The 115,343-nt window shown below is 64.4% G+C and carries 103 protein-coding genes, 1 tRNA gene and 1 other RNA gene (1 of these 105 running past the window's edge); 60 read left to right on the top strand and 45 right to left on the bottom strand.

Annotation, left to right across the window (positions count from 1 at the left end; all coding sequences use genetic code 11):
* Positions 1-1,356, top strand: partial view of a glutamine-synthetase adenylyltransferase gene (locus tag ACP16H_RS00525; protein WP_425070775.1) — the 3' portion only. The gene continues 1,440 nt to the left of window position 1, outside the view; 1,356 of the gene's 2,796 nt are visible here — the last part of the coding sequence; its start codon lies beyond the left edge, outside the window; the stop codon is at positions 1,354-1,356.
* On the top strand, positions 1,353-1,631 hold the full coding sequence (locus tag ACP16H_RS00520; RefSeq protein WP_425070280.1) for a hypothetical protein: 279 nt from the start codon (positions 1,353-1,355) through the stop codon (positions 1,629-1,631). The genes ACP16H_RS00525 and ACP16H_RS00520 overlap by 4 nt, the downstream gene beginning before the upstream one ends.
* A gap of 85 nt (positions 1,632-1,716) precedes the next feature.
* Here the strand turns inward: ACP16H_RS00520 and ACP16H_RS00515 are convergent, their stop codons facing one another.
* Both ACP16H_RS00515 and edd read right to left on the bottom strand, forming a co-directional pair.
* Positions 1,717-2,367, bottom strand: coding sequence for a bifunctional 4-hydroxy-2-oxoglutarate aldolase/2-dehydro-3-deoxy-phosphogluconate aldolase (locus tag ACP16H_RS00515; RefSeq protein ID WP_425070279.1), 651 nt, complete (start codon positions 2,365-2,367; stop codon positions 1,717-1,719).
* A 43-nt stretch (positions 2,368-2,410) separates the two neighbouring features.
* Positions 2,411-4,216 (bottom strand): phosphogluconate dehydratase, encoded by a 1,806-nt coding sequence (edd, locus tag ACP16H_RS00510; protein WP_425070278.1) that lies wholly within the window; start codon positions 4,214-4,216, stop codon positions 2,411-2,413.
* 208 nt (positions 4,217-4,424) lie between these two features.
* Here edd and ACP16H_RS00505 point away from each other — a divergent pair, with 208 nt between their 5' ends.
* The 6 genes from ACP16H_RS00505 (at position 4,425) to ACP16H_RS00480 (ending at position 10,713) form a co-directional block, all read left to right on the top strand.
* Complete coding sequence (locus ACP16H_RS00505) at positions 4,425-5,159, top strand: DUF6778 family protein (RefSeq protein WP_425070277.1); 735 nt, start codon at positions 4,425-4,427, stop codon at positions 5,157-5,159.
* Positions 5,160-5,204: 45 nt separating this feature from the next.
* Positions 5,205-6,416, top strand: coding sequence for an RSP_2647 family RNA methyltransferase (locus ACP16H_RS00500; RefSeq protein WP_425070276.1), 1,212 nt, complete (start codon positions 5,205-5,207; stop codon positions 6,414-6,416).
* A gap of 5 nt (positions 6,417-6,421) precedes the next feature.
* Positions 6,422-6,967 carry an RSP_2648 family PIN domain-containing protein gene (locus tag ACP16H_RS00495; RefSeq protein ID WP_425070774.1) on the top strand — a complete coding sequence of 182 codons (546 nt, stop codon included), beginning with the start codon at positions 6,422-6,424 and terminating at the stop codon, positions 6,965-6,967.
* Positions 6,968-7,097: 130 nt separating this feature from the next.
* Positions 7,098-8,471: a sodium:proline symporter gene (locus ACP16H_RS00490; protein ID WP_425070275.1), complete on the top strand. Its 1,374-nt coding sequence runs from the start codon at positions 7,098-7,100 to the stop codon at positions 8,469-8,471.
* 41 nt (positions 8,472-8,512) lie between these two features.
* Positions 8,513-9,625, top strand: a complete 1,113-nt coding sequence (locus ACP16H_RS00485) for an ABC transporter ATP-binding protein (protein WP_425070274.1) — start codon at positions 8,513-8,515, stop codon at positions 9,623-9,625.
* Between the two features lie 62 nt (positions 9,626-9,687).
* Positions 9,688-10,713, top strand: coding sequence for a hypothetical protein (locus tag ACP16H_RS00480; RefSeq protein WP_425070273.1), 1,026 nt, complete (start codon positions 9,688-9,690; stop codon positions 10,711-10,713).
* 16 nt (positions 10,714-10,729) lie between these two features.
* On the opposite strand, the gene ACP16H_RS00475 is transcribed toward ACP16H_RS00480, so the two are convergent.
* From ACP16H_RS00475 to ACP16H_RS00440, 8 genes are all read right to left on the bottom strand, one after another.
* Positions 10,730-10,963 (bottom strand): ribbon-helix-helix domain-containing protein, encoded by a 234-nt coding sequence (locus tag ACP16H_RS00475; RefSeq protein WP_425070272.1) that lies wholly within the window; start codon positions 10,961-10,963, stop codon positions 10,730-10,732.
* Positions 10,960-11,145, bottom strand: coding sequence for a DUF4169 family protein (locus tag ACP16H_RS00470; protein WP_425070271.1), 186 nt, complete (start codon positions 11,143-11,145; stop codon positions 10,960-10,962). Before ACP16H_RS00470 ends, ACP16H_RS00475 begins: the two co-directional genes overlap by 4 nt.
* A gap of 68 nt (positions 11,146-11,213) precedes the next feature.
* A complete protein-coding gene (locus ACP16H_RS00465) occupies positions 11,214-12,176 on the bottom strand; it encodes a serine hydrolase domain-containing protein (RefSeq protein WP_425070270.1) in 963 nt (320 codons plus the stop codon).
* A 236-nt stretch (positions 12,177-12,412) separates the two neighbouring features.
* A complete protein-coding gene (fumC, locus tag ACP16H_RS00460) occupies positions 12,413-13,810 on the bottom strand; it encodes a class II fumarate hydratase (protein ID WP_425070269.1) in 1,398 nt (465 codons plus the stop codon).
* A gap of 159 nt (positions 13,811-13,969) precedes the next feature.
* Positions 13,970-15,079 (bottom strand): ATP-binding protein, encoded by a 1,110-nt coding sequence (locus ACP16H_RS00455; RefSeq protein ID WP_425070268.1) that lies wholly within the window; start codon positions 15,077-15,079, stop codon positions 13,970-13,972.
* 67 nt (positions 15,080-15,146) lie between these two features.
* A complete protein-coding gene (locus ACP16H_RS00450; protein ID WP_425070267.1) occupies positions 15,147-15,614 on the bottom strand; it encodes an SspB family protein in 468 nt (155 codons plus the stop codon).
* 65 nt (positions 15,615-15,679) lie between these two features.
* Complete coding sequence (gene chrA / locus ACP16H_RS00445) at positions 15,680-16,918, bottom strand: chromate efflux transporter (protein ID WP_425070266.1); 1,239 nt, start codon at positions 16,916-16,918, stop codon at positions 15,680-15,682.
* 43 nt (positions 16,919-16,961) lie between these two features.
* On the bottom strand, positions 16,962-17,315 hold the full coding sequence (locus ACP16H_RS00440; RefSeq protein WP_425070265.1) for a DUF4345 family protein: 354 nt from the start codon (positions 17,313-17,315) through the stop codon (positions 16,962-16,964).
* A gap of 54 nt (positions 17,316-17,369) precedes the next feature.
* Here ACP16H_RS00440 and ACP16H_RS00435 point away from each other — a divergent pair, with 54 nt between their 5' ends.
* Positions 17,370-18,122: a hypothetical protein gene (locus ACP16H_RS00435; protein WP_425070264.1), complete on the top strand. Its 753-nt coding sequence runs from the start codon at positions 17,370-17,372 to the stop codon at positions 18,120-18,122.
* On the opposite strand, the gene ssrA is transcribed toward ACP16H_RS00435, so the two are convergent.
* Positions 18,122-18,474: a transfer-messenger RNA gene (ssrA, locus tag ACP16H_RS00430) on the bottom strand. The two genes, ACP16H_RS00435 and ssrA, sit on opposite strands and share 1 nt — an antisense overlap.
* 213 nt (positions 18,475-18,687) lie before the next feature.
* Here ssrA and ACP16H_RS00425 point away from each other — a divergent pair.
* The gene (locus tag ACP16H_RS00425) at positions 18,688-19,527 is read left to right on the top strand and encodes a phosphate/phosphite/phosphonate ABC transporter substrate-binding protein (protein ID WP_425070263.1); all 840 of its coding nucleotides are present in this window, start codon (positions 18,688-18,690) and stop codon (positions 19,525-19,527) included.
* 43 nt (positions 19,528-19,570) lie between these two features.
* A complete protein-coding gene (locus tag ACP16H_RS00420) occupies positions 19,571-21,460 on the top strand; it encodes an ATP-binding protein (protein ID WP_425070262.1) in 1,890 nt (629 codons plus the stop codon).
* 4 nt (positions 21,461-21,464) lie between these two features.
* Here ACP16H_RS00420 and ACP16H_RS00415 read toward each other — a convergent pair whose 3' ends face one another.
* Entirely contained in the window at positions 21,465-22,505 is a 1,041-nt protein-coding gene (locus tag ACP16H_RS00415) for a LacI family DNA-binding transcriptional regulator (RefSeq protein WP_425070261.1), read from the bottom strand.
* 195 nt (positions 22,506-22,700) lie between these two features.
* Here ACP16H_RS00415 and ACP16H_RS00410 point away from each other — a divergent pair, with 195 nt between their 5' ends.
* From ACP16H_RS00410 to ACP16H_RS00360, 11 genes are all read left to right on the top strand, one after another.
* Complete coding sequence (locus ACP16H_RS00410) at positions 22,701-23,930, top strand: ABC transporter substrate-binding protein (protein WP_425070260.1); 1,230 nt, start codon at positions 22,701-22,703, stop codon at positions 23,928-23,930.
* A gap of 74 nt (positions 23,931-24,004) precedes the next feature.
* Positions 24,005-24,895 carry a carbohydrate ABC transporter permease gene (locus ACP16H_RS00405; RefSeq protein WP_425070259.1) on the top strand — a complete coding sequence of 297 codons (891 nt, stop codon included), beginning with the start codon at positions 24,005-24,007 and terminating at the stop codon, positions 24,893-24,895.
* Positions 24,896-24,929: 34 nt separating this feature from the next.
* Entirely contained in the window at positions 24,930-25,814 is an 885-nt protein-coding gene (locus tag ACP16H_RS00400; RefSeq protein ID WP_425070773.1) for a carbohydrate ABC transporter permease, read from the top strand.
* 166 nt (positions 25,815-25,980) lie between these two features.
* A complete protein-coding gene (locus ACP16H_RS00395; protein ID WP_425070258.1) occupies positions 25,981-27,090 on the top strand; it encodes an ABC transporter ATP-binding protein in 1,110 nt (369 codons plus the stop codon).
* A gap of 12 nt (positions 27,091-27,102) precedes the next feature.
* Positions 27,103-27,852 (top strand): sugar phosphate isomerase/epimerase family protein, encoded by a 750-nt coding sequence (locus tag ACP16H_RS00390; protein WP_425070257.1) that lies wholly within the window; start codon positions 27,103-27,105, stop codon positions 27,850-27,852.
* 3 nt (positions 27,853-27,855) lie between these two features.
* Positions 27,856-28,989, top strand: a complete 1,134-nt coding sequence (locus tag ACP16H_RS00385; RefSeq protein ID WP_425070256.1) for a Gfo/Idh/MocA family protein — start codon at positions 27,856-27,858, stop codon at positions 28,987-28,989.
* A gap of 13 nt (positions 28,990-29,002) precedes the next feature.
* Positions 29,003-30,619: a glycoside hydrolase family 43 protein gene (locus ACP16H_RS00380; protein WP_425070255.1), complete on the top strand. Its 1,617-nt coding sequence runs from the start codon at positions 29,003-29,005 to the stop codon at positions 30,617-30,619.
* Positions 30,619-31,467, top strand: coding sequence for a TolB family protein (locus ACP16H_RS00375; protein WP_425070772.1), 849 nt, complete (start codon positions 30,619-30,621; stop codon positions 31,465-31,467). Before ACP16H_RS00380 ends, ACP16H_RS00375 begins: the two co-directional genes overlap by 1 nt.
* On the top strand, positions 31,455-32,510 hold the full coding sequence (locus ACP16H_RS00370) for a sugar phosphate isomerase/epimerase family protein (RefSeq protein WP_425070254.1): 1,056 nt from the start codon (positions 31,455-31,457) through the stop codon (positions 32,508-32,510). The genes ACP16H_RS00375 and ACP16H_RS00370 overlap by 13 nt, the downstream gene beginning before the upstream one ends.
* Before the next feature lie 3 nt (positions 32,511-32,513).
* Positions 32,514-33,626 (top strand): Gfo/Idh/MocA family protein, encoded by a 1,113-nt coding sequence (locus ACP16H_RS00365; RefSeq protein WP_425070253.1) that lies wholly within the window; start codon positions 32,514-32,516, stop codon positions 33,624-33,626.
* Between the two features lie 48 nt (positions 33,627-33,674).
* A complete protein-coding gene (locus ACP16H_RS00360) occupies positions 33,675-34,973 on the top strand; it encodes a replication-associated recombination protein A (RefSeq protein ID WP_425070252.1) in 1,299 nt (432 codons plus the stop codon).
* A gap of 15 nt (positions 34,974-34,988) precedes the next feature.
* Here ACP16H_RS00360 and ACP16H_RS00355 read toward each other — a convergent pair whose 3' ends face one another.
* From ACP16H_RS00355 to ACP16H_RS00340, 4 genes are read right to left on the bottom strand one after another with little or no spacing between them, the layout of a single operon-like run.
* Positions 34,989-36,605 carry a chemotaxis protein CheW gene (locus ACP16H_RS00355; protein ID WP_425070251.1) on the bottom strand — a complete coding sequence of 539 codons (1,617 nt, stop codon included), beginning with the start codon at positions 36,603-36,605 and terminating at the stop codon, positions 34,989-34,991.
* Positions 36,586-37,086 carry a chemotaxis protein CheD gene (locus ACP16H_RS00350; protein ID WP_425070250.1) on the bottom strand — a complete coding sequence of 167 codons (501 nt, stop codon included), beginning with the start codon at positions 37,084-37,086 and terminating at the stop codon, positions 36,586-36,588. Before ACP16H_RS00350 ends, ACP16H_RS00355 begins: the two co-directional genes overlap by 20 nt.
* Positions 37,083-37,910, bottom strand: a complete 828-nt coding sequence (locus tag ACP16H_RS00345; protein ID WP_425070249.1) for a CheR family methyltransferase — start codon at positions 37,908-37,910, stop codon at positions 37,083-37,085. The genes ACP16H_RS00350 and ACP16H_RS00345 overlap by 4 nt, the downstream gene beginning before the upstream one ends.
* Before the next feature lie 57 nt (positions 37,911-37,967).
* The gene (locus tag ACP16H_RS00340) at positions 37,968-39,866 is read right to left on the bottom strand and encodes a methyl-accepting chemotaxis protein (RefSeq protein WP_425070248.1); all 1,899 of its coding nucleotides are present in this window, start codon (positions 39,864-39,866) and stop codon (positions 37,968-37,970) included.
* Between the two features lie 294 nt (positions 39,867-40,160).
* Here ACP16H_RS00340 and ACP16H_RS00335 point away from each other — a divergent pair, with 294 nt between their 5' ends.
* Genes ACP16H_RS00335 through ACP16H_RS00325 form a run of 3 tightly spaced genes read left to right on the top strand, consistent with a single transcriptional unit; the run spans position 40,161 to position 43,863 of the window.
* A complete protein-coding gene (locus ACP16H_RS00335) occupies positions 40,161-40,664 on the top strand; it encodes a (2Fe-2S)-binding protein (RefSeq protein ID WP_425070247.1) in 504 nt (167 codons plus the stop codon).
* The gene (locus ACP16H_RS00330; protein ID WP_425070246.1) at positions 40,661-41,665 is read left to right on the top strand and encodes an FAD binding domain-containing protein; all 1,005 of its coding nucleotides are present in this window, start codon (positions 40,661-40,663) and stop codon (positions 41,663-41,665) included. The genes ACP16H_RS00335 and ACP16H_RS00330 overlap by 4 nt, the downstream gene beginning before the upstream one ends.
* 14 nt (positions 41,666-41,679) lie before the next feature.
* Complete coding sequence (locus ACP16H_RS00325) at positions 41,680-43,863, top strand: xanthine dehydrogenase family protein molybdopterin-binding subunit (protein ID WP_425070771.1); 2,184 nt, start codon at positions 41,680-41,682, stop codon at positions 43,861-43,863.
* Between the two features lie 82 nt (positions 43,864-43,945).
* Here the strand turns inward: ACP16H_RS00325 and ACP16H_RS00320 are convergent, their stop codons facing one another.
* From ACP16H_RS00320 to ACP16H_RS00310, 3 genes are all read right to left on the bottom strand, one after another.
* Entirely contained in the window at positions 43,946-45,733 is a 1,788-nt protein-coding gene (locus tag ACP16H_RS00320) for an arginase family protein (RefSeq protein WP_425070245.1), read from the bottom strand.
* A gap of 14 nt (positions 45,734-45,747) precedes the next feature.
* Positions 45,748-46,068: an ABC transporter permease subunit gene (locus tag ACP16H_RS00315; protein WP_425070244.1), complete on the bottom strand. Its 321-nt coding sequence runs from the start codon at positions 46,066-46,068 to the stop codon at positions 45,748-45,750.
* Positions 46,069-46,168: 100 nt separating this feature from the next.
* A complete protein-coding gene (locus ACP16H_RS00310) occupies positions 46,169-46,507 on the bottom strand; it encodes a hypothetical protein (RefSeq protein WP_425070243.1) in 339 nt (112 codons plus the stop codon).
* Positions 46,508-47,405: 898 nt separating this feature from the next.
* On the opposite strand from ACP16H_RS00310, the gene ACP16H_RS00305 reads away from it, so the two are divergent.
* Positions 47,406-51,080: a vitamin B12-dependent ribonucleotide reductase gene (locus tag ACP16H_RS00305; RefSeq protein ID WP_425070242.1), complete on the top strand. Its 3,675-nt coding sequence runs from the start codon at positions 47,406-47,408 to the stop codon at positions 51,078-51,080.
* Positions 51,081-51,465: 385 nt separating this feature from the next.
* Here the strand turns inward: ACP16H_RS00305 and ACP16H_RS00300 are convergent, their stop codons facing one another.
* The gene (locus ACP16H_RS00300) at positions 51,466-52,092 is read right to left on the bottom strand and encodes a YitT family protein (protein WP_425070241.1); all 627 of its coding nucleotides are present in this window, start codon (positions 52,090-52,092) and stop codon (positions 51,466-51,468) included.
* Between the two features lie 85 nt (positions 52,093-52,177).
* Positions 52,178-55,219 (bottom strand): calcium-binding protein, encoded by a 3,042-nt coding sequence (locus ACP16H_RS00295; RefSeq protein ID WP_425070240.1) that lies wholly within the window; start codon positions 55,217-55,219, stop codon positions 52,178-52,180.
* Between the two features lie 157 nt (positions 55,220-55,376).
* Here ACP16H_RS00295 and ACP16H_RS00290 point away from each other — a divergent pair, with 157 nt between their 5' ends.
* Positions 55,377-56,243, top strand: a complete 867-nt coding sequence (locus ACP16H_RS00290) for a glycosyltransferase family 2 protein (protein WP_425070239.1) — start codon at positions 55,377-55,379, stop codon at positions 56,241-56,243.
* A 383-nt stretch (positions 56,244-56,626) separates the two neighbouring features.
* Here ACP16H_RS00290 and ACP16H_RS00285 read toward each other — a convergent pair whose 3' ends face one another.
* On the bottom strand, positions 56,627-57,841 hold the full coding sequence (locus ACP16H_RS00285) for an NADP-dependent isocitrate dehydrogenase (protein ID WP_425070238.1): 1,215 nt from the start codon (positions 57,839-57,841) through the stop codon (positions 56,627-56,629).
* A gap of 229 nt (positions 57,842-58,070) precedes the next feature.
* Between ACP16H_RS00285 and ACP16H_RS00280 the strand changes: the two genes are divergently transcribed.
* Both ACP16H_RS00280 and ACP16H_RS00275 read left to right on the top strand, forming a co-directional pair.
* Positions 58,071-58,397 carry a hypothetical protein gene (locus ACP16H_RS00280; protein WP_425070237.1) on the top strand — a complete coding sequence of 109 codons (327 nt, stop codon included), beginning with the start codon at positions 58,071-58,073 and terminating at the stop codon, positions 58,395-58,397.
* Between the two features lie 2 nt (positions 58,398-58,399).
* Entirely contained in the window at positions 58,400-59,947 is a 1,548-nt protein-coding gene (locus ACP16H_RS00275; protein WP_425070236.1) for a methyl-accepting chemotaxis protein, read from the top strand.
* A 13-nt stretch (positions 59,948-59,960) separates the two neighbouring features.
* Here ACP16H_RS00275 and ACP16H_RS00270 read toward each other — a convergent pair whose 3' ends face one another.
* From ACP16H_RS00270 to ACP16H_RS00260, 3 genes are all read right to left on the bottom strand, one after another.
* Positions 59,961-61,196, bottom strand: a complete 1,236-nt coding sequence (locus ACP16H_RS00270) for a multidrug effflux MFS transporter (RefSeq protein WP_425070235.1) — start codon at positions 61,194-61,196, stop codon at positions 59,961-59,963.
* Positions 61,197-61,232: 36 nt separating this feature from the next.
* Complete coding sequence (locus ACP16H_RS00265) at positions 61,233-61,877, bottom strand: DsbA family oxidoreductase (protein WP_425070234.1); 645 nt, start codon at positions 61,875-61,877, stop codon at positions 61,233-61,235.
* Positions 61,878-61,956: 79 nt separating this feature from the next.
* Positions 61,957-63,465, bottom strand: coding sequence for a class I adenylate-forming enzyme family protein (locus ACP16H_RS00260; protein WP_425070233.1), 1,509 nt, complete (start codon positions 63,463-63,465; stop codon positions 61,957-61,959).
* Positions 63,466-63,532: 67 nt separating this feature from the next.
* Here ACP16H_RS00260 and ACP16H_RS00255 point away from each other — a divergent pair, with 67 nt between their 5' ends.
* From ACP16H_RS00255 to ACP16H_RS00245, 3 genes are all read left to right on the top strand, one after another.
* Positions 63,533-64,153 carry a helix-turn-helix domain-containing protein gene (locus ACP16H_RS00255; RefSeq protein WP_425070232.1) on the top strand — a complete coding sequence of 207 codons (621 nt, stop codon included), beginning with the start codon at positions 63,533-63,535 and terminating at the stop codon, positions 64,151-64,153.
* Positions 64,154-64,291: 138 nt separating this feature from the next.
* Positions 64,292-65,065, top strand: a complete 774-nt coding sequence (locus tag ACP16H_RS00250; protein ID WP_425070231.1) for a ZIP family metal transporter — start codon at positions 64,292-64,294, stop codon at positions 65,063-65,065.
* Between the two features lie 99 nt (positions 65,066-65,164).
* Positions 65,165-65,377, top strand: coding sequence for a DUF4287 domain-containing protein (locus ACP16H_RS00245; RefSeq protein WP_425070230.1), 213 nt, complete (start codon positions 65,165-65,167; stop codon positions 65,375-65,377).
* Positions 65,378-65,690: 313 nt separating this feature from the next.
* On the opposite strand, the gene ACP16H_RS00240 is transcribed toward ACP16H_RS00245, so the two are convergent.
* The 8 genes from ACP16H_RS00240 to ACP16H_RS00205 all read right to left on the bottom strand — a co-directional run bounded on the left by ACP16H_RS00240 (position 65,691) and on the right by ACP16H_RS00205 (position 72,505).
* On the bottom strand, positions 65,691-66,983 hold the full coding sequence (locus tag ACP16H_RS00240; RefSeq protein WP_425070229.1) for an ABC transporter permease subunit: 1,293 nt from the start codon (positions 66,981-66,983) through the stop codon (positions 65,691-65,693).
* Positions 66,980-67,990, bottom strand: coding sequence for a branched-chain amino acid ABC transporter permease (locus ACP16H_RS00235; protein ID WP_425070228.1), 1,011 nt, complete (start codon positions 67,988-67,990; stop codon positions 66,980-66,982). The genes ACP16H_RS00240 and ACP16H_RS00235 overlap by 4 nt, the downstream gene beginning before the upstream one ends.
* Positions 67,990-68,433, bottom strand: coding sequence for a hypothetical protein (locus ACP16H_RS00230; RefSeq protein ID WP_425070227.1), 444 nt, complete (start codon positions 68,431-68,433; stop codon positions 67,990-67,992). The genes ACP16H_RS00235 and ACP16H_RS00230 overlap by 1 nt, the downstream gene beginning before the upstream one ends.
* 44 nt (positions 68,434-68,477) lie before the next feature.
* On the bottom strand, positions 68,478-68,915 hold the full coding sequence (locus tag ACP16H_RS00225) for a hypothetical protein (RefSeq protein WP_425070226.1): 438 nt from the start codon (positions 68,913-68,915) through the stop codon (positions 68,478-68,480).
* Entirely contained in the window at positions 68,912-69,325 is a 414-nt protein-coding gene (locus ACP16H_RS00220) for a hypothetical protein (protein ID WP_425070225.1), read from the bottom strand. The genes ACP16H_RS00225 and ACP16H_RS00220 overlap by 4 nt, the downstream gene beginning before the upstream one ends.
* A 1-nt stretch (position 69,326) precedes the next feature.
* Positions 69,327-70,160 carry an ABC transporter ATP-binding protein gene (locus ACP16H_RS00215; protein WP_425070224.1) on the bottom strand — a complete coding sequence of 278 codons (834 nt, stop codon included), beginning with the start codon at positions 70,158-70,160 and terminating at the stop codon, positions 69,327-69,329.
* Between the two features lie 274 nt (positions 70,161-70,434).
* Positions 70,435-71,214 carry an ABC transporter ATP-binding protein gene (locus ACP16H_RS00210; protein ID WP_425070223.1) on the bottom strand — a complete coding sequence of 260 codons (780 nt, stop codon included), beginning with the start codon at positions 71,212-71,214 and terminating at the stop codon, positions 70,435-70,437.
* Between the two features lie 103 nt (positions 71,215-71,317).
* On the bottom strand, positions 71,318-72,505 hold the full coding sequence (locus tag ACP16H_RS00205; protein WP_425070222.1) for an ABC transporter substrate-binding protein: 1,188 nt from the start codon (positions 72,503-72,505) through the stop codon (positions 71,318-71,320).
* A gap of 168 nt (positions 72,506-72,673) precedes the next feature.
* Between ACP16H_RS00205 and ACP16H_RS00200 the strand changes: the two genes are divergently transcribed.
* Positions 72,674-73,783, top strand: coding sequence for a PQQ-dependent sugar dehydrogenase (locus ACP16H_RS00200; RefSeq protein ID WP_425070221.1), 1,110 nt, complete (start codon positions 72,674-72,676; stop codon positions 73,781-73,783).
* 336 nt (positions 73,784-74,119) lie between these two features.
* Here the strand turns inward: ACP16H_RS00200 and ACP16H_RS00195 are convergent, their stop codons facing one another.
* Complete coding sequence (locus ACP16H_RS00195; protein WP_425070220.1) at positions 74,120-75,130, bottom strand: GlxA family transcriptional regulator; 1,011 nt, start codon at positions 75,128-75,130, stop codon at positions 74,120-74,122.
* 194 nt (positions 75,131-75,324) lie between these two features.
* Between ACP16H_RS00195 and ACP16H_RS00190 the strand changes: the two genes are divergently transcribed.
* Entirely contained in the window at positions 75,325-76,695 is a 1,371-nt protein-coding gene (locus ACP16H_RS00190; protein WP_425070219.1) for a class II 3-deoxy-7-phosphoheptulonate synthase, read from the top strand.
* A gap of 215 nt (positions 76,696-76,910) precedes the next feature.
* On the opposite strand, the gene ACP16H_RS00185 is transcribed toward ACP16H_RS00190, so the two are convergent.
* The gene (locus ACP16H_RS00185; protein WP_425070218.1) at positions 76,911-77,636 is read right to left on the bottom strand and encodes a PAS domain-containing protein; all 726 of its coding nucleotides are present in this window, start codon (positions 77,634-77,636) and stop codon (positions 76,911-76,913) included.
* A gap of 262 nt (positions 77,637-77,898) precedes the next feature.
* On the opposite strand from ACP16H_RS00185, the gene ACP16H_RS00180 reads away from it, so the two are divergent.
* From ACP16H_RS00180 to tsf, 14 genes are all read left to right on the top strand, one after another.
* A complete protein-coding gene (locus ACP16H_RS00180) occupies positions 77,899-78,789 on the top strand; it encodes a YicC/YloC family endoribonuclease (RefSeq protein ID WP_425070217.1) in 891 nt (296 codons plus the stop codon).
* Between the two features lie 3 nt (positions 78,790-78,792).
* Entirely contained in the window at positions 78,793-79,443 is a 651-nt protein-coding gene (gene gmk, locus ACP16H_RS00175) for a guanylate kinase (RefSeq protein ID WP_425070216.1), read from the top strand.
* Positions 79,440-79,961, top strand: a complete 522-nt coding sequence (locus ACP16H_RS00170; protein ID WP_425070215.1) for a gamma carbonic anhydrase family protein — start codon at positions 79,440-79,442, stop codon at positions 79,959-79,961. Before gmk ends, ACP16H_RS00170 begins: the two co-directional genes overlap by 4 nt.
* Before the next feature lie 108 nt (positions 79,962-80,069).
* Positions 80,070-81,245 carry a trans-sulfuration enzyme family protein gene (locus ACP16H_RS00165; protein ID WP_425070214.1) on the top strand — a complete coding sequence of 392 codons (1,176 nt, stop codon included), beginning with the start codon at positions 80,070-80,072 and terminating at the stop codon, positions 81,243-81,245.
* A complete protein-coding gene (locus ACP16H_RS00160; protein WP_425070770.1) occupies positions 81,245-82,282 on the top strand; it encodes a sensor histidine kinase in 1,038 nt (345 codons plus the stop codon). The genes ACP16H_RS00165 and ACP16H_RS00160 overlap by 1 nt, the downstream gene beginning before the upstream one ends.
* 259 nt (positions 82,283-82,541) lie before the next feature.
* Entirely contained in the window at positions 82,542-83,579 is a 1,038-nt protein-coding gene (locus ACP16H_RS00155) for a substrate-binding domain-containing protein (RefSeq protein WP_425070213.1), read from the top strand.
* Positions 83,580-83,679: 100 nt separating this feature from the next.
* Positions 83,680-85,143: a phosphate ABC transporter permease subunit PstC gene (gene pstC, locus ACP16H_RS00150; protein WP_425070212.1), complete on the top strand. Its 1,464-nt coding sequence runs from the start codon at positions 83,680-83,682 to the stop codon at positions 85,141-85,143.
* Entirely contained in the window at positions 85,140-86,492 is a 1,353-nt protein-coding gene (gene pstA, locus ACP16H_RS00145) for a phosphate ABC transporter permease PstA (RefSeq protein WP_425070211.1), read from the top strand. Before pstC ends, pstA begins: the two co-directional genes overlap by 4 nt.
* A gap of 113 nt (positions 86,493-86,605) precedes the next feature.
* A complete protein-coding gene (gene pstB, locus ACP16H_RS00140) occupies positions 86,606-87,406 on the top strand; it encodes a phosphate ABC transporter ATP-binding protein PstB (RefSeq protein WP_425070769.1) in 801 nt (266 codons plus the stop codon).
* Positions 87,407-87,410: 4 nt separating this feature from the next.
* Positions 87,411-88,142, top strand: a complete 732-nt coding sequence (gene phoU / locus ACP16H_RS00135; protein ID WP_425070210.1) for a phosphate signaling complex protein PhoU — start codon at positions 87,411-87,413, stop codon at positions 88,140-88,142.
* Positions 88,143-88,145: 3 nt separating this feature from the next.
* Positions 88,146-88,826 (top strand): phosphate regulon transcriptional regulator PhoB, encoded by a 681-nt coding sequence (phoB, locus tag ACP16H_RS00130; RefSeq protein WP_425070209.1) that lies wholly within the window; start codon positions 88,146-88,148, stop codon positions 88,824-88,826.
* Positions 88,827-89,528: 702 nt separating this feature from the next.
* The gene (locus ACP16H_RS00125; RefSeq protein WP_425070208.1) at positions 89,529-90,851 is read left to right on the top strand and encodes a HupE/UreJ family protein; all 1,323 of its coding nucleotides are present in this window, start codon (positions 89,529-89,531) and stop codon (positions 90,849-90,851) included.
* A 280-nt stretch (positions 90,852-91,131) separates the two neighbouring features.
* On the top strand, positions 91,132-91,896 hold the full coding sequence (gene rpsB / locus ACP16H_RS00120) for a 30S ribosomal protein S2 (RefSeq protein ID WP_425070207.1): 765 nt from the start codon (positions 91,132-91,134) through the stop codon (positions 91,894-91,896).
* 116 nt (positions 91,897-92,012) lie between these two features.
* Positions 92,013-92,888: a translation elongation factor Ts gene (tsf, locus tag ACP16H_RS00115; protein ID WP_425070206.1), complete on the top strand. Its 876-nt coding sequence runs from the start codon at positions 92,013-92,015 to the stop codon at positions 92,886-92,888.
* Positions 92,889-93,098: 210 nt separating this feature from the next.
* Here the strand turns inward: tsf and ACP16H_RS00110 are convergent, their stop codons facing one another.
* The 4 genes from ACP16H_RS00110 to ACP16H_RS00095 form a co-directional block, all read right to left on the bottom strand.
* Positions 93,099-93,884 (bottom strand): hypothetical protein, encoded by a 786-nt coding sequence (locus tag ACP16H_RS00110; RefSeq protein WP_425070205.1) that lies wholly within the window; start codon positions 93,882-93,884, stop codon positions 93,099-93,101.
* Positions 93,885-94,180: 296 nt separating this feature from the next.
* Positions 94,181-94,942, bottom strand: coding sequence for a helix-turn-helix transcriptional regulator (locus ACP16H_RS00105; protein WP_425070204.1), 762 nt, complete (start codon positions 94,940-94,942; stop codon positions 94,181-94,183).
* A 3-nt stretch (positions 94,943-94,945) separates the two neighbouring features.
* A complete protein-coding gene (gene aroQ / locus ACP16H_RS00100) occupies positions 94,946-95,383 on the bottom strand; it encodes a type II 3-dehydroquinate dehydratase (protein ID WP_425070203.1) in 438 nt (145 codons plus the stop codon).
* A gap of 248 nt (positions 95,384-95,631) precedes the next feature.
* Entirely contained in the window at positions 95,632-96,852 is a 1,221-nt protein-coding gene (locus ACP16H_RS00095; RefSeq protein WP_425070202.1) for an acyl-CoA dehydrogenase, read from the bottom strand.
* A gap of 87 nt (positions 96,853-96,939) precedes the next feature.
* On the opposite strand from ACP16H_RS00095, the gene ACP16H_RS00090 reads away from it, so the two are divergent.
* From ACP16H_RS00090 to ACP16H_RS00075, 4 genes are all read left to right on the top strand, one after another.
* On the top strand, positions 96,940-97,854 hold the full coding sequence (locus tag ACP16H_RS00090; protein ID WP_425070201.1) for a LysR substrate-binding domain-containing protein: 915 nt from the start codon (positions 96,940-96,942) through the stop codon (positions 97,852-97,854).
* A 7-nt stretch (positions 97,855-97,861) separates the two neighbouring features.
* Positions 97,862-98,755, top strand: a complete 894-nt coding sequence (locus ACP16H_RS00085; protein ID WP_425070200.1) for a PfkB family carbohydrate kinase — start codon at positions 97,862-97,864, stop codon at positions 98,753-98,755.
* The gene (locus ACP16H_RS00080) at positions 98,752-99,657 is read left to right on the top strand and encodes a pseudouridine-5'-phosphate glycosidase (RefSeq protein ID WP_425070199.1); all 906 of its coding nucleotides are present in this window, start codon (positions 98,752-98,754) and stop codon (positions 99,655-99,657) included. Before ACP16H_RS00085 ends, ACP16H_RS00080 begins: the two co-directional genes overlap by 4 nt.
* An 83-nt stretch (positions 99,658-99,740) precedes the next feature.
* Positions 99,741-100,520: a DUF502 domain-containing protein gene (locus tag ACP16H_RS00075; protein ID WP_425070768.1), complete on the top strand. Its 780-nt coding sequence runs from the start codon at positions 99,741-99,743 to the stop codon at positions 100,518-100,520.
* A 217-nt stretch (positions 100,521-100,737) separates the two neighbouring features.
* Here ACP16H_RS00075 and ACP16H_RS00070 read toward each other — a convergent pair whose 3' ends face one another.
* Both ACP16H_RS00070 and ACP16H_RS00065 read right to left on the bottom strand, forming a co-directional pair.
* Positions 100,738-101,772: a patatin-like phospholipase family protein gene (locus ACP16H_RS00070; protein ID WP_425070198.1), complete on the bottom strand. Its 1,035-nt coding sequence runs from the start codon at positions 101,770-101,772 to the stop codon at positions 100,738-100,740.
* Between the two features lie 80 nt (positions 101,773-101,852).
* Positions 101,853-102,626 carry a 3-hydroxybutyrate dehydrogenase gene (locus ACP16H_RS00065; protein WP_425070197.1) on the bottom strand — a complete coding sequence of 258 codons (774 nt, stop codon included), beginning with the start codon at positions 102,624-102,626 and terminating at the stop codon, positions 101,853-101,855.
* Between the two features lie 353 nt (positions 102,627-102,979).
* Here ACP16H_RS00065 and ACP16H_RS00060 point away from each other — a divergent pair, with 353 nt between their 5' ends.
* From ACP16H_RS00060 to ACP16H_RS00040, 5 genes are all read left to right on the top strand, one after another.
* Positions 102,980-104,797, top strand: coding sequence for an extracellular solute-binding protein (locus ACP16H_RS00060; protein WP_425070196.1), 1,818 nt, complete (start codon positions 102,980-102,982; stop codon positions 104,795-104,797).
* A gap of 82 nt (positions 104,798-104,879) precedes the next feature.
* On the top strand, positions 104,880-105,005 hold the full coding sequence (locus ACP16H_RS00055) for an entericidin EcnA/B family protein (RefSeq protein WP_425070195.1): 126 nt from the start codon (positions 104,880-104,882) through the stop codon (positions 105,003-105,005).
* A gap of 116 nt (positions 105,006-105,121) precedes the next feature.
* Positions 105,122-105,835, top strand: coding sequence for a response regulator (locus tag ACP16H_RS00050; protein WP_425070767.1), 714 nt, complete (start codon positions 105,122-105,124; stop codon positions 105,833-105,835).
* A gap of 155 nt (positions 105,836-105,990) precedes the next feature.
* Positions 105,991-107,166 carry an FIST N-terminal domain-containing protein gene (locus tag ACP16H_RS00045; RefSeq protein WP_425070194.1) on the top strand — a complete coding sequence of 392 codons (1,176 nt, stop codon included), beginning with the start codon at positions 105,991-105,993 and terminating at the stop codon, positions 107,164-107,166.
* A 3-nt stretch (positions 107,167-107,169) separates the two neighbouring features.
* The gene (locus ACP16H_RS00040; RefSeq protein ID WP_425070193.1) at positions 107,170-109,380 is read left to right on the top strand and encodes a PAS-domain containing protein; all 2,211 of its coding nucleotides are present in this window, start codon (positions 107,170-107,172) and stop codon (positions 109,378-109,380) included.
* A gap of 157 nt (positions 109,381-109,537) precedes the next feature.
* Here ACP16H_RS00040 and ACP16H_RS00035 read toward each other — a convergent pair whose 3' ends face one another.
* The 3 genes from ACP16H_RS00035 to ACP16H_RS00025 all read right to left on the bottom strand — a co-directional run bounded on the left by ACP16H_RS00035 (position 109,538) and on the right by ACP16H_RS00025 (position 112,078).
* Entirely contained in the window at positions 109,538-110,197 is a 660-nt protein-coding gene (locus ACP16H_RS00035) for a hypothetical protein (protein ID WP_425070192.1), read from the bottom strand.
* Between the two features lie 136 nt (positions 110,198-110,333).
* Positions 110,334-110,615: a hypothetical protein gene (locus tag ACP16H_RS00030; protein ID WP_425070191.1), complete on the bottom strand. Its 282-nt coding sequence runs from the start codon at positions 110,613-110,615 to the stop codon at positions 110,334-110,336.
* A gap of 173 nt (positions 110,616-110,788) precedes the next feature.
* Positions 110,789-112,078 (bottom strand): ATP-binding protein, encoded by a 1,290-nt coding sequence (locus tag ACP16H_RS00025; RefSeq protein WP_425070190.1) that lies wholly within the window; start codon positions 112,076-112,078, stop codon positions 110,789-110,791.
* Between the two features lie 37 nt (positions 112,079-112,115).
* Here ACP16H_RS00025 and ACP16H_RS00020 point away from each other — a divergent pair, with 37 nt between their 5' ends.
* From ACP16H_RS00020 to ACP16H_RS00010, 3 genes are all read left to right on the top strand, one after another.
* Positions 112,116-113,042: an MBL fold metallo-hydrolase gene (locus ACP16H_RS00020; protein ID WP_425070189.1), complete on the top strand. Its 927-nt coding sequence runs from the start codon at positions 112,116-112,118 to the stop codon at positions 113,040-113,042.
* An 82-nt stretch (positions 113,043-113,124) separates the two neighbouring features.
* Positions 113,125-113,199, top strand: a tRNA-Asn gene (locus tag ACP16H_RS00015).
* Between the two features lie 328 nt (positions 113,200-113,527).
* The gene (locus tag ACP16H_RS00010) at positions 113,528-115,006 is read left to right on the top strand and encodes a hypothetical protein (RefSeq protein ID WP_425070188.1); all 1,479 of its coding nucleotides are present in this window, start codon (positions 113,528-113,530) and stop codon (positions 115,004-115,006) included.
* Here ACP16H_RS00010 and ACP16H_RS00005 read toward each other — a convergent pair.
* The coding region (locus ACP16H_RS00005) for a transposase (RefSeq protein ID WP_425070187.1) at positions 114,964-115,343 on the bottom strand (380 nt) is incomplete at its 5' end. The two genes, ACP16H_RS00010 and ACP16H_RS00005, sit on opposite strands and share 43 nt — an antisense overlap.

Genomic DNA, 115,343 nt, shown 5'->3' with positions numbered 1-115,343 from the left:
GAAATCCTGCGCCGCCTGTCCGAAACCGCCCGCCCGCAAGAGGCGCTGGTCGCCTTCGACGAGTTCCTTGGCGGTTTGCCTGCCGGGGTGCAGCTGTTCTCGCTCTTTGAGGCGAACCCCTCGCTGATGGACCTGCTGGTGGATATCGTCGGCACCTCGCCGGATCTGGCGCGATTCCTTGCGCGCAATGCCAGCGTGCTGGACGCGGTGATCGGCGGCGATTTCTTTGCCGCTTGGCCGGGGCGGTCGGTGCTGACGGCGGAGCTGACCCGCGCCATGGCCGATACCGATGATTACGAGCGCAAGCTGGACACGGCGCGACGGTGGGCGAAGGAATGGCACTTCCGCATCGGCGTGCACCTGCTGCGGGCGCTGATGGAGCCGGAGGAGGCGGGCAAAGCCTATGCCGATCTGGCCGAGGCGGTTCTGGCGGCCATGTGGCCCGTGGTGCAGGCGGAATTCGCGCGCAAGCACGGGCCTTGTCCGGGGCGCGGGGCGGTTGTTGTGGGCATGGGGTCGCTTGGCGCGCAGCGGTTGCACGCGCGGTCCGATCTGGACGTGATCGTGATCTACGATCCCGAGGATGTGGAGGCCTCCGAGGGCAAGCGCCCCTTGCCGTCGCGCACCTATTACGCGCGGCTGACGCAGGCGCTGGTGACAGCGATGACCGCGCCCATGGCCGAGGGTCGGCTTTACGAGGTCGACATGCGGCTCAGGCCTTCGGGCAACCAGGGGCCGGTGGCGACGTCCTGGGCGGCGTTCCAGTCCTACCAGAAGGACGAGGCGTGGATCTGGGAGCATCTGGCGCTGACACGCGCGCGGGTGGTGGCCGGGCCTTCGGATTTGGCGGCGGATGTCGAAGCCTTCCGGCTGGCGCTTCTGTCCGCCCCGCGTGACCGGGCTGAGGTGCTGGGCGCGGTGCGTGACATGCTGGGCAAGATCGCGGCGGCCAAGGGGCAGGGCGGCGCCTGGGAGGCCAAGCTGGGCCGGGGCCGCATGCAGGAGATCGACCTGGTGGCGCAGGCGGCCTCGCTGTTGTCCGGCAAACCCGCGCGGCAGACGCCGCGCGCGCTGCGCTCCGCCGACTGGCTGGAGGGCGGTCCGCTGGTGGAGGCCTACGAATTGGCCTGGGCCTTGCAGATCGGGTCGCGGCTGGTCAGCGAAGAGGCGCTCGACCCCGAGGCGCTGGGGGGCGGCGGCTGTGCCTTCCTCCTGCGGCTGACGGGGTGTGCGGACATGGCGGCGCTGAAGGCGGCGCTGGAGACGCGGGCCACGCGGGCGGCAGAGATCATCGACGCGACGCTTGGGACGGAAGCGGGGCCCGAAGCAGGACATGCAACAGGAGAAAGCGCATGAGCGAGGCGCATAAGGCGGACCCCAAGGGGTTGATCCGCGAATCCTACAGGATCGAGGGGATCGGGGCGGAGGAATGCCGGTCGATCTTCCTCGACTGGGCCTTGTCTGTGCCGGTGGATGCGGACAGCAAGGCGATGATCGCGCAGTTGCTGGAACAGTATGGCGTCGAGGGCCACCCGATGACGGTGGTTCTGCAGGACGGCTTGAGCGCCATGGACAAGCCGAAGCGGCGCGGCGGCTGGAAGTCGCGGCCCCGGCCACAAGGGTCGGCGTGACGGCAAAGGCGCGCCGGGTGGGCGCGCCTTTCTTGGTTCAGGGGTCGGAGAGGGCCCGATTTTCAGGGAAAATCGTCGGTCGCGCTCAGGGCAGGGTGCGCGGCAACTGGCTGGCGGCGCGGGCGAGGTCCTCGATCCGCTGCCAGTCGCCGGAGTTGACCGCATCCGCCGGGGCGACCCAGCTGCCGCCGACGCAGAGCGTGTTGGACAGGGCAAGGTACTCTTCGGCGTTTTTCGGGCTGACGCCCCCGGTGGGGCAGAATTTCACCTGCGGGATCGGCGCGCCGATGGATTTCAGCGCCGGGACGCCGCCATTGGCCTCCGCCGGGAAGAACTTCTGCACCGTGTAGCCGCGTTCCAGCAGGCGCATGGCTTCGGAGGCGGTGGCGGCACCGGGCAGGAGCGGCAGGTCGGCAGCTTCGCAAGCGTCCAGCAGCAGGTCCGTCGCGCCGGGAGAGACGCCGAATTTCGCGCCTGCCGCCTTGGCGCGCTGCACGTCCTCGGGGGTCAGCAGCGTGCCTGCGCCGACCACGCCGCCCTCGACCTTGGCCATCTCGGCGATGGCGTCGAGCGCTGCGGGGGTGCGCAGGGTGACTTCGAGCACCGGCAGGCCCCCGTTGACCAGCGCCTGTGCCAGCGCGCGGGCGTTGGAGGCGTCGTCGATGACCAGCACCGGGATCACGGGGGCGAGGCGGCAGAGGCGGTCGCTTTCACGGCTGGCGTCTTGCGGGGTCATGGGCTGGGTCCTTTTGAGTATTTTGGCCAAGAAGAAGCAGGGGTCACACCACCACGGCGGCCCCGTTGGAGGCAAGGCCCACGTTCTCGCGGAAGGCGGCAAAGAGTTCGCGACCCACGCCATGCCCGTTGCCGGAGAGGTCGGCGGTCGCGGGGGTGCGCTGGTCGAAGTCCGGGGCGAGGCAGTCGAGGGTGCCCTTGGTTGCGTCGAGGCGCAGAACATCGCCGTCGCGCACGCGGGCCAGCGGGCCACCGTTGGCCGCCTCTGGCGAGACGTGGATGGCGGCGGGGACCTTGCCGGAGGCGCCGGACATGCGACCGTCGGTGACTAGCGCGACCTTTAGGCCACGGTCCTGAAGGACGGCCAGCGTCGGCGTCAGCCCGTGCAGTTCCGGCATGCCGTTGGATTTCGGCCCCTGGAAACGGACGACGAATATCGTGTCTTCGGTGATCTCGCCGTTCTTGAAGGCCTGTTTGACGGAGTCCTGGTCCTGGAAGACGCGGGCCTTCGCCTCGATCACGTGGCGTTCGGGGGCGACGGCAGAGACCTTTATCATGCCGGAGCCGAGGTTGCCGGTCAGTTCCTTCAGCCCGCCCGTAGACTGGAACGGGTCCGATGCGGGGCGCAGGATCTTGTCGTTCTCGGTCTTTGTCGGGCCGTCGCGCCAGGTCAGCCGGTCGCCGTCCATGACCGGTTCCTGCGCGTAACGCGACAGGCCGTCGCCCGCGACGGTCTTGACGTCCTCGTGCAGCAGACCTGCGTCCAGCAGCGAGCCGATCATGTATTGCAGGCCCCCGGCGGCGTGGAAGTGGTTCACGTCGGCCAGGCCGTTGGGATAGACCTTGGCCATCAGCGGCGTCACGGCGGAGATGTCGTTGAAATCCTCGACCTCCAGCGCGATGCCCGCGGCGCGCGCCATGGCGGGCAGATGCAGCACGAGGTTGGTGGAGCCGCCCGTGGCCATCAGACCCACGATACCGTTGACGAAGGCCTTGGCGTCGAGGATCTGCGACACCGGTCGGTAGTCGTTGCCCAATGCGGTGATTTCCAGCGCGCGCTTGGTTCCGGCCTCGGTCAGGGCGTCGCGCAGCGGCGTGTTCGGCTGGACAAACGACGCGCCGGGCAGGTGCAGGCCCATGAACTCCATCAGCATCTGGTTGGTGTTCGCGGTGCCGTAGAAGGTGCAGGTCCCGGCGGCGTGATACGAGGCCATCTCGGCCTTCATCAACTCGTCGCGGCCGATTTCCCCGGTGGCGAACTGCTGGCGCACCTTGGCCTTTTCATCGTTCGGGATGCCCGAGGGCATGGGACCGGCGGGGATGAAGAGGCCGGGGATGTAACCGAAGGTGGCGGCGGCGATGATGAGGCCCGGCACGATCTTGTCGCAGACGCCAAGATACAGCGCCGTGTCGAACACGTTGTGCGACAGGGCGATGCCCGCCGCCAGTGCGATCACGTCGCGGGAGAACAGCGACAGCTCCATGCCGACCTGGCCCTGGGTGACGCCGTCGCACATGGCGGGAACCCCGCCCGCGACCTGCGCGGTGCCGCCATTGGCGCGGGCGGCGGCGCGGATCAGGTCGGGGAAACGCTCGAACGGCTGATGCGCCGAGAGCATGTCGTTGTAGGCGGTCACGATCCCGATGTTGGGCGCGCGCGAGGTCGCAAGCGTATCCTTGTCGCCGCCCATCGCGGCATAGGCATGGGCCTGGTTGCCGCAGGTGAGGTGCGCGCGGCGCGGGCCTTCCTCGGCGGCGCGGGCCATGCGGTCCAGATAGGTGGCGCGCATCGTGCTCGAGCGGTCCTCGATGCGGGCGGTGACGCGGGCGATGGTGTCGTTGAGGGCCATGGGTGCCTCCGTGATCCGTTTGACCGTCACTTAGCGCGGTTAGCGCTAACAGTAAACCCGTCATATTCCGGGAAAGCTTTGCAATGTGACGTTGAAAATCCCAAGGGACGCCGCAATCGCGCCACGATCGGATGTGAAACCAAGGTTAACAAAAGACTAACCCGACAAGAAGACCCCGATGAGCAGTGGGGTTTGGGACAGAAGGATCATGACCATGAAAGTGGCACGCGTAGCACTGGGGATGATGATGATGGCGGGCCTTGCGGCCTGTGGTGCGGCACCGGGCAAGGCGCCGTACGAGCGGCTGCCCGCCGAGGCCGAGATGCACCGCGCCGCCATGGCGCCGGTCGGGGCCCCGCAAGCGATGAGCTTTGCCGCGACCGAAGCGGTTCCGGCGTCCTTGTCGGTGGAAGCCCCGGCAGCGGTCGACACATCCTATCGGCTGGCCTCCTTCGAAGTGCGCGTGCCGAAGGACCTGACCGTCTCCGAGGCGAACCTGTATTACCCGCTGGCGGACATCGTCTGGCGCGGCGACGCCTACGGGAATCGCAAGGAGCAGGTGGCGAGCTTCTTCCAGAACAGCCTTGAAAAGGCGCGCGGATTGCCGGGCGAGGGGCGCGCGGTCAAGGCCGAGATCACGCTGAAGCGCTTTCACGCGCTGACAGAAAAGACCCGCTACACCGTCGGCGGTGTCCACAACATCGTTTTCCTCATGACGCTCACGGACGCCCAGACGGGGCAGGTGCTGGTCAGGGACCGCGAAGTCACGGCCGATCTCAAGGGCTTTGGCGGCCGGCGCGCCATGGAAGCCGAGCGTCAGGGCCTGACGCAGCGGGTGCGCATTCAGCATCACCTCGACCGCGTGATCCAGGCCGAAGTCACCCGTCCGGGCGGCTGGGGCCGCAAGGACCGGGCGCTGGAACGCGCCGTGGACCAGATCTGATTTCTGACGCTTTTATCTTGGGAGAAAGCGGAGTAAGGCGGGGGCATGACAGCCTCCGCCTCACTCATTGATAACCGCCCCGTCCTGCGCCTGAAACCAAAGGCCAATGCCCGCGCCATCCGGCACGGGTCTCCGTGGGTATTCGACAACGAACTGGTCATGGACCGCCGCTCGCGCGGGATTGCCCCGGGCAGCATTGCGCGGCTGGAGGATCACGACCGGCAGCCGCTGGGCACCGTGGCGGTGAACCCCGACTCGCGCATCGTGGGCAGGATGCTGGACCGCGACCCAGAAGCGGTGATCGACGTGGCGTGGTTTTCGAAACGGTTGGGCAAGGCGCTGTCCATGCGCGAGCGTCTGTATGACGCGCCCTTCTACCGGCTGGTCCATGCCGAGGGCGACGGTCTGCCGGGGCTCATCATCGACCGCTTTGGCGACACCTGCGTGGTGCAGCCCAACGCCGCATGGGCCGAAACGCATCTGGAGGCGCTGGTCGAGGCGCTGGTGGCCGTGACCGGCGTGGCCAACGTGCTGAAGAACGCGGGCGGTCGTGGCCGGACCCTGGAAGGGCTGGACGATCAGGACGCCGTGTTGCGCGGTGCCGCGCCCGAGGCCCCGGTGCCGGTGGTGATGAATGGCGCGACCTACATGGCCGACCTGACCGGCGGGCAGAAGACCGGCCTGTTCTTTGACCAGCGCGACAACCACGGTTTCGTGGCCCGTCTGGCGAAGGACGTTCAGGTGCTGGACGTGTTCAGCCATGTGGGCGGCTTTGGGCTGGCGGCCTTGGCGGGCGGCGCGACGCGCGCAGTCTGTGTCGACGGATCGGCTGCGGCGCTGGCCTTGGCGACCGAGGGGGCGACCCGCATGGGTGCCGCCGACCGGTTCGAAGCGCGGCAGGGCGATGCCTTTGATACCCTGGAAGAACTCGGCAACGAGGGCGCGAAATTCGAGGTGGTGATCTGCGATCCGCCCGCCTTTGCCCCGTCCAAACAGGCGGTGGACAAGGGCTTGCGCGCCTACGAGCGCATCGCGCGTCTGGCGGCCCCGCTGGTGGCCGAGGATGGCTACCTGTGCCTGTGTTCCTGTTCCCACGCGGCGGACCTGAGCAGCTTTACCGGGGCCTGCCTGCGCGGCATTGGTCGCTCGGGGCGTCGCGCGCAGCTGATCTATTCCGGCGAGGCCGGGCCGGATCATCCGCTGCTGCCGCAACTGGCGGAATCGGGCTACCTGAAGGCGCTGGTGTTCCGCCTGTGACGCAGCTGCGCGCGGTTCTCGACACCTGCGTGATGTTCCCGACGGTGATGCGCGAGGTCCTCTTGGGCGTCGCCGCCGCGGGGCTGTATACGCCGCTCTGGTCGGAGCGCATCCTCGAGGAATGGGCCCGCGCGGCCCGCAAGCTGGGACCGACGGGCGAGCCGCAGGCGCGGGCCGAGATCGCGCTGGTCCGCGCCGCATGGCCCAAGGCCGAGGTGGTCTGGAAACCCTCGCTGGAATCGCGGCTCTGGCTGCCGGACGAGAACGACCGTCACGTTCTGGCCGCCGCCGTGGCCGGGTCGGCGGATGTCATCGTGACGCTGAATGCCTCCGATTTCCCGCGCGGCACGCTGGCCGAAGAAGGCCTGAACCGCGTCGATCCGGATGCCTTCCTGATCGGATACTGGCAGGCCTCGCCCGAGGTCGTAGGCCCGGTCTGTGATAACGTATTGGCCACCGCGCGGCAGTTGTCCGGGCAGGACTGGGACATGCGCGGCCTGCTGAAAAAGGCGCGCCTGCCACGTCTGGCAAAGGCGCTGACGCGGGGGTGATCCCAAGGTGACGCTGGGTTGACGCTGCGTTAACGGCCGCTCACGTTGCCGCCAACCCTCTGAAACACGGCTTTTATTCCTTGGGGCCAAGGGGCAGGGTGCGCAGGTCTTTTGCCGCAAGGAATCCCCCATGTCCCCGATCCTTTTGCTAGGCGCGTTCGGCGCGCTTGCCGTCCTCAGCCTGCTGGCCGCGCCGCGCCATGCCTCCCTCGACGGGTTCTACGGCGGCCAGACCGAGGGCCGCGCCCCCGGCCTTTGGGTGCTGGTACTGAGCCAGGTCACGACGTGGATCTTTGCCCGCTCGCTGATGAATGCCGCGATCCTTGGCTATTTCTACGGCATCGCGGGCGTGCTGGCCTATGCCGCCTATTACGCGTCTTTCCTGACGGGGGCCTTCGTGGTCGGACGCCTGCGCGAAAACGGCGCGACCTCGGTGCAGGACTGGCTGGGCGCGCGGTTCGGCGCTGTCGGGCAGGCGACCTACAACCTTGTCGTGGCGCTGCGCCTGCTGTCCGAGGTCTTTGCCAACCTCATCGTGGTCGGGCTGATCTTTGGCGCGCTGCTGCCGGGGGCCGAGGTCTGGTCGATCCTCGCCGTCGCCGCATTGGCGCTGGCCTATTCCGCGTGGGGCGGGTTGTCGGCGGCGCTGCGGACGGACGTGGTGCAGATGCTGGTGTTCCTCGTGGTGTTCGGGGTGGCGCTGGTGGCGCTGCTGGTCTCACCGGACTTCGACCTTGGCGCGGCGCTGACGGCACCGGGGCAGTCGGGCGGCTACCTTGGCTGGGTGCTGCTGGCGGTCGCGGCGCTTCAGGTCTTCAGCTACCCGGTGCATGACCCGGTGATGATGGACCGCGGTTTCGTGGCGGATGAACAGACGACGCGGCTGGCGTTTCTGCATGCCTTCTGGATCTCGACACTGTGCATCCTGGCCTTTGGCCTGTTCGGCATCCAGGCCAGCCTGATGGGGGCCGCCTACGAGGGCGAGCTGATCGGCACGTGGAGCGCGATGTTCCCCGGCTGGATCTTTGCCGCACTGATGCTGTCGCTCTTGGTCTCGGCCCTGTCGACGCTGGATTCGGCGCTGGCCTCGGCGGCGCGTCTGATGGTCGAGGAACTGCGCATGGCCCCACGCAGCCTCGCGGGCGGGCGCGTGGTCATGCTGGGCTTTACGCTGGCGGGCGTTGCGCTCACGCTTTGGGGCAACCAGACGCTGTTCGACGCGGTGGCGGTCAGCGGCACGGCGAGCCTCTTCCTGACGCCGGTGCTGATCGCTGGTCTGGTGATGAACCGGCACGTCGCGGGCTGGGCCTACCTTGCCGCATGGGGTGCCGCGATGCTGGGCGCCTTTGCCTATTTCGCCCGCAGCTGGCCCGCCGTCGCGGCGCTTCTGCCCGAGGGTCACAAGTACGAACAGCTGTTCGTGATCTGCGTCGTGGTGCTGATCGCGGGCGGACTGGCGGTCGCAGCGGGCAGCCGCAGGGTTGCGGCGGGACATGTGGGCTGATACCTGCCTAGGGAAACCCGAGTATTTCCCTCGGACGGACGATGCATGAGGCCCGCGTGAGCGCACAGACCCCCCCGCCGAGACTGGAAATCCGCAATCTTGTCCGCCGCTTCGGCGGTCAAACGGTGGTGGATGACGTCTCGTTGCAGATTGCGCCGGGGCAGGTGACCTGCCTCCTGGGGCCGTCGGGCTGCGGCAAGTCGACAACGCTTCGGATGATCGCGGGCGTCGACATGCAGGACAGCGGCACCATCCACGTCGATGGCAAGCTGATATGCGACACGGTGTTCCGCGTGCCCCCCGAACGCCGCGCCATCGGCCTGATGTTCCAGGACTTTGCGCTGTTTCCGCACCTCAGCGTCGGGGAGAACGTGGCATTCGGCCTGAAAGGCTCGGGCGGCTCGAAACGCGAGACGGCACAGCGACTGCTCGACCGTGTCGGGCTGGCGCATTACATCGACCACTTTCCGCATCACCTGTCGGGCGGCGAACAGCAGCGCGTGGCGCTGGCCCGCGCGCTCGCCCCGCGCCCCAAGATCATGCTGATGGACGAGCCATTCTCCGGCTTGGACAACCGCCTGCGCGACGGCATCCGGGACGAGACGCTGGACCTGCTCAAGGAAAAGGGCGCCGCCGTCCTGCTTGTGACCCACGAACCCGAGGAAGCCATGCGCATGGCCGACGAAATCGCGCTGATGCGCGACGGCCGGATCGTGCAGCAGGGCGCGCCCTACAACATCTACAATGCGCCCGCCGACCGGGGCGCCATGGCGTTCTTCAGCGATATCAACATCCTGCGCGGCACGGTGCGCGGCGCGCTGACCAACACGCCCTTTGGCGTCTTCCTTGCGCCCGGCGTGGCGGATGGCAACGAGGTCGAGATCGTGTTCCGCCCGCAGCACGTGTCGATCGACTTCGACCGGGGCGGCAAGGGACCGAACCCCACGGTGGTCGCCGGCACGCCCGCACGCGGCACGGTGCAACGCGCGCGCTTCATGGGGTCGGAAAGCCTCGTGGAATTCCGCATGGATTTCGACGGCTCGGTGCTGAAGGCGACGGTGCCCAATGTCTTTTTGCCCAAGGTCGGCACGCCCATGTGGCTCAGCCTGCGCCGCGACCGCTGTTTCGTCTTCCCGGCGGCGCAGGGCGTCTGAGGGTTACGGCGCAACCAAAGCGTGCTAGGCTGTCGGGGCATTTTAGCCCCGAGGTATTTCCCATGGCCCCGCGCGACGTCCGGCCAGTCTATTTCCTGATCGTTCTGCTGCCCGTCGGCGTCTTTGTGCTGCAAGGCTGGCTGGTGCAGACCTTCGGCGTGCCGGACCTGCCGGTAAGCGCCGACATCCTGCAAGCAAACGTGCCCCACCTCGAAGCACAGGGCCGGATGCGCTTCCTCGCGGCATTGTCCATCTATATGCTCGTTGCGGTTGTCGCGGCGACCGTGCTGATCGAGGCCCTCTGCCGTCCGCTGACCCGGCGCAGTCGCGTGCTGGCCGTGGCCGCACTGGCGGTTCTGGCCGTGCCTGTGGCCTTGAAGGTCTGGGCGCACCAGTCCGACCCCAACAGCTATCGCGGCTATTTCCAGATGGGGCGCAGCCTTGTGGAAGCCGCCCTGGCCCAGGGCGTCGTGCCCGGCTGCACAGCACCCACGGACCGCTTCATCCTTGGCCCCTGCGGCGAGGCCCCGGCGCTGGAGATCCTCCGCCATGGTCTCGACTTCGTCAATCTGGTGGCCGGGGTGGCGGTCGGGTCGATGGCGGTGGCGTCGATCCTGTGCCTCGGTGCGCCGCAACTGGCGGGACTGCGCGCCGAGGACCAGCCAGCCGAAAAACTGGAGGCGCTTCAGGCCAATGCTGCGCAGCTGAAAAAGACGCTCTACGTGTCCAGTCTCGTGCTCTCGACCGGGATGTTCCTTGCACTGTCGTGGATGCATTGGCCGCTGGAGATGATCGCAAAGGACCATCGCAAGGACTACGAAACCGCGCTTGGCGGGACCGAGCTGCTGTTCGGTGTCTATTTCAGCCTGCTGCTGCTCAGCTTTTACCTGCCGGTCAGCTTCCTGCTGGACCTGCGGGCCCGACGGCTGGCGGGCGCGGCGCTGGGGGCGGGCAGCGGCGAAACAAAGCGCCGCGCATGGGCCGTCGAGAACGGTCTGACCACGGATTTCCAGCAGATGCTGAAAGAGGGCCTTGCCATTGCCGGTCCGGTCCTCGCGGCACTGACCGGCGGCGTCGCCCTGTTCTGAGTCAGCCCGTTCCGCATCAGACCGTTGCGGTGCGCTCCTCGAGGAGCCGGTTCAGGATGAACACCCGGATCGAGGACGCCAGCCCGACCTCCGGATCACGCGCCTCGTCGATGGTGGCTGCGAGTTCGTTTAGCGCCATGTCCTCCTCGGCGGCGATGCGGCGGAACTCCTTCCAGAAGGCATCCTCCAGCGACACCGAGGTCCGGTGTCCCTGAAGCGTCAGCGAATGCTTGACGGGCCGCCCGCTCATGTCTCGTCGCTGTCCGTCTTGTGACCGTCGAGCTGTTTCTCGGCCTTTTCCAGCCGCGCCTTGGCCAGCGCCTTCTGCGCCTTGCTCAGCCCGTGCTGCGCCGCATTGGCATCGCCCGCCGCGCGCTTGTCGGCGCGGGCCTTCTGCTTGCGGAAATTAGAGAGGTTGACGACCTTGGACATGATGGCGCGATCCTACGCAAAACCCGTTGCACACTCCATCCCCAGGATCGTCTATCCCGCAAGCGTGGTCAAATGCTCAGCACCGGCCCGTCGAGAAGCGCCATCAACGCGCCAAAGTACCCCTCCGACCGGGCGGGAAGGGTGGGGTCCGAGGTCACGGCCACGGCCAGATCGCGGCCGGCATGAAAGGCGATGATCTGCCCACCATAGCCCCGCGCCAGCGCCCAGCCCGACCCGGACATGAACCAGCCATAGCCGTAGGACAGGCCGGAGTAGGGCGAACGCGTCAGCGGTCGGGTCGAGGTGTCGACCCATTGCGCAGGCACCACCTGCGCGCCGTCGAACGCGCCGCCATCGCGCATCATGACGGCGACCCGCAGCATGGCACGCGGCGTCAGCGCCATCTCGTTGCCGCCAAGGTAATAGCCCTGCGGATCGCGCGTCCAGGGCGGAATCTCTATGCCCAGCGGCCGTCCCAGCCGCGCCCGCGCCTGCGCCAGCAGCGTCTCACCCGTGGCCACCGAAAGCGCCGCGCCCAGCACATGCGTCGAGCCGGTGGAATAAAGCATCCGCCCGCCCGGCTCCGCCACCATGGGGCGCGACAGCGCGTAACGCACCCAGTTGCCAGACGACACCCATGCACCGTAATTCGGCCCCGATGTCCGCTCCAGCCCCGCCCTGAGGGACGCCAGATCGCCCAGCGTAATGCCCGCCACCTCGGGCGCGGCCCCGGACGGGATCAGCCCCGGCGCCACATCGCCAAGCGCCGCCTCTAGCGTCACCTCGCCCCGGTCGATGGCGCAGCCCAGCAGCAGCGCGACGAGGCTCTTGGAGCAACTCTTGATATTGGCGAGCGCATCCAGCCGCGCGCCGCCATAGGCACGCTCCACCAACAGGTCGCCGCCGCGCCCGATCAGAAGGGTGCGGAACTGCGGATGGCGTTCGGCAAAACCGTCAAAAGGATCGGACTGCGCCAGGGCGGGAAGCGCGGGCAGGGCGAGGGCGGAGACAAGGAAATCACGACGTTTCATGGGCTTGAGATCGGCCGCCCCAGGCCTGCGGTCAACCTACGCCGCCTCACGTTTGCGCGGGTCACGGGAGAGGCAAAGGGCAGGCAACCAGCTGACAAAAGAAAAACGCGCCACAACCTGCGCGGCGCGTCTTCCCTTCATCTTGACGAAAATACCTCGGCGAGCGCGAGAGGCAGAGCCTCTCGCATTTTTGGGTCGAGCGCGAGAGGGGACTTCTCTCACGCGCGAAGCCGCGTTTACTTCGCCTTGGGGCCGATCATGTCTTCGGGGCGCACGACCCGGTCAAAGGTCTCGGCATCGACAAAGCCCAGCGCGATGGCCTCTTCCTTCAGCGTGGTGCCGTTCTTATGCGCGGTCTTCGCCACCTTGGTCGCGTTGTCGTAGCCGATGGTGGGGGCCAGCGCCGTGACCAGCATCAGCGATTCCTGCATCAGCTTCTGGATGCGCGGGCCGTTGGCCTGGATGCCGTTCAGCATGCGCTGGGTGAAGCTGTCCGCCACGTCGCCCAGCAACTGCATGGATTGCAGCAGGTTGTAGGCCATCATCGGGTTGTAGACGTTCAGCTCGAAATGGCCCTGCGAGCCTGCGAACTTGATCGCCGCATCATTGCCCATGACATGCGCCGCGACCTGCGTCATCGCCTCGGCCTGCGTCGGGTTGACCTTGCCCGGCATGATCGACGAGCCGGGTTCGTTCTCCGGCAGGATCAGCTCGCCCAGACCCGAACGCGGGCCGGAGCCGAGGAAGCGGATGTCGTTGGCGATCTTGTACATCGCGCCCGCGACCGTCGCCAGCGCACCGGACATGAAGACCATGGCGTCATGCGCCGCCAGCGCCTCGAACTTGTTCGGCGCGGTGACGAAGGGCAGGCCGGTGATCTCGGCCATATGTGCGGCGACGGCTTCGCCCCAGCCTTCGGTCGTGTTCAGGCCTGTGCCGACGGCGGTCCCGCCCTGCGCCAGCTCGTAGATGCCGGGCAGCGCCATCTCGATGCGCTTGATGCCGTTGCGGATCTGCATGGCATAGCCCGAGAATTCCTGCCCCAGCGTCAGCGGCGTGGCGTCCTGCGTATGCGTCCGGCCGATCTTGATGATGTCCTTGAACTCGGCGGCCTTGGCCTCGAGTCCCTCGGCCAGCACCACCAGACCCGGCAGCAGCACGTCGCGCGCCATCATGGCGGCCGCCACGTGCATCGCGGTCGGGAAGGTGTCGTTGGACGACTGGCCCATGTTGCAATGGTCGTTCGGGTGCACGGGCTTCTTGGAACCGATCTCGCCGCCGAGGATCTCGATCGCGCGGTTCGAAATCACCTCGTTCGCGTTCATGTTCGACTGCGTACCCGACCCGGTCTGCCAGACCACCAGCGGGAAGTTGTCGTCGAACTTGCCCTCGATCACCTCACCGGCGGCCTGGATGATGGCGTCGGCCAGGGTGGCGTCCAGCGCCCCGGTCGCCTTGTTCTCCATGGCGCAGGCCTTTTTGATGACGCCCAGCGCGCGGACGATGGCCACGGGCTGCTTCTCCCAGCCGATGGGGAAGTTCATGATGGAACGCTGTGTCTGCGCGCCCCAATACTTGTCGGTGGGGACTTCGAGCGGGCCGAAGCTGTCGGTCTCGGTGCGGGTCGCGGTCATGGCGGGTCTCCTGCAAGGCTGCGAGATGTATGCGATTGTATGCCGATTAGCGCAAAGCGGCACGCGGGGCAATCCGCGTTTCGTGCGCAGGTTTATACGTGTCGCGGGCCTTGGCCCAGAGGGAGACGGCGATGCGACGGGCGGCAGATTGTCCCGGCGTCACGCGGCACCGGGGGCAGCGCGCGGGCCGATGCCCGTGGCCTGCGACCAGTCCGGCGCATTGCTCGGGCGCGTGCCGGGCAGGGTGATCCGGAAGGTGGTGCCGCCTCCCGTCACGGAGGTCGCGAACAGATGTCCCTGCCGCATCTCGATCAGGCGACGGATGCCCAGCAGGCCAAAGCCCTGACCATATTCGAAATCCTTGCCGTCAAGAAAGCTCAGATCGCCGGCAGGCAGGCCCGGCCCGTCATCCCAGACCAACAGATCGCAGCCCTCTGGTGTCTGCGCGACGGTTATGCGCAGCCGGATACGATCCTTGTCCGAATGTTTGATCGCATTGTCCACGAGGTTGCGCAGTACAATCTGGATGGCCGTGCGGTCGCCGGTGAGGCGGGCGGGTTCCGCCTGCATGTCGTGCAGGCCAAGCGGGTCCAGGACGGTAAAGATATCGCGCGCCAGCGGCGCCAGCTCAAAGGCTTCGACCCGGCGGGTGGCATTGGTCGCCTCGGAAAACCGCAGCACGTCGGTGATCAGCTCCTGCGCCTTTGCGCTGACCTCCTCCATCAGTTGCGCGGTTTCGCGGGCATCCTGAGCGTCGTCGGGCAGGTCGTCGCGCAGCATCTCGGCCAGCCCCATCATGCGGCGCATGGGCGCGCGCAGGTCATGGGCGGCAAAGGCGAGGTATTGCTCCATCTCCTTGCGGGCGCGTTCGACGACGGCCAGTGCCTCGATCTCGCGCTGCTGGGCCATGCGGACCGAGGACAGTACGATGGAACTGCCCACAACGGCGATCAGCTGCCCTGTGGCCGTGCGCACCGGCGACAGGGTGGTCTGCACCTCGGTCGGCTCGCCCCCAATGTCGAGCAGCACGTCATAGGTTATCGGCGTCTCGGCTGTCATCGCTGCGACGTGCCGCTGGTAGGCGGCCTGACCGAAGCCCGAGTCATAGACCTCCGCCGATGTCCGGCCCAGCACCTCTGACCGGGGGCGGTGGCCATGCCGCTCGCAGGCCCGGTTCCAGAAGGAATAGACCGGACGGCCCAGGCTGTCCGGTGTCAGCACGAACACCGGTTGCGAAATATGGTTAAGAATCTCGAGGTGCTGCAGCATCCTGTCCCCGGACGACGTGCGGCATGCACGACCGGGGCAGGGTGCCGGACAACAGGTTTACGTCCGGTTACTTGCGGAACCGATCGAGGCTGACGACCTCTGCATCGTGGTGTTTGTGCCCAGAATCCGGGCCGTCGCCCTCGGGCGGGGTCGGATCGTCGTCGTCCTCGTAATCCTCCTCGTCGGGGGATTCGAAGCGCAGGCCGAACTCGACCGACGGATCGACGAAGGTGCGGATCGCGTCATAGGGGATCTCCAGACGCTCCGGCGCATCGCCAAAGTTCAGCGTCACGGCAAAGCCCTCGTCATCCACTTCGAGGTTCTCGTACCAGTTCTGCATGACCACGGTCATTTCCGACGGGTAGCGGTCGGACAGCCAGTCTGCGATCTCGACCTCCGGGTGGCGGGTGTCGAAGGTGATGAAGAAGTGGTGATCGCCGGGCAACCCATGCTCTGCCACACCTGTCAGGACCTCCTGGATGAGGCCGCGCATGGCGCGATGCATCAGCTTGCCGTAATCAATCGTATCGGACATGTCGTGGACCTTCGTCTGCTTGCCCTCACCATATTGGTTTTGACGCAGAACGGAAGAGGGGGAAGTCAGAGCATCCCCAAGCCCCCGAAAAGCACCCAGGAGGCCGCCGCCGTGAGCGCCAGCATCAGGGGCACGGGCGCCTTGAAATACAGCAACAGGGCGGCCAGCCCCAGCAGCGGCAGGGTTTCGGCGCGCAGGGCCGACAGGTCCGGCAGGGGGCCGAAAACGCTGTCTTTCGTTTCCGCGAACAGGACATGCAGCGCGAACCACAACGACAGATTGGCGATCACACCCACCACGGCGGCGGTCACGGCGCCCAGCGCCGCGCGCAGGCGCGGGCGGGCCAGCAGGCTTTCGACATGGGGCGCAAAGGCGAATATCCACAAAAAGCACGGCACAAACGTCATCCACAGCGTCAGCCCCGAGGCCACCAGCGCCAGCCCGATCCCCCCGGCATTGTGCCCCGCCAGTTGCCCGACGAACTGGGTGACAAGGATCAACGGCCCCGGCGTGGTCTCGGCCAGTCCCAGCGCGTCGACCATCTCGGGCGCGCTCAGCCAGTGGCGCACATCGACCACTTCCTGCGCCATGTAGGCCAGCACCGCATAGGCTCCGCCAAAGGTCACGACGGCGAGTTTGGCAAAGAACGCCGCAAGCTCGAACAGCAGCCCCTGATCCGTCAGCCAGAGGATCGGCAGCGGCAGCAGCCAGAGCGTCAGCCACAGGGCAATGGTGCCGGGCCTTGTACGCCCTTCAAAGGCAGGGCCTTCCTCGACGGGGCTGGCCGCACGCACGGCGCCCACCATCGCCGCAAGGCCGATGACCAGCGGAAAGGGCAGGTTCAGCGCGTAGAGCGCGGCAAAGGCCAGCACGGCCAGCACCGCGTCGGTCCGCGTCTTCAGGGCCTTGCGCGACAGCCGGACCAGCGCCTGACCGATGATGACGATCACGCAGGTCTTGACCCCCAGCATCAGCGTCTCGGTCTGCGGATGCGCGCCGTATTGCGCGTAGAGCACCGCCAGAACCGCGATCACCAGCGCGCCCGGCAGCACGAACAGACCTCCCGCGATCAGCCCGCCAACGGTGCCGCGCAGCCGCCAGCCCGCATAGGTCGCCAGTTGCATGGCCTCGGGCCCCGGCAGCAACATGCAGAAACTCAGCGCGCGCAGGAATTGCGCCTCGCTCAGCCATCCGCGCTCCTCGACCAGCGTGCGGTGCATCAGCGCAATCTGCGCCGCCGGTCCGCCAAAGGACAGCAGGCCGATGCGCAGGAAGTCGCGAAAGATCAGGGACAGCGGTGTCATGCCCGCAGGGTTACGCGCCGTTCATGACGGCGGCAAGACGCGCTCAGGCGGGCCAGTTCATCCAGAGCAGCCAGGCAGAGGGCAGCGCCTCGAAGGCGAACCACATCAGGGTTTTCGGCTGCGGCGGGCCGTCAAAGGCCATGGACACCGCGCGCCCCGTGGCCGCGCCCGCATAGGCCACGCCCAGCGCCGCATAGGCCCAGCCGCCGACCAGCAGACAGGCCAGCCCCATGGCCACGAACAACCCGCCCGCCGAGGCGCGCAGTTCCGACAGGCCCATGGTCGTTTCGGTGGGCGTCATGTCCAGCGCGCGGGCGGTAAAGCGCGGCGCGACGAACCCAATGGCGCCAAAGGCGATGGTCATGAGGGCGATGAGGATGTTGACGATCTCGGCCATGGGTGCTCCGCTGGTGTCAGGTGCAGGTAGCCGGGTGACGCGGGGTTTCAACAGATGAGGACAAGCGCATTTGTCGGACGGGTCCTTTGCGGCCTGCGCATCGGCCTCCCGGACCTGTGGCGCGCGGCGCCGGTCCTGTGCCTTGGCTACCTCGCCCTCGACATTGCGACCACGCCCGAGGATGCACCTGTCTGGCTGTTCCTGCCGCTGCCCGGGCTGATGGCCGCGCTGGCGATCACATGGCACCGCGTTCGGCTGGGGACAGGTTCCACAGGCGGGCAGGGGATCGGCCTGCGGGATGCGGGACTGGTGCTGCGCTACCTCGCGCGGCTATTGCTGCTGACCTCCGGATGGTGGGGGCCGCTGATGGCGGGGCTTGCGCTGCTGCTGGCCGCCTTCACCGAACCGGGGGTGCTGACCCTCGGACCGGAGGTGACGTTTCTGGACGTCTTCATCCGGGTCGCACTGGTCTGTCTGCCCCTGTCGGTCGCGGGCGGATGGCTCTTTCTCCGGGTTTCGCCGGTTCTGCCGGGACTGGCGCTTGGCCGTCCCTTGTCCGTGGCCGAGGCATGGCGCGCCACGCGCGGCATGGGGCGTCCCTTGACGGGGGTCCTGCTCCTGTTGGTCCTGTCAGGCGTCGCGCTGATGGCAGCCTTCGCCGTGCAGGAGGCATATGTCGTGCTCGGGTCCGGTCTGATCGTCCTGGCCTCGACCACGGGAACGCTGCTGTCGGCCAGTGCCGTGTCGGAAATCCATCGCGCGGCGATCGGCGATCAGGCGTCGGATCATGAAGGCTGGGGGGATTAAGTGCAGGTTTCTGTTGCCAGGTACCTGCGAACCCCGCCTTACACTGCTAAGCGCAAGGACTTAGATTTCGATTCCTCGAACTGCTTACGCAGCCAGAGCAACCGGAGCACGATTGTCGTTTGCAATTGTACTTTGTGAACCGATAACGGTGGTATCTCACCGGGACAAAGCTACATCTTTACGCGTTCGTCGATCCTGTTTCGGCCCCATGATCCCCAAACGAAGGATTTTGGTGGAGCCGCCGGGTACCGCCCCCGGGTCCGATCCGTTTATTCCATGCGCGTTTATGCCCATAGTCCCCCCGAAGGAAGACAGGCTGAATATAGGCGGGCTTTTCGCCGTTGCAAAGGGGGGCGAGCCAGAGAATTTTGCCTGATCGCGGCGGGAGGTTGCGGCCAAAGAAACCTTGAATTGGCGCGATGCCCCATTTCTTAATCGTTTCGTGACCTGTTCGAGTGCACATCCGGTATCGGGCGGTATCGGGTGGATGACCTCCGGTCCACGTGCAGTGCCGGACGACAGGCGGAGGCTGCAACGAGGGGCACCCATGAGGCGGCGACAGTTCATGCTTACCAAGGATACAAAAGGCCTGTCGCATCTGCTGCGGCTGGGTGTGTTGCTGCTCTGCGCCCTTGCAGGTCCGCTGCGGGCGGACCCGACCTACAGCTTTGGCGTCGTCCCTCAGTTCGAGGCGATGCGACTGGCGTCGATCTGGATGCCGATCCTCGACGAACTGGAACAGCGCACAGTCTATCGCTTTGAGATGGCGGGATCATCGGACATCCCGACCTTCGAGCGGTCCTTCCGGTCCGGCGATTTCGATTTTGCCTACATGAACCCCTATCACGCCGTCGTCGCCATGGAGGAACAAGGCTACGCCCCCATCGTGCGCGACGGCGGGCGGGCGTTGTTCGGCGTGCTGGTTGTGGCGAAGGACAGCCCTTACCACTCCCCCGGCGATCTGGCCGGGCAGACCATCGCCTTTCCCGCGCCCAATGCCCTTGGCGCGTCGCTGCTCATGCGCGCCGATCTCACGCGGCGCTTCGGGCTGGAATTCGCGCCGCTCTACGCCGCGACGCACAGTTCGGCCTATCTGAACGTCGTGCTTGGACGTGCCGCCGCAGCGGGCGGCGTGATGGCCACGCTGGACAGCCAGCCCGCCGACGTTCGCGCACAGCTGCGCACCCTCTACGAGACGGCGCGCGTGCCGCCCCATCCGGTGGTCGTGCACCCCCGTGTGCCCGATGCGGTGCGGGAAGCCGTGACCCGCGCTTTCCTCGACATGGGGCAGACCGACGAAGGCCGCGCCCTTCTGGCCGAGGTGCCCTTCCGGCAGATCGTGACCGCCAACGCCGTGGAATACCACCCTCTGCGCGACATGCAGCTGGAGAGGTTCGTTCAATGACCGAACCCGCCTTGAGGTCTCGTGACACCTGCGGAGCCGACCCATGACAGGCGGGACAGGCGGGCGCGCGGAACGGTTTGCGCGGGCGCGGGTCTCCCTCCGGTCGCGCTATTTGCTGTTCGCAACGCTTGTCGGCGCGATCTGCTACGCGGTGTTCTTTGGCGTCTGGCAGCCCAAGGTGGCGCGCACCTTCACCGACATGGAACTGCGGCAGGCCGAACGCCAGATGAGCGTCCTCGGCAACGCGCTGATTCCCTACCTCCTGCAGAACCAGATCGGCGCCGCGCACGAGATCCTGCGCCACGGACAGGCGCAGTACCCGGAATGGGTCTGGCTCGAGCTGCATGACAGTAGCGGCAACCGCCTGTTCCCGGTGACGGCCTCTGCGGCGCCCGACGGCCCGGCCTATTTCGCGCTGCGGCAGCCGATCCTCTTCGGCGGGCGGGAGGTGGCGGAGCTGTCCATCGTGCTCGACCTCGATCAGCGGTTCACCTCGTTGCGCGATCACGTCACCCACCTGGGGTTCATCATGATGCTGGTCCTGTCGGTCGCGGCGGCGGCCTCGCTCATCGTGCTCGACCGGCTGATCCTGCGGCGGGTGGCCATGCTGTCCGATGCGGCGCGCGATCTGGCCGCAGGGGATTACTCGGCCCGCCTGCCCAGGGACAGCGGCGACGAGATCGGCCTGCTGGTGGACGGTTTCGCCAGCATGCGCGAAGAGATCCAGAGCAAGGAACGCTCGCTGACCCTCGCCCGCGATGTGGCCGAGGCCGCGGTCGAGACCAAGACCCGCTTCCTTGCGACCATGAGCCACGAAATCCGCACGCCGCTCAACGGCATCCTGCCGGTGGCGGACATTCTGCTGGAGGACGACCTGTCCCCGGAGCAGCGCGAACAGGTGACCATCCTGCGCAACGCGGGCCGCACGCTGAAATCGGTGATCGACGACATCCTCGACATCTCCAAGCTGGAGGCGGGGGAACTGCTGATCCGCCACGAGCCCTTCGTGCTGGAGGACACGGTGCGCTCCGCGGTCTCGGTGCTTGCGCCGCAGGCACGGCGGCGCGGCCTCGTCTTGTCGGTGGAGCTTGAGGAGGGCGCCGGTGGCGAGGTGGTCGGCGACGGCGACCGGCTGAGCCAGGTGCTGATGAACCTCACCGGGAACGCCGTGAAATTCACCGATCGCGGGTCGATCACCGTCCATGCCACGCGCGGCGCGGACGATGCCGTCACCTTCGAGGTCGTGGACACCGGCATCGGCATCGCGCCAGAGGACCAGGCCCGCGTGTTCGAACGCTTTGCGCAGGTGGACAGCCAGCGCAACCGCAAGTTCACGGGAAGCGGACTGGGGCTTTCGATCAGTCACGCGCTGGTCAAGGCGATGGGTGGCCAGCTTCGGGTCAGCAGCACGGTGGGGCAGGGCAGCCGGTTCTGGTTCTCTCTGCCCTTGCCGCGCGCCACCTCTGGCACGTCAACAAGCGAAGGAGGCGCGGACCACCCCGGCGCGGCCTCTGACGGCGGTCAACTGCGTGTCCTCGTTGTGGATGACAGCAAGGTCAACGTCACCGTTGCCAGCGCCATGCTGACCCGGCTGGGGCACGATTGCGAAGCGGTGTTCAACGGGACGGATGCCATCGCGCGCGTGGCCGCCGGGGGCGTCGACCTCGTGCTGATGGACCAGCACATGCCCGGGATGGACGGGCTGGAGGCCACCCGCCGCATCCGCGCCCTGCCGGGCCCCGAGGCCGAGGTGATGATCTCGGGCCTCACGGCCAGCATCTTTGCCGAGGACATCGCCAATTGTTTCGACGCAGGAATGGATGAATTCCTGGCCAAGCCGATCTCGCGCCGCGACCTTGGCGAGCTGTTGAGCATCGCGCAGAACCGCAAGCGGGGCTTGCCCGACATGCCCGTGCGGGCGCGGCGAGGCTGAGGGATCAGACCGCGCGGGTGCTGCCGCGCACCACCAACGCGACGTCGATCAGGTCGATGCCGTCGCTGCCGCGCAGGGGCCCGCCGTCGAGCCGGTTCAGCAGGCGTTCCGCCGCGCGCCGCCCGATGGCCAGACGATCCTGCCGTATCGTGGTCAGGCCCGGAATGTAGTATTCCGCCAGGTCAATGTCGTCGAAACCCACGACGCTGATGTCCCCCGGCACGCTCAGACCGGCGCCATGCAGCCCCGAGATCAGGCCAAATGCCATCTCGTCCGAGGCGCAAAAGACCGCGCTGGGACGATCCTCCATTGCCATTCCGATGATATTCGCCGCCGCAGCGCGCCCGGCTTCGAGGCTGAAATCGCCGCGCATGATCCATTCCGGGCGCGACGGCAGGCCCAGTTCGGCCCGCGCCGCCAGCACGGCATCGCGCCGCACGTTGGTCAGGACGTTCTCGGCAGGCCCGGTGACATGGGCGATGCGGCGATGTCCGAGGTCGTGCAGATGCCGGATCGCCAGTTGCGCGCCCTTGTAATTGTCCGACCGCACCGAGGGCAGGCTGACCCCCGCGACCCATTCGCAGGCACACAGGATGCGGTCTGCGACGCCACTTTGCGCCATGAGGTTCAGCGCCTCGTGCGAGAGCGATCCATCGAGCGAGATCATCCCGTCGATACGGCTGTCGAGGAAGTAGTCCACCAGCCCGCGATGGTCGCTCGGCAGGTGGTTGGTGTCCTGGATCAGCACGGAATACTCACTGTCGGCAAAGACTTCGGACAGGCCGGACAGGATCTGGCTGAAGAAGGGGTTTCCGAGGTTCGGCACCAGCACCAGCACGGCTCCGGCCCGTTGCCGGCGCAGGTTCCGGGCGGATTGGTTCACCCGGTATCCGGTCTCGCGGATGGCGGTGAACACCGCCTCGCGCGTGGCCTCCGACAGCAGGTCCGGTTTCGACAGGGCGCGGCTGACCGTGGCGGTGGATACGCCCGCGGCCTTGGCAACGTCCTGAATTCGGGCCGCTTTTTGTACCTGTCCCTCGGGCATCTTATCCTTCGACGTGTTTTTCCTGTTCAGGGCATTACCCGGGTTGACTCGAATCTACGACCAGTAAATGAATGATGTAATCGTTTACACATAATGAAGATGACGCATAGCGCAAAATGTAAACGATTACATCGATGGGCGGAGGAGACGCCCGTACGGAGAGCCCGGACCAGGGTCCGGCAGGGAGGAATGAAGATGAAAGCACTTCGCGGGATTTTCCTGGGCAGCACGATGCTGGCCGCTGGCATGGCGCAGGCCGCCGATCTCGAGGTCACGCATTGGTGGACCTCGGGGGGCGAGGCCGCGGCGGTCGCCGAGCTGGCCAAGGCCTTTGACGCCACGGGCAACAAGTGGGTGGATGGCGCCATCGCGGGCTCCGGCTCGACCGCGCGCCCGATCATGATTTCGCGCATCACCGGCGGCGACCCGATGGGCGCCACCCAGTTCAACCACGGCCGTCAGGCCGAGGAGCTGGTCGAGGCCGGCCTGATGCGCGACCTCACCGAAATCGCCGAGGCGAACAAGTGGCGCGAGGTGGTGAACCCGCCGTCGATCCTCGATGCCTGCACGGTCGACGGCAGGATCTACTGCGCGCCGCTGAACATCCACGCGCAGCAGTGGCTCTGGCTGTCCGACGCGGCCTACAAGCAGGTTGGCCTGCCGGTTCCGACCAACTGGGACGAGTTCGTGGCCTCTGCGCCGAAGCTGCGCGAAGCGGGCATCGTCCCGCTGGCGATGGGTCAGCAGGGCTGGCAGCAGAACCTCGCGTTTACCACGCTGGTGCTGACGTTGCTGCCCAATGACGTCTACCTGAAAATCTATCAGGACAAGGATGCCGAAGCCGCGGCAGGCCCCGAAGCGGCCAAGGTGTTCGAAGCGGCGGAGATCGCGCGCGACCTCTCCAGGGACTCCAACGTGCAGGACTGGAACCAGGCCACCAACATGGTCATCACTGGCAAGGCCGGCGGTCAGATCATGGGAGACTGGGCGCAGGGCGAATTCGCGGTGGCCGAGCTGGTCGCCGGTCAGGATTACCACTGCCTGCCGGGTCTTGGCATAAAGGACGTGCTGATGGCAGGCGGCGATGCCTTCTACTTCCCGGTGGTGAAGGACGAAGCGACCCAGAAGGCACAGGCCGAGCTGGCCGCGCTGATCCTCGATCCGGATGTGCAGGTGGCCTTCAATCTCAAGAAGGGCTCGATGCCGGTACGCGGTGACGTGAACCTCGACGCGGCCAATGATTGCATGAAAAAGGGTCTGGAGATCCTTGCCAAGGGGGAGACCGTGCCGGACATGAACATCCTGCTGACCTCCGACACGCGCACCCAGCTCGAAGACCTCTTCAAGGAGTTCTTCGCCGATGCGAACATGACCGCCGCCGCCGCGCAGGAGCGGTTCGTCAGCATCATCGAGGACGCCGAGTAAGCGCCGCCGCAAGGGCCTGCCACCCCGGCAGGCCCATCCCCCTGAACCGACATTCGCTTTGACGGGAGGCGCCGATGGCCGCTTCACGACCCAGTACGCTGACGCGAAATCTCAGCGCCAAGATCGCGGCCATTCCGATGATCGCCACGGCGCTGGTGATCTTCGTCGGAGGCACGCTCTGGACGGTCGCCTACAGCTTCACGAAATCTGGCCTGCTGCCGAAATGGAAGTTCGTCGGTCTCGACCAGTACGAACGCCTCTGGGGCAGCAGCCGCTGGGTGGTCTCGATCGAGAACCTGTTCATCTACGGCGCCTGCATGCTGGTGTTCTCCTTCGTGATCGGCTTCGTGCTGGCCGCATTGATGGACCAGAAGATCCGCTTCGAGGACACCTTCCGCACCATCATGCTCTATCCCTTCGCGCTGTCCTTCATCGTCACCGGCCTCGTCTGGCAGTGGCTCCTGAACCCCGACCTCGGCATCCAGACGGTGATCCGTGACCTCGGCTGGAAAAGCTTCGAGTTCGACCCGCTGTACAACTCCGAGATCGCCATCTACGGCGTCGTGATCGCGGGGCTTTGGCAGGGCACCGGGCTTATCATGGTGCTCATGCTGGCAGGCCTGCGCGGCATCGATCAGGAGATCTGGAAGGCCGCCCGCATCGACGGCATCCCGGCGTGGAAGACCTATGTCTTCATCATCATCCCGATGATGCGCCCCATCTTCATCACCACGCTGGTGCTGGTCGCGTCCTCCATCGTCAAGGTCTACGACCTGATCGTCGCGCAGACCGGGGGTGGCCCCGGCGTATCGACCGAGATGCCCGCCAAATACGTCTACGACTACATGTTCGGCGGCCAGAACCTCGGGCAGGGCTTCGCGGCCTCCACCATGATGCTGCTGGCCGTGATGATCGTCGTCATCCCCTGGGCCATGATGGAATTCGGAGGGAAGCGCCGTGGCTGACATCTACACAACCGCACCGATCAAGGCCGAGCCGATGTTGCAAGGCCCCACCGGACCCAAGCCAAAGAAGGCCTTCACCCGCAACAACATCATGCTTTACGGCACGCTGATCGTGGTGTCGCTCTACTACCTCCTGCCGCTTTACGTGATGGTCGTGACCTCGCTGAAGGGACTGCCGGAAATCCGCATGGGCAATATCTTTGCCCCGCCGGTGGAGATCACCTTTGAACCCTGGGTCAAGGCATGGTCCGAAGCCTGCACCGGCCTGAACTGTGACGGGCTGTCGCGCGGGTTCTGGAACTCGGTGCGGATCACCGTGCCCTCGGTGGTGCTGTCCATCGCCATTGCCTCGGTCAATGGCTACGCACTGGCGAACTGGCGGTTCAAGGGCGCGGACACCTTCTTTGCCATCCTTATCTTCGGCGCGTTCATTCCCTATCAGGTCATGCTGTATCCCATCGTCATCCTGCTGCGGGAGGCGGGCCTTTACGGGTCGCTCTGGGGGTTGGTGATCGTGCATTCGATCTTTGGCATGCCGATCCTGACGCTGCTGTTTCGCAATTACTTCACCTCGCTGCCCGAGGAGCTGTTCAAGGCCGCGCGGGTCGATGGGGCGGGCTTCTGGCGCATCTACTTCCAGATCATGCTGCCCATGTCCTTGCCGATCTTCGTGGTGGCGATGATCCTGCAAGTCACTGGAATCTGGAACGATTTCCTGTTCGGTGTGATCTACACCAAACCCGACCTCTACCCGATGACCGTGCAGCTGAACAACATCGTCAACTCCGTCCAGGGGGTGAAGGAATACAACGTCAACATGGCCGCCACGCTGCTGACCGGGCTGGTGCCGCTGGTGATCTACTTCGCCTCGGGCAAGCTGTTCGTGCGTGGTGTCGCCGCCGGGGCGGTGAAGGGATGAGTGTCGTCGGGTATTCGTCAAAAACGTTCACCGGGATACAAAGTGTGACTGAAAAGAAAGGGAAATTCGGATTGTCAGCTGACAATTTGCGGCACCAAATCCGAAACTTCCGATCCTGTCAGGTGGTCCTTTCCATCCGCGCGACAGACGCAAGGGGAGCGAATGCATGAACATGCAGCCAGAAACCTTTACGGGGGATGAAGCCTCCGTTTCGATCCGCAACCTCGACCTGTCGTTCGGCGCGGTAAAGGTCCTGCGGAACCTGAACCTCGACATCGGCAAGGGCGAGTTCCTTGTGCTGCTGGGGTCCTCGGGCTGCGGGAAATCCACGCTGCTGAACTGCATCGCGGGACTGCTGGAGCTGACCGGCGGGCAGATCCACATCGGCGGCAAGAACGTCACCTGGGCCGAGCCGTCCGAGCGCGGCATCGGCATGGTGTTCCAGTCTTACGCGCTGTACCCGCAGATGACGGTGCGCGGGAACATGTCCTTTGGCCTGAAGAATGCCGGGATGCCAAAGCCCGAGATCGAGGCCCGCGTGGCCAAGGCGGCGGGCGTGTTGCAGATCGAACCGCTGCTGGACCGCAAGCCTGCGGCCTTGTCGGGCGGGCAACGCCAGCGCGTCGCCATTGGCCGGGCTCTGGTGCGCGACGCCGAGGTCTACCTCTTCGACGAGCCGCTGTCGAACCTCGACGCGAAACTGCGCGCCGACTTGAGGGTCGAGATCAAGAAGCTTCACGAACGTCTTGGAAACACGATGATTTACGTGACCCACGACCAGGTGGAGGCGATGACCCTCGCGGACCGTATCGCCATCATGAAGGGCGGGCAGATCATGCAGCTTGCCAGCCCCCACGAAATCTACAATCGGCCAAGGAACCTCTATGTGGCTGATTTCATTGGATCGCCTTCGATGAACTTCCTCAAGGGGACCTTGTCCGGCGGCGCTTTCCGGTCCGGGGACCTGGTCATTCCGCTCGACGGCTATGCCTTCGAGGAGGGGTCTCGCCGCGAGGGCGAGGCCATCATCGGGCTGCGCCCCGAACACATCGCCACCGGGGATCACCTGGCCTCTGCCGTCGCCCGCACACGGGTGAAGGTCGAACTGGTCGAACCCATGGGATCGGACACGGTGATCTACGCCCATCTTGGCGCGCATCAAATTCACATTCGCATGGATGGGCAGGCCACGGTGCGCCCCGGGGACGAGGTCGAGATCGGCTTTCGCCCGGAACGCGCCTCGCTGTTCGATCCGGCCACTGAAAACCGTCTTTAGAGGACACTGACAATGGATGTTTCGTTTCAACTGTATTCGGCGCGCGAGTTCACCCCGTGGGAGGACGTGCTGAAGATGATCGCCGGGCTGGGCTACACCCAGGTCGAGGGCTTCGGCGGGGTCTATGGGGATCCTGTGGCCTTCAAGGCGGCGCTGGATCAGAACGGGCTGACCATGCCGTCCGGTCATTTCTTCCCGATCGGGTCTTTCGAAGAAGGGCTGGAAAGCTCTTTGAATGCGGCCAAGGTTCTGAAAATGCAGCGCCTTTTCTGCCCGGCGCCCGAGGACCTCTGGCGCAATGGCACCGACGCGGCCAATTGGATCGCGCTGGCGAAACGGCTGGAAGAGGCCGCGAAGAAGGTCAATGACGCGGGCTTTGCCTTTGGCTGGCACAACCACCATTGGGAGTTCATGCCGCTGCCCGGCGGCGAGATCGCCATGGAGCTGCTGCTGGAACACGCCCCCAGCATCGACTGGGAGATGGACGTGGCCTGGGTGGTGCGCGGCGGGGCCGATCCGTTGGCTTATATCGAACGCTACAGCGACCGGCTGACCACGGCGCATGTCAAGGACATCGCGCCTGCGGGCGACTGCGTTGACGAGGACGGCTGGGCCGATGTGGGCCACGGCACGCTGGACTGGAAGGGCATCATGGCGGCGCTGAGGGGCGCTGGCGTGGACCTCTTCGTGATGGAACATGACAAGCCGTCGGATGCGCAGCGCTTTGCGTCGCGGTCCATCGAAGCCTTCAAGGGGTTGTGAGACATGGCTGACGTTTTGGGAATTGGCGTGATCGGCTGCGGCAATATCTCGGCCGCCTACATGCGGCTTGCGCCGCTGTTCAAGGGCGTCGAGATGCGCGCCTGCGCCGATATGAACATGGACGCCGCGCGCGCCCGCGCCGAGGAATTCGGTCTGCGTGCCGAGACTGTAGAGGATCTACTGGCTGCGGAAGACATTGATCTGATTGTCAATCTCACCATCCCGGCGGCGCATTTCGAGGTGTCGAAGCGCATTCTGGAGGCGGGCAAACACGTCTATTCCGAGAAGCCATTCGTGCTGTCGCTGGACGAAGGCGCCGACCTGAAGCGCCTCGCAGAGGCCCGTGGCCTGCGCGTCGGCTCGGCCCCCGATACCTTCCTTGGCGGTGCGCATCAACTGGCGCGGGAGATCGTCGACAGCGGCGCGGTGGGGCGGATCACCTCGGGCACCTGCTTTGTGCAAAGCCCGGGGATGGAGATGTGGCACCCGAACCCCGACTTCTTCTTTCAGGCGGGCGGCGGCCCGGTGCTGGACCTCGGGCCGTATTACGTGTCGAACCTCGTGCAACTGCTTGGCCCGGTGAAGCGCGTGACGGCGATGACCTCCATGGGGTCTGAATATCGCACCATCACCAGCCAGCCGCGTCACGGTGAGAAGATCAAGGTCGAGACCCCCACCACCATCCACGCCGTGTTGCAGTTCCACTCCGGCGCGCAGGTGACGTTCATCAGTTCGTGGGATGTCTGGCAGCACGGCCACACGCCGATGGAGCTGTACGGGCAGGAGGGTACGCTGCATGTGCCGGACCCGAACTTCTTTGGCGGCGAGGTGCGGATGACCTCGAAACAGGCCTTCGTGAACCCGCCCGCGGCGGCGCATCCCTTGGGCGTGCCGAACGGTGTCGACGGGCGCGGTACGCCGGTGGCGAACTACCGCTGTGCCGGGCTGGCGGATATGGCGCAGGCGATCCTCGACGGGCGCGCGCATCGCTGCAACCTCGATTTCGCGCTGCACGTGGTGGACGTCATGACCTCGATCCTGCGGGCGGGCGAAGAGGGCGCGGTCCTCGACATCACCACCACCTGCGACCGGCCCGAGGCCCTGGACCCCGCCGCCGCGCAGGCGCTCTTGGCCTGAGGAGGGCGTGGCGATGATCTGCAATCCGATCCTGCCCGGCTTCAACCCCGATCCGTCGATCGTGCGGGTGGGCGAGGAGTATTTCATCGCCACCTCGACCTTCGAATGGTATCCGGGGGTGCAGATCCACCGCTCCACCGATCTGGTGAACTGGCGGCTGGCCTGCCGTCCGCTGGACCGCGCCAGCCAGCTGGACATGCGCGGCAACCCGGACTCGGGTGGCATCTGGGCGCCGTGTCTGAGCTACGCCGACGGGCTGTTCTGGCTGGTCTATACGGATGTGAAACGGCTGGATGGCAACTTCAAGGACACGCACAACTTCGTGGTGACGGCCCCCACGATCGAGGGGCCGTGGTCCGACCCGATCTTTCTGAACTCCAAGGGCTTCGACCCTTCGCTGTTCCATGACGACGACGGGCGCAAGTACGTCATCAACCTGCAATGGTCGCATCTGCGCGGGTCGCATGGGGCAAAGCTGCCGCATCCGGCGTTTGATGGCATCTACGCGCAGGAGTGGTCGGTGGACCGGGGGCTTTTCGGGCCGGTCATGCTGCTGTCGAAGGGATCGGCGCTGGGGCTGACCGAGGGGCCGCACCTGTATAAACGCAACGGCTGGTACTACCTGACCATGGCCGAGGGCGGCACGGGCTATGCCCACGCGGTGACCATGCTGCGGTCGCGGCAGATCGCCGGGCCTTACGCGTTTCACCCCGATGTGCATCTGCTGACCACCAAGGACCACCCCGAGGCGGAGCTGCAACGGGCGGGCCATGGTCAGATCGTCGAGACGCCCGAGGGGCTGACCTATCACACGCACCTGTGCTCGCGTCCGCTCAAGGGGCTGGCAGAGCGGCGGTCGCCCTTGGGGCGCGAGACGGCGATCCAGAAATGCGTCTGGCGCGATGATTGGCTGTTCCTGGAACACGGCGGACCGGTCCCCGCGGTGGAGATCCCCGCGCCGGTGGACGTCCAGCCGGAGGGGCTGCGCGCCCTGCGGCGGCGCTTTGACGACGAGGTGCTGCCGGAGGAATTCCAGTGGCTCAGGACGCCTTTTCCCGAGCGGCTGTTCACCCTGACCGGCGAGGCGCTGCGGCTCACCGGGCGTGAAAGCATCGGAAGCTGGTTCGAACAGTCGCTGGTGGCGCGGCGGCAGGAGCATTTCGTCTATCGGGCCGAGACCACGCTGACGGGCTTTGCCCCCGAGACCTACCAGCAGGCGGCGGGGCTGACGACCTATTACAACCGCTACAAGTTCCACTTTGCCTGCGTCACGACTCTGGATGATGGCACCGGGGATGGGCAACGCGTGCTGACGATCCTGTCTGCGGCGAACGATTACCCGCATGGCGACCTGAGCTTTCCCTGCGACCCGGTGCCGATCCCGGAGGGGGAAATTTCCCTTGCGGTTGAGGTGGATAACGCCAGACAGCAGTTTTTCTACAACCTTGGCGACGGATGGGAAAAGCTGGGGCCGGAGCTGGATGCTTCGATCCTGTCGGACGAAGGCGGGCGTCCGCTGGTGGGATTCTTCACCGGCGCCTTTGTGGGCATGATGGCTTTTGACACGTCCGGCATGGGGATGACAGCGGATTTCACGCGCTTCGACTACGTGCCGGAGGGCGCCGCGTGATGGTCTGCACGGTCGAAATCTTCGACTTGGCGACGCGCAGGACGCATGTGGTGCTGGACAGCGCCGAGCTGCTCGAAGCGCCGAACTGGACCCCGGACGGCGCGGCGCTGATCGTGAACGGAGGCGGGCGGCTGTTCCGGCTGGATCTGGACAGCGGTCAGCTGGAGCAGATCGACACGGGCTCCCTGACCGGATTGAACAACGACCACGGGATCTCTCCCGATGGTGCCCGGCTGGTGATCTCGGACAAGACCGAGACCGGCAAATCCTGCATCTACACGCTGCCCATCACGGGCGGCGTGCCGACGCGGATCACCGAACAGGTGCCAAGCTGGTGGCACGGTTGGTCCCCCGATGGGGGAACGCTGGCCTATGTGGCGGTGCGCGATGGCGATTTCGGAATCTACACGATCCCGGTGGCCGGCGGTGCCGAGACCTGCCTTGTCACCAGTCCGCAGCATTACGACGGGCCGGATTACACCCCCGATGGCGCGTGGATCTGGTTCAATTCAGAGCGCGGCGGGACGGCCTCGGACCTGTGGCGCATCCGGCCTGACGGGTCGGATCTTGAACAGATGACCCGTAGCGCGCGGGTCGAATGGTTTCCGCATCCGTCGCCGGACGGCGCGCATGTTCTTTACCTCAGCTATCCGCCGGGGACCGAGGGACATCCCTTTGGCCGCGATGTGGAACTGAGGCTGATGCCCGCAACAGGCGGGCCGTCCGAGACGTTGTTAACCCTTTATGGCGGGCAGGGCACGCTGAACGTGCCGTGCTGGGCACCGGATGCCTCTGCCTTTGCCTTTGTCCGCTACAGAAAACCCCAGGAGGCACCATGCCCGGTCTGATCAAAGGTCCCGCTTTATTCCTTGCGCAATTCGCCGGGGACGAAGCGCCGTTCAACACGCTTGGCGGCATTGCGAAATGGGCGGCCGACCTCGGCTACAAGGGCGTGCAGATTCCGACCTTTGACGGGCGGCTGTTTGATCTGGACCGCGCCGCCGACAGTCAGGACTATTGCGACGAGGTGAAGGGCGTCTGCCATGAGGCCGGGGTGGAGATCACCGAACTGTCGACCCACCTTCAGGGCCAGCTGGTCGCGGTGAACCCGGCCTATGACGAGGCGTTCGACGCCTTCGCGCCTGAGACGGTGAAGGGCAACCCCAAGGCGCGGCAGGCGTGGGCCGTGGATCAGGTGAAGAAGGCGGCGGTCGCGTCAAAACGGCTGGGACTCGCGCATACCGTCAGCTTCTCGGGCGCGCTGGCCTGGCCCTTCCTCTACCCCTGGCCGCAGCGGCCCGAGGGTCTGGTGGAAGAAGCCTTTTCCGAGCTGGCCCGCCGCTGGCTGCCGATCTTTGACCACTACAGCGACAACGGCGTGGATATCGGGTTCGAACTGCACCCGGGCGAGGACCTGCACGACGGCGCGACGTGGGAGATGTTCCTTGACGCTGTCAACGGGCACGAGGCCGCGCGGATCAACTACGATCCGTCGCATTTCGTGCTGCAACAGCTGGATTACCTCGCTTTCATCGACCTCTACCACGACCGGATCAACGCGTTTCACGTCAAGGATGCGGAGTTCAATCCGACCGGGCGGCAGGGGGTCTACAGCGGTTTCCAGAAATGGACGGACCGCGCGGGGCGCTTCCGCAGCCTTGGCGACGGGCAGGTGGATTTCGGCGCGATCTTCTCGAAGCTGGCGCAGTTCGGTTATGACTCATGGGCCGTTCTGGAATGGGAATGCTGCCTGAAGTCGCCGCAGCAAGGCGCGGCCGAGGGCGCGCCCTTCATCGCGCGGCATATCATCGAGGTGACCGACAAGGCCTTTGACGATTTCGCGGGCGGGGCGGTGGACCGCGCCCAGATCAACCGCATGTTGGGGATTTGAGCGATGCGTAAACTCAGGCTTGGCATGGTCGGCGGCGGGCAGGGTGCCTTCATCGGCGGCGTCCACCGCATCGCCGCGCGCATCGACGGCGATTGGGAGCTGGTGGCGGGGGCCTTGTCCTCTGACCCCGAACGCACGCGGGCCTCGGCGGCGGAGCTGGGGATCGCGGCGGATCGGGCCTATGGGTCGTACGAAGAAATGGCACAGGCCGAGGCCGCCCGTGCCGATGGCATCGACGCAGTGGCCATCGTCACGCCGAACCACATGCACGCGGGGCCTGCGGTGGCCTTCCTGAATGCAGGCATCCACGTGATCTGCGACAAGCCGCTCGCTGCCACCATGGAACAGGCGGAGGCCATCGCCGAGGCTGTCCAGCGTTCCGGCAAACACTTCATCCTGACGCACAATTACACGGGCTACCCGCTGATGCGGCAGGCGCGCGAGATGGTGGCGCGCGGCGATCTGGGCGCCATCCGCGTCGTGCAGGTGGAATACGCGCAGGACTGGCTGGCCGAGGAAACCCACGGCAAGCAGGCGGACTGGCGCGTCGATCCCGCCAAATCCGGCGCGGGCGGCGCGGTGGGCGATATCGGCACGCATGCCTACAACCTCGCCTGTTTCGTGACGGGGCTGGAGGCGGAGCGGCTGGCCGCCGACCTCGACGCCTTTGTTCCCGGACGGAAAGTCGATGACAACACGCAGGTCATGCTGCGGTTCAAGGGAGGGGCCAAGGGTGCGCTTTGGGCGTCGCAGGTCGCCGTGGGCAATGAGAACGCGCTGCGGCTGCGGGTCTATGGCGAGAAGGGCGGCTTTGAGTGGGCGCAGGAGAACCCCAACGTGATGACCTTCACCCGCTTTGGGCAGCCCAAGCAGATCCTGACGCGCGCCGGGGCCGGGGCCACCGAGGCCGGGCTGCGCAACACCCGCACGCCGGGCGGGCACCCCGAGGGCTATCTGGAGGGCTTTGCCACCATCTACGCCGAGGCCGCCGCGCTGATCCGGGGCAATGACCCGGACGCCCATGTGCCGGGGATCAAGGAAGGGCTGGCGGGGATTCGCTTCATCGCCGCCTGTGTCGAGAGTTCCGCCAGGGACGCCGCCTGGGTGACGTTGTAGCGGGCGCGCGGGCGGTCTAGGAAGGGGCACACCCCCGAAGGATGTGCCATGGACCTGTTTGACGCCGCCCCCTCGACCAAGCGCCGCCCGCTGGCGGATGTGCTGCGGCCCACGACGCTGGACGAGGTGATCGGCCAGCAGGCTCTGACCGCGCCGGGGTCGATCCTGCGGCGGCGCATCGCGGCCAATGCGCTGGGATCGGTGCTGCTGTACGGGCCGCCGGGGATCGGCAAGACCTCCATCGCGCGGGCCGTGGGCAATATGCTGGGCAAGGAATTCCGCGTTCTGCACGCGGCAGGCGTGCGGGTGCAGGACATCCGCAAGATCGCCGACGAGGCGCGGATGAAACCGACGTTGATGTTCGTGGACGAGGTGCATCGCCTGTCCGCCACGCAGGCCGACGACCTGCTGACCATCTGCGAGGAAGGCACCACCGACTTCATCGGGGCGACCACCGAGAACCCTTATCATTCGATCCCCAAGGCGTTGATTTCGCGGAGCCAGGTCTTCAAGCTGGAACCGCTGAGCATCGACGACATGGAGGACGTGATCCGCCGCGGCCTCGCGCATCTGGAGGGGCAGGGCGTCCACGTCACCCTGACGCCCGCGCAGTTGCGGCGGGTGGCGGGGCGCTCTGGCGGCGATGCGCGGCGCGCGCTGACCACGCTCGAAAGCCTTGCCGTGGGGCATGACGGCGCCATCACCGAGGCGATGATCGACGAGGTCTATGCCGCCTCGCCGGTGAATTTCGACCGCACCGGGGATCAGCATTACGATATAACTTCCGCCTTCATCAAATCCATGCGCGGTTCGGACCCCGACGCCACGCTCTACTGGCTTGCGGTGCTGGTCCATGCCGGGGAAGACCCGCGTTTCATCGCGCGGCGGATCATGATCCACGCCTCCGAGGACATCGGTCTGGCCGACAACACCGCGCTGCAAACCGCCGTCGCCGCGGCCGAGGCGGTGGAGCGTGTCGGCTACCCCGAGGCGCAGATCATCCTCGCCCATGCGGCGCTGCACATCGCCCGCGCGCCGAAATCCAACGCCGCCTGTCGCGGCATCGGCGCGGCGCTGTCCTACGTGCGCAGCCACCCGCAGCTGAGCGTTCCCCTGCACCTGCGCGACGCGCATTATGCCGGGGCAAAGGATCTGGGGCACAAGGGCTACCGCTTTCCGCACAACGATCCGCGTGGCTGGGTGGAACAGTCCTACGTGGACGAGATCCCGCGCGGGGCCTTCTACCAGAGCGACGCGCGGGATGCGGCGACCTTTGAAAAGCGGTCCGATGAGTATTGGGCGCGCGTCACGGGTCGGCGCACCCCAAGGACCTTTGACGGCGACTGACAGACGTTTCTGCCACTATCGCGGCTCCATCGCATCCAGCGGTTGTCCGTCCGCCATCTTCAGGCAGCGCCGGATCAGCGACCCCGCGTCTATGACCATGACAGCCCCATGCTTGGTGCTTTTGATGCAGCCGGCATCATCCTCGACAATTTTACGAGACACATTCCCCGCATTGATCGTCATCTTGCCCGTCACCTGCTGCGGACTGGTCCGCGCGATCTCTTCGACGGTGTCGACCACGAGGCCGTATTTTTCGCCCTCGTGACGCAGGATGACGATCCGTTTCGCTGCCGCTGCGTTCTCTGGCAGGCCATAGATCCTGCGGGCATTGAGGATCGTTATCATCTCGCCCCGCAGGTCGAGGATGCCATCCACGAAATCCAGCGAGTAGGGCGGTTTCAACAGCGTGTCGGGGTACTTGATGACCTCGCTGACCTGAGCGGTGTCCAGCGCCAGCGGCCGATCCAGCGTGAACACGATGAATGTCATCCGGGCGCCTATCTGCTTTTTCGCGGTCTTCTTCTGTTCGGCGGTGTCCTGCTGGTGAACGTCGCGGCAGCGCTGCGCGGTTTCCACGAGGATCGGCACGCGGCGCAACGCCTCGTAGTCGATCAGCATGATGATCTGCTCGTTCTTGCCGATGACGCAGCCCCGCACGATGTCACCGCGCGGGATCGCGAGTTTGGTGAAGGGATGTATCTCGTCCTCGAAGCTCGACATGATGTTGTCGACGGAATAGACCAGAAGCCCGATCAGGCCGCCATCCGTCTGAATCACAAGCATCTTTCGCAACGGGCGGGCCGACGCGCTGGATTTCAGGCGGGCCTCGTCCCCCATGAAGTTGCGGAAATCCGCGACGGGAAGGATCTCTCCGCGCAGATGGGTGATGCCGATGAAACAGTCCTGCACGAGGACGGAGTCGTTGATTTCCGGGGCGTTACGGACTTCGACGACGTGGCGCAGGTCGATGGCGCATGTGGTGTGCCCGAACTGGAACGTCAGGCAGTTGAACCGTCCCCTGCGCCGGTTGGCCTGAAGGCGCGAGCCATTGCCCCACAGCGTCTCGCCGCGCGGGACCTTCTTGAGGCCGAGCACCTCGCGCGGATCGAGGATCTGGATGATCCGCTGGCCGCCGTCGAGTTTCAGGAAACCCTGGATGACCACGTCCCGCGTCTTGTCCCCATCGGTGCGGAGGTCGACGCGGTCCTCTTCGCGGATCGTCAGAACCTGTCCCGTCCGGTCCACCAACAGGCCGACGCAGATCTGGCCGTCGTCGACGATTGCGACCTGACGGTCCCGGATCGCAGCCTCCGGCGCGGGCATGTCGAGCAGACGGCGGAGGTCGACGATCGGGATGATCGTACCGCGAAGGTTGAAAAGCCCCTTCATGTAGGGCGGTGACAGCGGCACGACCGAGATCGCGGCCGGCTCCTTGACCGCCTCGCGGAAGACCTCGATGTCGAGCGCGAATTCGGTGTTGTCCAGCCAGAATGTGCCAAAGATGCGGCCCTGCGACGGTGCGCTTGTCCGGGGCATCACCGCATCCCTGTCGGTCATCGCGTCGATCCCGGTCTCGGGGTCGGGTTGCCCGTGGGCTGCCGCCGCGCCCAGATCACTTGGTTGCGCTGACATGGCTGCCCCCCAAACGCGGTATTTGCCGAATGTCGAAGGTGCCTGTGGTGCAATCAATGTTGATCTGCCGCCCAAGGATGCCGCCGGTGTCGTCGTGGAGATTGCGGATCCCCAGACCCCGCACGGCCTTGTAAGCGCTGCTGGCGTTGATCGAGCCGACCAGCCGGGTGGGATCGGTTTCCGGCGCCATGGTCATGTTTGCGCCGCCGGTGACGATGGCCTGCACCTTTCGCAACTCCTGCGGGGTCAGCTCCATGAGGGACACCAGCGACCGCAGGGCCTGATCGACGTGGCGCCCGCTGATCTGATGGGATGTTCCGCCGGAGTCGGACAGTAGGCAATGCGCGAGGCCGTAGACCTGGCGCGTCGGATGCAGCAGCGCCAGGCCGATGCAGGACCCCAGGATTGCGCTCAGGATCTGGCCGGGTCCGGCAACCTTCACCTGTCCGATCTGGACGTGGAGCTTGGTGAGGGTCGTCATGGCGTCCGCCCTTTGCCCAGGGGGGCGGCCTTGTAGATGATCGGGGCCACCTGCTCAAAGTCGCAGTCGATGTGTTTCAGCGACTCGCTTTCACCGATGATGAGCGTGCCGTCGGTGTGCATCTGCTGCCGGACGTGCCGCAGGATGACCGCCTGATCCTCGGGCGCGAAGTAGATCAGGACATTGCGCAGCAACACCACGTCGAAGGGCGACGTATTCCTGAGTGGTTGCATGAGGTTGTGTTGCTCGAAACGGATACGGGAGCGAATGGCCGACGCCGCCGTCCAGCCGTCTTCCTCGTTGCCACGCATGTGCTTTTCGAACAGGTGCGGCTGCTCGGCACGGAACCGCGCGACCGGGCGCCCTATGTATGCGCCCGCCCTGGCGGTTTCCAGAACGCCGGAGGAGATATCCGTCCCGAGAATCTCGTAGTCGAACCCGAGAACCTTCAGGCGGGTGTCTTCCAGATAGACCCCAAGGGTATGCGCCTCTTCCCCGGTCGAGGCCGCCGCCGACCAGACGCGCATGGGTCGCCGTGGCGTGATGGCGGCATGCGCGGGGATGAGGTCATCGTTCAGATGGGCCCAGATCCGGGGGGTGCGGTAGAAATATGTCTCGTTCGTGGTGATCCGGTCGGTCAGTTCCTGCATTTCGGCGGGGTGGGCGGACAGATGGGCGATGTATGCCTTGTAGGTCGGGATATCGAGTGCCCGAAGCCTCTTGTTCAGCCGGGACTCCATCATGGAGCGCCTGCCGTCGGCGATGGAGATCCCGATGTTCCGCCGCACGATCTGTCGGAGCGTGGCAAATTCGCCGTCGCTCATGGCAGGCGTCCGGCGGTCCGTCATCTCATGCATCGAGGCGTGCGTCCCCTGCGCCATTCATCGGTCCAGCTTGGAGATTTCGTCGGTCAGCCCCTGCGCGCCCAGCTTCATCTCTTCGGTGGCGGCGGCGATGGAGTCGGAGGCGATGACCGATTGCTCGGCGGCACCGACGATGCTTTGGATGGCCTCGGCCACGTCGCGGGCGGCGGTCTGCTGTTCGTTCGCGGCCACGGTGATCTGGGTGATGGATTCCGTCGTCTCCGATATCCCGTTCAGGATTTTCGAGAAGGCGGACCCGGCTTCGCGCGAAACCTCGCTGCCCTGGGCCACCCGTTTCACCGTCTCGTTGATGAGCTTGGAAATTTCCTTTGTCGATTGCGACGACATTTCAGCCAGCTTGCGGACCTCGTCGGCCACCACCGAGAAGCCCAGCCCGTGCTCACCGGCGCGGGCCGCCTCGATCGCGGCGTTGAAGGCCAGGAGGTTGGTCTGGCTGGCGATCTCGCCGATGACCTTGACGATCTCGCTGATCTCCTCCGAGGAGGAGTTGATCCGGTCCATCGCCTCGATCAGGCGGTCGATGGCCTTCGCGCCCAGATCGGCCTCCACCTTGGTGCGCTTGGCGACGGCGTCGGAGAGGCCGCTGTTCTGCGCGATGGAATCGATGGAGGCGCTCAGCTCCTCCACCGAGGCGCTGATTTCCTCGGTCGTGCAGCCCAGCGCCTGCGCGCCCTCGGCCACGCGCTGCGCCTCGTCGGCGATATGCGTGGACTTGCTGACAAAGTTCGCGGCGATCTGCTTGACGTTGTGTTCGATCTCTTTCTGATCGGTGATGTCGGTGGCGAATTTCACCACCTTGAAGGGCACGCCCTTGGCGTCGAAGATCGGGTTGTAAGAGGCGTTGATCCAGACTTCCTTGCCGCTTTTGGCGAAGCGCCGGAATTGAGCCGCGATGATTTCCCCGGACGCAAGCGTGGCCCAGAATTCCTTGTATTCCGGTGACCTTGCATAGGCGGGATCGCAGAAGATGCGATGGTGCTTGCCGCGCACTTCCTCCAGTTCGTAGCCGGTGAGCGCGAGGAAATTGTCGTTTGCGCGCAGGATCTTGCCGGTCAGGTCGAATTCGATGGTGCCCTGCGCGCGGTCCAGCGCCGCGAGGATGCCGGAGTTGCTGCGCGCTTCCGTCACGTCGGACCATTCCATCATGTTGCCGGTATAGGACCCGTTGCCGTCAAAGACTGCCCCGACGTTCAGTGCGAACTTCAGGTCGCCGATCGTGATTTCTGTCTTGAACGGCAGGTTGCCGGGGTCGGACAGCATCCGACGCTGATGCGCCGGGTTCTTGTGGAAACTGTCGATGCAGATGCCCAGGATCCGCGCCGGATCAAAGGACGGCCAGGCCTTTGCAAAGGCGTCCGCATGCTGTGACAGCATGTCCTTCGTCGCCTGGTTGACGTCGGTCACGATAAAATCGCGGTCGATGATCATCATGGCCGCGCTGGAATTTTCAAAAGCCGTCTGCCTGCGCAGGTTTTCGCGCTCCGCCTGCTTGTGCGCGGTGATGTCGGTGGCGAATTTCACCACTTTCACCGGCTTGCCATCCGATCCGGCGATGGGGGTGTAGGAGGCGTTCACCCAGACGTCCTGACCATCCTTCGTGATCCGGCGGAATTCGCCCGACGTGAATTGCCCCATGGCGAGGCCCATCCACAGGTCCTTGTAGGCGTCCGATGCGACATACTTGGGGTCGCAGAAGATCCTGTGGTGCAGGCCGACGATGTCGTCCAGCTGGTAGCCGAGGATCGACAGGAAGTTCTGGTTCGCATGCAGGATCGTGCCGTCGAGGTCGAATTCGATGACGGCCTGAACCCGGTTGAGGGCGTCCAGCAGTGCCGCGGAGTGGTCCGCGCTGTCAGCAATCCCGCCCGAAACTGCCTGATTTTCCTTGGCGCTCATTCTACGGCCTCACCCGGTTTCCTGTTAATACGTCGTGATAGCCGGGCGCGGGTTAACCCGTGACTAAAATCCAGCCATTGATCCCGCAACCAAAGGGAATAATCGGAAAAGCTTTAGGGAATGCGACACGCCCTGCGCCGGTGGCTTGGATCGGTCCCGACGCATCGGCCCTTGCGATCCGGCACACAGGGACAGGGGCAAACCGCCGGGTCGGGGAACAAAGGCGCGGGGCGGTGGTTGACCATGGAACGGCTGCGCTTGCCCAGTCATCCCTGCATACGGACCGGAGCTCCCATGAAGACCACTCTCACCGTCAACGCCACCTCTCACGAGGTCGAGCACGACCCCCGCCGCACGCTGCTGGATACCCTGCGCGACGACCTTGGCCTGCCGGGAACCAAGAAGGGCTGCGATCACGGCCAATGCGGTGCCTGCACCATCCTGCTGAACGGCGAGCGCGTGAACGCCTGCCTGTGCCTGACCGCCATGCATGACGGCGACGAGATCACCACCATCGAGGGGATCGGCACGCCGGACCGGCTGTCCGCGCTGCAGAAGGCCTTTGTCGAGAAGGACGGTTTCCAGTGCGGGTACTGCACGCCCGGCCAGATCATGTCGGCCACCGCCCTGATGCAGGAGATCGCAGAAGGCGCGCCGTCCTACGTCAGCGACGGGCTGGACGGCGCCGCGCTGACCGACGCAGAGATCGCCGAGCGCATGTCGGGCAACCTGTGCCGCTGCTCGGCCTACCCGCTGATCCGCGAGGCCATCGCCATGGCGGCGGAGGTGAAGGCATGAGGCCCTTCGACTACCACCGCGCCGCGACCTTCGACGATCTGGCCGCCGGACAGATCATCGCCGGGGGGACCAACCTGCTGGACCTGATGAAGATCCAGGTCATGACGCCGCAACGGCTCGTGGACATCACCCGGCTGGACGGGATGTCGGGGATCGAACCCGAGGGCGATGGCCTGCGCATCGGTGCGCTCGTCACCAATACCGCTCTGGCCAATGACACCCGCGTGCGGGCAGGCTGGCCGCTGCTGTCGCGGGCCATCCTTGCCGGGGCCTCGGCGCAGATCCGCAACAAGGCGACCACCGGCGGCAACCTGTTGCAGCGCACGCGGTGCCCGTATTTCTACGACACCTCGCAGGCCTGCAACAAGCGCGCACCGGGCACCGGCTGCGCGGCGCAGGGCGGGGCCGGGCGGATGCTGGCGCTTTTCGGCACGACAGAGCACTGCCTCGCCGCGCACCCGTCTGACATGGCGGTGGCGCTGACCGCGCTGGATGCTCAGGTCGACGTGCGGCGCGCCAGTGGCGATACCGAGCGGCTGCCGATCCTCGACCTTTACGCCGCGCCAAAGGACCAGCCGGACCGCGAGACGATCCTGAACGAGGGTGACCTGATCACCGCCTTGATCCTGCCCGCACCGCGCGACGGCAGCCGTCAGGGCTATCGCAAGGTACGCGACCGGGCGTCCTATGCCTTTGCGCTCGTCTCGGTGGCCGGGTCCGTGACGATGACCGACGGCACCATCGACGCCGTCACGCTGGCCTTCGGCAGCGTCGCGCCGCACCCTTGGGTCATCCCCGAGGCCGAGCGCCAGCTGACCGGGCAGACCGCCTCGGACGACCTGTTCCGCGCGGTGGCAGACACGCTGGCACCCGACGCCGCACCGCATCCCGACACCGAGTACAAGCGCACCCTGCTGCGCCGCACCTTCATCGCAACGATGCGCCAGCTTACCGGGCTGGCCGACACCGCAGGCACCGACATCGCGAGGGCCCCGGCATGAAAGACCAGACCGACATGAAAGACCATTTCACCATGGACTCCCCGCAGCCGCGCCTGCTGGACGAGACGAAACAAGGCGTGATCGGCACGCCGATGGACCGCCCCGAGGGACCGCTGAAGGTTTCGGGCACGGCGGGCTATACCGCCGACCACGTACCGGACGGCATGGCGCATGGCGTTCTGGTGCGCGCCACCGTCGCCCGCGGGTCGGTCAAGGCCATCGACCGGGTTGCCGCCATGGCCATCGAGGGCGTGATCGACGTCATCACCGACCCGCGTATGATCCGCAATCCGGCGCAGGGGATGGCGGGCGAGGCCCCGGTGCAACCGGGCGACGCGGTGCATTACCACGGTCAGCCCATCGCACTTGTGGTCGCCGAAACCTTCGAGGCCGCGCGGGATGCCGCGCAGCGCCTGAGCGTGCAATACACCACCGAGGACGCCGCAACCTCACCGGACACCACCCCCGAGACAGAGACCGCCGATCCCGAGACCGCTGGCGATTTCGATGCCGCGTGGAACAGTGCCGAGGTGCGCGTGGACCGCGAGTACACCACGCCCTCGCAGGTCTCGGCGGCGATGGAGCCCCATGCCGCCATCGCGGACTGGACCGGCAACAGCGTGACCCTGCGCAGCGCGCTCCAGATGGTGCGCTTCAACAAGGCCGAACTGGCGGATTCCCTGGGCATCGACCCGTCGCAGGTGCGCATCCTCGCGCCCTACGTGGGCGGTGGTTTCGGCTCCAAGCTGGGGATCGGGCCAGAGGCGGTCGCCGCCGCCATCGCCTCGCAGAAGCTGGGGCGACCGGTGCGCGTCGTGATGACCCGCCAGACCGTCTTTGACAGCGTCCTGCGGCGCAGCGAGACCGCCCAGCGCGTGCGCCTCGGCGCGACGAGGAACGGGCGGCTCACGGCGATCTCGCATGACGACCGCGTGTCCAACCTCGACGGCGAAAGCTTTGCCGAGCCGGTCAGCCAGGCCTCGCAGTTCCTGTACGGCGCGGACGGCCTGAGCTTTACCCAGACGGTCGCGCGCATTGCCGCCACGCCCGCCGGATCGGTGCGCGCCCCGGGCGAGGCTGTGGGTATGCTGGCACTGGAATCCGCCATGGACGAACTGGCCGACGCGCTGGGGATCGACCCGCTGACGCTGCGCCTCGACAACCTTGCCGACACGCATCCCATGGACGGACGGCCCTACAGCGCCCGCCGTCTGGCCGATTGCCTGACCGAAGGCGCGCAGCGCTTTGGCTGGGCCGACCGCTGGCAGGCCGGGACCCGGCGTGAGGGCGACTGGCTGATCGGCATGGGCATGGCCTCGGCGGCGCGGTCCAGTTCGCTGGTGAAATCCGCCGCCCGCGTGCGGCTGACGGGCGACCGGGCCATCGTCGAGACGGACATGACCGACATCGGCACCGGCACCTACGCCATCCTCACCCAGATCGCCGCCGAGATGCTGGGCCTGCCGACCGCCCAAGTCGAGGTGCGGCTGGGCGATTCCGACCTGCCGGGGGCGTCTGGCTCCGGCGGCTCCTTCGGTGCCAATTCCGCAGGCTCCGCGACCTTCCTCGCCGCGCAGAAGATCCGCGCACAGATCGCGGAGCGCCTTGGCTGCGCCGAGGATGCCCTCAGCCTTCAGGACGGACGCGCCCGCGGCGACAACCACGAGGCGGCGCTGGCCGACCTCGTGACCGAAGAACTGCTGGCCGAGGTCACCATCGAGGCAGGCGATACCGCCGAAAGCCATTTTTCCTCCGGCTTCGGCGCCCATTTCGCCGAGGTCGCGGTGAACGAATGGACCGGCGAGACCCGCGTGCGCCGGATGCTGGGCGTCATGGCCATGGGCCGCGTCCTGAACGAGAAGACCGCGCGCAGCCAGGCCCTTGGCGGCATGATCTGGGGCATCGGCGCGGCCCTGACCGAGGACATGCAGAACGACGCCCGTGACGGCCATGTGGTGACGCGCGACCTCGCGAACTACCACATCCCCGCCCACGCGGATGTGCCCGGCGACATGCAGGTGGTGTTCCTCGAAGAGCGTGACGACTGGGCGAACCCGATCCAGACCAAGGGGATCGGCGAGCTCGGGATCTCGGGGGCAGGGGCGGCGGTGCTGAACGCAATCGCCCATGCGACGGGGCACAGGCTCTATGACTTCCCGGCGTTGCCGGATCGCGTGCTGAGCACGATGGGGGCCTGAGATGGGGGCTTGAGATTGGGGCCTGACCCGACGGAAAAAGGCGCGCGGAGCCCGGTCATGGGCTCCGCGCGCGTCACTCACATCAGCCGCCCTGCCGGACAGAACGATCGTTCAGCAAGGCCAGAACGGCGGCCAGCCCGACCTCCACGGCGGCGCCGATCATGTGCCAGCTCACGCCGCCATGCAGATGCGGCAACTCCTGCGCATGGCCAAAGGCGGGGGCGGCTAGATCACCTCCGGCGCGAATTTCTCGTCCATTGAGACGTAGATCATGCTCATGTTGGTGCGCTCGCGCACCATTTCGGCGGGAAAGGGCAGGTGGCTCAACGCGCGCGATCCAAAGGACGGTGACGCCGTGCCGACCTGCCAGTGGGTCGTCAGTTCCACGTCCACCAGCTTCAGCGCCTTGCCACCGCCGCGCCCGGGCCGCTCGAAGGGTACATCCGCCAGCTTTAGGCAACTTGTCTTGTCCTTCGCCTGCACGAACCGTCGATGAACTGCGCCGCCAGAACCTGAAGATCCGCCGCCTCGTCATGCTCATGCATGTGCGACTGCAGGTGGTCCGAGTCATGGCTGTGGTTGTGGTCACGCGGGTGGTGCCCATGCGCATGACCGTGCCCATGCCATTGAACATGCCCATGGTCATGGCCGTGGTGATGATGATGGTCATGCGGCATGGCGCGCGCGCCCTGCTTCTTCTTGGTCCAAATCCTCCGGGGTGAGGCCGCAAGGCCGAGGGGCAGCGCCCTTCTCTTCCGCGCCAGCCATCACCCACCCACCTTGTGCGGCCGGGGTTGGACCAGCGCTTGCCCTCGAACTGGCCGTGCGGGATCGCGACGGGCTTGTCGATGCCCATCTTCTCCATGTCACCCATGGTGATGATGTTGGTCTCTCGCTCGCGGGCGACCTTCACCGCCTCGCGCGGGACCTGCCAGCCGCCGATCCCGATCTGCACGAGGGTCTTTGCCGGCACGTTCGGCAGGTTTGTGGAATGGAACCACGGAGTCGTGTGCATCCGCTCGTCCAGATCCTTTTCCTGAATGTCGGCATGGCGGTCGAAATGCACGATGCCGATCTTCTTCGACGTACATTCCGCGATCCCGGACACGCAGGGAAAGCCGATGGAATGGTCGCGACCGATCATGATCGGCAGGGAGCCGGAGCTGAACACATGGCTCACCGCCCGGCGGATCCGGTCAAAGCTCTTCTCGATGTTCGCCGGAATGGTGAACACATGGCCCGCGTCACACAGCGTCATCTGCTCGCGCAGGTCGACGCCCAGCTCGTAGTTGTAAGGCGTATACAGCGCCGAGATTTTGCGCACACCCTGCGGACCCAACCGCGTGCCGGGCCGGTAGGTGGTGCCGCCGTCAAAGGGGATGCCCTGCACGGTGGCGTCATAGTTCGCGACCTCCAGGACGTCCTCGGTATAGGGTGCCTTAAGGAAGGTGTTGATCCGGGCGTAATACGGCAGCTCCCCGCGCGCGAAGGTGGGGATCGACTTGTCGTCGATGCTGTCCGCGCCGGTCAGGCCCATGCGCAGCGCCCAGGCGCGTTCCTCGGCCCAGCGCCCTTCGGGCAGCTCGGCCTCTTTGCGCTTGGCTTTCCAGCCGGCAAGCTTGGTCAGGTCGGTGTGGTGGGGACGCTGCTCGCGGCCCGGCTCGACGGCCACCGCGCCGCCGTCCACCGTGATCGTGCCGCGCACCGGGCGCTCGTCCGCCAGCAGCAGCCGCAGGAAGATGGACTTGCCACAGCCCGAGGCGCCGACGATCGACACGAACCCTCTCTCGGCCACATCCAGATTGACGCGCTCGATGATCGACCGGCCATCGTACGCCTGCCAGATGTCACGCACTTCGACGAAACTCACAGCCCGGCCTCCATTCATGGGAACGCCCTGCGCGACAGCTGTTTCAGCCCCCAGTCCAGCACAAAGGCCAGCGCCGTGATCCGGATGACGTAGGTCAGGATCACATCCATCGCGAGGCAACGCCGCACCAGGAAGATGCGGTAGCCAGGACCCACGTCGGCGGCGACGGCCTCGGCGGCGATCAGGAACAGCCAGGCCGACCCCAGCGACAGGCGGACATTGGAAATCAGGCGCGGCAGGACCTGCGGCAACGCCATCCGCAGCACCGCCACAAAGGGCAGCGCGGCCAAGACCATCGCCAGCGGGCGGGAGGAATGTCGGTTGATGAGGCGCATGTGCATTGTCTGCCAGGGAGAGGGGCGGCCCCGGCGCAGGGCCGGGGGCTTGGGAGAAGAGGCCCCGGCGCAAGGCCGGGGCGGGGATGATCCTCGGGGATCAGAGCGCGCCGTCGGCGGCCATCTGCATGTAACTCGCGTCAAAGCGGAACATCACGTTGGACTCGGCCCCGGTGACGGTGCCGTCCGGGTGGGCGATGCCGACGAGACCCGCCGAAGGCGCGCCCTCGCCAAGGATGCCCTTGTCGAACAGGACCGTTGCACCCGGGTTCGAACCGGTGATTTCGGACACCAGCGGGTTCCAGGTCACAACGGTCTTTACATCGTCGGTGGCGCAGGCCGCGATCATGTCCGCGTCCGAGGTGTTCACCACGTCGTCCAGATCCTTTTCCGCCCGCCCGGCACTGTCGACCGCGCGGGCCAGCAGGGAATGCGACACCGACAGCTCGACCGGGAGATCTTGAAGCCGGTCTGTTCCTGCGCGGGGGCCGGCGGAAGGTGCCGCAAAACGATGCGCCAAATTTGAATAAATGCCCGCGTTTGTGCGATTATCGCGTCGATCGGGCGGGTTGTCCAAGTCTGTACGCCCGTGCACACGCATGCCCAGATTCTCGCCCAGTCTATTACCCCCACGTCATGTCCGCGACGGCTGGCGCTTTGGATGGCCGTGTACTAAAGCATGCGAAGGCCCGAGCCAGCAGATTCGGCACAACGGATGGGCGAGCATGTCCTCCGCAACGCTTTGCCGCAGCGCCGTCGCCTCAAATTCCGGCAAAATCCAATCCTTACCCGCAAATACAATATCTAGACCTGTCATTTCTGACAGGCTGCAAAAAATACATGCGTGTGGATTGTTTTCCGGCTGACTCTCCCGCTTTGCGCTTGCAGAGTTACATGCCCGCGACATTGAAGCGCTTAATTTCTGTTAAAAAGTCGTTAAATCTCCGAAGGGAAGGTTATTCACGTCACCTCAGCGGAACTGTGGATAACGTTGTGCAAACAGGCACAAATCTGCGGGTTTGTGCAGGTGCAGAATATTAACAGCTTGTGAATGAATCGGGCGCCAACACAGGCCCTAGTGTTCGGGGTGGGGGTCAACACAAAATATATGGGGATCTCGGTAAAAAACCCGTTGACGACTCTCCCCCGTCTTGGCCATTTTGTGCAAGCCGGACGAGAGCGCCACAACATATAGTGGCCCGCCGACAAGGGACAGAACTTACAGACCTGACCGAAGGGGGGGACACCCCGGGACCGCGCAAGTTGCGCGTCGGGTTTCCTGCATCCTTGGCACAGCGCTGGCATGGACATGGTGACTTCTGACGGGGCAGACCGCGATGAAAATCGAAAGAAAATATACCAAGGCAGGGCAGGACGCATACGCAGAGGTGGCATTCGTCACCACCAGCAGCGAGATCCGCAATCCCGACGGCAAGGCCGTGTTCAAGCTCGACGAGCTCGAAGTGCCCGCCAAGTGGTCCCAGGTCGCCAGCGACGTCATCGCACAGAAATATTTCCGCAAAGCAGGCGTTCCGGTCGAGCTGAAGCGCGTCCCCGAAGAGGGCGTGCCCGAGTTCCTGTGGCGCTCTGAGCCGAAGACCAAGGACACCCCGAAGATCGGCGAAACCTCGGCCAAGCAGGTCTTTGACCGTCTCGCAGGCGCATGGACCTACTGGGGCTGGAAAGGTGGCATGTTCACCACCGAGGACGACGCCCGCGCCTACTACGACGAGATGCGCTGCATGCTGGCCCGTCAGGTCGCTGCGCCGAACTCGCCGCAGTGGTTCAACACCGGCTTGCACTGGGCCTATGGCATCGACGGTCCGGGTCAGGGTCACCACTACGTCGACTACAAGACCGGCAAGCTGACCAAATCCAAATCCGCCTACGAGCACCCGCAGCCGCATGCCTGCTTCATCCAGTCCGTGTCTGACGATCTGGTGAACGAGGGCGGCATCATGGACCTCTGGGTCCGCGAGGCGCGCCTGTTCAAATACGGCTCCGGCACCGGCACCAACTTCTCCTCGCTGCGCGCCGAGGGGGAATCGCTGTCCGGTGGCGGCAAATCCTCCGGCCTCATGGGCTTCCTCAAGATCGGCGACCGCGCGGCAGGCGCGATCAAGTCGGGCGGCACCACGCGCCGCGCCGCCAAGATGGTCATCTGCGACGCCGACCACCCCGATATCGAGGAATTCATCAACTGGAAGGTCAAGGAAGAGCAGAAGGTCGCCTCCATCGTGGCCGGCTCCAAGATGCACGAGAAGATGCTCAATGGTATCTTCGACGCGATCCGTGGCTTTGACGGGCAGGGCGACGCCTATGACGCGACCGACAACGACAAGCTGAAGAAGGCGATCCGCACCGCCAAGCAGGTGATGATCCCCGAAACCTACATCAAGCGCGTCCTCGACTACGCCCGTCAAGGTTACGCAAGCATCGAATTCCCGACCTACGACACCGACTGGGACTCCGAGGCCTACGCCTCCGTTTCGGGCCAGAACTCGAACAACTCGATCCGCGTCACCGACGCCTTCCTGAAGGCCGTGCGTGAAGACAAGCCGTGGGAGCTGATCCGCCGCACCGACGGCACCGTGGCCAAGACCATCAAGGCCAAGGAGCTGTGGGAGCAGATCGGTCACGCCGCATGGGCCTGCGCCGATCCGGGCATCCAGTTCCACGACACCGTGAACGCATGGCACACATGCCCGACGGACGGCGAGATCCGTGGCTCGAACCCCTGTTCCGAGTACATGTTCCTCGACGACACCGCCTGTAACCTGGCAAGCATGAACCTGCTGACCTTCCTCAAGGACGGCCAGTTCGACGCCGAGCTTTACATGCACGCCACGCGCCTTTGGACCGTGACGCTGGAAATCGCCGTGCTGATGGCGCAGTTCCCGTCCAAGGAAATCGCGCAGCGCTCCTATGACTACCGCACGCTGGGCCTTGGCTATGCCAACATCGGCGGCCTCTTGATGAACATGGGTTACGGCTACGATAGCGAGGAAGGCCGCGCGCTGTGTGGTGCCCTGACCGCGATCATGACCGGCGTGGCCTATGCCACCTCCGCCGAGATGGCGGGCGAGGTCGGTGCCTTTGTCCGCTTCGAGGCCAACCGCGACCACATGCTGCGGGTCATCCGCAACCACCGCAACGCCGCCTACGGCAAGACCACCGGCTACGAGGGTCTCGACGTCAAGCCCGTCGCGCTGGACCACGACAACTGCCCCGACGCCACGCTGGTCGAGCTGGCCATGGGCTGCTGGGACGAGGCGCTGCGTCTTGGCGAGCGCTTTGGCTACCGCAACGCGCAGGTCTCGGTCATCGCGCCCACCGGCACCATCGGTCTGGTCATGGACTGCGACACCACCGGCATCGAGCCCGACTTCGCGCTGGTGAAGTTCAAGAAACTCGCGGGCGGCGGCTACTTCAAGATCATCAACCGCTCGGTGCCCGCCGCGCTGGTCAAACTCGGCTACACTTCCTCGCAGATCGAGGAAATCATCGGCTACGCCGTCGGTCACCAGACCCTTGGCAATGCGCCGGGCGTCAACCACACCTCGCTGATCGGCCACGGCTTCGGCCCGGCCCAGATCGAAAAGATCGAGGCCGCGCTGGCCACCGCCTTCGACATCCGCTTCGTCTTCAACCAGTGGACGCTGGGCGAGGTCTTCTGCAAGGACGTCCTCGGCATCCCCGAGGTCAAGCTGAACGATCCCTCCTTCGACATGCTGCGTCACCTCGGCTTCACCAAGGCCGACATCGACGCCGCCAACGACCACGTCTGCGGGACCATGACGCTGGAAGGCGCGCCGCACCTGCGCGTGGAACACCTGCCGGTCTTCGACTGCGCCAATGCCTGCGGCAAGAAGGGCAAGCGTTACCTCTCGGTCGAGGCGCATATCCGCATGATGGCCGCCGCGCAGTCCTTCATCTCCGGCGCGATCTCGAAGACCATCAACATGCCGAACTCGGCCACGATCCAGGACTGCCAGAAGGCCTACGAACTGTCCTGGTCGCTGGGCACCAAGGCCAACGCGCTGTATCGCGATGGGTCCAAGCTGTCGCAGCCGCTGGCCTCTGCGCTGGTCGAGGATGACGACGAGGCCGCAGAGATCCTCGAAACCGGCACGCCGACCGAAAAGGCGCAGGTGCTGGCCGAGAAGATCGTCGAAAAGGTCGTGGTGAAGGAGATCATCCGCTCCGAGCGCACCAAGATGCCCGAGCGCCGCAAGGGCTACACGCAAAAGGCCGTGGTCGGCGGGCACAAGGTCTACCTGCGCACCGGCGAATACGCGGACGGCAGCTTGGGCGAGATCTTCATCGACATGCACAAGGAAGGCGCGGGCTTCCGCGCGATGATGAACAACTTCGCCATCGCCGTCTCCGTGGGTCTCCAGTACGGCGTGCCGCTGGAGGAATTCGTCGACGCCTTCACCTTCACGAAGTTCGAACCGGCGGGCATGGTGCAGGGCAACGACTCGATCAAGAACGCGACCTCGATCCTCGACTACATCTTCCGCGAACTCGCTGTCAGCTACCTCGACCGCACCGACCTCGCCCATGTCAAACCCGAAGGCGCGTCCTTCGATGACCTGGGCCGCGGGGCCGAGGAAGGCGTCGCCAACGTCAAGGAACTGTCGGAAACCGCCGCGACCCGCTCGCTGGAGGTGCTCAAGCAGATCTCCTCGACCGGCTACCTGCGCAAGCGTCTGCCGCAGGAACTGGTGGTGCTTCAGGGCGGCATCGGCTCCATGACCGGCACCGACCCGGTGGCGGCGCTGAACACGCTGGTCCCCGAAACCGCAGGCCCCTCGGGCATCGCGGCGGCGGTCTCCAGCACCTCGACCGTCGCGGTCGCGGCAGCGAGCATGACCATGGACGAACGCACCAAGGCCAAGATGCAGGGCTACGAGGGCGAAGCCTGCGGCGAGTGCGGCAACTACACCCTGGTCCGCAACGGCACCTGCATGAAGTGCAACACCTGCGGCGCCACGAGCGGTTGCAGCTGATCCAGACCGGGCAGGGCGCGGGGATGCTCCGCGCCTTAGCCGGACCGTAACAAGGAATACCCCATGTGGGGGGTAGGCGTGCGGGGGCCGTGTCCCCGGAACCCGGACGCCCGGTGTGGATGGGACCAATTTGAATACCATCCGGTTCTGGGGTCGGTGCGCTGACCCTGAGCGCGGACAGGGCCGCAGGCAAAAACAACTCGAGCGGTGAACCAATCGAGCCCTGTCAGCGAACCTTCAAAGGGCCTCTCTCGGGAGGCCCTTTTTTCTTTGCCCGGTCCGGCGACACTGTCCGGCCCCGGCGCATCTTTGCGCCCAAGTCACGCGGCGGCAAGGTTGGCCCGCAGAGAATCCTCAGTCATGACAGCGCCTTGCAGGTCAATGTTCACGCGGAGCGCCCGATATAACGGTCGCCGCGATGGTTCACCGTGATCATCAGGTTCAGCAACACCGACCCACCCAGCGAGATCAGCACCAAGGGCCAGTCGAACAGCGCAAAGGCCAGCGCAAAGACCAGCGCGTCAAAGGCCAGCTGCGTGTTGCCCGCCGGGATCTTGCGCGTGTCCTGCAACCACAGCGCCACGATCCCCACGCCGCCCAGCGTCGCGCCATGGCGGAACAGGATGATCAGCGCGATCCCCGCCAGCACGCCGAACACCGGCGCGGCCACGGCCGGGTGGATCACCTGCAAGGACAGCCCCATGGGCAGCACCTCGGTGAATCCCGACAGCAGCGCCACGGCGGCAAAGGTCTTCACCGTGAACTTCACGCCCATCCGCTTCAGCGCCAGCACGTAGAACGGCAGGTTCAGCACAAAGAACACCGCGCCAAAGGACCACCCCGAGGCGTAGCTCGTCAGCAGCGACAGCCCGGCGATCTGCCCGGTCACCAGTCCTCCGGCTTTCAGCACCATCACCGCCAGGGCCATGATGAGCGTCCCCACCAACAACCCCACTACGTCCTCCAGGAGCGTGTGACGGTCGGCGGGCGGGAGGGTCAGGAGCGTCGGCATGGCACCGCTTTCCCCCATCTCCGCGACAGGTGCAAGGGCCAGAGGGCAGCAAGGCGCGCCCCAACGCGCCTTGCCCGGTTTCGCGTCACACCGTGGCGGTCAACGCTGGGTCAGACAAGGCCGGGACCAGCGCCTCGACCTCCGTGCGGCTCATGACCTGCACGACATCCGCGCCAAACGGATTGTCCATGGCGATCGGCCCCAGTTCCAGGTCCGGAGTATAGCTCAGCGCGCGCCACGACGGGATGACCGCCGAGCTGACCACTTCGCCGTCGCTGTCGCGCAGCGTCACCGCGAGGTCGGCCTGCACTTGGTAATACCGCCCGGTGACGTAACGGTTCTCGGCAAAGCTCAGCCCGCCGTCCTCCGGCAACACCACGCCCGCCGGGACTGTCAGGATCAGCCGGTCCTCCGCCGCGTCGAAATCGCGCAGGACCATCGTGTCGTGATCCTCCAGCGCGATGAAGGTATCCGCCCCCGCGCCACCGATATGGCCACCCTCGTAATGGAAGGACGTGCCATAGCCATTGCCCCCGACGATCACGTCATCGCCGTCGCCGCCATTGATTTCCGAGGCCACGCCGAACTGCGCGGTCGACACCCACATGGTGCGCGTCAAAGCATCGCCGCCGATGATCGTGTCGTTGCCCGCTTCGCCACGCAGCACCTGATGCCCGTCGCTGCCGCCGAGGATCAGATCGTCGCCGTCGCCGCCCAGCAGCCGCGCGTTGGCATTGCCGGTGGACAGCGTGTCATCGCCCGCGCCGCCTTCGACCGTATCAACCTCCGTGACGTACAACGGCGGCCCCACGCGCTCCGTCCCCCAGTCAGAGATCACGCCCGCCACGTTGTCCTCACCCGCATGAATTCGGTCACTCCCGTCGCCTCCGCGCAGGCTGTCGGCCCCCGCGGCACCGTCGATGGTGTCATTCCCGCCAAGCCCGTCGATGCTGTCCGCGCCGGGCGTGCCGGTCAGCAGGTCATCGCCCTCGGTCGGCGTCACCGGATCGGGGCCGGGCAGCACCGGGGGCAGGGGGCCGTAGCCTCCGGCCTCCACCACCGCATCCACGTCACCCTGCGCCACGAAAACGATCCCGGTCGACACATCAAACCCCGAGGCCCCCGAGGTCACCGTCACCAGCAGGCTCTCGCCCAGACGGACCTCGACACCGGCATCCGTGTCCATAAAACTCAGATCGTCCAGCGACACCGGCGCATCGTCGGGATGCACCACCACGATCACATCCTCCGCGCGGTCGAAGTCGCTGATCTCGTCATCCCCCGGCACCACGCCGCGCCCGATCTGGCTCACGTTCAGCAAGAAGTTGTCCGCCCCCGCGCCTCCGATCATCAGGTCGGCCCCGATGCTGGAGATCAGAAGGTCATGCCCCTCGCCACCATCCAGCGTGTCGTCGTTGACGCCACCCGACAGCGTGTCATTGCCCGCTTCGCCCATCTGGTGCGAGGGCGACCCGCCAAAGGCGGTGCGGATCAGGTCGTCCCCCTCGCCACCATAGGCCATGCGCGCGCTGCCACCAAAGGTATCGGAGCCACCCACGACAACCTCGTCATTGCCCGCGTCGCCATGGATCTCCATGTCGAAAAATCCGCCATACAGCGTGTCGTCGCCCGCATCGCCATGCAGCACCACACCCGCGCCAAAGCCCGCCCGCAGCACGTCATCGCCCTCGCCGCCATGCACCGTGGCCTCCCGGTTGACATCGATGGTGTCATTCCCGGCGTCGCCAAAGACTTCCGTGCCATTCTGCGCCGACAGCGTCCGCACGGTGATGACGTCATCACCCTCGTCGCCATGAATCAGATCGTCCCCAACACCCCGGGTCGAGATCGTGTCATCACCCCGGCCGCCATGGATGGTGTCATCGCCTGCGTCATCCGTCATCAGGTCGTTGCCGTCGAAACCGTCGAGCAGGTCATCGCCCGCGCCACCGTCGATGGTGTCATTGCGCAGATTGCCACGGATATCATCGTCGCCATCGCCGCCCGAAATCTCATAGGTGCTGGTGGCCGAGGTCCAGGGCCGGATGGTGTCATCGCCCTCGCCACCCTCGGCGATGCGCGTCCCGCCCATCTCGCCGCTGACGAGGATCAGGTCATCGCCCGCGCCGCCAATGTGGCGATAGGTGAACAGCCCGCCCTCGAGCGTGTCGTTGCCATCGCCGCCATCCATGTCGACGGAATTGCCCAGATAGGTGGTCAGCAGATCGTCGCCGTCGCCCCCCAGCATGTCCACATGATTTTCGGCCCGGATGGTGTCATTGCCGGTGCCGCCGTCATAGGTGCTGCGCTCCTGCGCGACCCCAAAGACATCGCGCCCCTGTTCCAGCAGGTCATTGCCCTCGCCACCGCTCAGCAGGTCCCCGCCGGATCGCGCCGTCAGCGTGTCGTCGCCCTCCTGACCCGAAAGCGTATCGCGGCCCGCGTCGTCCGTCAGGTAATCGTTGCCGACCCCGCCGCGCGCGTTGTCGTCGCCCGCGCCGCCGTCCAGCGTATCCTGACCCGCGCCGCCGAACAGGGCATCGACGCCGCTCCGGCCCTTCATCCAGTCGTCGCCGTCCTGACCCCACAGGGTGTCGTCGCCATTGCCGCCATCCATCGTGTCGGCCCCGTCGCCGCCCTCCATGGAATCGTGCCCGGCTTCGCCCAGCAGCAGGTCGTCGCCGGTTTCACCCAGCAGAAAGTCGTCGCCATCGCCACCGAACAGCGTGTCCTCATCGGTGCCGCCGTCCATGGTGTCATTGCCACGACCGCCTTCCAGCAGGTCGCGGCCATCCTCGCCAACCAAAGCGTCGCGCCCAAGGCCGCCCTTCAGCCAGTCGTCGCCTTCGCCGCCTTCGAGGATGTCATGCCCGGTCTCTCCGTCCATCGTGTCATCGCCGGACCCGCCGTTCAGCATATCCGCGCCGGTGCCCCCCAGCAGCAGATCGTCACCGTCATCGCCCAGCAGCAGATCGCGCCCGCCGTGGCCCTGCAACGTGTCATCGCCATCGCCGCCGCGCAGCGCGTCGATCCCGTCGCCGCCTTCGATATCATCATCCCCGCCGGTGCCGATCATCGCGTACCCAACAAAAGAACTGGCCATCAAGGCCGCAAAAAGCGCCAGCATTCGGTCCCCCAACCTTTTAACGTGCAGCAACTATACAAAGGGGCAGGAATGTGACGCTTTTGGCAAGGAAAACCTCCATGACACCAATCGCTTGACGACAATGCTGCACAGGCCGCAAAACTGTATCGTCAGGGCGAACAATCGGGCAGGATAGGGGATGAAGATCGCGGCACTCACCATGGTCTACCGCGATTGCTGGGCGCTGTCGCGCTGGTACGCCCACCATGGCCGGCTGATCGGGGCGCAGAACCTCTTTGTCGTGGCGCATGGCGCCGATCCGCGTATCGCCGAAATCTGCCCCGAGGCTTCGATCATCACCGTCCCGCGCGACCGCTTCGACAACTTCGACCGGACGCGGGCCGAGATGCTGGACGGCTTCCACGCCGGGCTGTCCAAGCTCTACGACTGGGTGATCCGCACCGACGCGGACGAGCTGATCTGCTACGACCCAGACCTCTGGTCCGGCCTGCCCGAGGTGCTGACCTCGGTCGATGGCCCTGTCGCCACGGCCCTTGGATTCGATCTGGTCATGCGCGATGAGGACTCCGAGATGACGGATGGCACGGTGTTCTCGCAGCGCCGCGCCATTGCGTTCTCGGGTCATTATTCCAAGGCCGTGGCCGCGCGCCGCCCGGTCTCTTTCCAGCTGCACGGGGTCAAGGTCGCGCCGCGCAAGCTGGCGGACTTCCCGTTTCACATGCCCCGTGGGCTTTATCTCGCGCATCTGAAATACGCCAACCGAAGCGTGCTGTCCGAGGGCAACACCATCCGGATGCAGATCGCCCGCGGCCCAGGGAAAGGCCTGCCCGGCGCCGGCTGGGCCGAAGCCGAGGACGACGCCCGCACATTCTACGAAGGGTTCGCCGCGAAACCAGAGCGCCCCTGGGAAGAGGCCCAGGCCGAGGCCCACGCCACGCTCTCGGTCAAACCCGCCCGCGTCGAGCGGTTCTCGCTGGTCAAGACCCGCGCGCTGAAACTGCCTTTCCGGACCACGCTGCCCGACCGTTTCGCCGAACAGGGGTAGGGGCGTGGGGGGGGGGGGGGGGGATGGGGGCCGCCCGCGGCACCCCCGCTCCCCGCCCTTTGCGCCGATCTGGGTTTGGGGGGTGGTATTTTTCGCGAAAAATCGCGCCACCGCCCGAAACCAGCCCATCGCTCGAAACTCGGCCCCGGCCAAACTTCATACCGGGCGTAAATCCTGCGTCACGCGCCTTCGACATTGAGACAGGTCCGCCGAACGCCTTGTCAGTGTGCCTTTGGCCCGGCGCATGTCTTGCGACATGCGCGTTCGGCAGTGAGAAAGGTCCCCCGGACCTTACTCCGGGCGTGCCTTTTGCCCGGCGCATCTCTTGCGACATGCGCGTTCGGCACTGAAGAGGGTCCCCCGGACCCTCTTCCGGGCGTGCCTCACCCCACAAGGGCCTTGTTGAGGTTCTCGTCCACTTTTTCGAGGAAGCCCATGGTCGTCAGCCACCCCTGATCCGGGCCCACCAGCAACGCGAGGTCCTTGGTCATGTAACCCGACTCCACCGTCTCCACGATCACCCGCTCCAGCGTCTCGGCAAAGGCGCGCAGCGCCACGTTGCCGTCCAGCTTGGCCCGGTGCTTCAACCCGCCGGTCCAAGCGTAGACCGAGGCGATCGAATTGGTCGAGGTCGCCTCACCCTTCTGGTGCTGCCGGTAGTGGCGCGTAACCGTGCCATGCGCCGCCTCTGCCTCGACGATCTGGCCGTCGGGCGTCATCAATACCGACGCCATCATCCCCAGCGACCCGAACCCCTGCGCCACCGTGTCACTTTGCACGTCACCATCGTAGTTCTTGCAGGCCCAGACGAATTTCCCGTTCCATTTCAGCGCACAAGCCACCATGTCGTCGATCAGGCGATGCTCGTACCAGATCCCGGCGTCCTTGAACTTCTGCTCGAATTCCGCCTCGTAAATCTCTGCGAACAAATCCTTAAACCGGCCGTCATAGGCCTTCAGGATCGTGTTCTTCGTCGACAGGTAGACCGGCCAGCCGAGGTTCAGGCCGTAGTTCAGCGATGCCCGGGCAAAGTCGCGGATCGACTCGTCCTGGTTGTACATCCCCATGTAAACCCCGGCACCGGGCGCGTCATAGACCTCGCGCTCGATGACCTGACCATCGGAGCCTTCCCACTTCATCGTCAACTTGCCCGCCGAGGGGAAATGAAAATCCGTCGCCTTGTACTGATCGCCAAAGGCATGGCGGCCCACCACGATCGGATTGGTCCAGCCCGGCACCAGGCGCGGTACGTTGCGGCAGATGATCGGCTGGCGGAACACCACGCCGCCAAGGATGTTGCGGATCGTGCCATTGGGCGACTTCCACATCTTCTTGAGCCCGAATTCCTCGACCCGCGCCTCGTCGGGGGTGATCGTGGCGCATTTCACCGCGACGCCGACTTCTTTCGTCTTTTCAGCGGCTTGCACGGTGATCTGGTCGTCGGTGCGGTCACGTTCCTCGATCCCCAGATCGTAATACAGCAGGTCGATGTCCAGGTAAGGCAGGATCAGCTTTTTCTTGATGAAATCCCACATGATGCGGGTCATCTCGTCGCCGTCCATTTCGACGATGGGGTTGTCTACCTTGATCCGGGTCATCGTTTTTCCCTCTATCGGTGAATCACTTGAGCCGCTTCTACTGGACATTTGGTTAAACGGAAATATGGCATACATATGTATACCAAACATTTCATTTCGATCTGCACATTAAACGTGCCGCCCTCCGGGACTTTGCGAAACATGAATGCAGGTTTGCAACTTGCCGAATTTTATGAATTTTCCCCTGTGCGTTAAGAGCGGGGTAAGGGCCGAGCCTTAGACCGCTGATATGGATGACCGGCACAGCCATATCGCGTCGATCGCGCTACTGGGTCTGACACTCGTGGTGGCCATGGGGTTCAGCCTTGCGCTGACCGCAAGCGCGCTGCCGCCACGTGCGGGGCAACCGGTCATGGTCATCGCCTGGCCCTGGGGGACCGCGGCCGAACATGTCGTCCGTGCAACCGGCGGCGCGCCGATCTCGCCCTGGCAGCCACGCCACATGGCAGCCCTGGCGATGTTCAGCGGGGACATTCCCTTGGATGAGCTGCACCGCCTCGGCGTCTGGGCGGTGCTGGACGGGAAACGGGTGGCGGAAATATGTGGGGTGCCGTGACGATGAAAGACCTTTTGAAACGTATCGCGCGCAGCCGCAGCAGCACGCTGGCACTGGTGGTTTCGCTGTTGTTCCTGCCACTGGCACCACTGGCCACGCAGGTGACCGGAGCCTCACTTTACGTGGCGCTGGCCGGGTCCGGCGCGCTCACCGCGCTCACCGCGCTGGTCCTGCTGGCGCGCTGGATGGACAACGCGCTGTCCGACTATATCCACGCCACATCCTTGCTGGGGCAGGCCATGCTTCTGACGGCGCTGTTCACCGGCCACCCGTGGCAGATGGACATGCACATGCTGTTTTTTGCCATGCTCGCGATCATATCGATCAACGGACGGATTGGCGTTCTGGTCTATGGCTGCGGCATCACCGCGGTGCATCACCTTGGCCTGACGGTGGTCCTGCCGGCGCTGGTCTTTCCCTCGTCGGACCTTTTGGTGAACGTCCTGCGCACCGCGCTGCACGGCGGCATCGTCGTGATGGAGGGGCTGGTGCTTGCCCTCGCCATGCACAGCCGCAACGAAAACAACGCCATGCTGGCGGAAAACACGCGCAAGCTGGAAACCGGCACCCGCATGGCAGAGGACGCCCAAGCCGAGGTGCAGGAGGCGCATCAGCGCGCCAGTGCCGTCATCGACGAGATGCGCGTGGCGCTGTCCCGGCTCGCGGCGCGCGACCTTGCCTCTGGCATCCAGAAAGCCTTTCCGGCGCAATACGAGGTGCTGCGCAACGAATTCAACACCACGCTCGACACCCTACGGGAGGCATTTGCCGCAGCCACAGAAACGGCGAATGGTTTCTCCAGCGATTCCAATAACCTCGCTCATTCCTTGCGCGATCTTGCCCAACTGACCGACCTACAGGCCCGCGCCCTGGAAGAGATGACCGCCGCGACCGAACTTCTGGTCGACACCCTCGGCCAGACCGCCGAGCAGGCGAAGGAGGCCGCGCGCTCCTCGGGCGAGGCGCGCGACAGTGCCGACAAGGGCAGCGAAGTGACAGAGAAGGCCATCGCCGCCATGCGCCAGATCGAGGAAAGCTCGCGCCAGATCTCCTCCATCGTCGATCTGATCGACGACGTGTCCTTCCAGACGAACCTGCTGGCGCTCAATGCCGGAGTCGAGGCCGCGCGCGCAGGCGAGGCGGGCAAGGGGTTTGCCGTCGTCGCCATGGAGGTGCAGCAACTCTCGCTCCGCACCGCAGAGGCCGCCAGCGGCATCAAGACGCTGATCCAGGCAAGCTCGGATCAGGTCAACGCCGGTGCCGAGCTGGTCGACGCGGCGGGACGGCGGCTGAATGACATCCGGGCGCAGATTTCGCGCGCCAGCGAACTGGCCAATGCGATCTCTGCCCGCAACATCGAGCAGACAGGCTCGTTGACGGAACTTCACGGCATGGTGCGCTCGGCCAACGATCAGACCCGGCGCGCCGCCGAGATGGGGGATACGCTCGCGGAACTGTCCAGCCACATGACGCAGGCCTCCGAACGCCTGTCCGAAGACATGGCCAGCTTCACCCTCGATGAAACCGAGGACAGGCGCGCCGCCTCCTGAGCACCCGGAGGTTTCAAGGCGCCTCTTCGGCCCCCAGCCGGATCATCAGCATCAGCGCCAGCGCCGCGTACAAAAGGCTGCCGACAATCAGGGGCAACGGCGTTCCGTTGAACGCCAGCCCCACCGGCACCGCCAGCACCACCGCAAGGACCGTGGCCGACGCGCTGATGACCGAGGCAGCGGTGCCCGCGATATGGCCCATCGGCTCCATCGCTATGGCATTCAGGTTGCCGATGGTCAGCCCGGCCTGAAAGAACTGTACCTGTTGCCACAGCAGCAGGGCCGCGAACAGGGCCAGCGGGGCCGACGCAACAGCCATCACCGACAGCACCACCAGGCTGACCGCGATATGCGCGATCAGGATCGCCTTGACCAACAGCCGCATTCCCAGCCGCACCACCAGTCGCGCATTGACATAGCTCGACGTGGCCGTGATGACCGCCGTGGCCCCGAACCACATGGGAAAGCTCTCCCCGCGGCCCGCCCAGACCTCGTAGACCGGCTGGATCGACGAGATCGTCGCGAACAGCGAGGCAAAGCACAGCGCCAGCGTCAGGATCGGCAGCCGCACATCGGGCCGCGCGAGCATCTCCTTCAGCGCATCGCGCAGCAGCGCCGGGCGGAAGGGACGCCGCCGCTCGGGCCGCAAGGTCTCGGGGATGCGCAGCAGGAACCAGCCCGTCGTGAGCGTCCCGAACAGGGCAAAGGCCAAAAAGATCGCATGCCAGTCAAAGACCTTCACGATCTGCGCGCCCATCAGCGGCGCCAGCGCCGGAACGATGGCAAAGACCATCATGATGAAGGACGTGATCTGCGCCATGCCGCGCCCGGCATAGAGGTCACGCACCACCGCCATGACCACCACGCGCGGACCCGCCGCACCCAGTCCCTGCACCAGCCGCGTGACCAGCAGCCATGTCATGCTCTCGGACCCCACCGCCGCCAGCGCCGCAACCACGTAGAGCAGGCTGCCGCCCAGGATCACAGCCCGCCGCCCGAAGTGGTCCGACAGCGGCCCGGTAAAGAACGTCCCCAGACCCATGCCAAGAACAAAACTGGTGATGACCAGCTGCGCCGCATTCGGGTTTTCCGCCGCGAGGTCGGCGGCAATCTCCGGCAGGACCGGCATCATCGAGTCGATGGAAAACGCCACCAGGGCCGAGAGCATGGCCATAAGCGCCACGAATTCGGTGCGCGAGGGCAGGGTGTGCCGAGGTGCTTCCGGCAGGTCCCGGTCCGTGGTGCTCATCGCGGTCCCCTGCGGATCATCACGTTGCGACCGACGTCACGCGCGGCCATTGGCCCCGGTGCGCAGCTCTTCGATCACGCGCGACCACAGCTCGGGCGGCTGCGCGCCCGGCACCGCGTGCTGCCCCGCCACGATGAAGGTCGGCACCGAATTGATCCCCATGCCGCGCGCCGCCGCGTCGCGCTCGACGATCTCGCGCCGGTCCTCGTCGGTGGCCAGCAGCCGCAGCACGAGGCTTGCATCCATGCCGCAGCCATCCGCCACGTCGGCCAAAACCTCGGCGTCGCCAATGTCGCGGCCATCGACGAAATAGGCCCGGAACAGCGAGGACACGATGGCCGTCTGCCGCCCCTCGACCTCGGCCCAGTGTATCAGGCGATGCGCATTCACCGTCGACGGCGTGCGTTCGATCCGGTCGAGGTTGAGCGTCAGCCCGGCCTTCTCGGCGTGTTCAATAACGGGCGCATAGGCCTGCACCGCCCCGGCCTGACCGCCGAACTTGTCCTCGAGGTAGGTGCGCCGGTCCATCCCCTCTGCGGGCATGGCCGGGTTCAGCATGAAGGGCAGCCAGCGCACCCGGAACGGATGGGTCGGGTTCTGCTCCAGCGCGCGGTCCAGGTAGGCCTTGCCGATATAGCACCAGGGGCAGATCGGATCGCTGAAAATATCGAGTTGTACCATGTCGGCTCCTTCATACGCCGTCCACATAGCACCGGACGCGCGCCAGTGCGACCTCGGATTGCCCGATTTCCGGGCAGGATCAGATCGCGTGATCGCGCAGGGCTTTGCGGATCAGCTTGCCATTCGGGTTGCGGGGCAGGGTGTCGACGCGGACCCAGGCCTTGGGGCACTTGTAGGCCGCCAGCCGGTCAGAGGCAGCGGCCTTCAGCGCGGCCTCGTCCAGGTCGTCGGCGGACACGCAGAAGGCCACAACGATGCGCACGTCCGGCTTGATCTCCACATCGGTGACTGCCAGTTCGCTGATCCCGGGCAAGCCGGTCAGGGCCGCCTCGACCTCCAGCGGCGATACGCGGTAGCCGCCCGCGTTCATCATGTCATCGTCGCGGCCCATGTAGGTCAGCTGCCCGGATGCATCCATGGCGGCCATGTCGCCGGTCACGAACCAGTCGCCCGCGAACTTCCCGGCCGTGGCCTCCGGCGCGCCGATGTAACCCAGCATCAGCCCCGGATCGCGGCGGTCTATGGCGATGACGCCCGGTTCACCCAAGGGCACCGGCTGCCCGTCGGACAGGATCGCCACGCGCCGCCCGACCTGGGGCCGCCCCAGCGTCCCAGGCTGCGACGGCCGCCCCGGCGCGTTCGAAATGAAGGTCGAGCATTCCGACATGCCATAGGCCTCGTAGATCTCCGTCCCCGAAGCCGCGCGCCAGGCCGCACGAATGCCCTCTGACAGCTTCTCGCCCGCCGCAAGCCCATGGCGCAGCTTCGGCATCGGCGGTACGGGATACTTCAGAACCTGCCGGTAAACCCCCGGTGCGGCAGCGAAAATCGTCACATCGTTGCGCTTCATCAGCAGCGCCAGCTGCGCCGGATCGGTCCCGGCGGCGGGGATCAGCGCGGTGGCGCCCGCCGTCCACGGGTCCATCAGGCCGGTGCCCAGCGTATAGGTCCAGTTGAACGCCCCCGCGTGCAGCAGCCGATCGTCGGAGCGCAGCCCGTACCAGCCCTCCACCATCATCTGCCGCGCCCAGATCGCGCGATGCGCATGCCCCACGGCGCGCGGCGTCCCCGAGGTGCCGGAGGTGTAGACGATATAGGCCAGCCGCTCCGGGTCGCCCATGTCGTAGGCCGCGGGCGGCAGCGCGTGCCAGCCCTCGTAGACCTCCGAACCGTAGACCGGCACGGCGGTCTCGGGGCAGGGCACGCCATCGGCCCGCAGGATCGCCGCCGGGTTGAGCTGGTCGATGATGCCCGCCACCTCCCGCTCGGTCAGCTGCGACGACGACGGCACCGGCACCACCCCCGCCGCAATCGCGCCAAGGTAGGCGATCGGAAAATCCACCGTGTTCCCCAGCCGCATCAGCAGCACGTCTCCGGGTTTCAGCCCCGCCTCCAGCAGCCCCGTCGCCGTCCCGCGCACCGCCGCGATCAGCTTGCCGTAGGACCAGCGCTGCGCGCCCGTGGGCTTCACCACGGACAGGGCGATCTTGTCAGGGGTCAGCGCCCCCGCTGCCAGCACATGCGCGGCCAGGTTGAACGGTGCGGGGCAGGGCGCAAACGCGCCTTCATCGAAGAGAGAAACTGTCATGAATGAGGGAGTATGCCCCGTCCGGCCAGCTTGCAAGGCCCCCGGCGCGGCCTTATACGCAAGCGCCATGAGCACCGATCCGAAATCCCTCATCCGCATCGCCCGTGAAAACGGCGAAGACCCGCATGTGGAGCCGCTCGACCTCGGTCTGCGGGTGCGCGAGTTGCGCAAGGAAAAGGACTGGACGCTCGAACAGGCGGCGAAAAAAGCCGGGCTGGCGCGCTCGACCCTCTCGAAGATCGAGAACGGCCAGATGTCACCCACCTATGACGCGCTCAAGAAACTGGCCATCGGGCTGGAAATCAGCGTGCCGCAGCTGTTCACCCCGCCGCAGCAGGCGCAGGTCAATGGCCGCATGGCCGTGACCCGCATGGACGAGGGCAAGCCGCAGGCCACCACGACCTACGAACACGATCTGCTGGCCGAAACCCTGACGCGGAAAAAGATGCTGCCCTACCGCGCCCGCATCCGCGCCCGCAGCATGGACGAATTCGACGGCTGGGTCCGTCACGACGGCGAGGAATTCCTCTATGTCCTCACCGGCGTCATCAAGCTGTATACCGAGTTCTACGAACCCGTCGAAATGAAGCGCGGCGACAGCGCCTATTACGACGCCACCATGGGGCACAACGTCATCTCGGTCTCGCCCGAGGATGCGACGATCCTCTGGGTGACCTCGCTCGCTTGACCGCTCAACACCGGGCTCCTGTAACATCTGACATGCAAAGTCAGCAGCAGGGCGCTTGACCTCGGCGCAAAAACGTCAATCTTCATGCCCTAAATCCCCGCAGTCGGATTTTCCGGCCTGCGCGGGCAAGGAGACAGAATGACACCGATCCTCATGGCCCTCATGGGCGGCACCGTCGCCGCCATCGCCACCACCGCCGGCGCCATCCCCGCCCTCATCGGCAAGCAGATGAGCCGCGGCACATCCGACATGATGCTGGGCTTTGCCGCGGGCGTGATGCTCTCCGCCGCCTATTTCTCGCTTATCATCCCTGGCATCGACCTCGCCGAAGAGCAGCACGGATCGGTCTGGATCGCCGCCGCCATCGCGGGCGCTGGCGTCATCCTCGGCGCAGGCTTTGTCTGGCTCCTGAACGCCAAGATCCCGCACGAACACTTCAAATCCGGCCCCGAAGGCGGCGCGGATCAGGCCACGCTCGCGCGCATCTGGCTGTTTGTCCTCGCCATCGCCATCCACAACCTGCCCGAAGGCCTGTCCATCGGCGTGGCCTTCGGCGTCGACGAGGCCAAGGGCTTCTCGGTCATGACCGGCATCTCGCTTCAGGACATCCCCGAAGGGCTGGCCGTCGCGGTTGCCATCATCGGCCTTGGCTATTCCAAGTGGCTGGCGCTTGGCGTCACCGCCCTGACCGGCGCGCTGGAAATCGTCGGCGCATTGATCGGCGCGGCGGCGGTCACCGTCTCGGCCACGCTGCTGCCCTGGGGCCTGACCTTTGCTGCCGGGGCCATGCTCTTCATCATCAGCCACGAGATCGTGCCGGAAACCCACCGCAACGGCCACCAGAACCGCGCCACCATGGGCTTCATCATCGGTCTGGTCATGATGATGTTCCTCGACGTGACGCTGGGATGATGTGATCCCGCGCGGCGGTCCGGTTGTTCCTCCGGTCCGTCGCCGCGCTTGACCCGGCAGCGAAGCCCCCGCATCCTCCCGCCAAACGGGAGGATCGCCATGTCAGACCCGAAACCGGCCAAAGCCAAAGGCCCCGCGTCCTACTTCCCCTCGATCGAGGCAAAGTACGGTTTGCCCATCCAGCACTGGCTGGACATCATCGCGGCGCATCCCGACCGCAAGCACATGGAACTGGTCACCCTGCTGAAAACCGATCACGCCATGGGCCACGGCCACGCGAATGCACTGGTGGCCTACGCGCTGAAAGGCTGAGTTCCGGACTGACAGACTTCCGCCCGACAGGCGCGCCGCCCCTGCCTTCATCTTGATCCAAATACCCTCGGGGGTCCCGGGGGCAGAGCCCCCGCTCGTGCGCAAGCACGACAAACGCAATTGGTTCCGGGGGCAGAGCGCCCGCGCGTTCGCACGCACCACAAACTGACCCCCCGGCCGGCGGCGCAGCCGCCGGCGGGTCGCCTGCCACAGGCAGGCGAAGGCCCTCTCCAACCTGCGATGCCAATGAAAAGACCCCCGCACCACCGGCACGGGGGTCTCTAGCACTTCCGAACGCGAACCGTTTCCCGGATCAGCTTTCGGGCAGCAACCCTCGGGGCGCGAAGCGCAGCACCAGCAGCAGGATCAGACCCATGGTCAGCAGGCGCATGTGCTGCACCGATCCCAGCAGGTGATCCTTCAGCCACGATCCGTCCGCCATCCCGGCGGTGACCAGCTGCATCAGGCCCTGGCCCAGAGGCTCCACCTGCACCCAGAAGAACCAGATCAGCATACCGCCAAGGATCGCACCAAGGTTGTTGCCCGAGCCGCCCACGATCACCATCACCCAGATCAGGAAGGTATAGCGCAACGGCTGATAGGTCGACGGCGTCAACTGACCGTCCAGCGTCGTCATCATCGCGCCCGCGATGCCGCAGATCGCCGACCCCAGGACAAAGACCTGCAAGTGGCGGAAGGTCACATCCTTGCCCATGGCGCGGGCCGAGACCTCGTTGTCGCGGATCGCCCGCATCATCCGGCCCCAGGGCGATTTCAGCGCCAGCTGCGCCAGCACCAGCAGCACCACCAGAACGGTGGCGAACATCAGCGAATAGCCCGCCTTGACATAGAGCGTCGAGGCCGTGGCCGGGTCCAGCCCAAGGTTCGCGGCGCTCTCGACGAAGGACTGGCTCGCCTGAAGGTCGGTCTCGTAGGGCATCGGGCGGGGCAGGCCGTTGACGTTCTTGACGCCGCGCGACAACCATTCCTCGTTCTTCAGGATGGCGATGATGATCTCGGAAATCCCCAGCGTCGCAATCGCCAGGTAGTCCGAGCGCAGGCCCAGCGCCGTCTTGCCGATCACCCAGGCCGCGCCCGCGGCCAGCAGACCACCCACGGGCCAGGCCAGCACGACGGGCAGACCGAGACCGCCCAGATAGCCCGTCACCGCCGGATTCACCGCCTCGATGGCATTCACCGCGTCATCGCGTACCCAGCGGTACAGGAAGAACCCCAGGATCAGCACCAGCGCCACGCCCCAGCCGATCCGCGCCTTCTTGTACAGAAAGGCCGACAGCGCCACGACACCGGCCCCCACGACCAGTGCCAGCAGCGCACGCGGGCCGCCGGCGGCCCAGCCCTCGGGCACCGGCGCGACCGAGGTCAGCACCACGGCCAGACCACCCAGCGCCACGAACCCCATGATGCCCACGTTGAACAGCCCGGCGATGCCCCATTGCAGGTTGACCCCCAACGCCATCACCGCACTCACCAACCCCATGTTCAGGATCACCAGCGCCGAGTTCCAGCTTTGCATCACGCCGGTTCCGACGATCAGCACCGCCACCAGCGCGAACAGCGCGCCTGTCTTCATGCTCTGGCTCATACCGATTTCCCCTTGAAGAGCCCGGTGGGCTTGAACAGCAGGACGATCACGAGGATCATGAAGCTCACGGCGAACTTGTATTCCGTCGCCATCAGCTGAACGAGGCCCGTAGGCTCCAGTGCCTCGGGCAGGGCATAGCCCAGCACCTTCTTCCAGGCATAGGTCACGCCCACCTCGGAAAACGCGATGACGAACCCGCCCGCGATGGCCCCCAGCGGATTGCCAAGCCCGCCCACGATGGCCGCCGCAAAGATCGGCAGCAGCAGCTGGAAATAGGTGAAGGGCTTGTACGACTTGTCCAGCCCGTACAGCACGCCCGCGATGGTAATCAGCCCGGCCACGATCAGCCATGTCACCATGACCACGCGCTCCGGGTTGATGCCCGACAGCAGCGCCAGATCCTCGTTGTCGGAATAGGCCCGCATCGACTTGCCCGTCCGCGTCCGGTTCAGGAACCAGAACAGCGCGACAACCACGACAATCGCCACCACGACGGTGATCGCCTGCGTCGTCTTCAGACCCAGGCCCTCGGCCAGCCCGGTCGACCGCTTGAACTCGCCCGCCGAAATGATGAACCGCTCACCATCGGCAAAGTTCACATCCTCGGTCCCCAGCACGAACCGCGTCAGCCCGTTATAGACGAACATCACCCCGATGGAGACCATGACAAAGATGATCGGCTTCGCCTTCTGGCCACGATAGAACCGGTAGATCACCCGATCCGTGCCCAGCACCAGGGCCGCCGTCCCGGCAATCCCGAAAGGGATCGCCAGCAAGGCTGTCGGCAAGGGGCCAAGGCCGACGCCCCAGGACTGGAACAGCCAGGTCACGAGGATCGTCACCATGGTGCCAAAGGCCATGGTGTCGCCATGGGCAAAGTTGGAAAACCGCAGGATGCCGTAGACCATGGTCACCCCCAGCGCACCCAGCGCCAGCTGGCTGCCATAGGTCATCGCCGGGATCAGCACAAAATTCGTCAGCGCCACCAGCGCATTGAGCAGGTCCATCAGGAGCCCTCCAGTTCACATTGGCCGAACCACGTCTGCGCCTCAGGCCCCAATCCCGAATGGATCGTCATCCAGGTCTCGCCTTGCGGTCCGCGCGTGATCAGCCGCATTTCCCGTCCCACGGTGCCCTTGTCATCCGACACCAGCCGTTCGCCGCCAAGGAACAGCGGCACCGTCCACCAGCTGAGCGGCAGGTCGGTGTTGACCAGCAAGGGGTAGTCCTCTCCCTCCATGACCAACACGCCCTGACGCTCGAATGCGCTGGTCCCGGAGGATGGACGGATCTCGATCCGGGCGGGCAGGGCGACAGGCATGCAGACCGCCACCCCGGCGCAGGATTTCTCAAAGCTGCAGGTCAGGGCACCGGGGGCCACCGGACCAGGTCCAGCCCATGCCGCCGCCGGAAACACGGCCACCGCAGCCAAAGCCCAGGCCAGGCTCACGGCGGAGGCCAGACTCCCAGCCCGGCCCCGTTTCACCCACCGCCTCATTGCGCCACCTCGCAACGCCCGAGATAGCTCACCATCATCGGCCCCTCGGCGTAATGCACCGTGTAGCGCGCCGCACCATCGCCCGCGACGGTCAGCAGGTGCCGCGCCTCGAAATCGCCGCCCGACAGCGACAGCCGCCCGCGATCCCGCGCGCCCATCATGAAAACCGTCCCGGCATCGGCCACAAGGTTGGCCTCGACCATCAGCACCTCCGGGTCCAATCCGCCCGCATGGGCGTCGAGGAAGGGCTTGAAACCGCCATCGGTGCAGCCCTCGTCCTCAAGACACTCGCGGTCAAAGACACAGTCCAGCTGGATGTCCTCCTGCACCGGGGCCGTGGTGACGGTCATCATGTCACCATCTTCCTCCGCCACGTCGTCCTGCGCCGCACAGGGCAGGGCGGCCAACAGCATCAGTCCGACCAGCCCCCTCATTGCACGGCCTCGCAGCGTCCAAGGTAGGTCACCGCCTGCGGCCCGTTGGCCAGATGGACGGTATAGCGCGCCGCACCATCGGCGCTCACGCTCAGCATGTGACGCCCAAGTCCCGCCCCGCCATACAGGCCCAAAGCCCCGTTCGACAGGGTGCCCGCCAGCATCACGTCGCCATTGTCCGACCGCATCTCGATCTCTGCGGCCAAGTCGATCATCTCGTCGCCACTGGCGCGGCCCACCAGCGTCGCGGCAAAAACCGCCTCCTGACAGCCCTCCGCCTCGTAACACTCGGTGGCAAACCGACAGTCCATGTAGACCTGCGCCTCGACCGCGGTCTCCGCAGAAACCATCCCGGGAAACGGCACAGACATCGCGGCGCTGGCCAATATCGTTCGAACCAGGACACTCATGTCACCCCCCCAGGAAACTGCGCCGCACTTCCGGGTCGGCCAGCAGATCCTTGCCCGTCCCCGTATGCGCATTCGCACCCTGGACCAGAACGTACCCCTTGTCGGCGATCTCCAGCGCCTGCCGGGCGTTCTGTTCGACCATGAGGATCGAAATCCCGGTGCGCGCCACCTCGATGATCCGGTCGAACAATTCGTCCATGACGATTGGCGACACCCCCGCCGTGGGCTCGTCCAGCATCAACACCTTCGGCTGGGTCATCAGGGCGCGGCCCACGGCGACCTGCTGACGCTGCCCGCCGGACAACTCGCCCGCAGGCTGGCGACGCTTCTCGCCCAGGATCGGGAACAGCTCGTAGACCTGTTCGATGGTCGCCCGGTAGTCATCCTCGCGGATGAAGGCCCCCATCTCCAGGTTCTCCTCCACCGTCATGGTGGTAAAGATGTTGTGCGTCTGGGGCACAAAGCCCATGCCCTGCTTCACCCGATCCTGCGGCGTGAGCGCGGTGATGTCCCGCCCGTCCAGCCGCACCGCCCCGGACCGCACGTCCAGCATCCCAAAGACCGCCTTCATGGCCGTGGACTTCCCCGCACCATTCGGCCCGACGATCACGGCAATCTCGCCCTTTTCGACGGCAATGGTGCAGTCATGCAGGATATCCGGCCCCTTGCCATAGCCGCCGGTCATCCGGTCGCCGATCAGGAACGGACCCGCTCCCCCGTCACGCACCGGCCCGGACTGCCGCGTGGTATCCACCGTCGCCTCGCCCCCGCGCCGCGTCACCGAGGCATCGTTATTGCCGTGGTCATCCTGATACGGATCGCCGCCGCTGCTCATGCGCCCACCCCTGCTTCTTTGGTTTCACAAATACCGCGGGGGAGTCCCGCAGGGACGGGGGCAGAGCCCCCTTCTTTCTGACAAGTCGCGCTGCGCGCTCCGGGGGCAGAGCCCCCTCCTGTCTGAATAGTCGCGCCCAGCACTCCGAGGGCAGAAAACCCTGCACCGCCCCGACATATCCCCAGCCGCCCGACGTCCCCGACCAAAGCTTTGCGACGCAAAGCTTTCCCGCGCCCAAGGCTTTGCGCCGCAAAACCTTCACCCAAGCCGCCGCTCATCCCACCTGATCCTTGTTCTTCAACCCGGTGCCCAGGTAGGCCTCGATCACCTGCTCGTTGGCCTTGATCTCGTCCAGCGTGCCTTCGGCCAGCTTCTTGCCCTCGGCCATGACGATCACCGGATCACAGATCTTCCCGATGAAATCCATGTCATGCTCGATCACGCAGAAGGTATAGCCCCGGTCCCGGTTCAGCGCGACGATCGTATCCGCGATCGTCATCAGCAGCGTCCGGTTCACCCCCGCGCCGACCTCGTCCAGAAACACGATCTTGGCGTCCACCATCATGGTGCGCCCCAGCTCCAGCAGCTTCTTCTGCCCGCCGGAAATCGCCCCCGCCGGGTGATCCGCGAGATGCGTGATCGTCAGGAACTCCAGCACCTCGTCGGCCTTGGCCCGCAGCGCCCGCTCCTCGTCGGCGATCCGCTTGCGCCCGAACCACGTGTTCCACAACTGCTCGCCCGACTGCCCGCCCGGCACCATCATCAGGTTCTCGCGGCACGACATCGACCCGAACTCATGCGCGATCTGGAAGGTCCGCAAGAGCCCCTTGTGGAACAGCGCGTGCGGCGGCAGGCCGGTGATGTCCTCGCCATCCATGAACACGCGGCCCGAGGTCGGCTCCAGCGCGCCCGCGATCACGTTGAACAGCGTCGTCTTGCCCGCGCCGTTCGGCCCGACAAGGCCGGTGATCGACCCCTTGGCAATCTCCAGCGATGCGCCGTCCACGGCCCGGAACGCGCCGAAATGGCGGTGCAGGTTCTCTACCCTAATCAAGGACTATCTCCCTCGCGGGCCACGCTATGGTTGTGACCCAAACCCCGGAAACGCAAAGGGCGGCCCGTGACAAACGCCCGGACCGCCCTCCGCTCAGGTCATCTTACTTGAACGCGACGGTCTCGGCCTTGCCGCCCTTGACGTCGTAGTAGCGGTAGGTGCCTGCCGCTTCGCCCGGGCCGATCAGTTCCACGCCCGATGCGCCGACGTAGTCCACGTCACCACCCGATGCGAGGATTTCAAAGGCCTTGCCCAGTTCACCCGGCAGGATCGGCTCGCCCGGAGCGTTCGCCACGTCCAGCAGGTTGGCCGCCACCGCTTCGCCCGTGGCCGCGCCGCCCTTCATCATCGCCAGCGCGATCAGCGCCGCCGCGTCATAGGATTCGCGGGTGTAGGACGACGAGGCGTCGAAACCTGCGCCTTCGGTGATCTTGGCGAACATGTCCGCGCCTTCGCCTTCGGCCCATGCAATGGTGCCGATGGAGCCTTCGAGCGCGTCGGACAGTTCCGAGAACAGGCCGTCGGAGTACATGCCGTCACCCAGCACGTAGGTGTCGAAGGCGCCGGTGTCGTAGGACGCCTGGATCATGCCCTTGCCGCCCTGGTCGGAATAGCCCAGCACCACCAGCGCATCGCCACCGGCAGAGGCCAGCGCGCCGATCTCGGCCGAGTAATCCGCCTTGCCGTCGTCATGCGGCGCCGACAAGGTGATCGTGCCGTCGAAGTTCGCGGCAAACGCATCGGCAAAGCCCTTGCCGTAGTCGTTGTTGGTGTAGGTCACGGCGACCGACGAGATCCCCTTTTCCTTCAGGATCTCGGCCAGGACGGCGCCCTGACGTGCATCCGACGGCGCGGTGCGGAAGAACAGACCGTTGTCCTCGGCGGTCGACAGACCCGGCGAGGTGGCGGAGGGCGACACCATCGGCACACCGTTCGGCACCGCGACGTTGGCCAGAACCGCGCCGGTCACGCCCGAGCAGTCCGCGCCCATGATCGCCACGACGCCCTCGGAGGTCACCAGACGTTCCGCCGCAGCGGTCGCCGCCGCCGCGTCGACGCAGGTGCTGTCCGCGCGCACCGGCGCCAGCATCACGCCGTCCAGGAACTTGCCGGACTCGTTCACTTCCTTCATCGCCAGCTCAGCCGAGTCGCCCATCATCGGGGTGATGGATTCGATCGGGCCGGTGAAGCCGAGGATCACGCCGATCTTGGCTTCGGAGCCATGGCTCTCGGCATGGGCGGCACCAGCGGTCAGCGCGGCGGCCGAAGCGGCCAGAAGCAGTTTTTTCATGTTTCAACTCCCTGTTGGAACGTTGTTGGAACGTATCGTTCGGCGCAAAGCCTAGTTTTGCAGCGGTGAAAAGAAAAGACCCGCCCCTAGGTCACAAGCGGGAAATCCTTGCGTGAAACGACTTGTTTCGGTCCTGAAACGACCCAGCTATCCGTCAGGAGGACCAAAATGCGCCACTTCATCCTGACCACCACCGCCAGCCTGATTCTGACGCCACTGCTCGCCTCGCAATCGGTTGCCCAATCAAGCATCACGACCGAGGCAGGTCCCATGCGGATCACGCCGCTGGTTCAGGGGCTGGACGAGCCCTGGGGCGTCGACCATCTGCCCGACGGCACCATCCTCATCACGGAACGCGCCGGTCGCCTGATCGCTGCGCGCGACGGCTCGACCACCGAGGTCGCCGGTCTGCCGGACGACATCGTCGTGGACGGGCAGGGCGGCTTGCTCGACATCCTGATCCCCGCGGATTTCTCCGAGACCCGCGATGTCTACCTGACCTATTCAAAGCAGTTGCGCGGCGGCGCGGGGACTGCCGTCTACCACGCGAAACTTTCGGAGGATGGCACGGCGCTGACGGACGGCCACACGATCTTTCAGATGGATCGCGGCAGCGGCACCTCGCATCACTTCGGCTCGCGCCTTGTCGAAGGTCCGGAGGACACGCTTTTCATCACCGTGGGCGACCGGGGCAATGGCGATCTGGCGCAGGACGTGAACCGCCACAACGGCAAGGTGCTGCGCATCCACCGCGACGGCAGCGTCCCGCAGGACAATCCCTTCGCCGGTCAGGGCCTCCCCGAGGTCTGGTCCTACGGCCACCGCAACCCGCAGGGCGCGGCCATGGATGCCTCCGGCCAGCTTTGGACGGTCGAGCACGGGGCAAAAGGCGGCGACGAGGTCAACCGCATCACGCCCGGCACCAATTACGGCTGGCCGGTGATCTCCTACGGCACCAATTACAACGGCTCGAAGATCGGGCAGGGCACCGAGGCGGAGGGCATGGCGCAACCCGTCTTCTACTGGGACCCCTCCATCGCGCCCTCGGGCATGACCTTCTACGACGGGCCCGTGGCGGACTGGCAGGGCTGCGCCTTCATCGGCTCGTTGAAGTTCAACTATATCTCGCGCCTCTGCGGCGATCCGCTGGCCGAGGTTGAACGCATCGAGGCCGAGGAAACAGGCCGCGTCCGCGACGTGACCATGGGCCCGGACGGATCGCTGCGCTTCCTCTCGGTGATCGAAGGGGCGCTTTACAGCCTGTCTCCAGAGGGGTGAGTTCGCGCGCCGCTTGCGGTGAATCCCTTAACGTCCTGCAAAGGCGTTAACTTTTGCGAAACCTGCGGCGGGCGGTTTGCTGTGCTGGGCCAGATTAACCCAATGTCACCCCACGTCACGCGTCTGGGCCGAAAAACCGTTAACAACCGGCCGGTTTGACCCCGAAAACCGGCCGGTTGGGAGTATAACAAGTCGTAAAGACGCCCCGCAAATCATTGACACCATTAACGATTGCGGGATTTCACCACCACATCCGGTGCGCGCGCGCGCCATCAACCACCACGCACGCCCCGTCAGAGGTGTTTCAACCATTGTGCCTTTGCGACTCGCCGCGCCTCAGACCGACAGCTTCGGCCCTTGCGTGCCGCGCTCGCGGTAGGGGGTGGTCTCGTAATGCGCCCGGTAGCATTTCGAGAAATGCGATGGCGAGGCAAAGCCGCAGGCCAGCGCCACGTTGATCACCGACATATCCGTTTGCATCAACAGGTTACGCGCCTTCTGCAACCTCAGTTCCATGTAATAGCGCTTGGGGCTGCGGCTCAGGTAGCGGCGGAACAGCCGCTCCAGCTGTCGGGTCGACATGCCGACATCCTTCGCCAGAATGGCGGGGCTGATCGGCTCCTCGATGTTTTTCTCCATCATCTGAATGACTTGGCTCAGCTTTGGATGGCGCACCCCGATCCGCGTCGGCACCGACAGCCGCTGCGTGTCCTGATCCGTCCGGATCGAGGAATAGATCTGCTGATCCGCCACCGCGCTGGCCAGCTCTTCGCCGTGATCCTTGGCAATCACCTGCAAAAACAAGTCGATAGAGGACGTTCCCCCGGCGGTCGTCATGCGATTCCCGTCGATGGTGAACACCGATTTGGTCAGAAAGACCTCCTCGAACTCCTCCGAGAAACTGTCCTGGTTCTCCCAGTGGATCGTGGCCTTCTTGCCGTCCAGCAGACCGGCCTTGGCCAGCGTGTAGGCCGCCGTACACAGACCCGCGACGCCCAGCCCCCGGCGCGCCTCGCGCCGCAGCCAGTTGATCAGCTTCTTGGTGGTGGCCTTCTGCACATCGGCCCCGCCGCAGACCACGATCGTGTCGTCGCGGTGCAGCTCCTCAAGGTCGCCATCCAGCTGGAACACCGTCCCCGTGGAACAGCTGATCGTCGCGCCGCCTTCGCCAACCACTTGCCACTCATAGAGTTTCTTGTTCGACATGCGGTTCGCCAGCCGCAGGCAGTCCATGGCCGCGGCGAAACTGAGCAGCGTGAAATTGTCCAGCAGGACAAAGACAAACCGCCGGGGCTTGGCGGGGACCGTGTCCAATTCGACAATCTGGCGCTGACTGGGGGGCAGCATCGGAGCCTCATTCTCTGACTGTGATTCCGTTGCGGAGCGGCTGCAAACCGGCTGTCCACAACGGTTTGCCCACAAGGTCAGAGAGTGCGTTTCGCGTCAAGGGATGTCGCGAAAATGACGGGTTTTCAGTAGAGGGCGGCTCGCGTATAAGCCCCGGACTGTTATCGCTAATGATGCTATACCGGAGAGAGACAATGACCGAGTGGCAGAAATCGAACTGGCGCGACCTCCCGCGGGTTCAGATGCCCGACTATACGGACGCTGAGGCCCTGCATGCCGTCGAGGCGCAGTTGTCGAAGTATCCGCCGCTGGTCTTTGCCGGGGAAGCGCGCAAGCTGAAATCGCATATCGCTGCGGCGGGCCGGGGCGAGGCCTTTGTGCTTCAGGGCGGCGACTGCGCTGAATCCTTTGAACAATTCTCGGCGAACGCGATCCGAGACACCTTCAAGGTGATGCTGCAGATGGCCATGGTCCTGACCTTCGGCGCCAAGGTGCCGGTGGTGAAGGTTGGCCGTATGGCCGGCCAGTTCGCCAAACCGCGCTCGGCTCCGACCGAAGTGGTGAACGGCGTCGAACTGCCCAGCTACCGCGGCGACATCATCAACGAACTGGCCTTCACACCCGAGGCGCGGATTCCCGACCCCAAGAAGATGTTGCAGGCCTACACGCAGGCGGCGGCAACGCTGAACCTGCTGCGCGCCTTCTCGCAGGGCGGTTACGCGGACGTGCATCAAGTACACCAGTGGACGCTGGGCTTCACCGAAAGCGACAATGCCGCGAAGTACCGCGATATGGCCTCGCGCATCACCGATACGCTGGACTTCATCAAGGCCGCCGGCGTCTCCGGCGATCAGGCGCATTCGCTGCAGGTGGTGGATTTCTACACCTCGCACGAGGCGCTTCTGCTGGAATACGAAGAGGCGCTGACGCGCAACGACTCCACCTCCGGCAAGTGGCTGGCCGGCTCCGGCCATATGGTCTGGATCGGCGACCGCACCCGCCAGCCCGACGGCGCGCATGTGGAATTCTGCCGTGGCATCCTGAACCCGGTCGGTCTGAAATGTGGTCCGACCACCTCCGCCGAGGATCTCAAGGTATTGATGTCCAAGCTTAATCCGGCGAACGAAGAAGGCAAGCTGACGCTGATCGCGCGCTTCGGAGCGGGCAAGGTGGCCGAGAACCTGCCGCGCCTCATCAAGGCCGTGCAGGAGGTCGGTGCCAATGTGACCTGGGTCTGCGACCCGATGCACGGCAACACGATCAAGTCGGCCTCGGGCTACAAGACCCGGCCGTTCGACAGCGTGCTGCGTGAAGTCCGCGAGTTCTTTGCCGTGCACGAGGCCGAGGGCACCATCCCCGGCGGCGTGCATTTCGAGATGACCGGTCTCGACGTGACCGAATGCACCGGTGGCGTGCGCGAAGTCACCGACGAAGACCTGAGCGACCGTTACCACACCGCCTGCGACCCGCGTCTGAACGCGTCGCAGTCGCTGGAACTGGCTTTCCTGGTGGCGGAAGAGCTGACCAACCGTCGGCTGAACCAATCTGCAGCGGCAAACGGCTGAAATATAGTAGAAAATTCGTAATGGCGGAGGGCTGACCTGTCATGGGTCAGCCCTTCTTTCTTGCGCGGTCCGAAAGCTGAAAGGTTACCGGCACGGTGTCTTGGCAATCAATTGTTTACCCATGCCCTGAACATGAAAGGCCGACCCCAAAGGGATCGGCCTTCTCCATGTCAGACTGGCCATTTTGACTGGCTCTTGTCACTGGTCCTGGTCAATCAGTCGTTGTCCACCACCAACCGCAGGAAGGGCGCGCCGCTCTTGGCGGGGGGCTTCTCCGCCAAGCCTTCCAGGACCTTGGGACGGTAGGGGGTCCGCTGCTCGTGGAACGCCAGCGACGGGCGATCCTCCGTCAGTTCGATCTTTTCACGGGTCACGATACCCTGAGACGCAACACCCTCAAGTGCCGGAGAAATATGCAAACGCTCGACCTTGAACCGACGCGGCGTGCGTCCGATACGGCCGTGCGAGATCAGCGCGCCCAGACCACGGGTCAGGTCGCCGAAATCCGAGCGCAGCGGCAGGAGGATCAGGCTGGCCTCCATATCCGGCTTGCCAAAGCCACCTTCGGCCTTCAGGTCCATGCGGATGATCGCCGGATCGGCGAACAGTGCCGTGATGCCCTGACCGAACCGCTCGCGGTCCGAGGGGGCGATCAGAGAGGACAGTGGCATACCGGCCACCTGCATGCCCATGAGATCGTTCAGATGGGTGCCCGCGACGCGGATCTTCGCCATCGAGGGCGCGATGCGCTCCATCAGAAAGGCATTCTCCAGCGCGCTTTCCATGCCGCGCGGGTCAACCTGGCTGCGCAGCGGAACCGATGTCCCGTCGCACAGGCCGCGCCAATAGGCTTCGACCTGCCGCAGCGGCGCCTCGCGCCGTGATTTTTCCCGCTCGGTCATCGATACGATACCTTGCCCGTTGCCACCTTTGCCAAACATGTGTCCGCTCCTTCGTTTCGGATGCGGCCTGGCGCGGCCCCCTCGCCACCATGCCTGCGTCGTAACCTTCGTTGTGAAAACATTACTAGCAGAGCCCTGTCCAAATTTCGCCCCAATTGTGACCCAAGGGTTAACGCCGTGCAAACAAATCCGCCGATATTGGCCGATGTAGGATCGCCGGGCGGCAGGACCAGAGGGCGCCGTCAGGCTTGCCATAAGACCCCGTAGCCGATACCCGAGAAGCGCTACGATGGAGAACGACATGCGCCAATCAATGACTGGCTTCGCCAGCGCGCAGGGGTCGGGGCTGGGCCTTGGCTGGACATGGGAACTGCGCGGTGTGAACGGCAAGGGGCTGGACCTGCGGTTCCGCCTGCCGGACTGGGTCGAGGGGCTGGAGCCCGCGACCCGCGCAATGGCGGCCAAGTCCTTGACCCGCGGGAATATTCAGATCGGGCTGAAGCTGGTCTCGGACGGGGCGGACGGCGCGCTGCGGCTGGATTCCGGGCAACTGGCCGCTGTACTGGACGCCATGCACGAGATCGAAACCGCCGCCATGGACAAGGGGCTGTCGCTGGCGCCCTCCACGGCTGCCGAGATCGTCGGGCTGCGTGGCGTCATGACCACCGAGGCCGCCGAGGTCGACCCCGAGGCGCTGCGCAGCCTGCTGCTGGCGGATTTCGCCACGGCGCTCGACAGCTTCATCGGGATGCGCCAGTCCGAAGGTGCGGCCCTGACCGAGGTCATTAACCGCCAGTTGGGCGAGATTGAGGCACTGGTGGGTCAGGCCGAGTCGGCCATCACCGCCCGCGCCGATGCCCAACGCGCCCGATTCTCGCAAGCCTTGGCCCGCGTGTTGGACAACACCGACGGCGTGGACGAGGCGCGCATCGCGCAGGAACTGGCGCTGATCGCCGTCAAATCCGACGTGACCGAGGAAATCGACCGCCTGCGCGCGCATATCAACGCGGCCCGCGACCTGCTGGCCGAAGACGGTGCGGTCGGCCGCAAGCTGGATTTCCTCTGCCAGGAGTTCAACCGCGAGGCCAATACGTTGTGCTCCAAATCCGGCGATGCCGAGCTGACGCGCGCAGGCCTCGCCCTGAAAACCCTCATCGACCAGATGCGCGAGCAGGTCCAGAACGTGGAGTAACCCATGCCCGAAGTGAACCGCCGCGGCCTTCTCATCATCCTGTCCTCACCCTCCGGGGCCGGGAAATCCACGCTGGCAAAACGGCTGCGCGCCTGGGACCCGTCCGTGATCTTTTCCGTCTCGGCCACGACGCGCCCGCCGCGTCCGGGAGAGGTGGACGGCGAGGATTACCATTTCATGTCCCAGCAGGCCTTCAAGAAGGCCGTCGCCAATGGCGAGATGCTGGAGCATGCCCATGTGTTCGGCAATTTCTACGGCTCGCCCAAGGGTCCGGTGCGCGACGCCATCATCTCGGGCAAGGATGTGCTGTTCGACATCGACTGGCAGGGCGCGCAGCAGATGACGAATTCGGAACTGGCGCTGAACACGCTGTCGATCTTTTTGTTGCCGCCGTCCATCGCGGAACTGAAACGGCGTCTGGAATCGCGTGGGCAGGACGGGCCGGAGGTGATCGCGCGCCGGATGCAGAAGTCCTGGGACGAGATTTCCCATTGGGGCGCCTATGACTTCGTTCTGGTCAACGAGGATCTCGACCAGACCGAGGAACGGCTGAAGAGCATCATCACCGCCACTCGCCTGCGCCGCACGCAACAGCCGCAGCTGCTGGACCATGTGCGTGGGTTGCAGGCGGAATTCGAGGAGGCAGAGATATGACACTTTACGCTTTGGACGGGGTGGAGCCGCAGGTCGATGACACCGCATGGGTCGCACCGGATGCGAACCTGATCGGCAAGGTGGTGCTGGAAGAGAACAGCTCTGTCTGGTTCTCCTGCACGCTGCGGGGCGACAACGAGGAAATCCGCGTCGGTGCCGGGACGAACGTGCAGGAAAACGTCGTCTGCCATACCGACATGGGCTACCCGCTGGTGATCGGTGCCGGCTGCACCATCGGTCACAAGGTCATGCTGCACGGCTGCACCATCGGTGAGAACTCGCTGATCGGCATGGGCGCGACGATCCTGAACGGCGCGAAGATCGGGAAGAATTGCCTGATCGGCGCGGGGGCGCTGATCACCGAGGGCAAGGAAATCCCCGATGGCTCGCTGGTCATGGGGATGCCGGGCAAGGTGGTCAAGCAGCTGTCCGAGGAGGCCATCGAGGGCCTGCGCAATTCGGCGAAGCATTATCAGGCGAACGCACGTCGGTATGCCAAGGGGCTGCGCGCGCTTTGAAACCATGGGGCAGCGGGGGCTTTGCCCCCTCTGCGGCTGCGCCGCATTCACCCCCAAGGTATTTGTGAAACCAAAGAAGCCGGGACCAGGGAAATCAAGGAGTCCGACATGAAACCCACGTTGCAGCGTCCGGTGATCGTGCCGGAGAGCCTGTCCACACCCGTGGTCACGCCGATCATGCCTTCGGTGGTCTACGCCTCGCGGACCCCGGATGAGTTGGACAGCCAGTACGAGGGGCGTGCCAAGGGCTACACCTATGCGCGCGAAGGGCATCCCAACGCCAGCGTTCTCGCGGCGCAGATCGACGCGCTGGAGGGGGTCTCGAGCGGTATCGTTCTGGGGTCTGGCATGGCGGCGGTTTCGGCGGTGTTGCTGGGGCTGACGAAGGCCGGGGATCATGTCGTCGGCGGCGATCAGCTGTATGGGCGGTCGCTGAGGATGCTGGCGGAGGACCTGCCGCGTCTTGGGATCGCGACCTCTCTTGCGGATGTGACCGATGTGGCGGCGGTGGAGGCTGCGTTGCGCCCCGAGACGCGGATGGTGCTGATCGAGGTGGTGTCCAACCCGACCCTGCGGCTGGCCGATCTGGATGGCATCGCGGCGCTGTGCAAGGCGCGCGGCGTGCTGTTGGTGGTGGACAACACTTTTACCACGCCGCTGGCGGTGAAGCCCTTCGACCATGGTGCGGATATCGTGCTGCATTCCGTGACAAAGCTGATGGCAGGGCATTCCGATGCGACGCTGGGCTGGGTGGCGGCGCGTGACCCGGACCTGATGCAGCGGATGGCTGTCTTTGCCGTGACGACGGGCATGACGGCCTCGCCCTTCGACTGCTGGCTGGCAGAGCGTGGCCTCGCGACCTTTGCGCTGCGGTTCCAGCGGGCGCAGGATACGGCGCGGCGGCTGGCGGATCATCTGGCCGATCAGGCGGGCGTTGCGCGGGTTCTGTACCCGACACGGCCCGACCACCCCGACAGGACGCGTGCGCAGGGGCTGTTGCAGGGGCAGGGTGGCAACATGGTGTCCTTTGTCCTCGACGGTGGCCGTGCGCAGGCCAATGCCTTTGCCGAGGCCGCCAAGGGCATCGCCTTTGCGCCCACCCTGGGGGATGTGGGGACGACCTTGTCGCATCCCGCCTCCTCCTCGCATCGGGCGCTGACGGTGGAGGGGCGCGCCGCTTTGGGGATCACCGAGGGCTTCTTTCGCGTCTCTGTCGGGCTCGAAGACCCCGAGGCGCTGATTGCCTGTTTCGACGACGGGCTGGGCGCCGCGCGAGGGGTATGATGCTCGCCAACGCTTTGGACATGGTGGCGGCGCTGCCGCTGCCCGCGCTATTGATCCGCGACGACGAGCGGATCGTCGCGGCCAATGATCCCGCGCGGGCGCTGCTGGGGCAGGGCATTGAGGGGCGGCATTTCATCACCGCGCTGCGCCAGCCGGGTCTTCTGGACGCCATCGAAGGCTGCCTGAAGGACGGCGCACCTCGCCGCACCGAGTATCTGACCAACGATGGTCAGCAGGACACCACCTACCGGGTCATGCTGGGCGCGGTGGCGCTGGATCGCGGGCGGGCGGTGCTGGTGAGCTTCGAGGATGTGACGCCGCTGGAGCAGGTCGGCCAGATGCGCCGCGACTTCGTCGCCAATGTCAGCCATGAATTGCGCACGCCGCTGACCGCCGTCATGGGCTTTATCGAGACCCTGCGTGGCCCGGCCCGCAACGATCCCGTGGGGCAGGAGCGTTTTCTGTCCATCATGCAGTCCGAGGCGGCGCGGATGAACCGCCTGATCGGCGATCTGCTGTCGCTCAGCCGCGTGGAATCCGAGGAGCGCGTGCGCCCGACCGACCGGGTCGATCCGGCGGAACTGGTGCGCTCGACCCTGCGCGGCTTGCAGGGCCTGGCCGAGACGGCCGGGGTGACGCTGGTTGCGGACCTGCCCGAGACACCCTTTACCATCACCGGCGATGCCGACCAGTTGCGGCAGGTCCTGACCAACCTTGTCGAGAACGGGATCAAGTATGGCGGCAAAGGCGCGTCAGTGACGGTGACCCTGTCGCCGCCGGGCATTCAGCCGCGCCTGCGCACCGAGGGCGTGACCCTGACGGTGGCCGACACCGGCCCCGGCATCGCCGCCTATCACCTGCCGCGCCTGACCGAGAGGTTCTATCGTGTCGACAGCCACCGCTCGCGCGAACAGGGCGGCACGGGACTGGGTCTGGCGATTGTAAAACATATCGTCGGGCGGCATCGCGGACGGCTTAGAATCGACAGCGTTCCGGGGCAGGGAACCACCTTCACGGTGAGTCTGCCGGTCGGTTGACCGGCTTGGGCTACGATCTCTGCCCGACACACGCAAGGCGTGTAATTGCATAAAAACGAATACTTAGGCAATGGCGGCCTCCATGCGGACCGCAGCCACGGAGTAGTGCCCGAAATTAAATTGGGTAAAAAACGGTTAACGGGTGAGGGTTCATGAAACTGTTACACAGGTGTCACAAAAGCATCGCGCAGCCTCGGTAGGCAGCCCCCAAGATCATCGTGGGGATGATCACGAAACACTGTATCAGGAGCTTGTTCCGATGAAATTCGTGAAACTGACCGCCTCGACCCTGGCGCTCGCAACCGCTGCAACCGTGGCCTCTGCCCGTGACAACGTGCAGGTCGCCGGGTCTTCGACCGTGCTGCCCTACGCCTCCATCGTGGCCGAAGCGTTCGGCGAGAACTTCGACTTCCCGACCCCGGTCGTGGAATCGGGCGGCTCCTCCGCCGGTCTGAAGCGCTTCTGCGAGGGCGTGGGCGAGAACACCATCGACGTGGCCAACGCCTCGCGCGCCATCAAGTCCTCCGAAGTCGAATCCTGCGCCGCAAACGGCGTGACCGACATCATCGAAGTCCGCATCGGCTATGACGGCATCGTCTTCGCAAGCCAGATCGACGGCCCGGCCTTCACCGCCTTCCAGCCCGCCGACATCTACAACGCGCTGGCCCCGAAGGTAGTTGTCGACGGCGCGCTGGTCGACAACCCCTACACCAAGTGGAACGAATTCAACGCCGACCTGCCGGACGCCGAAATCGCCGCTTTCATCCCGGGCACCAAGCACGGCACCCGTGAAGTCTTCGAAGAGAAGGTCCTGGCGGCTGGCTGCGAAGCCACCGGCGCACTGGAAGCCATGGTTGCCTCGGGCATGTCCGAAGACGACGCCGAAGACGCCTGCATCGCGGTCCGCACCGACGGTCGTTCGGTCGACATCGACGGCGATTACACCGAGACGCTGGCCTCCATCGACTCGAACCCGAACGGCATCGGCATCTTCGGCCTGGCGTTCTACGAGAACAACACCGACAAGCTGAAGGTTGCCACCATGGGCGGCGTCGAGCCGACCACCGAGACCATCGCAGCCGGTGACTACCCGGTGTCCCGCCCGCTGTACTTCTACGTGAAGAAAGCCCACATCGGCGTGATTCCCGGCCTGAAGGAATACGCCGAGTTCTTCGTCTCCGACGACATGGCTGGCGAAGGCGGCCCGCTGGCCGAGTACGGCCTCGTCTCCGACCCGGAACTGGCGGCAACCCAGGAAGCCGTGGCCGAAGAAGCAACCATGGGCGAAGGCATGTAATCCTTCCCGTCGGGCATCACACCCCGAGACACGGGGGCGGCATATTCCGCCGCCCCCTTCCTTTTAGGACCTTTTGACTGAAAACCACCTCGGGGGGCACATGCCTGTTTTCTGGCTCATCCTGATCGTGCTGGGCATTGCCGCAGCCGGGTATATCGTCGGGCGCGCGCAGGCCATGCGCAGCGCGGGCGGAGACCTGCGCAAGCTGCATTCGCTGCCCGGCTACTACGGCTGGAACACCGCCATAAAGGTGATGATCCCGGCATTTGCTCTGCTGTGCCTCTGGCAGATGACCTACCCGGTCTACACCGGCAACACCGTGACCGGCATGATCCCCGAGACGGAGATCGCCGAGGGCTCCAGCCTCGATCTGGTGCTGGCCGAGGTGCGCCGCACCTCTGACGGGTTGCACGCCGCCACGGCTTCGGGACAACTGGCCGAAGCGCTGGCCAGCGACCCCGATGCCAATCCGGCCGTCGTCACGCAGGCGCTGCGCGATGCGGGGCAGATCGTGACCTCCGACCTCGATGCCACGGTGCTGAATGCCGCGCAGGAATACCGCCGCCTGGACGAGCGCGGCGCGCTGATCCGTGCGGTTCTGGTGCTGCTGGTGGCAGCGGGCGGCCTTGCATGGGGCGTCAGCGACAGCGATCGTGATTTCCGCGCGCGCAACACCGTGGAACGCGCTGTGCGCTGGCTGTTGATCGCCGCCGCCTCCATCGCGATCCTGACCACCGTGGGCATCGTGCTTTCGCTGATCGGCAACACCTGGCGGTTCTTCCAGCTGTATCCGGCGTCCGAGTTCTTTGGCTCGCTGACATGGGCGCCGTCCTTTGGTGGCGGGTCCGAGCTGGGCATCTGGCCGCTGCTCTGGGGCACGCTCTATATCTCGCTGGTGGCGCTGATCGTCGCCGTCCCCGTGGGCCTGTTCGCCGCCATCTACCTGTCGGAATACGCCGGGCCGAAGATGCGCGCCTGGGCCAAACCGGCGCTGGAGATCCTCGCGGGCATCCCGACCATCGTCTACGGCCTCTTCGCGCTGCTGACCGTCGGCCCGATCCTGTTCACCGCCTTCGGCCCGGACGGGGCAGGGTGGATGCAGGGCGGTCGCGCCGTGATGACCGCAGGCATCGCCATGGGCATCATGCTGATCCCTTTCGTGTCGTCGCTGTCCGATGACATCATCAACGCGGTGCCGCAGGCGATGCGCGATGGCTCTTACGGGCTGGGCGCGACCAAGTCCGAAACCATCAAGCAGGTGGTCCTGCCCGCTGCCCTGCCAGGCATCGTCGGTGCCATCCTGCTGGCCGCCTCGCGTGCGATTGGCGAGACCATGATCGTGGTGCTGGGGGCAGGGGCCGCTGCAAAGCTGTCGATGAACCCCTTCGAGGCCATGACCACCGTCACCGCCAAGATCGTGTCGCAGCTGACCGGCGACAACGACTTTGCCTCGCCCGAGGCGCTGGTCGCCTTTGCCCTCGGCATGACGCTCTTCGTCCTCACGCTGGCGCTGAACGTCTTTGCCCTCTTCATCGTGCGCAAATACCGGGAGCAGTACGAATGACCGACGCCTCCATGCCCACCGCTGCCGTGCCGCCGCGCAAATCCCTGCTGGATCAGGACTCCCGCACGAAGAAACGCAATGCCGCCGAAGCCCGGTTCAAGGCCTACGGTCTGGCCGCCATCGGCGTCGGCGTGTTCTTCCTCGTGGTGCTGCTCTGGTCGATCCTGTCCTCCGGTGTCGGCGCGTTTCAGCAGACCTTCATTGAGGTGCCGATTCACCTTGACGCCGCCAAACTGGACAAGAAGGGCAACCGCAACCCCGAGGAAATGGCCAAGGTCACCACCTTTGGCTATGCGCCCGTCATCCAGGACGCCATCTGGGAACAGGTGCAGGCCAGGGGCATCGACACGCCCTTCACCAAATCCAAGGACATGAAGGCGCTTTTGTCCGACAGCGCCGCCGCGCAGGTCCGCGATTACGTGCTGGCCCATCCGCAGCAGGTCGGCGAGACCGTCGATTTCCGCATCCTCGCCTCTTCGCGGGTCGACGGCTACCTCAAGGGCCGCGTCTTTCGCGCCGATCTGGAGCGGGACAAGAACATCGACGCCGAACACCTCGACCTGGTGGACGCGATGCAGGACGCCGGGCTGGTCGCGAAGGAGTTCAACGCCGCCTTCATCTTCGGCGCCGACGCCTCCGAGAAGCGGCCGGAACAGGCGGGTCTGGGTGTGTCCATGCTGGGGTCGTTCTACATGATGCTGGTGGTTCTGGCGCTGGCCCTGCCCATCGGCGTGGCGGCCTCCATCTACCTCGAGGAATTCGCGCCGCAAAACCGGCTGACGGATTTCATCGAGGTGAACATATCGAACCTCGCCGCCGTGCCGTCGATCGTGTTCGGTATCCTTGGCCTTGCCGCCTTCATCCAGTTCGCGCATCTGCCGATGTCCGCGCCGCTGGTGGGGGGCCTCGTGCTGACGCTGATGACCCTGCCGACGATCATCATCTCGACCCGCGCCTCGCTGAAGGCCGTGCCGCCATCGATCCGCGATGCGGCGCTGGGGATCGGCGCGTCCAAGATGCAGGCGACCTTTCACCACGTCCTGCCGCTGGCCGCGCCCGGCATCCTGACCGGCACCATCATCGGCCTGGCACAGGCGCTGGGGGAAACCGCACCGCTCTTGCTGATCGGCATGGTGGGCTACATCGCCTCGAATTATCCCGACGGCTTTGTCGAAGGGTTCCTCTCGCCGAACTCCGCCATGCCGGCGCAGATCTTCGAATGGGCCAAGCGCGCCGACCCCGCCTATTACGAACGCGCTTGGGGCGGCATCATCATCCTGCTGGTCTTCCTGCTGACCATGAACATCATCGCCATCATCCTGCGGCGGCGCTTCGAGCGCCGTTGGTAAACAAAAACCGCCTCCGGCTTGGCGCTTCGAGCGCCGCTGGTAAACAGAAACCGCCTCCGGCTTGGCGCTTCGAGCGTCGCTGGTAAGTCCGTGCGGAAAAGGAGAACATGACCATGTACGACGCCCCGCACACCACGGAGAGACACGTGACGACCCAAGACATCAAGATCGCCGCCCGCAAGGTGCAAGTCTTCTACGGCGACACCCATGCCATCAAGGACGTCGACGTCGACATCGAGGCGCAGACCGTGACCGCCTTCATCGGCCCCTCGGGCTGCGGCAAGTCCACCTTCCTGCGCACCCTGAACCGCATGAACGACACCATCGCCAGCTGCCGGGTCGAAGGCTCGATCCAGCTCGATGGCGAGGACATCTACGACAAGCGCGTCGACCCGGTGCAACTGCGGGCGCGGGTGGGCATGGTCTTCCAGAAGCCGAACCCCTTCCCGAAGTCGATCTATGACAACGTGGCCTATGGTCCGCGCATCCACGGCCTGGCCCGGTCCAAGACCGACCTCGACGAGATCGTCGAAAAGGCGCTGAAGCGCGGCGCCATCTGGAACGAGGTGAAGGACCGCCTGCACGCGCCCGGTACCGGCCTGTCCGGCGGCCAGCAGCAGCGTCTGTGCATCGCGCGTGCCGTCGCCACCGAACCCGAGGTCCTGCTGATGGACGAGCCGTGCTCGGCGCTCGACCCCATCGCCACCAGCCAGGTCGAGGAACTGATCGACGAGCTGCGTCAGGACTATTCGGTCGTGATCGTCACCCACTCCATGCAGCAGGCCGCCCGCGTCAGCCAGAAGACCGCCTTTTTCCACCTCGGCAACCTGGTCGAGTTCGGCGAGACCGGCCAGATCTTCACCAACCCGCGCGACCCGCGCACCGAAAGCTACATCACCGGACGGATCGGATAAGGCCATGACCGAACACGAGAAGCACATCGTCACAGCCTTCGACCGCGATCTCGAAGGCATCCAGGCCCAGATCATGAAGATGGGCGGCCTCGTCGAAGAGGCCATTCTTGGCGCAGCCACCTCGCTGGAAACCCGCGACGAGGAACTGGCCCAAAAGATCCGCGCCGGCGACAAGGCCATCGACGCGCTTGAGGAATCCCTGAACGAAGAAGCCGCCCGCGTCCTCGCCCTGCGCGCGCCCGCCGCCTCCGACCTGCGCATCGTGCTGTCGGTCATGCGCATGTCCGCCAACCTCGAACGCATCGGCGACATGGCCAAGAACATGGCCAAGCGCACCACCGTTTTGGTGCAGATGCAGCCCATCGGCTCGACCACCACGGCGCTGCGCCGTATGTCGCGCGATGTGCAGTTGATGCTGAAGGACGCGCTCGACGCCTATATCCAGCGTGACGAGGCACTGGCGCTGGACGTCATCGAACGCGACCGCGACATCGACCAGATGTACAACACGCTGTTCCGCGAATTCCTGACCTTCATGATGGAAGACCCGCGCAACATCACCGCCTGCATGCATCTGCATTTCATCGCCAAGAACGTCGAGCGCATGGGCGATCACGTGACCTCCATCGCGGAACAGGTCGTCTTCCTGACCTCCGGCAAGAAGCCCGGCGATGTGCGGGTCAAGGCTGACCGGACCTCGACCGACGTCTCCCTGTCGCCCACCACGGAGGGCTGACCCATGTCCGCCGACCAGCCCACGGTCCTCGTCGTCGAGGATGAACCGGCACAGCGCGAAGTCCTCAGCTACAACCTCGAAGCCGAGGGCTTCCGCGTCGCCCGCGCCGAAAACGGCGAAGAGGCGCTGATGTTGGTGGCCGAGGAAAACCCCGACATCATCGTGCTGGACTGGATGCTGCCGAATGTCTCGGGGATCGAGGTATGCCGCCAGATAAAGTCCCGGCCAGAGACCCGCAACACCCCCGTCATCATGCTCTCGGCCCGCTCCGAGGAGGTCGACCGCGTGCGCGGCCTCGAAACCGGCGCCGACGACTACGTGGTGAAGCCCTATTCGGTGATCGAGCTCATGGCCCGCGTGCGCGCGCAACTGCGCCGCACCCGTCCTGCTGCCGCCGGTCTGCGCCTCGAATACGAGGACATTGCGCTCGATTCCGAAACCCACCGCGTCACCCGCAACGGCAAGGAGCTGAAGCTCGGCCCGACCGAATTCCGCCTGCTGTCCACCTTCATGGAAAAGCCAGGCCGTGTCTGGTCGCGCGAGCAACTGCTGGACCGCGTCTGGGGCCGCGACATCTACGTCGACACCCGAACGGTGGACGTGCACATCGGCCGCCTGCGCAAGGCGCTCGGCACGCCGGACCCGCTGCGCACCGTGCGCGGTGCGGGCTACGCCCTCGGCTGATCCCGGAGGCCAACCCGGCCCGGAACCACCAGCTTTCCATCGGAGCCATCCCTCGCCTGAGACCGGACGGGCAGGGCGCGTCGGCGATTGCAATGAAAACCGACGAGGGGCCCCGGCGTGCCGGGGATACGTCTGTTTTCGTTGCGGTCGGCGGCGTGGTCTGGCAGGCAAGGATCAGGTGCGCGATGGCGGTGGGGAAAGCGTCTTTCCATGGGTGAATCCCGAGCCCCTGAACCACGTATCCAAACACGCTCGGTCCATGTGACGCGCCCGCTCATCACGGGCGCCAATCAAACAAACCTGTGCGCGTCAGCGCGCAATTGGATCACTTGGGTCATGCGCCGCCCGCTGTCCGTGACGCGACGGAACGGCAATTCCTAACCAGAAATTTTCCCGCGCAACGCTTTCGCGGTGCTGCCCGAGTCGAAACCTTAACATGTGGCCACGACTCACCCCGAATGTGGTCACCTCGCGGGTTAATCCGGGGGCTCAACGTTCACCTTCGGTTCATTCGTTGTGGGGGCAGGGCTGGCGTCCCCCAACATCCTGTGGGGTGTTTCAGCGTACGCTCCGTTACTCTTCCGCGCGCGCGGTTAACTCGGCACGCGGTCTGAATCCGTCATAAACATCCTTGACCAGCGTACGCCGGGCGTCAGATTTGTCGAAAGACCTTTGAGGATGACCCAACGCATGACCGCCCGAATGACCGGATTCTTGGCCCGCCTTCTTTCTGTGTGGCTTGCCGCCCTGACGACGAGCGTCCTGCTGCTCTCTCCGGCACAGGCGCACGAAGTCCGCCCGGCCATCGGTGATCTGACCACCGAGGGGACGCAACTGTCCCTCGTGCTCCGCCTCAGCACCGAACCGCTGCTGGCAGGTGTCGATCTCGAAGGGGTCGAGGACACCAATGCCACCGAAAAATCTTCTGATGTAGACTCGCTGCGGCAGCTCCCGCCAGACGCACTGGCGGCACAAGTCACCGAGAACGCAGACCAAATCCTTTCTCCGATCCGGATCGAGGCGGGCGGCTCTGTGCCCCTCACCCTGGACCGCGTGGAGGTCGATGACGAACCCAACACGGACCTCCCGCGCGAAAGCCGCCTGTTCCTGTCGGGTGATCTGCCCGCCGGGGCCGAAACCCTGACACTCGACTGGCCCTCGGAATACGGCACCCTGATCCTGCGCCAGATGGGGGTCGAGGATGGCTACACCGGTTACCTCACCGGCGGCCCCTCCGAGCCGATCACCCTTGCGGGCGGTGACGCCAGCGGCCCGTGGGAGACCTTCTTTGGCTTCATCCCCGTGGGCTTCGAGCACATCCTGCCCATGGGCCTCGACCATATCCTCTTTGTCCTCGGCCTGTTCTTCCTGTCCACGCGCTTGAAACCGCTCCTGTGGCAGGTCTCGGCCTTCACCCTCGCGCATACCGTGACGCTGGCGCTTGCTGCGCTGGGGTATGTGTCCGTCCCGGGCAGCATCGTGGAACCGCTGATTGCGCTCTCCATCGTTTATGTCGCCGTCGAGAACATCGTCTCGGACAAGCTGCACCGCTGGCGGCCCTTCGTGATCTTCGGCTTCGGGCTGCTGCACGGGTTGGGCTTTGCCTCGGTGCTTGCGGAATACGGGCTGCCCGAGGCAAATTTCGTCCCCGCCCTGATCGGTTTCAACATCGGCGTGGAATTCGGGCAACTGACGGTGATCGCTGTGGCTTTCCTGCTGGTGGTTCTGGCACAGCGCGTCGACCGGCTGAAGGCTGATCAGCGGCAGGCCCAGGTGGTCTACGGCATCCTGACGCTGGTTTTCGTCGCAGGAGGGTGGTTGCTGAACGGTCCGGGCTTCGTCGAAACGATGGGCGCGGGCGCTCCGGTGTTCCTCTGGCCCCTTGCCGCCCTGTCGCTGGCCTGCCTGCTGTCGGCGCATTTCGTCGACCGGCTGCACGCCTACCGCCGTTTCGTCGCCATCCCGGCCTCGGTCGCCATTGCCTGTGTCGGTGGATACTGGTTCATCGAGCGCGTGTTCTTGTGACGGGCGGGGAGGGGGCTCTGCCCCCTCTTCTCCTGCGGAGAATTCACCCCCGAGGGTATTTGGAAAACCAAAGAAGCAGGGCGTGTGTGCAAGTTTCGCCGAATGCCCTGTGAAGGCCGATTTTGCTTGCGGGTGTCGGGAAACCCCTGTATGGCGCGCCACACGAACCCGCAGGTGGGGGCGGGCCTTGGTGGGGAGACATCCCATCGGGTCCACCGGTTGGCCCAGGATCTTCCTGGACAAATCCCCCGCCGAGGCAAAACCGGAAAGGATAGAAGGCATGGCTCTTCCCGAGTTCACCATGCGTCAGCTGCTGGAAGCTGGCGTTCACTTTGGTCACCAGACGCAGCGCTGGAACCCCCGCATGGGCGAGTTCATCTACGGTGCGCGCAACGGCATCCACATCATGGACCTGACGCAGACCGTTCCGATGCTGGAGCAGGCTCTGGTTGCGATCCGCGATTGCGTCGCCAAGGGCGGCCGCGTCCTTTTCGTCGGCACCAAGCGTCAGGCTGCCCAGCCGATCGCCGAAGCCGCCGAGAAGTGCGCTCAGTACTACATGAACCACCGCTGGCTGGGCGGCACGCTGACCAACTGGCAGACCGTGTCCCAGTCCATCAACCGTCTGCGCCAGATCGACGAGCAGATGGAATCCGGTGCAGAAGGCCTCACCAAGAAAGAGCGCCTGAACATGGAACGCGACCAGGCGAAGCTGCAGGCCTCTCTGGGCGGCATCCGTGAAATGGGCGGCGTGCCGGACATGCTGTTCGTCATCGACGTCAAGAAAGAAGCGCTGGCCATCGCCGAAGCCAACAAGCTGGGCATCCCGGTCGTCGCCATCGTTGACACCAACTGCTCGCCCGCCGGCGTTGACTACATCATCCCCGGCAACGACGACGCGGCCCGCGCCATCGCGCTGTACTGCGACCTGGTGTCCCGCGCGGCGCTGGACGGCATGACCGGCCAGATGGAAGCTGCTGGCGTCGACCTCGGCGCGCTCGAGGACGCTCCGGCAGAAGAACTGCTGGAAACCGCTTCCGAGTAATCCGTGTCAGCGGTCCTGTCGCGAAAGCGTCATGAGACCGTGACATGAGGCACTAGACAGGCGCGCGGGCAGATGTTCCGCGCGCCGCACACATGATGACATGAGGGAGCCACGACATGGCGATCACTGCTGCACAGGTGAAAGAACTGCGCGAAATGACCGGCGCAGGCATGATGGATGCCAAGAAGGCGCTGACCGAGAACGACGGCGACATGGAAGCCGCCATTGACTGGCTGCGCACCAAGGGCCTTGCAAAGGCCGCCAAGAAGGCCGGCCGCACCGCAGCCGAAGGCCTCGTGGCCGTGAAGGTCGAGGGCGGCACCGGCGTCGCGGTCGAAGTGAACGCCGAGACCGACTTCGTCGCCAAGAACGCTGAATTCCAGGCCATGGTGGCAGGCATTGCCGCCGCAGCCGTGAACGTGGCGAACGTCGAAGAGCTGGCCAATGCCGACCTGAACGGCAAGCCGGTGTCCGAAAACCTGACCGACGCTATCGCCAAGATCGGTGAGAACATGGGCCTGCGCCGCATGGCAAAGGTCGAGGGCGACATCGTTGCGACCTATATCCACAACGCTGCAGCAGACGGCATGGGCCAGATCGGCGTTCTGGTTGCGCTGAAGGGCGGCACCGAGGAGTTCGGCAAGCAGGTCGGCATGCACATCGCAGCCATGAACCCGCAGGCGCTGAACGAGGCCGAGCTCGACCCGGCCATCGTCGAGAAGGAAAAGCAGGTCCAGATGGACATCGCACGTGAATCGGGCAAGCCCGAGGCCGTCATCGAGAAGATGATCGTTGGCCGCATGGCGAAGTTCCTTGCCGAAGTGACCCTGCTGGGTCAGGCCTTCGCTCTGGACAACGACAAGACCGTTGAGCAAGCCGCCAAGGATGCCGGTGCCGAGATCGTGGGCTTCGTCCGCATGCAGGTCGGCGAAGGCATCGAGAAGAAAGAAGAAGATTTCGCAGCGGAAGTTGCGAAGGTCGCTCAGGGCTGAGCCAAGCCCCGTTCTACCACTTCTTCAAGGGCCGTCCTTCGTGGCGGCCCTTTCGCGTATCCGCCATCACAGCGGGAAATTTCGGATAAGGAACCTGAGAGGCATGCGAAATCCACGCAGGATCCGGGACAGGATCGGATGCGCTCTGGCCATGCACTGACGGGCGAATGCGTCTGCACGTGTTTCACTTTGGTGGCCATCCGAACTGATCTATTCAAGGTGGTGGCCGACTTCGTGGTAAAAGGTGAACTCCGTCAAAAGACGTTCTCGCCAAGCCACTGAGCTCAGGAATTTTCCCGGCGAAATTGTCAGCAAGATTCGCTGTTGCGCTGCATCGTACTTACCCAAAAGATCGTGTTTACCAACTCGGCTCAGAATATCGATGCGAGCCAACTGGTCCAGACGCACACCCGGTGTCTGGCTCCATCGGACCATGGCGGCGATCACATCTTTTCGTGTGGGAATGGCAGGCGAAACGTACAGGGCGGTATGCGCAGCAAGGATTGCGTCCGGCGTATCCTGAGCGCCAAGAGACAAAAGCTCCACAATTCGCCTCGTTGCGCCATCCTCCGACCTTTGCAGTAAACGGCTGGCTTGGGTGTGAAATTCGTCCTTGTCCAGCTCCAGCAAAAGGACAAGCAAACCAGCGAGAACGTCCGGGGATCGGGTTTTTAACAAGGTGTCGCAAATTGCGGGCACGGGATCAGCGACCGCGTCATGTGACTGCGCGTAGACCCGAGACAGATCCCCGAGGTCATGCGCAGACAATGCGTCAACGTATTTGGACAGCAGGGCATGCGGCTGGGTCATCGGGCGGGTCACTGAAGGAAGCTGGGCGAAGGGCAGGGCGCCTTCAATTTCGAGTGGAAAGTGGGACCCCCGTTCAGAGACATTGGGGATATGAACGGAGGTCCCTTGTACAGTGCTGGCGGACGGAGCAAAAATTTCCCCGTCCGTCCCAGCCCCGGTTCTCACCGGAAGATCGACAGAGCCCATGAATAAGCGGGGTGTCTTTCCCTTGTCCCATGGCCAAAGCCACCACTCACGGAACGATCACAGGTTCGCAAGTAACGTTCCGTAAAGGAAGTCGGGATTTCCTGACCGAGCGGTAAAAACGGAAAATTCACGGAACTAGCGACCATTGATTTGGTTTTCCGGAATATGGCTTTTCGATCCACGGCATTTGAGGTGGAAACTGCCACTCTAATGGTCAGGTCGCGCTACGATTCGCGTCGGTTGAACGAGATTGGCTGGGATAGATGCCCATCTGGACGCCTCTCCAAGGCCTGCATTCACGCTTCAAGAATGTACATCTGGTTGTGGAATGCCGCCTTTGCCACCGCTTGCGCCGTGGTCTCAACGTTGAGGGTTTCGCGCGCCAGCCTCAGGTGTTTTTCGATGGTTGCCTGCGTCAGGCCCATGATCTGCGCAATATCCTGCATGGTTTTGCCATCGCCAACCCATTCCAGCGCCTCCCGCTGGCGCGGTGTCAGGGTTTGATTGTGCAGAGGAACGGGCAGGGTGAGGATCTTCAGATGCACCAGATTGTTGAGCAGGATGATGTCCTGCCCATGTTCCTTCCAGACAGCATCCGCATCCGCCTGAGACATATCCGGCTGAGCGGTGATGGAAATCGCGCCCTTGGCCCGGCTGGACACGGATTTGAAGCTGATCGTGTAGCCAGCGGTGACCTTGTGCGCGAGGTTGAACGCGACGACGCGCTGCGCCTTTTCGTCGAGTTGTCCGGCGCTCATCTGTTCCACCAGCACCGCCCAGGAACACTGACCCTCGTTCTCGAGCGCCCAACGCACCATGGGGGCATGGCGATACAGCCCATCCTCGACAAAGCCCTTGCGGTAAGCCGGCGTATGGTTGGTCAAGACGACGAAGTCGTTCGGATCGCCCAATGAATTGGCCGTCAGAAAGCGCGTGAAGCCGTAAATCAAACGGTCGAAACCGTAGCCCGCCATCAGTTCGCAGTGCCGCTGCCAAAGTTCCTCGACACGGTCAACGTTGGTCAGTTCGATCAGGGTATCACGCAGCTTTTCTGACATTGATCAACCCTCCAGATGGCCCAGCAGGGCGTCGATTGCCAGAGTATAACCGCGCGTTCCGAAACCTGCCATAACGCCGACGGCCACCGGGCTGATGTAGGAATGATGTCGAAACGCTTCGCGTGCATGAACGTTCGAGATATGCAACTCGACCACTTTGGCATCGGTGCCCTTGATGGCGTCCATGAGCGCGACCGAGGTGTGGGTATAAGCACCAGCGTTGAAAACGATCCCGTCATGGACGCCGCGTGCCTGATGTATCCAGGTGACCAGTTCGCCTTCGTGATTGGATTGCTTGCAGACAACGTCGACACCGCGCTTGGCACCGTGCACGCGGCACATTTCCTCGACATCCGCCAGCGTGGTGTGGCCGTAAATCTCCGGCTGGCGCGTGCCCAGCAGATTCAGGTTCGGTCCGTTGAGGACGAGGATCGAGGTCATTCCGGTCTCCAGATCATGTAGGAGGCGAGTTAACGAGCGGTCAGCACGCTTGTCCATACCATCAGGCTGAAGTGACACAACAATCCTGTTCTACGTGGCTTGGCGGCCAGTCTCCAGGGCCACAACACCATTTATACATAATACAGATTATTGGAGTTATGGATGGCCGCATCCGCTGCCCCTTGGAAGATCAAAATGCCCGGCAGCACAGACACTTGCCGGGCATTTCTTTCCGACGCTGGCGTGGCTCAGAAAAACGCCTGCAGCCCCGTTTGCGCGCGACCGAGGATCAGCGCATGCACATCATGCGTGCCCTCGTAGGTGTTCACCGTTTCGAGGTTCAGCATGTGGCGGATCACCTGGAACTCGGCCGAGATGCCGTTGCCGCCGTGCATGTCTCGCGACATCCGTGCAATATCAAGGGCTTTGCCACAGTTGTTGCGCTTCAGGATCGAGATCATCTCGGGCGCTGCATTGGCCTCGTCCATCAGGCGTCCTAGCCGCAGACAGCCCTGCAGGCCGAGAGAAATCTCGGTCATCATGTCGGCCAGCTTCTTTTGGAACAACTGTGTCTGCGCCAGCGGGCGGTTGAATTGCTTGCGGTCCAGCCCGTATTGCCGCGCCGCGTGCCAGCAGAATTCAGCTGCGCCCATCGCGCCCCAGGCGATCCCATAGCGCGCCCGGTTGAGACAGCCGAACGGCCCTTTGAGGCCTTCGACATGCGGCAACAACGCATCCTCGCCGACTTCGACGTTCTCCAGCACGATTTCCCCGGTCACCGACGCCCGCAGCGACAGCTTGTTCTGGATCTTGGGTGCGCTGAGACCCGTCGCGCCCTTGTCCAGAACAAAGCCCCGGATCTTGCCTCCATGCGCCTCGGATTTCGCCCAGACGACAAAGACATCGGCGATGGGACTGTTGGAAATCCACATCTTCGACCCGTTCAGGACGTAGCCGCCTTCGGTCTTGGTCGCGCGAGTCTTCATCCCGGCCGGGTCCGATCCCGCGTCCGGTTCGGTGAGGCCAAAACAGCCGATCCACTCGCCGGAAGCCAGTTTCGGGAGGTATTTCCTGCGCTGCTCCTCGGACCCATAGGCATAGATCGGATACATCACGAGGCTGGATTGCACCGACATCATCGAGCGGTAGCCGCTGTCGACCCGTTCGATCTCGCGCGCAACAAGACCATAGGACACGTAGCCCGCACCGATGCCGCCGTATTCCTCGGGGACCGTCACACCCAGCAGCCCCATTTCGCCCATCTCGGCAAAGACCTCGGGCGCGACGGTTTCGTTGATAAAGGCCTCTGTCACGCGGGTTTGCAGTTTTTCCTGCGCGAAGTTGCGTGCGCCTTCGGCCAGCATGCGCTCTTCTTCGGTCAGTTGGTCATTCAGGCGGAACGGGTCCTGCCAGTCGAATTGGCCAAGGTCAGGCGCATCCTTGGGCTTCAGGGTCGGGCGGTCGGTCATGGTCATCCTCCATCGGTTGACCGGGTTATAGCTTGCGCACATCGCATGTAAAAACGACAATTGCGCAGGTTTTCATGAGGAAATGTCATGCAACGTCCCCTACCCCCTTTGCCCGCTCTGCGCGCGCTGGAAGCGCTCGACCGGCTGGGATCGGCCACGGCGGTGGCCGAGGAAATGAACCTGACGCAAAGCGCGGTGTCGCGGCAGCTCAAGACGCTCGAGGAGCAGTTGGGAGCACCGCTGTTCCTGCGAGACCGGCGGGCCTTGCGGCTGACACCACAGGCCGAGAGCTTTGCCGAAGTTGTGCGCGACGCGCTGGAGCGGTTGTCGGACGGGGTCATGGCGTTGAGGCTGGACCCGACCGGTGGATCGCTCCGGCTGGCGATCCTGCCAAGTTTCGGGATGCATTGGCTGGTGCCGCGCCTGCCTGCCTTCGCCCGCCGCCATCCGCAGGTGACGATCAACATGACAACACGGTTGAAACCTTTCAGCTTTGCCTCGGAACCCTTTGACGCAGCGATACATTTCGGGACACGGCCCTGGCCGGGAACCGAGGCGCTGACCCTGATGGACGAACATGTGCAGCCGCTGGCCGCGCCAAGTCTGATCCCTGTGCCTCTGCCGCCCGAAACCCTCTCGACCCAGCCGTTGTTGCATATCCAAAGCCGCCCACGGGCATGGAGCCATTGGTTCGAGGCGCAGGGGTCGCCGGTCGGACGCCCCGGCGGCACCAGTTTCGACCAGTTTCCGACCATCGCACAAGCTGCGGCGCATGGTTTGGGCGTGGCGCTTTTGCCGGATTTCCTGACCGAAGCAGACCGCGCCGATGGACGTCTGACCCCGGCATCCGACCGGCCTTCCGTTTGCCTTGGCAGCTATGCCCTCGTCTGGCCAACAGATCGCCCGATGCCACCGGCGCTGAAGCTCTTCCGCGATTGGCTGTCCGAGGTCGTCACGGAAAGCGCCGACTCCCCTTGTGCCACGCCCGAAACCCGGCCATGACCAAAGCATGAGCAAAGCACCCGACATCCTCTGTATCGGATCGGTCCTGTGGGACGTTATCGGTCGAGCCACCCTGCATATGCAGGTGGGGTCCGACGTGCCCGGACGCATCACGCGCCTGCCCGGTGGTGTCGCGCTGAACATTGCCATGACGCTGGCACGCTTTGGCTTGCGTCCGGCCCTGCTTTCCGCCGTTGGACGCGATTTGCAGGGCGACGAACTGGTGAAAGAATGCCAGGCACTTGGGTTGGACACCTCGCATCTGTATCTGTCCGAAGACCTGCCGACCGACCGTTATATGGCTATCGAAGGCGCAAACGGGCTGGTGGCCGCCATAGCCGACGCCCATTCACTTGAGGCGGCCGGATCCAAGATCCTGCGCCCCCTGACCCAAGGTCCACTGGGCGATACGCAGACACCCTACCCCGGCCTGATCGCCCTTGACGGCAACCTGACAGAAAGCCTGCTGGCCGAGATCGCAGAAAGCCCGGCCTTTGCCCGCGCCGACCTGCGCATCGCGCCTGCCAGCCCCGGCAAGGCGCTGCGCCTGATGCCTTTCCTTCGCGCCGGTCGCGGAACCCTGTACGTGAACCTCGAAGAGGCCGGACTGCTGTGCCAATGCCAGTTCGACACCGCGGGACAGGGCGCGCAGGCGTTGCTTGGCCGTGGTGCCGCCCGCGCCGTGGTGACGAATGGCGGAGACAGTTGCGCCGATGCCACCGCCGAAAGCCTGATCGAACAAGCCCCGCCCAAGGTTCTGGTGACACGTATCACCGGCGCGGGCGACACTTTCATGGCGGCACATATCGCTGCCGAACGCGCCGGACAGGACCGCGAGGCCGCGTTGAGCCGCGCCCTCAAGGCCGCCGCCGCCTATGTTTCTGGAGACCTGCCCGCATGATCGCACTTTCCCCCGAGGTTCAGGCCGCAAAAGACGCAGGTCAGCCCATAGTCGCGCTGGAATCGACGATCATCACGCACGGGATGCCGTATCCGCAAAACCTCGAAACCGCCCGCCGAGTCGAGGCAGAGGTCCGCGCCCATGGTGCCGTTCCCGCAACGATCGCAATTCTGAACGGCCAGATCCATGTGGGCCTGACCGACGCGGAGCTGGAAACGCTGGCGCAGGCCAAAAACGTGGCCAAGCTGTCGCGTGCCGATCTTGCCGTTTGCGTAGCGACCGGCGGCACCGGGGCGACCACCGTGGCCGCAACCATGATCTGCGCCGCCCGTGCCGGGATCGCGGTCTTTGCCACCGGCGGGATCGGAGGCGTCCACAAGGGCGCCGAGGACACCTTTGACATCTCCGCTGACCTCCAGGAACTGGCTCAGACGCCGGTGACGGTTGTCGCAGCGGGGGCGAAGGCCATTCTGGATCTGCCAAAGACCTGGGAAGTGCTGGAAACCCTCGGGGTGCCGGTCATTGCCGTCGGTCAGGACCACCTGCCCGCTTTCTGGTCACGCCAGTCACCGCTCAAGGCTCCGCTGCGGCTCGACACCGCAGCCGAAATCGCAAAAGCGCACCACATGCGTGTCGCGCTGGACATTCCGGGCGGGCAACTTGTCGCCAACCCGATCCCCGCCGAGGCCGAGATCGCAGCCGAAGTCCTCGCGCCCATCATCGCGCAGGCGACGCAGGATGCCGAGATACACGGTATCACCGGCAAGGGGGTGACGCCGTACCTGCTTCAGCGGATCTTCGAACTGACCGAGGGCCGGTCACTCGAGGCGAATATCGCGCTGGTGCTGAACAACGCGCGTCTCGCCGCCGCGATTGCCCGTGAACTGGGCACACTTGCCTGATTATTCATCCTGCCGCTCGTCCGGGCATTGTCCTGCCTTCTGCCAATGCCTAGTTTCACGTCAGGCCTCCACACGGATTGACGATCACCATGCCCTTTGAGCAAGAGCCGAAGAAACGCGGCCATCTCCTGACAAACCTGCGGAATTCTTTCCTGACCGGGATCGTGGTGATTGCGCCCATCGGGTTGACGGTCTGGCTTATCTGGACGTTGGTGGGATGGGTTGACAGTTTCGTCTGGCCCTTCGTCCCCGATGCCTATCAACCCAACGCCCTGCTGAACCGCTGGATGGTCGACGACAACGGCAGTGCGCATTGGCCGTGGCTTTACAGCCTGCTGGCCAACGCTGAAACGGGCCGGATCGAGATCAACGTCCGCGGCCTCGGCGTGGTCATATTTCTGATGTTCACGATCATCGTCGGCTGGATCGCCAAGGGCATTATCGGCCGCTCGCTGATCAACTTCGGCGAAAGCCTTGTGGAGCGGACCCCGGTGGTGCGTTCGATCTACTCGGGGATCAAGCAGCTGGCGGAAACCGTCTTTGCTCAGTCCGAACGCAGTTTCGAAAAGGCTTGCCTGGTCGAATACCCTCGCAAGGGGATTTGGGCGCTGGGTTTCATTTCGACCGAGGCCAAAGGTGAGATCCTGCGCCGAACTCCGACCGCCGGAAAACTCATTTCCGTCTTCATCCCGACCACGCCGAACCCAACCTCGGGATTCCTGCTGTTCTTCCCCGAAGAAGACGTGATCGAACTGGACATGTCACTGGAAGATTCCGCCAAACTGGTGATCTCGGCAGGGCTCGTCTATCCAAACGGCCAAGACGCCAAGAAGGCGGTCGAGGATTGGGCCAAGGCGTCCTGACAGACCGGAGCCGGGACCAAAGTCTCCCCTAGACCTTTGGACAACTTGGGCAGGGCATACCGCGTCCCTAAATGCAGTTGACGCCGCGACGCAGAACGCGCTGCGGCGGATCCTCCTCGGATCTCTCGCGGGATTCTCCTCCCTCCCGAAACCCGCGATCACCGCCGCGCCACCCCCTCCCGGCGCGGCGGTCACCGAGGCCTGTCGAACGTTTTGCTCAGTCGAACATCGCCCGCAGATCAAGCGTCTGCCTCGACCCAATGGCGTCGAAATGTTCTGCCAGAAAAGCACCTGCGGCCCGCCTGCCCGCTTCTTTCAACTGCACAAGCAACGAGGGCACGGCCACGACCTTTGTCGCGACGGAAAGCGCGTTCATCAAGGTGTCATCGCCAATCATATGCACGCGCACGTCTTTCATGCTGCCCTCGCGCAGAACGCCAGAATGCAGCAGGCGCTGCACGAATTCGATGGCACGCAGTTCGCGCAACAGCGATGCGTTGAAACTGATTTCGTTGATGCGATTCTGGATCTCCGGCGGCGTCACAGGGACCTTTTCACGCAGAAACGGGTTGATGTTCACCACCACCACATCGTCGGGCAGGCTGTCCTTGAAGAAGGGAAACAGAGGTGGGTTGCCGGTATAGCCACCGTCCCAGAAGGCTTCCATCACACCTGTGACCGGATCCTCCATCTCAACCGCTTGATACAGTGTCGGCAAGCAGGCCGATGCCATGATCGCGTCGCACGTGATCTGGTCGCCCTCAAACACACGAACCTTGCCCGTCCGGACCAGCGTCGCGCCGACAAAGAACTCCGGCCCATGCTCGGCACAGACCTTGTCGAAATCCAGTCCCTGAATGATCTTCTGCAAAGGGTTCTTGTACAAAGGTCCCCACGCATAGGGTGACACCATTCTGCTCACAGAATCCGCCCACATGTAGGACCAGGAATATTCGATACCCTTGGACACAGCGCCGGGATCGGGAAACCACTTTTGGAACCAGTCGGGGAAAGCGGTTGTGTCCAACGCACCAACCTCTGCCCAGACCTTTGCCAGCAAGTCGCGCGCACCTTGCCGTCCACCATGCACGATTCCGGCCTTCAGCGCCGCGCCGTTCAATGCCCCTGCGGATGTCCCCGAGATTGCGGCTATCTCGATACTCTCTTCCTCCAGGATCCGATCCAGAACGCCCCAGGTAAAGGCGCCATGCGCCCCACCGCCTTGCAATGCGATGTTGATACGTTTCACCATGCCACAGCCTTCTCAGGAAGCGCGGAGCTCCCTGTTTATTTTTGATTGGGGATGTGGGGGCAAAGCCCCCACAGAAACGCTCAGAGCGCGGTCCAGCCGCCATCCACGCTGATGGTGGTGCCGGTGATTTGCGCAGCTGCGTCGGAACACAGGAAGACCGCCGTGCCGCCGATCTGCTCGACTGTCGCGAACTGCTTGGACGGCTGGCGCTCGAGAATGACCTTTTCCTTGGCCTCTTCCTCGGTCATGCCGTATTTCTTGGCTGTATCAGGGATTTGCGCCTCGACCAGAGGGGTCAGAACGTAGCCCGGACAGATGGCGTTGCAGGTGATGTCCTCCTTGGCTGTCTCCAGCGCCGTGACCTTCGTCATACCCACGATGCCGTGCTTGGCCGCCACATAGGCGACCTTGTACGGCGAGGCCGTCAGGCCATGCGCCGATGCCACGTTGACCACACGGCCCCACCCCGCCTTGCGCATCACGGGCAGCGCCGCTGCGGTGGTGTGGAACGCCGAGGACAGGTTGATCGCGATGATTTGGTTCCATTTTTCGGTCGGAAATTCCTCGATCGGGGCGACGAACTGGATACCGGCATTGTTCACGAGAATATCACAGGACCCTGCCTTCTCGATCAAGGCGCGGCACTGGTCGGGATCAGACATATCCGCCTGAATATAGCGTGCTTCTACGCCAAATTCGTCGGCGATACCCTTGGCAATGGCGTGGTCATCCTCGGTGTCCGAGAAAGAGTTCACCACGATATTGCATCCGGCTCCCGCCAGCGCGTGGGCGATTCCCAGTCCGATCCCCGAGGTGGACCCGGTGACGACGGCGGTTTTACCTTTGAGCGACATGCTACTCTCCTATGCTGCTTTGCGGCATAGATTAGCCCCCGCCTGCGATAAGGGAAGCCGGATCGCGCATTCGTGCGGGATATGTCTCGCGCAACCGTGAGAGTCCTACTCGGCAAGGCGACCAGTCAGTCGGTCAGGCTGGACGGAGCCGAACGGAATATGCCAAAAAAAACCCCGGCCGAAGCCGGGGTTCAGTCATTGAGGCAGGTTTCATACAGGCAAGAAACCTATCGAGCAGTGACACCTGTATAAGCAATTCACCGCGTGAGTCCAAGCTAAAAGTTTGAAAAGGCGTAAAAGCACCGCTAGGGTCGGGCCCAAGAAAACAAGGGCAGACGGGGATTGTTGCCGAAATGAGCGTCAAATTTTTCCAAAAATCGAGCATCCTCGGCGTTGGTCTCGCCGCCCTTCTGGCAGGGGGATTCGCCCAGGCGGAGCCACAGCACGGCATAGCTATGTATGGCGACCCTGCCCTGCCCCCAGATTTTGAGTCCCTGCCCTATGCGAATGCCAACGCCCCGCACGGCGGCAAAATCGTTCTGGGTGAAATCGGCAGTTTCGATAGCCTCAACCCGCACATCCTGAAGGGGACCGCTCCCTGGCAACTTCGCTTTCTCGCCTACGAAAGCCTGATGGGGAGAAGTTATGACGAACCCTTCACGCTTTACGGTGTCTTGGCCGAATCCATCGACGTCGGACCGAATCGCGAGTGGGCGGAATTCACGATTCGCCCGCAGGCCAAGTTTTCGGACGGCAGCCCAGTGACTGTCGAGGACGTCATGTGGTCGTACGAAACCCTCGGCACCAAGGGCCATGGTCGTTACCGTGGTCTCTGGGGTCAGATCGAAAAGATGGAGCAAACCGGCGAACGCTCGGTGCGTTTCACGTTCAACGAGGACAACCAGGAACTGGCCTTGCTCGTCGGCATGCGTCCGATCCTGAAAAAGGCGCAATGGGACGGTGTCGATTTTAAAAACTCCGGCCTCGATATCGTTCCGATCACCTCGGCCCCCTACATGATTTCCGACTTCGAGCCGGGCCGTTACATGGAATTGACCCGCAATCCCGACTACTGGGGCAAGGACGTGCCCTTCATGCGTGGTCAGGCCAATCTTGATACGATCCGTATGGAGTTCTTCGCCGACGACACGGCCCATTTTGAGGCTTTCAAAGGCGGGCTGGTCAACTCCCTGCGCGAAACCAATGTCGAGAAGTGGCGCACTCAGTATGACTTCCCGGCGGTCACCGAGGGCGAGATCGTCAAATCCGAGATTCCGCACGCGCGTCCCTACGGCATCTACGGCTTTGTCATGAACACGCGGCGTCCGGAATTTCAGGACTGGCGCGTGCGGGACGCCATGATGCATGCGTTCAATTTCGAATACATCAACGACGTGCAGAACGGCGGCAGCCAACCGCGCATCACGTCGTACTACGGTAACTCGGTTCTGGGCATGGATCACGGCCCTGCCCTTGGCCGTGTGAAGGAACTTCTGGACCCATTCAAAGACGATCTTCTACCGGGTGCTCTCGAAGGCTATGACCTGCCAGTCGGGGATGGGTCTGCCCGTAACCGCGCCAATCTAGCCAAGGCCATGGACCTGATGGCCGAGGCGGGCTGGACCGTGCAGGACGGCGTGATGAAGAATGCCGAGGGGCAGCCGTTCGACTTCGACATCCTGATCCGACAGGGCCAGAACGACAACGCCGCCATTGCGGACATCTTTGTCACTTCTCTGGAACGCCTTGGCATCACCGCAAAAGTCGAAATGGTGGACTCGGCCCAGTTCGAGGATCGCACCAACAATTTCGACTTTGACATGGCCTATTACGAGCGCAGCCTGTCGCTGTCCCCCGGCAACGAGCAGACGCTTTACTGGGGCTCCGAGCAAGCCGACGTGCCGGGCAGCCGCAACTGGATGGGCATGAAATCCCCCGCCGCCGACGCCATGATCCAGACGCTTCTGAACGCTGACAGCCAAGAGGAGTTCGTTGCGGCGACAAAGGCATTGGACCGAGTCCTCACCACGGGGCGTTACGTGATCCCGATCATGTACCGTTATGACCTGAGCCGGATCGCGCACGTCAAGGAACTGACTTACCCGGAGCGCACTCCGATGTACGGCGACTGGCTCGGCTTCCAGCCCGACGTGTGGTATTGGAAGGACTGAAACCAATGGGCGGGGCCGCGTGCCCCGCCATTCCCCCGGACCCGGCACAAGACCGGGCCACCTGGCTGAATGAGGCAGAGCAATGAAGAAACTTACCCTACTCGGGCTTGGCCTGATCCTGTCCCTGGGATTGACCGCCTGTGGAACCGTCGATGGCATCGGGCAGGACATCTCCAGCGGGGCGCGCACGGTGCAGAGCTGGTTCTGATCCGCGTCGGAATTAACCAAGCCGCCCGATTGCGCGATGTCTAAGACTTTTCGGTTACAGACCCGCGCCGCGCCTGCTCGTATTGTGGGCGGACAGTTGGAACAGGCATGGTTACGATGAACACCCCGGCACAGGCTGACACCCAGACACCCATCAAGGCGCTCGTCGTCGACGATCATCCGCTGTTCTGTGACGCGTTGACGTTGACCCTGCAATCCATTGCCGATTTCCAGGAGATCCGGACCGCCGGGACGCTGGAACAGGCATTGGAGGTGATCCAACAGGACTCGTCCATCGGGCTGATCGTGCTGGATCTGAACCTGCCGGACGTGAACGGCCTCGACGGGCTCGTCCGTTTGCGCAATGCCACGCCGCGCGCCGCGATCCTCGTGGCATCCAGCATGGCCGACAACACCATGATTGCCCATGCGTTGAAGGCCGGGGCGAATGGATTTGTCCCGAAACACTCGCAGCGTTCTGTCTTCCGCCGCGCATTCGAGGCGGTTACCGCCGGCCGCCCCTTTGTCCCTGATGGTTACATTGACCCGACCGGCGGTCAGGGCAGCGACAACGATGGCGCGCTGGCGCGTCTGGCCAGCCTGACGAACCAGCAGGCCCGCATCCTGCACCTGATCTGCGAGGGCAAGCTGAACAAGCAGATCGCCTATGATCTGTCCATCGCCGAGACAACGGTAAAGGCGCATGTCACCGCGATCATGCGCAAGCTGGGGGTCCATTCCCGGACGCAGGCGGTTCTGGTCGCGCAGGAAGCGCGCTTTTCCAACGCCGAGGAAAGCGGCTTTCGCAAGGATTTGCCTTCCGGCGCGTGATGTGTGCCGCCTGACCAGTTACGCCTTTTGAGCAAGCATCCGGGGTAAATGGATCGGTCCCGCGCACCACGCGATCAAGACATGGATGCGGGCGCCCGATTTAAAGTATAAGCCCAACGTGAGAACGCGATACGCGGCAACAAGGGACGAGTCGATTGGACGGAACGCAGGAACGTTCCGCTCGGGAGGAGGCGACCGGACCCAAGGCACTGCGCACGGCACAGGTGCCCTGCACGGCCGAGGAACCGGTCAGGACATTGTCCGACGCACTCGGGGGTGACCTCGGGCTCGTCTGCCTATTTGCATCCCCCGATGCGGATTTCGAGACGCTGACCCGCGAGGCTACTGCGGCCTTCGGGGATGCCGATGTGCTGGCCTGCACCACCGCAGGAGAACTTGGCGAGGCAGGCTACGAGGACGGCCAGATTGTCGCCGTGGGCTTTCCCCGCGCGTACTTCGAAGTCCACGCACTCGCCATCGAGGAACTGGACCAGATTGACGAACAGGCGCTGATCGACCACCTGATCCATTGTCGGTTGGACCTGACCCGCCGTGCCCCCGATATGGCAAGCGAATTCGCCTTTACCATGGTGGACGGCCTTTCGCTGCGTGAAGAGCACCTGACCGCCGTTCTGGCCTCCGGCCTCGGTCCGATCCCGCTGTTTGGCGGATCTTCGGGCGATGGAACAACTTTTGGTGAAACACTGCTGTCCTTCAACGGCAAGGTCATGCAGAACGCCGCATTGGTGGCCATAGTGCGGTCACGTTGCGCAGTAAGGGTTTTCTCGCTGGACCATCTCGTGCCCACCGACGTCCGCATGGTCGTAACCTCCGCCAGTCCGGAAACACGCGTCGTCCACCAGATCAACGCCGAACCTGCAGCGCTTGAATATGCGCGCCTGCTGGGCAAGGACCCTCTGCAACTCGACCCCTTCACGTTCGCCGCCTACCCGGTCGTCGTCCGTCTGGGCGATACCCACCACGTTCGCGCGATCCAGCGGGTGGCGGATAATGGCGAAGACCTCGTTTTCTTCTCGGCCATCAACGAAGGCATGGTGCTGACACTTGCCAGCCATCAGGATATGGTGGCCCATCTGGAGGCAGGCCTGAACGCGCTTTGCGATGCGGAACGGCCCGATCATATCCTTGGATTCGACTGTCTTCTGCGCCGGATCGAAGCCGGTCAGGTGCAACAAACCCGCGACATCTCCACTCTTTTACAACGTCATAACGTTGTCGGATTCTCGACCTACGGAGAGCAAATCGGCGGATTGCACGTCAACCAGACCCTGACCGGTGTGGCCATCTATCCGCCTTCGATGGACAGTTAAGCCATGTCACTGGTGAACCCGAACGATAGCCTTGAACGGCAGAACCAGAAGCTCCTGCAAATCGCTCAGGCGTTGATGAACCGCGTCGAATATGGCGCTGAACAGTCCGGCGCAGCCTATGCACAGTTCGAACGCGCCGCGCTTCTGGAGAAACGGGTGCGCGAGCGAACCCTGGAGTTGGAACGCACGCTCAACCTGTTGCATGAATCCAACGCCCAGTTGTCAGAGGCCAATGCTCAGGCCGAAGCCGCCCGCCGCAACCTCGCGGACGCGATCGAAGCTGTCTCCGAAGGCTTTGCGCTCTTTGACGCCGATGACATCCTAGTCATGTGCAATTCACGGTTTTGCCAGGACTTCCGGGAGATGAAAGAGGATCTGACTCCGGGTCTGCATTTCAACAGCTACGTCGAACGGGTCAGTCATTCACCGTGGCTGATGTTGCCCCCCGACGAAACACCCGAAAGCTGGGCCGCGCGGCGTGTCCGTCGCCACAAGGACCGGCACGTGATGTTCAACGTGCAGATGCGGCTGGGACGCTGGCTGCAGGTCTCGGAACACCGCACGTCGAATGGCGGGACTGTGGTTTTGCAAACGGATGTTACTGACCTGATACGCATCGAACGTGCGGAGCGTGACCGCCTGCGCGACAAACAGGCCGTGATGGTGCGCGCGACGCTGGACCATCTGAACCAGGGCGTCGGCATCTTCGACGATCAGGCGCAGCTTGTGGGTTGGAACGGCAAGCTTGGCACCCTCCTCGCTCTGGATGCACGGCGGTTGCAGATCGGCTCGTCATTCTCGGGGCTTATCGAACGTCTCGCGCAGGATGTCCGCTTTACCCAAGGGATCGACCGCGAAGGTTTCCTGCGCTGGGCCAACACCCGGGATTACCGCGCGCCAATCTCTTTCGAAGTGCAACGTGGCGAGCGTGCGATCCTTCAGGTCTTTGGTCGTGGCATGCCCGATGGCGGGTTTGTCGTTTCGGTCACAGACGTCACAGCCGAACGGGAGGCCGCCCGGCGTCTTTTCGAGATGAACGAAGCCCTGGAGCAGCGCGTGATGGAAAGAACGCTGGAGCTCGAGGACGCTCTGTCCGCGGCTGAACGTGCCAATGCCTCGAAATCGCGCTTCGTGGCGGCTGCGTCGCATGACCTTTTGCAGCCAATCTCGGCGGCGAAGCTCTACGTGTCCTCTTTGGCCGACCGTTGCCAGAGCACCGCCGACCATCTGGTGTTGGAGAAGGCTGAGTCGGCTTTGACCTCGGCTGCGCAGATCATCGACGCATTGCTCGACATCTCGAAGCTCGACGGCGACGGCATCCATTTCGACATCCGCAAAGTCGAGATGAACGAGATCCTCCGGCCCCTGCGCGCCGAAATGAGCGTGTTGGCCGAACGAAAAGGGTTGGAGTTGAGCATCGTCGATTCCCACCTGATCGTGGAATCCGACGCAACCTATCTGCGTAGAGTCGTGCAAAACCTGCTGGCAAACGCAATCCGATACACCGATCACGGCAAGGTCCTGGTTGGCGTGCGGCGCAATGGCGTTTCCGCCCGTATCGAGGTCTGGGACACCGGTCCCGGAATCGCCGAAGAGGATCAGAACGCCATCTTCGAAGAGTTCCGCCGGCTCGACACCACTGCTTCGCGCAACGAGGGGCTGGGGCTTGGCCTTGCCATCGTTGAACGCGCCTGCGCGCGGCTCGGGCATCCTCTGGGCCTGTGGTCCGAGGTCGGACGCGGGTCGTGTTTCATGGTGAACGTTCCGATTGCCGGCCTGTCTACCGGGCCACGGGATACCCGTCGAAGCAATCCACGCCCGGTGCATCTTTCGCACGCGGGTCTCATCGCGCTTTTGGTCGAGAACGACCCGACGCTTAGGCGCGCGCTGTCCATCATGCTGGAAAGCTGGGGCGTTAACGTGATCGAGGCCGAAGACGCACCTTCGGCGCTCGACCTGCTCGACGATTTGCAACTCAGCCCCGACGCCCTGCTGCTGGATTACCAACTGGGCAATGGGCCTACGGGACTAGGCCTGTTCCAGCAGATCAACGCCGGATTGGAAACGCCCCTGCCCTGCGCGGTGATTTCCGCCGACAAGTCGCCTCAGCTGCGGCAGGACTGCAAGGCAATGGGGATCGAATTGTTGGCGAAGCCGCTGGATCGCCACAAACTCGCGCAATTCTTGGAGGTCGTGGCGCGGGCCATGCCCTGAGGTGGCGCTGGCGCTTTTGCGGCAAATGCGAAAATCGGTTGTCGCTGAGAGTCCATGAGTGCAACAGCTGCAATCAGCAGCATGTCACTCCGCCTTGGATGACTTCGAACGTGCGCTTCTTCTGGCGCCGAAGCCAGAGCAGGAATGCTCCCCCGCATTATGCCAAGAATATCCCGACGAGGGCCGGCACCCCTACAAGGCCCACAGCAGCCATACCCAGAAAACCCAGTTTCGAAGAACGGTTCGTCTGATCCACGGCCGGTTCGGAAACTTCTTCCAGGCGCTGGTCGGATTTGCATGCTGAGGGCATTGGCACTTTCCGTTCGTCATCCAGCTTGATGGCCTTGTGCGGGGTCAACTTATCCATCGTTTTCAGAAAAGAATATATCAGGCCCAAGGCCGCCAGCAGACCAGCCGAAGCGACGGTGGCCGAGTTTGCCTTCGCGTCCACGCCGTTCCCGATCAACTGGTAAATTATTCCCGGTAGCTTGCTGGAGGAAAAAACCAGAAAGACCATGTCCAGCGTTAACAACCCTGCACCGAGGTCTACCTCCAGCAGTCCAACCTTGGTCGCTCCTCGCGCCGCCCGTAACTCATTGATCTTCCATCTCAGGTACATCGCCCGGACGACAAGAAAAATCAGAAGGACGCCCGCACCCGAGATGACGATAATGAGGGCCCGGTAAGTGTCACTCTGTCCCAGCGTGATCAGACTGGACGACCCCCACCACAAGACGCTCACGATAACGTATGCGCAGATCAAACGGACCCACAGGCGAAGATTAGAGTTGCGCCACAAAGTGCTGCTTTTGAACAACTCCTGGTCTCCAAAATGGTGAGCATTCAGGGCGATATACTCGTAAATGGGTAAAGCGCAAGCGCGATAGAAAGGTAACTGCGACGGTCAAAAGGCCGCCGCAGTCATCGTAATTCCGTTTTGCTCCGGCGGTCGACTACATCATTCCCTTGCAACGCGCGCGGGACGGCGCCTTGCCGATATGATGCGGATTGACCACGAGGATCCAGCGAGGCGGATAACCCGGGGCCTGTGTCCGGCGGTAGGTGCACCCCTCGGCGGTGGTCATGTAGTCGTTGCCCTGTGGAGCCACATAGCCCTGCGTCGTGATATACGGCGACGCCTGCGCCAACATCAGGCCCTTCGGTGTATCGGCATCGGTGGTGGTCAGCGATGCAAGGCCAAGCATGGCAGCGGCCGCAGCAGTGATAATGCCCATTCGGCACCTCCTCTGGAAACTCCTGAAAGCCACGCGAACACACGCGACCTTATGGCAAAGGTGACCCTTGTCGCGGGCCCAACCGTGTAACCTTCACGACGAAACCATGGCGCTTAATTCTGATTTTAATGTTAAGTTGTCCCCGGAAGATATTGTACCCAAGGGATGATCGTTCACAGGGCGATGACAACGTCCGCCCGCAAACCTCCCAATTCGTCGCTGTGCCCCAGCCGAAGAACACCTCCGTGCGCCCGCGCGATATCGGCTGCGATCGCCAGTCCCAATCCGACACCGGACCCCCGATCCTGATTGCGCGCGGGATCAAGTCGCACGAACGGTTTCAGTGCAGATTCCCGATCCTCGGGCGGAATTCCGGGCCCGTCGTCTTCAACCCGAATACGCAAAGACTTGTCGGTCAAAGTCGCCGACACCTTGCAACGATTTCCATAGCGAACGGCATTGCCGATGAGGTTCTCAACCGCTCTGCGAAGTGCTCTGGGGCGAACCTGCACCTCTCCTGAGCCAGACAGCGTTCCCAAGGTCACGTTCTGCCCCGACCTTTTGCCATCCTCGACGATCCCCGTGATCAGCGCCATGACATCGGTCGGCTCGGCAGATGCAGTCTCGGCGTCCCCTCTGGCGAAATCCAGAAAGGCGTCGATCAGTCGCTGCATTTCTTCCACGTCGCGCTCCAATGGTTCGCGGTCGTCATCGTCCAGCAGCGACAATCCCAGGCGCAAACGCGTGATTGGTGTCCGCAAGTCATGGCTCACTCCGGACAGCATCATCGTCCGCTGCTCGATATGGCGTTCGATGCGGTTGCGCATGTCGAGAAAGGCATGTCCGGCTGCCCGCACCTCGATTGCACCGGACGGCGAATATGCCATGGTGCGTCCACGCCCAAAGGCCTCAGCCGCAGCCGCAAGCCGCGTGATCGGACGCAATTGATTGCGCAGATACAGAAAAGCGATCAACGTCATGAGAACGCCAAAGAACAGCATGTTGACGAACAACTGGTGTGCATTCGTCGGAGAGACGCGCGCTCTGTCGACACGAACCCGATAGATCAAGTCATCACGCTGCACATACAGAAGCACGTCCCGGTCATCCGGCATGGCAACCCGTAACAGTCCAGGGACACGTTCGTACATCACACGCGCAACGACGATGCCCGTCAAATCGTACCATTGACGTTGGTCGGCGTCTGGCAGGGTTCCCCGGCTGACAGGTTGCGGCAGAAGCCCCAGTCTCTGCATCGGTTGAGACGCCGGCATTTCATCCAGAACGAGGTTTACGGACCGTGCTACCTCGCGGCTCAACTGTGACGTGACCCCCTCGAAATGTCGTTGGACAAAGACGATCGACACCACCAGTTGCAGCGTTACCACTGGCAGAACCAGGATCAATGCCGCACGGCCATACAGGCTGCGCGGCATATAGCGTTTGAGCCACAGGAAATTCATCACTACCCTTGGTGCGGACCGTCTCGGAGATTTCACCATGCAAGACCCGCAACCGGACTTCCAGCCGCAAACCGGCCTGCCTGAGGAACTGGAGCCCGGCCTGCGCCGTATCGTGGCGCCCAATCCTTCCCCCATGACACTTCGTGGAACCAACAGCTACGTGATCGGCGAAGGCGGCGGCCTTGCTGTCATTGACCCTGGTCCTCAGGACGAAACCCATCTTCAGGTACTGCTCGACGCTGTTCGCGCCGACGAACACATCAGCCACATCCTTGTCACTCATGCCCACCTTGACCATTCGCCGCTGGCACGAACATTGTCCAAGCGGACCGGCGCACCCGTTTATGGTTTCGGCGCCGCAGACGCCGGACGCAGCGCGCTCATGCGGCAGTTCGCGTCATCAGGCCACCTCGGCGGCGGCGAAGGTGTTGACAAGGACTTCGTCCCGGACGTCCTCCTGGCCGACCGCGACGTGATCCACGGTGACAGTTGGACCATCACAGCTTTGCACACCCCCGGTCACATGGCCAATCATCTGGCCTTCGCGTTAGGGCACACCCTGTTCTCCGGTGATCTGGTGATGGGCTGGGCCACGTCCCTCGTATCGCCACCCGACGGGGACCTGACGGCGTTCATGACCTCTCTGCGTGGCCTGCAGGCCCAAGACTGGCGGCGATTTCATCCCGGCCACGGCGCGCCGGTCGAAGAACCCGCACGACGGGTCGCAGACTTGATTGCACACCGCTTGGGCCGTGAGGCCTCGATCCTTCACGCACTGGCGCAAGGCGACGCCTCTGCGTCAGATCTGGCCACCAAAATCTATACCGAAACCCCGCCTGCCCTTCTCCCGGCGGCAACTCGTAACGTATTGGCTCACTTACTCGATTTAACTGAACGAGCGAAAGTTACGCCTGTCGGCATGCTGTCCTCTACCGCGCGATTTTCCTTGGCGTCACGGGTTTGAGAGCAGTCATCAGAAAAAGTTCCGAAAAGTGCGATTTTAATCTGGACGGCATCAGTACCCATGCCTATACACCGCGCACCGTTCCGGCGTAGCTCAGCGGTAGAGCAGTTGACTGTTAATCAATTGGTCGTAGGTTCGATCCCTACCGCCGGAGCCATAATCAACCTAACCCGTTGATACTGAAAGAAAACTGAGAGTAGCTCCGTTCACTTTCCCCCTCAGGTGCGACCTTGGCACACAGGCGGCACACACGAGGGCCACAAACGGCTCACATTCTGCGTCTCGCGCGGTTTCACGACGGCTCAACCGTCGAGGCCAGCATGACGACTTGTCGATACCTCCACCGCAAGGGCGACCGCTTTCACTTCCGCCGGCGGCTCCCCGGATTTTCTTCGTCCATGCCAGCAATTTCTCTGCCTCTGGGGACGACAGACGAAAATCTTGCGCATAACTGGGTAAGACACCTGACCCAGGAGTCCGACCGGATGTTCGACAGCTTCGTTTTCATGGCACCGCCACTGCCCGAAGAGCTCGTAGCGCGGTACTTCCGCCATTGCCTCGAAGACAGTCTGTTCACCCTGCGCCGTCAGGTGCGGATGGCCCGCATGAGCGGTCGCTTCGGAGCTGACGATGAAACCCGCCTATCCCTGATGCCGATAATCCTGCAGAGCCTGCTTGAGGATGGCGTCCGCGAAAGCCTGCCCCTGCAGCGGGTCGCCCCTGATTGGTCGCCGGAAAACCTTGCCATCGCGATGCACCTGTATTCGGTGGAAGCCCGGCGCATCCAGTCCCCGGAGGAAACGCGCCGGATTCAGCAGATCTTTCCGGACATCAAGGCGCCGGACCTCACCAGCGCCAAACATACCGGCCAGCTGCGCGAGGCCTATATCGCTGCCCGGCTTGCGGCATTGCAGGAAGGCACCGCGCCGACCTGCTTTGCTTCCCTTCGCAAGGGGGTGCCGCACCGCGATCCGGTTTCCACTGAGCGCGACATCGTCCCCGAAGGTCAAATCCGCGCCGAGACGCTACCGCCGCCAAAGAGCGACGATCTTTCAAGACCGATCATGCCCTGCCATCCCGAACCTGGACCAAAGCGCCCGCCGACTCCCGCGCAAGCGGCCGTTATTCCGAAAAAATCTTTAGCACCGATCGCCTGCCCGACCGCAAAATCCGTGTGCAAGACCATGGCGACGCTGGCCGACCATTTCGCGGCCTGTCAGGAGGAGGCTCTGGCCGCCGGCTCAGAAGACTGGTCTACGGACATCGCCCACGTATTCTGGCGGACAGCACGGGCAGAGACCATGACGCCGGAGGTCGCGAAGCAGCGTGAATCCGACATCAGGCGCTTTATGCTGATCTTGGGGATCACCAGCGTCACACAGATTACGCAAGCAAAATTAAGCCATTGGAATGATATCCTGAAGCAGTTTCCGAAGAAGTTCCTGCGATCGGACAAGGATCTTCATCTGGAACTCGAAGCGATCCTCCTTGGCGCAAAGCACCTCGCCGCCCCGGACAAGGGTCTTGCCTCAGGCACGCTGCGCCGACATGTGAAGTCCATCGAACTGCTGATCAAGCGCGCTGTCGCCGAGGGAGTGATCGAACTGAAGGAACTGGACCTCAAGTCCACCAAGCCAAAGAAAACCTCCGCGAGAAACCGGCATAAGAAACGCGCAAGCTTCACGGCCCCAGAGATCAACCGCCTGCTGTCACACCCCCTCTGGACCGGCGCGTCATCCAAAGCCCGTCGCCATAGTCCCGGACCTGTCGTCACCCGCGACGGCGCGTGGTGGATCCCTCTGATCCTGATGTACACCGGCGCTCGCCGCGCAGAAATTGCCGGGATGCTGGCATCGGATATTCAGGAGACTCTGTTGCACAAAACCGTCTCTGAGCGGAGTTCCCCTTTCCCCGGACGGATTTATCCCACGACTTCTGTGACAGGGATGCCAAGGGCGGTGTAGCCGTTCAGAACGGCGATACGGACCTGAAGCTCAGCGACCTGTCGGTCGAAGTCCCGCGCCATGAGGCGCTGCCCCAGCAGTTTAACGCAGTGCATCTTGGTCTCGACGCGGCTTCGGCGGTGGTATCCGCTCCAGTTTCGCCAGATAGCGCGGCCGAGGTATTTCGAAGTTCGCAGGGCCTCGTTTCTGGCCACCGCACCCGCGGTGACGGCCTTCCACGACTTAGCGTTTTTGCGGGGTGGGATGACGGCATGGGCACCGCGGTCAGCGATGGCGTCGTGGCATTTGCGGGTATCATACGCACCGTCTGCGGTGACGCTGCCGATCGCCTCGTTCG

It is taken from the genome of Sagittula sp. S175 (assembly GCF_049800975.1).
In the GTDB taxonomy this organism is placed as follows: Bacteria; Pseudomonadota; Alphaproteobacteria; order Rhodobacterales; family Rhodobacteraceae; genus Sagittula.
Note: the sequence above shows the minus strand (reverse complement) of the source record. Positions and strands in the feature narration are given on the sequence as shown.

Coding starts and splice junctions, on each gene's coding strand:
- ACP16H_RS00520 (WP_425070280.1), top strand. CDS start 1,353: ATGAGCGAGGCGCATAAGGCGGACCCCAAGGGGTTGATCCGCGAATCC.
- ACP16H_RS00515 (WP_425070279.1), bottom strand. CDS start 2,367: ATGACCCCGCAAGACGCCAGCCGTGAAAGCGACCGCCTCTGCCGCCTC.
- edd (WP_425070278.1), bottom strand. CDS start 4,216: ATGGCCCTCAACGACACCATCGCCCGCGTCACCGCCCGCATCGAGGAC.
- ACP16H_RS00505 (WP_425070277.1), top strand. CDS start 4,425: ATGACCATGAAAGTGGCACGCGTAGCACTGGGGATGATGATGATGGCG.
- ACP16H_RS00500 (WP_425070276.1), top strand. CDS start 5,205: ATGACAGCCTCCGCCTCACTCATTGATAACCGCCCCGTCCTGCGCCTG.
- ACP16H_RS00490 (WP_425070275.1), top strand. CDS start 7,098: ATGTCCCCGATCCTTTTGCTAGGCGCGTTCGGCGCGCTTGCCGTCCTC.
- ACP16H_RS00485 (WP_425070274.1), top strand. CDS start 8,513: ATGCATGAGGCCCGCGTGAGCGCACAGACCCCCCCGCCGAGACTGGAA.
- ACP16H_RS00480 (WP_425070273.1), top strand. CDS start 9,688: ATGGCCCCGCGCGACGTCCGGCCAGTCTATTTCCTGATCGTTCTGCTG.
- ACP16H_RS00475 (WP_425070272.1), bottom strand. CDS start 10,963: ATGAGCGGGCGGCCCGTCAAGCATTCGCTGACGCTTCAGGGACACCGG.
- ACP16H_RS00470 (WP_425070271.1), bottom strand. CDS start 11,145: ATGTCCAAGGTCGTCAACCTCTCTAATTTCCGCAAGCAGAAGGCCCGC.
- ACP16H_RS00465 (WP_425070270.1), bottom strand. CDS start 12,176: ATGAAACGTCGTGATTTCCTTGTCTCCGCCCTCGCCCTGCCCGCGCTT.
- fumC (WP_425070269.1), bottom strand. CDS start 13,810: ATGACCGCGACCCGCACCGAGACCGACAGCTTCGGCCCGCTCGAAGTC.
- ACP16H_RS00455 (WP_425070268.1), bottom strand. CDS start 15,079: ATGCTGCAGCACCTCGAGATTCTTAACCATATTTCGCAACCGGTGTTC.
- ACP16H_RS00450 (WP_425070267.1), bottom strand. CDS start 15,614: ATGTCCGATACGATTGATTACGGCAAGCTGATGCATCGCGCCATGCGC.
- chrA (WP_425070266.1), bottom strand. CDS start 16,918: ATGACACCGCTGTCCCTGATCTTTCGCGACTTCCTGCGCATCGGCCTG.
- ACP16H_RS00440 (WP_425070265.1), bottom strand. CDS start 17,315: ATGGCCGAGATCGTCAACATCCTCATCGCCCTCATGACCATCGCCTTT.
- ACP16H_RS00435 (WP_425070264.1), top strand. CDS start 17,370: ATGAGGACAAGCGCATTTGTCGGACGGGTCCTTTGCGGCCTGCGCATC.
- ACP16H_RS00425 (WP_425070263.1), top strand. CDS start 18,688: ATGCTTACCAAGGATACAAAAGGCCTGTCGCATCTGCTGCGGCTGGGT.
- ACP16H_RS00420 (WP_425070262.1), top strand. CDS start 19,571: ATGACAGGCGGGACAGGCGGGCGCGCGGAACGGTTTGCGCGGGCGCGG.
- ACP16H_RS00415 (WP_425070261.1), bottom strand. CDS start 22,505: ATGCCCGAGGGACAGGTACAAAAAGCGGCCCGAATTCAGGACGTTGCC.
- ACP16H_RS00410 (WP_425070260.1), top strand. CDS start 22,701: ATGAAAGCACTTCGCGGGATTTTCCTGGGCAGCACGATGCTGGCCGCT.
- ACP16H_RS00405 (WP_425070259.1), top strand. CDS start 24,005: ATGGCCGCTTCACGACCCAGTACGCTGACGCGAAATCTCAGCGCCAAG.
- ACP16H_RS00400 (WP_425070773.1), top strand. CDS start 24,930: ATGTTGCAAGGCCCCACCGGACCCAAGCCAAAGAAGGCCTTCACCCGC.
- ACP16H_RS00395 (WP_425070258.1), top strand. CDS start 25,981: ATGAACATGCAGCCAGAAACCTTTACGGGGGATGAAGCCTCCGTTTCG.
- ACP16H_RS00390 (WP_425070257.1), top strand. CDS start 27,103: ATGGATGTTTCGTTTCAACTGTATTCGGCGCGCGAGTTCACCCCGTGG.
- ACP16H_RS00385 (WP_425070256.1), top strand. CDS start 27,856: ATGGCTGACGTTTTGGGAATTGGCGTGATCGGCTGCGGCAATATCTCG.
- ACP16H_RS00380 (WP_425070255.1), top strand. CDS start 29,003: ATGATCTGCAATCCGATCCTGCCCGGCTTCAACCCCGATCCGTCGATC.
- ACP16H_RS00375 (WP_425070772.1), top strand. CDS start 30,619: ATGGTCTGCACGGTCGAAATCTTCGACTTGGCGACGCGCAGGACGCAT.
- ACP16H_RS00370 (WP_425070254.1), top strand. CDS start 31,455: ATGCCCGGTCTGATCAAAGGTCCCGCTTTATTCCTTGCGCAATTCGCC.
- ACP16H_RS00365 (WP_425070253.1), top strand. CDS start 32,514: ATGCGTAAACTCAGGCTTGGCATGGTCGGCGGCGGGCAGGGTGCCTTC.
- ACP16H_RS00360 (WP_425070252.1), top strand. CDS start 33,675: ATGGACCTGTTTGACGCCGCCCCCTCGACCAAGCGCCGCCCGCTGGCG.
- ACP16H_RS00355 (WP_425070251.1), bottom strand. CDS start 36,605: ATGTCAGCGCAACCAAGTGATCTGGGCGCGGCGGCAGCCCACGGGCAA.
- ACP16H_RS00350 (WP_425070250.1), bottom strand. CDS start 37,086: ATGACGACCCTCACCAAGCTCCACGTCCAGATCGGACAGGTGAAGGTT.
- ACP16H_RS00345 (WP_425070249.1), bottom strand. CDS start 37,910: ATGAGCGACGGCGAATTTGCCACGCTCCGACAGATCGTGCGGCGGAAC.
- ACP16H_RS00340 (WP_425070248.1), bottom strand. CDS start 39,866: ATGAGCGCCAAGGAAAATCAGGCAGTTTCGGGCGGGATTGCTGACAGC.
- ACP16H_RS00335 (WP_425070247.1), top strand. CDS start 40,161: ATGAAGACCACTCTCACCGTCAACGCCACCTCTCACGAGGTCGAGCAC.
- ACP16H_RS00330 (WP_425070246.1), top strand. CDS start 40,661: ATGAGGCCCTTCGACTACCACCGCGCCGCGACCTTCGACGATCTGGCC.
- ACP16H_RS00325 (WP_425070771.1), top strand. CDS start 41,680: ATGAAAGACCATTTCACCATGGACTCCCCGCAGCCGCGCCTGCTGGAC.
- ACP16H_RS00315 (WP_425070244.1), bottom strand. CDS start 46,068: ATGCGCCTCATCAACCGACATTCCTCCCGCCCGCTGGCGATGGTCTTG.
- ACP16H_RS00305 (WP_425070242.1), top strand. CDS start 47,406: ATGAAAATCGAAAGAAAATATACCAAGGCAGGGCAGGACGCATACGCA.
- ACP16H_RS00300 (WP_425070241.1), bottom strand. CDS start 52,092: ATGCCGACGCTCCTGACCCTCCCGCCCGCCGACCGTCACACGCTCCTG.
- ACP16H_RS00295 (WP_425070240.1), bottom strand. CDS start 55,219: ATGCTGGCGCTTTTTGCGGCCTTGATGGCCAGTTCTTTTGTTGGGTAC.
- ACP16H_RS00290 (WP_425070239.1), top strand. CDS start 55,377: ATGAAGATCGCGGCACTCACCATGGTCTACCGCGATTGCTGGGCGCTG.
- ACP16H_RS00285 (WP_425070238.1), bottom strand. CDS start 57,841: ATGACCCGGATCAAGGTAGACAACCCCATCGTCGAAATGGACGGCGAC.
- ACP16H_RS00280 (WP_425070237.1), top strand. CDS start 58,071: ATGGATGACCGGCACAGCCATATCGCGTCGATCGCGCTACTGGGTCTG.
- ACP16H_RS00275 (WP_425070236.1), top strand. CDS start 58,400: ATGAAAGACCTTTTGAAACGTATCGCGCGCAGCCGCAGCAGCACGCTG.
- ACP16H_RS00270 (WP_425070235.1), bottom strand. CDS start 61,196: ATGAGCACCACGGACCGGGACCTGCCGGAAGCACCTCGGCACACCCTG.
- ACP16H_RS00265 (WP_425070234.1), bottom strand. CDS start 61,877: ATGGTACAACTCGATATTTTCAGCGATCCGATCTGCCCCTGGTGCTAT.
- ACP16H_RS00260 (WP_425070233.1), bottom strand. CDS start 63,465: ATGACAGTTTCTCTCTTCGATGAAGGCGCGTTTGCGCCCTGCCCCGCA.
- ACP16H_RS00255 (WP_425070232.1), top strand. CDS start 63,533: ATGAGCACCGATCCGAAATCCCTCATCCGCATCGCCCGTGAAAACGGC.
- ACP16H_RS00250 (WP_425070231.1), top strand. CDS start 64,292: ATGACACCGATCCTCATGGCCCTCATGGGCGGCACCGTCGCCGCCATC.
- ACP16H_RS00245 (WP_425070230.1), top strand. CDS start 65,165: ATGTCAGACCCGAAACCGGCCAAAGCCAAAGGCCCCGCGTCCTACTTC.
- ACP16H_RS00240 (WP_425070229.1), bottom strand. CDS start 66,983: ATGAGCCAGAGCATGAAGACAGGCGCGCTGTTCGCGCTGGTGGCGGTG.
- ACP16H_RS00235 (WP_425070228.1), bottom strand. CDS start 67,990: ATGGACCTGCTCAATGCGCTGGTGGCGCTGACGAATTTTGTGCTGATC.
- ACP16H_RS00225 (WP_425070226.1), bottom strand. CDS start 68,915: ATGAGGGGGCTGGTCGGACTGATGCTGTTGGCCGCCCTGCCCTGTGCG.
- ACP16H_RS00220 (WP_425070225.1), bottom strand. CDS start 69,325: ATGAGTGTCCTGGTTCGAACGATATTGGCCAGCGCCGCGATGTCTGTG.
- ACP16H_RS00215 (WP_425070224.1), bottom strand. CDS start 70,160: ATGAGCAGCGGCGGCGATCCGTATCAGGATGACCACGGCAATAACGAT.
- ACP16H_RS00205 (WP_425070222.1), bottom strand. CDS start 72,505: ATGAAAAAACTGCTTCTGGCCGCTTCGGCCGCCGCGCTGACCGCTGGT.
- ACP16H_RS00200 (WP_425070221.1), top strand. CDS start 72,674: ATGCGCCACTTCATCCTGACCACCACCGCCAGCCTGATTCTGACGCCA.
- ACP16H_RS00195 (WP_425070220.1), bottom strand. CDS start 75,130: ATGCTGCCCCCCAGTCAGCGCCAGATTGTCGAATTGGACACGGTCCCC.
- ACP16H_RS00190 (WP_425070219.1), top strand. CDS start 75,325: ATGACCGAGTGGCAGAAATCGAACTGGCGCGACCTCCCGCGGGTTCAG.
- ACP16H_RS00185 (WP_425070218.1), bottom strand. CDS start 77,636: ATGTTTGGCAAAGGTGGCAACGGGCAAGGTATCGTATCGATGACCGAG.
- ACP16H_RS00180 (WP_425070217.1), top strand. CDS start 77,899: ATGCGCCAATCAATGACTGGCTTCGCCAGCGCGCAGGGGTCGGGGCTG.
- gmk (WP_425070216.1), top strand. CDS start 78,793: ATGCCCGAAGTGAACCGCCGCGGCCTTCTCATCATCCTGTCCTCACCC.
- ACP16H_RS00170 (WP_425070215.1), top strand. CDS start 79,440: ATGACACTTTACGCTTTGGACGGGGTGGAGCCGCAGGTCGATGACACC.
- ACP16H_RS00165 (WP_425070214.1), top strand. CDS start 80,070: ATGAAACCCACGTTGCAGCGTCCGGTGATCGTGCCGGAGAGCCTGTCC.
- ACP16H_RS00160 (WP_425070770.1), top strand. CDS start 81,245: ATGCTCGCCAACGCTTTGGACATGGTGGCGGCGCTGCCGCTGCCCGCG.
- ACP16H_RS00155 (WP_425070213.1), top strand. CDS start 82,542: ATGAAATTCGTGAAACTGACCGCCTCGACCCTGGCGCTCGCAACCGCT.
- pstC (WP_425070212.1), top strand. CDS start 83,680: ATGCCTGTTTTCTGGCTCATCCTGATCGTGCTGGGCATTGCCGCAGCC.
- pstA (WP_425070211.1), top strand. CDS start 85,140: ATGACCGACGCCTCCATGCCCACCGCTGCCGTGCCGCCGCGCAAATCC.
- pstB (WP_425070769.1), top strand. CDS start 86,606: ATGTACGACGCCCCGCACACCACGGAGAGACACGTGACGACCCAAGAC.
- phoU (WP_425070210.1), top strand. CDS start 87,411: ATGACCGAACACGAGAAGCACATCGTCACAGCCTTCGACCGCGATCTC.
- phoB (WP_425070209.1), top strand. CDS start 88,146: ATGTCCGCCGACCAGCCCACGGTCCTCGTCGTCGAGGATGAACCGGCA.
- ACP16H_RS00125 (WP_425070208.1), top strand. CDS start 89,529: ATGACCGGATTCTTGGCCCGCCTTCTTTCTGTGTGGCTTGCCGCCCTG.
- rpsB (WP_425070207.1), top strand. CDS start 91,132: ATGGCTCTTCCCGAGTTCACCATGCGTCAGCTGCTGGAAGCTGGCGTT.
- tsf (WP_425070206.1), top strand. CDS start 92,013: ATGGCGATCACTGCTGCACAGGTGAAAGAACTGCGCGAAATGACCGGC.
- ACP16H_RS00110 (WP_425070205.1), bottom strand. CDS start 93,884: ATGGGCTCTGTCGATCTTCCGGTGAGAACCGGGGCTGGGACGGACGGG.
- ACP16H_RS00105 (WP_425070204.1), bottom strand. CDS start 94,942: ATGTCAGAAAAGCTGCGTGATACCCTGATCGAACTGACCAACGTTGAC.
- aroQ (WP_425070203.1), bottom strand. CDS start 95,383: ATGACCTCGATCCTCGTCCTCAACGGACCGAACCTGAATCTGCTGGGC.
- ACP16H_RS00095 (WP_425070202.1), bottom strand. CDS start 96,852: ATGACCGACCGCCCGACCCTGAAGCCCAAGGATGCGCCTGACCTTGGC.
- ACP16H_RS00090 (WP_425070201.1), top strand. CDS start 96,940: ATGCAACGTCCCCTACCCCCTTTGCCCGCTCTGCGCGCGCTGGAAGCG.
- ACP16H_RS00085 (WP_425070200.1), top strand. CDS start 97,862: ATGAGCAAAGCACCCGACATCCTCTGTATCGGATCGGTCCTGTGGGAC.
- ACP16H_RS00080 (WP_425070199.1), top strand. CDS start 98,752: ATGATCGCACTTTCCCCCGAGGTTCAGGCCGCAAAAGACGCAGGTCAG.
- ACP16H_RS00070 (WP_425070198.1), bottom strand. CDS start 101,772: ATGGTGAAACGTATCAACATCGCATTGCAAGGCGGTGGGGCGCATGGC.
- ACP16H_RS00065 (WP_425070197.1), bottom strand. CDS start 102,626: ATGTCGCTCAAAGGTAAAACCGCCGTCGTCACCGGGTCCACCTCGGGG.
- ACP16H_RS00060 (WP_425070196.1), top strand. CDS start 102,980: ATGAGCGTCAAATTTTTCCAAAAATCGAGCATCCTCGGCGTTGGTCTC.
- ACP16H_RS00055 (WP_425070195.1), top strand. CDS start 104,880: ATGAAGAAACTTACCCTACTCGGGCTTGGCCTGATCCTGTCCCTGGGA.
- ACP16H_RS00050 (WP_425070767.1), top strand. CDS start 105,122: ATGAACACCCCGGCACAGGCTGACACCCAGACACCCATCAAGGCGCTC.
- ACP16H_RS00040 (WP_425070193.1), top strand. CDS start 107,170: ATGTCACTGGTGAACCCGAACGATAGCCTTGAACGGCAGAACCAGAAG.
- ACP16H_RS00030 (WP_425070191.1), bottom strand. CDS start 110,615: ATGGGCATTATCACTGCTGCGGCCGCTGCCATGCTTGGCCTTGCATCG.
- ACP16H_RS00025 (WP_425070190.1), bottom strand. CDS start 112,078: ATGAATTTCCTGTGGCTCAAACGCTATATGCCGCGCAGCCTGTATGGC.
- ACP16H_RS00020 (WP_425070189.1), top strand. CDS start 112,116: ATGCAAGACCCGCAACCGGACTTCCAGCCGCAAACCGGCCTGCCTGAG.
- ACP16H_RS00010 (WP_425070188.1), top strand. CDS start 113,528: ATGTTCGACAGCTTCGTTTTCATGGCACCGCCACTGCCCGAAGAGCTC.